This window comes from Sinosporangium siamense, assembly GCF_016863435.1.
GTDB lineage: Bacteria > Actinomycetota > Actinomycetes > Streptosporangiales > Streptosporangiaceae > Sinosporangium > Sinosporangium siamense.
In genome coordinates this window covers 230,687-334,608 of sequence record NZ_BOOW01000007.1, presented here as the reverse complement: position 1 = coordinate 334,608, position 103,922 = coordinate 230,687, and the positions used below count along the sequence as shown (strand labels likewise).

Annotated in this window: 85 protein-coding genes (1 of these 85 cut by a window edge); 30 read left to right on the top strand and 55 right to left on the bottom strand. The window is 68.7% G+C overall.

Translation table 11 applies throughout. The features are described from left to right. Positions 1-375: 375 nt before the first annotated feature. The gene (locus Ssi02_RS06340; protein ID WP_204021995.1) at positions 376-870 is read left to right on the top strand and encodes an Rv3235 family protein; all 495 of its coding nucleotides are present in this window, start codon (positions 376-378) and stop codon (positions 868-870) included. 240 nt (positions 871-1,110) lie between these two features. Here Ssi02_RS06340 and secA read toward each other — a convergent pair whose 3' ends face one another. Further along, complete coding sequence (secA, locus tag Ssi02_RS06335; RefSeq protein WP_204021992.1) at positions 1,111-3,903, bottom strand: preprotein translocase subunit SecA; 2,793 nt, start codon at positions 3,901-3,903, stop codon at positions 1,111-1,113. Between the two features lie 304 nt (positions 3,904-4,207). Here secA and Ssi02_RS06330 point away from each other — a divergent pair, with 304 nt between their 5' ends. Both Ssi02_RS06330 and Ssi02_RS06325 read left to right on the top strand, forming a co-directional pair. Next, positions 4,208-4,525 carry an HGxxPAAW family protein gene (locus Ssi02_RS06330; RefSeq protein ID WP_204021990.1) on the top strand — a complete coding sequence of 106 codons (318 nt, stop codon included), beginning with the start codon at positions 4,208-4,210 and terminating at the stop codon, positions 4,523-4,525. Between the two features lie 503 nt (positions 4,526-5,028). Then, positions 5,029-6,228: a winged helix-turn-helix domain-containing protein gene (locus tag Ssi02_RS06325; RefSeq protein WP_204021987.1), complete on the top strand. Its 1,200-nt coding sequence runs from the start codon at positions 5,029-5,031 to the stop codon at positions 6,226-6,228. 882 nt (positions 6,229-7,110) lie between these two features. On the opposite strand, the gene Ssi02_RS06320 is transcribed toward Ssi02_RS06325, so the two are convergent. Next, on the bottom strand, positions 7,111-7,812 hold the full coding sequence (locus tag Ssi02_RS06320; RefSeq protein WP_204021985.1) for a response regulator: 702 nt from the start codon (positions 7,810-7,812) through the stop codon (positions 7,111-7,113). A 94-nt stretch (positions 7,813-7,906) separates the two neighbouring features. Further along, positions 7,907-8,596 (bottom strand): ribosome hibernation-promoting factor, HPF/YfiA family, encoded by a 690-nt coding sequence (gene hpf / locus Ssi02_RS06315; protein ID WP_204021983.1) that lies wholly within the window; start codon positions 8,594-8,596, stop codon positions 7,907-7,909. Between the two features lie 786 nt (positions 8,597-9,382). Between hpf and Ssi02_RS06310 the strand changes: the two genes are divergently transcribed. Then, positions 9,383-10,114 (top strand): ComF family protein, encoded by a 732-nt coding sequence (locus Ssi02_RS06310; RefSeq protein ID WP_204021981.1) that lies wholly within the window; start codon positions 9,383-9,385, stop codon positions 10,112-10,114. Between the two features lie 274 nt (positions 10,115-10,388). Here Ssi02_RS06310 and Ssi02_RS06305 read toward each other — a convergent pair whose 3' ends face one another. The 3 genes from Ssi02_RS06305 to mtrA form a co-directional block, all read right to left on the bottom strand. Continuing rightward, on the bottom strand, positions 10,389-12,155 hold the full coding sequence (locus tag Ssi02_RS06305; protein ID WP_204021979.1) for an LpqB family beta-propeller domain-containing protein: 1,767 nt from the start codon (positions 12,153-12,155) through the stop codon (positions 10,389-10,391). After that, positions 12,145-13,824 carry an MtrAB system histidine kinase MtrB gene (mtrB, locus tag Ssi02_RS06300; RefSeq protein WP_239128642.1) on the bottom strand — a complete coding sequence of 560 codons (1,680 nt, stop codon included), beginning with the start codon at positions 13,822-13,824 and terminating at the stop codon, positions 12,145-12,147. The genes Ssi02_RS06305 and mtrB overlap by 11 nt, the downstream gene beginning before the upstream one ends. Positions 13,825-13,925: 101 nt before the next feature. Further along, a complete protein-coding gene (gene mtrA, locus Ssi02_RS06295) occupies positions 13,926-14,603 on the bottom strand; it encodes an MtrAB system response regulator MtrA (RefSeq protein ID WP_204021975.1) in 678 nt (225 codons plus the stop codon). A gap of 341 nt (positions 14,604-14,944) precedes the next feature. On the opposite strand from mtrA, the gene Ssi02_RS06290 reads away from it, so the two are divergent. The 5 genes from Ssi02_RS06290 to Ssi02_RS06270 are packed head-to-tail and all read left to right on the top strand — an operon-like array spanning position 14,945 to position 20,504. Then, the gene (locus Ssi02_RS06290; RefSeq protein ID WP_204021973.1) at positions 14,945-16,312 is read left to right on the top strand and encodes a DUF7847 domain-containing protein; all 1,368 of its coding nucleotides are present in this window, start codon (positions 14,945-14,947) and stop codon (positions 16,310-16,312) included. Next, positions 16,309-16,950 (top strand): DUF4129 domain-containing protein, encoded by a 642-nt coding sequence (locus tag Ssi02_RS06285; protein WP_204021970.1) that lies wholly within the window; start codon positions 16,309-16,311, stop codon positions 16,948-16,950. Before Ssi02_RS06290 ends, Ssi02_RS06285 begins: the two co-directional genes overlap by 4 nt. Continuing rightward, entirely contained in the window at positions 16,947-18,125 is a 1,179-nt protein-coding gene (locus tag Ssi02_RS06280; RefSeq protein WP_204021968.1) for a DUF4350 domain-containing protein, read from the top strand. The genes Ssi02_RS06285 and Ssi02_RS06280 overlap by 4 nt, the downstream gene beginning before the upstream one ends. Beyond that, positions 18,122-19,099, top strand: coding sequence for an AAA family ATPase (locus Ssi02_RS06275; RefSeq protein WP_204021966.1), 978 nt, complete (start codon positions 18,122-18,124; stop codon positions 19,097-19,099). Before Ssi02_RS06280 ends, Ssi02_RS06275 begins: the two co-directional genes overlap by 4 nt. A 28-nt stretch (positions 19,100-19,127) precedes the next feature. After that, complete coding sequence (locus tag Ssi02_RS06270; RefSeq protein ID WP_204021964.1) at positions 19,128-20,504, top strand: DUF58 domain-containing protein; 1,377 nt, start codon at positions 19,128-19,130, stop codon at positions 20,502-20,504. A gap of 242 nt (positions 20,505-20,746) precedes the next feature. Here the strand turns inward: Ssi02_RS06270 and Ssi02_RS06265 are convergent, their stop codons facing one another. After that, positions 20,747-21,742 (bottom strand): stage II sporulation protein M, encoded by a 996-nt coding sequence (locus Ssi02_RS06265; RefSeq protein WP_204021962.1) that lies wholly within the window; start codon positions 21,740-21,742, stop codon positions 20,747-20,749. Between the two features lie 500 nt (positions 21,743-22,242). Here Ssi02_RS06265 and Ssi02_RS06260 point away from each other — a divergent pair, with 500 nt between their 5' ends. Further along, the gene (locus Ssi02_RS06260) at positions 22,243-23,433 is read left to right on the top strand and encodes an RDD family protein (protein ID WP_204021960.1); all 1,191 of its coding nucleotides are present in this window, start codon (positions 22,243-22,245) and stop codon (positions 23,431-23,433) included. A 109-nt stretch (positions 23,434-23,542) separates the two neighbouring features. Here the strand turns inward: Ssi02_RS06260 and Ssi02_RS06255 are convergent, their stop codons facing one another. Beyond that, entirely contained in the window at positions 23,543-24,928 is a 1,386-nt protein-coding gene (locus tag Ssi02_RS06255) for an LVIVD repeat-containing protein (protein WP_204022056.1), read from the bottom strand. Between the two features lie 231 nt (positions 24,929-25,159). On the opposite strand from Ssi02_RS06255, the gene Ssi02_RS06250 reads away from it, so the two are divergent. Then, entirely contained in the window at positions 25,160-25,831 is a 672-nt protein-coding gene (locus Ssi02_RS06250; RefSeq protein ID WP_239128641.1) for a DUF305 domain-containing protein, read from the top strand. 86 nt (positions 25,832-25,917) lie between these two features. Here Ssi02_RS06250 and Ssi02_RS06245 read toward each other — a convergent pair whose 3' ends face one another. The 4 genes from Ssi02_RS06245 to ahcY all read right to left on the bottom strand — a co-directional run bounded on the left by Ssi02_RS06245 (position 25,918) and on the right by ahcY (position 30,145). Further along, positions 25,918-26,250 (bottom strand): PadR family transcriptional regulator, encoded by a 333-nt coding sequence (locus Ssi02_RS06245; RefSeq protein ID WP_204021958.1) that lies wholly within the window; start codon positions 26,248-26,250, stop codon positions 25,918-25,920. Between the two features lie 270 nt (positions 26,251-26,520). Further along, positions 26,521-27,246, bottom strand: coding sequence for a permease prefix domain 1-containing protein (locus Ssi02_RS06240; protein WP_204021956.1), 726 nt, complete (start codon positions 27,244-27,246; stop codon positions 26,521-26,523). A 116-nt stretch (positions 27,247-27,362) separates the two neighbouring features. Beyond that, complete coding sequence (locus tag Ssi02_RS06235) at positions 27,363-28,598, bottom strand: adenosylhomocysteinase (protein WP_204021954.1); 1,236 nt, start codon at positions 28,596-28,598, stop codon at positions 27,363-27,365. Positions 28,599-28,717: 119 nt separating this feature from the next. Beyond that, on the bottom strand, positions 28,718-30,145 hold the full coding sequence (gene ahcY, locus Ssi02_RS06230) for an adenosylhomocysteinase (protein ID WP_204021952.1): 1,428 nt from the start codon (positions 30,143-30,145) through the stop codon (positions 28,718-28,720). Between the two features lie 194 nt (positions 30,146-30,339). On the opposite strand from ahcY, the gene Ssi02_RS06225 reads away from it, so the two are divergent. After that, positions 30,340-30,678, top strand: coding sequence for a MerR family DNA-binding transcriptional regulator (locus Ssi02_RS06225; protein ID WP_204021950.1), 339 nt, complete (start codon positions 30,340-30,342; stop codon positions 30,676-30,678). 93 nt (positions 30,679-30,771) lie between these two features. Here the strand turns inward: Ssi02_RS06225 and Ssi02_RS06220 are convergent, their stop codons facing one another. From Ssi02_RS06220 to Ssi02_RS06200, 5 genes are all read right to left on the bottom strand, one after another. Continuing rightward, positions 30,772-31,722 carry a cation diffusion facilitator family transporter gene (locus Ssi02_RS06220; RefSeq protein WP_204021948.1) on the bottom strand — a complete coding sequence of 317 codons (951 nt, stop codon included), beginning with the start codon at positions 31,720-31,722 and terminating at the stop codon, positions 30,772-30,774. 103 nt (positions 31,723-31,825) lie between these two features. Next, on the bottom strand, positions 31,826-32,941 hold the full coding sequence (locus Ssi02_RS06215; protein WP_239128640.1) for an SIS domain-containing protein: 1,116 nt from the start codon (positions 32,939-32,941) through the stop codon (positions 31,826-31,828). Between the two features lie 3 nt (positions 32,942-32,944). After that, the gene (locus tag Ssi02_RS06210) at positions 32,945-33,127 is read right to left on the bottom strand and encodes a Trm112 family protein (protein ID WP_204022050.1); all 183 of its coding nucleotides are present in this window, start codon (positions 33,125-33,127) and stop codon (positions 32,945-32,947) included. After that, positions 33,124-34,482 carry a phosphomannomutase/phosphoglucomutase gene (locus Ssi02_RS06205; protein ID WP_204021946.1) on the bottom strand — a complete coding sequence of 453 codons (1,359 nt, stop codon included), beginning with the start codon at positions 34,480-34,482 and terminating at the stop codon, positions 33,124-33,126. Before Ssi02_RS06205 ends, Ssi02_RS06210 begins: the two co-directional genes overlap by 4 nt. A 441-nt stretch (positions 34,483-34,923) precedes the next feature. Next, positions 34,924-35,292, bottom strand: a complete 369-nt coding sequence (locus Ssi02_RS06200) for a DUF3499 domain-containing protein (protein WP_204021944.1) — start codon at positions 35,290-35,292, stop codon at positions 34,924-34,926. Between the two features lie 439 nt (positions 35,293-35,731). Between Ssi02_RS06200 and Ssi02_RS06195 the strand changes: the two genes are divergently transcribed. Then, a complete protein-coding gene (locus Ssi02_RS06195) occupies positions 35,732-36,097 on the top strand; it encodes a metallopeptidase family protein (RefSeq protein WP_307825585.1) in 366 nt (121 codons plus the stop codon). Positions 36,098-36,164: 67 nt separating this feature from the next. Here the strand turns inward: Ssi02_RS06195 and Ssi02_RS06190 are convergent, their stop codons facing one another. The 4 genes from Ssi02_RS06190 to Ssi02_RS06175 all read right to left on the bottom strand — a co-directional run bounded on the left by Ssi02_RS06190 (position 36,165) and on the right by Ssi02_RS06175 (position 43,433). Beyond that, positions 36,165-37,640 (bottom strand): DUF5719 family protein, encoded by a 1,476-nt coding sequence (locus Ssi02_RS06190; protein ID WP_204021940.1) that lies wholly within the window; start codon positions 37,638-37,640, stop codon positions 36,165-36,167. After that, positions 37,637-40,642: a glycosyltransferase family 2 protein gene (locus Ssi02_RS06185; protein WP_239128639.1), complete on the bottom strand. Its 3,006-nt coding sequence runs from the start codon at positions 40,640-40,642 to the stop codon at positions 37,637-37,639. The genes Ssi02_RS06190 and Ssi02_RS06185 overlap by 4 nt, the downstream gene beginning before the upstream one ends. 220 nt (positions 40,643-40,862) lie before the next feature. Then, positions 40,863-41,120, bottom strand: a complete 258-nt coding sequence (locus Ssi02_RS06180) for a WhiB family transcriptional regulator (protein ID WP_093169795.1) — start codon at positions 41,118-41,120, stop codon at positions 40,863-40,865. 372 nt (positions 41,121-41,492) lie between these two features. Then, the gene (locus Ssi02_RS06175; RefSeq protein ID WP_204021938.1) at positions 41,493-43,433 is read right to left on the bottom strand and encodes a hypothetical protein; all 1,941 of its coding nucleotides are present in this window, start codon (positions 43,431-43,433) and stop codon (positions 41,493-41,495) included. A gap of 295 nt (positions 43,434-43,728) precedes the next feature. Here Ssi02_RS06175 and cofD point away from each other — a divergent pair, with 295 nt between their 5' ends. Both cofD and Ssi02_RS06165 read left to right on the top strand, forming a co-directional pair. Continuing rightward, positions 43,729-44,667: a 2-phospho-L-lactate transferase gene (gene cofD / locus Ssi02_RS06170; RefSeq protein WP_204021936.1), complete on the top strand. Its 939-nt coding sequence runs from the start codon at positions 43,729-43,731 to the stop codon at positions 44,665-44,667. Further along, the gene (locus Ssi02_RS06165; protein ID WP_204021934.1) at positions 44,664-45,941 is read left to right on the top strand and encodes a coenzyme F420-0:L-glutamate ligase; all 1,278 of its coding nucleotides are present in this window, start codon (positions 44,664-44,666) and stop codon (positions 45,939-45,941) included. Before cofD ends, Ssi02_RS06165 begins: the two co-directional genes overlap by 4 nt. A 70-nt stretch (positions 45,942-46,011) precedes the next feature. Here the strand turns inward: Ssi02_RS06165 and Ssi02_RS06160 are convergent, their stop codons facing one another. Further along, entirely contained in the window at positions 46,012-48,681 is a 2,670-nt protein-coding gene (locus Ssi02_RS06160; protein WP_204021932.1) for a bifunctional FO biosynthesis protein CofGH, read from the bottom strand. 168 nt (positions 48,682-48,849) lie between these two features. Then, positions 48,850-49,761: a DNA-3-methyladenine glycosylase family protein gene (locus tag Ssi02_RS06155; RefSeq protein ID WP_204021930.1), complete on the bottom strand. Its 912-nt coding sequence runs from the start codon at positions 49,759-49,761 to the stop codon at positions 48,850-48,852. A gap of 383 nt (positions 49,762-50,144) precedes the next feature. Here Ssi02_RS06155 and Ssi02_RS06150 point away from each other — a divergent pair, with 383 nt between their 5' ends. Continuing rightward, a complete protein-coding gene (locus Ssi02_RS06150) occupies positions 50,145-50,450 on the top strand; it encodes a hypothetical protein (protein ID WP_204021928.1) in 306 nt (101 codons plus the stop codon). A 316-nt stretch (positions 50,451-50,766) separates the two neighbouring features. On the opposite strand, the gene manB is transcribed toward Ssi02_RS06150, so the two are convergent. From manB to Ssi02_RS06130, 4 genes are all read right to left on the bottom strand, one after another. Next, positions 50,767-51,888 (bottom strand): mannose-1-phosphate guanylyltransferase, encoded by a 1,122-nt coding sequence (manB, locus tag Ssi02_RS06145; protein ID WP_239128638.1) that lies wholly within the window; start codon positions 51,886-51,888, stop codon positions 50,767-50,769. A gap of 17 nt (positions 51,889-51,905) precedes the next feature. Continuing rightward, complete coding sequence (locus Ssi02_RS06140; protein WP_275410607.1) at positions 51,906-52,994, bottom strand: glycosyltransferase family 4 protein; 1,089 nt, start codon at positions 52,992-52,994, stop codon at positions 51,906-51,908. A 124-nt stretch (positions 52,995-53,118) separates the two neighbouring features. Beyond that, the gene (locus tag Ssi02_RS06135; protein WP_239128636.1) at positions 53,119-54,207 is read right to left on the bottom strand and encodes a lysylphosphatidylglycerol synthase transmembrane domain-containing protein; all 1,089 of its coding nucleotides are present in this window, start codon (positions 54,205-54,207) and stop codon (positions 53,119-53,121) included. Continuing rightward, positions 54,204-55,106, bottom strand: a complete 903-nt coding sequence (locus Ssi02_RS06130; RefSeq protein ID WP_373870087.1) for a class I SAM-dependent methyltransferase — start codon at positions 55,104-55,106, stop codon at positions 54,204-54,206. Before Ssi02_RS06130 ends, Ssi02_RS06135 begins: the two co-directional genes overlap by 4 nt. Before the next feature lie 151 nt (positions 55,107-55,257). On the opposite strand from Ssi02_RS06130, the gene Ssi02_RS06120 reads away from it, so the two are divergent. Next, complete coding sequence (locus Ssi02_RS06120) at positions 55,258-56,190, top strand: lysylphosphatidylglycerol synthase transmembrane domain-containing protein (protein WP_239128634.1); 933 nt, start codon at positions 55,258-55,260, stop codon at positions 56,188-56,190. Positions 56,191-56,213: 23 nt separating this feature from the next. On the opposite strand, the gene Ssi02_RS06115 is transcribed toward Ssi02_RS06120, so the two are convergent. The 3 genes from Ssi02_RS06115 to Ssi02_RS06105 form a co-directional block, all read right to left on the bottom strand. Beyond that, positions 56,214-57,284 carry a glycosyltransferase family 4 protein gene (locus Ssi02_RS06115; protein WP_204021924.1) on the bottom strand — a complete coding sequence of 357 codons (1,071 nt, stop codon included), beginning with the start codon at positions 57,282-57,284 and terminating at the stop codon, positions 56,214-56,216. Then, positions 57,285-58,181, bottom strand: coding sequence for a glycosyltransferase family 2 protein (locus Ssi02_RS06110; protein ID WP_239128633.1), 897 nt, complete (start codon positions 58,179-58,181; stop codon positions 57,285-57,287). Between the two features lie 114 nt (positions 58,182-58,295). Continuing rightward, a complete protein-coding gene (locus Ssi02_RS06105) occupies positions 58,296-60,461 on the bottom strand; it encodes a hypothetical protein (protein WP_204021920.1) in 2,166 nt (721 codons plus the stop codon). A 142-nt stretch (positions 60,462-60,603) separates the two neighbouring features. Between Ssi02_RS06105 and Ssi02_RS06100 the strand changes: the two genes are divergently transcribed. The 5 genes from Ssi02_RS06100 to Ssi02_RS06080 all read left to right on the top strand — a co-directional run bounded on the left by Ssi02_RS06100 (position 60,604) and on the right by Ssi02_RS06080 (position 69,732). Beyond that, positions 60,604-62,313 (top strand): hypothetical protein, encoded by a 1,710-nt coding sequence (locus Ssi02_RS06100; RefSeq protein ID WP_204021918.1) that lies wholly within the window; start codon positions 60,604-60,606, stop codon positions 62,311-62,313. 314 nt (positions 62,314-62,627) lie between these two features. After that, a complete protein-coding gene (locus Ssi02_RS06095; protein WP_239128632.1) occupies positions 62,628-64,619 on the top strand; it encodes an LCP family protein in 1,992 nt (663 codons plus the stop codon). 359 nt (positions 64,620-64,978) lie between these two features. Beyond that, positions 64,979-67,699, top strand: coding sequence for an acyltransferase family protein (locus Ssi02_RS06090; protein WP_204021914.1), 2,721 nt, complete (start codon positions 64,979-64,981; stop codon positions 67,697-67,699). Between the two features lie 206 nt (positions 67,700-67,905). Continuing rightward, positions 67,906-68,919, top strand: a complete 1,014-nt coding sequence (locus Ssi02_RS06085) for a glycosyltransferase (RefSeq protein ID WP_239128631.1) — start codon at positions 67,906-67,908, stop codon at positions 68,917-68,919. Between the two features lie 45 nt (positions 68,920-68,964). Continuing rightward, a complete protein-coding gene (locus Ssi02_RS06080; RefSeq protein WP_239128630.1) occupies positions 68,965-69,732 on the top strand; it encodes an acetoacetate decarboxylase family protein in 768 nt (255 codons plus the stop codon). Positions 69,733-69,740: 8 nt separating this feature from the next. Here Ssi02_RS06080 and Ssi02_RS06075 read toward each other — a convergent pair whose 3' ends face one another. From Ssi02_RS06075 to Ssi02_RS06040, 8 genes are all read right to left on the bottom strand, one after another. Then, positions 69,741-70,802 carry a M20 family metallopeptidase gene (locus Ssi02_RS06075; RefSeq protein ID WP_204021910.1) on the bottom strand — a complete coding sequence of 354 codons (1,062 nt, stop codon included), beginning with the start codon at positions 70,800-70,802 and terminating at the stop codon, positions 69,741-69,743. Positions 70,803-71,079: 277 nt separating this feature from the next. Then, complete coding sequence (locus Ssi02_RS06070) at positions 71,080-72,312, bottom strand: acyltransferase family protein (RefSeq protein WP_204021908.1); 1,233 nt, start codon at positions 72,310-72,312, stop codon at positions 71,080-71,082. A gap of 388 nt (positions 72,313-72,700) precedes the next feature. Beyond that, entirely contained in the window at positions 72,701-73,582 is an 882-nt protein-coding gene (locus tag Ssi02_RS06065) for a glycosyltransferase family 2 protein (protein WP_239128629.1), read from the bottom strand. A 111-nt stretch (positions 73,583-73,693) separates the two neighbouring features. Then, positions 73,694-74,461, bottom strand: coding sequence for a CDP-alcohol phosphatidyltransferase family protein (locus Ssi02_RS06060; RefSeq protein ID WP_204021906.1), 768 nt, complete (start codon positions 74,459-74,461; stop codon positions 73,694-73,696). Next, positions 74,439-75,479, bottom strand: a complete 1,041-nt coding sequence (locus tag Ssi02_RS06055; protein WP_204022034.1) for an iron-containing alcohol dehydrogenase family protein — start codon at positions 75,477-75,479, stop codon at positions 74,439-74,441. The genes Ssi02_RS06060 and Ssi02_RS06055 overlap by 23 nt, the downstream gene beginning before the upstream one ends. Before the next feature lie 64 nt (positions 75,480-75,543). Further along, the gene (locus Ssi02_RS06050) at positions 75,544-76,278 is read right to left on the bottom strand and encodes a phosphocholine cytidylyltransferase family protein (RefSeq protein WP_204021904.1); all 735 of its coding nucleotides are present in this window, start codon (positions 76,276-76,278) and stop codon (positions 75,544-75,546) included. A gap of 141 nt (positions 76,279-76,419) precedes the next feature. Further along, positions 76,420-77,043, bottom strand: coding sequence for a DUF5941 domain-containing protein (locus Ssi02_RS06045; RefSeq protein WP_204021902.1), 624 nt, complete (start codon positions 77,041-77,043; stop codon positions 76,420-76,422). Between the two features lie 115 nt (positions 77,044-77,158). Beyond that, positions 77,159-78,631 (bottom strand): CDP-alcohol phosphatidyltransferase family protein, encoded by a 1,473-nt coding sequence (locus Ssi02_RS06040; RefSeq protein WP_239128628.1) that lies wholly within the window; start codon positions 78,629-78,631, stop codon positions 77,159-77,161. Positions 78,632-78,806: 175 nt separating this feature from the next. Here Ssi02_RS06040 and Ssi02_RS06035 point away from each other — a divergent pair, with 175 nt between their 5' ends. Then, positions 78,807-79,565, top strand: coding sequence for an IspD/TarI family cytidylyltransferase (locus tag Ssi02_RS06035; protein WP_204022033.1), 759 nt, complete (start codon positions 78,807-78,809; stop codon positions 79,563-79,565). A gap of 20 nt (positions 79,566-79,585) precedes the next feature. Here the strand turns inward: Ssi02_RS06035 and Ssi02_RS06030 are convergent, their stop codons facing one another. After that, the gene (locus Ssi02_RS06030) at positions 79,586-80,605 is read right to left on the bottom strand and encodes a glycosyltransferase family 2 protein (protein WP_204021898.1); all 1,020 of its coding nucleotides are present in this window, start codon (positions 80,603-80,605) and stop codon (positions 79,586-79,588) included. Between the two features lie 113 nt (positions 80,606-80,718). Between Ssi02_RS06030 and Ssi02_RS06025 the strand changes: the two genes are divergently transcribed. Beyond that, the gene (locus tag Ssi02_RS06025; protein ID WP_204021896.1) at positions 80,719-82,308 is read left to right on the top strand and encodes an LCP family protein; all 1,590 of its coding nucleotides are present in this window, start codon (positions 80,719-80,721) and stop codon (positions 82,306-82,308) included. Between the two features lie 145 nt (positions 82,309-82,453). After that, a complete protein-coding gene (locus Ssi02_RS06020) occupies positions 82,454-83,290 on the top strand; it encodes a pentapeptide repeat-containing protein (protein ID WP_204021894.1) in 837 nt (278 codons plus the stop codon). Here Ssi02_RS06020 and Ssi02_RS06015 read toward each other — a convergent pair. After that, positions 83,265-83,960 carry a hypothetical protein gene (locus Ssi02_RS06015; RefSeq protein WP_204021892.1) on the bottom strand — a complete coding sequence of 232 codons (696 nt, stop codon included), beginning with the start codon at positions 83,958-83,960 and terminating at the stop codon, positions 83,265-83,267. The genes Ssi02_RS06020 and Ssi02_RS06015 overlap by 26 nt on opposite strands. A gap of 124 nt (positions 83,961-84,084) precedes the next feature. On the opposite strand from Ssi02_RS06015, the gene Ssi02_RS06010 reads away from it, so the two are divergent. Continuing rightward, entirely contained in the window at positions 84,085-84,771 is a 687-nt protein-coding gene (locus Ssi02_RS06010; protein ID WP_239128627.1) for a dienelactone hydrolase family protein, read from the top strand. Here the strand turns inward: Ssi02_RS06010 and Ssi02_RS06005 are convergent. Continuing rightward, positions 84,734-85,507 (bottom strand): hypothetical protein, encoded by a 774-nt coding sequence (locus tag Ssi02_RS06005; protein ID WP_204021890.1) that lies wholly within the window; start codon positions 85,505-85,507, stop codon positions 84,734-84,736. The two genes, Ssi02_RS06010 and Ssi02_RS06005, sit on opposite strands and share 38 nt — an antisense overlap. Positions 85,508-86,203: 696 nt before the next feature. After that, positions 86,204-86,416, bottom strand: a complete 213-nt coding sequence (locus Ssi02_RS06000) for an RNA-binding S4 domain-containing protein (protein ID WP_204021888.1) — start codon at positions 86,414-86,416, stop codon at positions 86,204-86,206. 459 nt (positions 86,417-86,875) lie between these two features. Between Ssi02_RS06000 and Ssi02_RS05995 the strand changes: the two genes are divergently transcribed. Further along, on the top strand, positions 86,876-87,082 hold the full coding sequence (locus tag Ssi02_RS05995) for a hypothetical protein (RefSeq protein WP_204021886.1): 207 nt from the start codon (positions 86,876-86,878) through the stop codon (positions 87,080-87,082). A gap of 244 nt (positions 87,083-87,326) precedes the next feature. On the opposite strand, the gene Ssi02_RS05990 is transcribed toward Ssi02_RS05995, so the two are convergent. From Ssi02_RS05990 to Ssi02_RS05975, 4 genes are read right to left on the bottom strand one after another with little or no spacing between them, the layout of a single operon-like run. Continuing rightward, on the bottom strand, positions 87,327-88,373 hold the full coding sequence (locus Ssi02_RS05990; protein ID WP_204021882.1) for a hypothetical protein: 1,047 nt from the start codon (positions 88,371-88,373) through the stop codon (positions 87,327-87,329). A gap of 18 nt (positions 88,374-88,391) precedes the next feature. After that, complete coding sequence (locus Ssi02_RS05985; protein WP_204021880.1) at positions 88,392-90,314, bottom strand: hypothetical protein; 1,923 nt, start codon at positions 90,312-90,314, stop codon at positions 88,392-88,394. Beyond that, the gene (locus Ssi02_RS05980) at positions 90,311-91,033 is read right to left on the bottom strand and encodes a toll/interleukin-1 receptor domain-containing protein (protein WP_204021878.1); all 723 of its coding nucleotides are present in this window, start codon (positions 91,031-91,033) and stop codon (positions 90,311-90,313) included. The genes Ssi02_RS05985 and Ssi02_RS05980 overlap by 4 nt, the downstream gene beginning before the upstream one ends. A gap of 35 nt (positions 91,034-91,068) precedes the next feature. Next, positions 91,069-92,343 carry a helix-turn-helix domain-containing protein gene (locus Ssi02_RS05975; protein WP_204021875.1) on the bottom strand — a complete coding sequence of 425 codons (1,275 nt, stop codon included), beginning with the start codon at positions 92,341-92,343 and terminating at the stop codon, positions 91,069-91,071. 605 nt (positions 92,344-92,948) lie between these two features. Between Ssi02_RS05975 and Ssi02_RS05970 the strand changes: the two genes are divergently transcribed. Next, a complete protein-coding gene (locus Ssi02_RS05970) occupies positions 92,949-93,395 on the top strand; it encodes a hypothetical protein (protein ID WP_204021872.1) in 447 nt (148 codons plus the stop codon). A gap of 25 nt (positions 93,396-93,420) precedes the next feature. Here the strand turns inward: Ssi02_RS05970 and Ssi02_RS05965 are convergent, their stop codons facing one another. After that, positions 93,421-94,584 carry an acyl-CoA dehydrogenase family protein gene (locus tag Ssi02_RS05965; RefSeq protein WP_204021870.1) on the bottom strand — a complete coding sequence of 388 codons (1,164 nt, stop codon included), beginning with the start codon at positions 94,582-94,584 and terminating at the stop codon, positions 93,421-93,423. A gap of 282 nt (positions 94,585-94,866) precedes the next feature. On the opposite strand from Ssi02_RS05965, the gene Ssi02_RS05960 reads away from it, so the two are divergent. Then, on the top strand, positions 94,867-96,189 hold the full coding sequence (locus tag Ssi02_RS05960) for a UDP-glucose dehydrogenase family protein (RefSeq protein WP_204021867.1): 1,323 nt from the start codon (positions 94,867-94,869) through the stop codon (positions 96,187-96,189). A gap of 245 nt (positions 96,190-96,434) precedes the next feature. On the opposite strand, the gene purE is transcribed toward Ssi02_RS05960, so the two are convergent. Beyond that, positions 96,435-96,938, bottom strand: a complete 504-nt coding sequence (purE, locus tag Ssi02_RS05955) for a 5-(carboxyamino)imidazole ribonucleotide mutase (RefSeq protein WP_275410605.1) — start codon at positions 96,936-96,938, stop codon at positions 96,435-96,437. Next, a complete protein-coding gene (locus Ssi02_RS05950; RefSeq protein WP_373870085.1) occupies positions 96,935-98,104 on the bottom strand; it encodes a 5-(carboxyamino)imidazole ribonucleotide synthase in 1,170 nt (389 codons plus the stop codon). The genes purE and Ssi02_RS05950 overlap by 4 nt, the downstream gene beginning before the upstream one ends. 366 nt (positions 98,105-98,470) lie before the next feature. Here Ssi02_RS05950 and Ssi02_RS05945 point away from each other — a divergent pair, with 366 nt between their 5' ends. Next, on the top strand, positions 98,471-99,022 hold the full coding sequence (locus tag Ssi02_RS05945; protein ID WP_204021865.1) for a GtrA family protein: 552 nt from the start codon (positions 98,471-98,473) through the stop codon (positions 99,020-99,022). A 198-nt stretch (positions 99,023-99,220) separates the two neighbouring features. Here Ssi02_RS05945 and Ssi02_RS05940 read toward each other — a convergent pair whose 3' ends face one another. From Ssi02_RS05940 to Ssi02_RS05915, 6 genes are all read right to left on the bottom strand, one after another. Next, the gene (locus Ssi02_RS05940; protein WP_204021863.1) at positions 99,221-100,498 is read right to left on the bottom strand and encodes an ATP-binding protein; all 1,278 of its coding nucleotides are present in this window, start codon (positions 100,496-100,498) and stop codon (positions 99,221-99,223) included. A gap of 3 nt (positions 100,499-100,501) precedes the next feature. Then, entirely contained in the window at positions 100,502-101,170 is a 669-nt protein-coding gene (locus tag Ssi02_RS05935) for a response regulator transcription factor (RefSeq protein WP_012888073.1), read from the bottom strand. A gap of 670 nt (positions 101,171-101,840) precedes the next feature. Then, the gene (gene bfr, locus Ssi02_RS05930; protein WP_204021861.1) at positions 101,841-102,326 is read right to left on the bottom strand and encodes a bacterioferritin; all 486 of its coding nucleotides are present in this window, start codon (positions 102,324-102,326) and stop codon (positions 101,841-101,843) included. Positions 102,327-102,344: 18 nt separating this feature from the next. Beyond that, positions 102,345-102,524: a (2Fe-2S)-binding protein gene (locus Ssi02_RS05925; protein ID WP_239128626.1), complete on the bottom strand. Its 180-nt coding sequence runs from the start codon at positions 102,522-102,524 to the stop codon at positions 102,345-102,347. Positions 102,525-102,921: 397 nt separating this feature from the next. After that, complete coding sequence (locus tag Ssi02_RS05920; RefSeq protein ID WP_204021856.1) at positions 102,922-103,542, bottom strand: MBL fold metallo-hydrolase; 621 nt, start codon at positions 103,540-103,542, stop codon at positions 102,922-102,924. Further along, positions 103,539-103,922: the 3' portion of an S-(hydroxymethyl)mycothiol dehydrogenase gene (locus Ssi02_RS05915; RefSeq protein WP_204021854.1), read on the bottom strand. The gene runs 702 nt beyond the window's last position; only the last 384 of its 1,086 coding nucleotides appear in the window; its start codon lies beyond the right edge, outside the window; its stop codon occupies positions 103,539-103,541. The genes Ssi02_RS05920 and Ssi02_RS05915 overlap by 4 nt, the downstream gene beginning before the upstream one ends.

Genomic DNA, 103,922 nt, shown 5'->3' with positions numbered 1-103,922 from the left:
CCCTATCGCCGGACGACACCGGTTCATACGGCACAGCCGTACCCTCCGCCTGACTCCGCTCAGCCAGGTCCTTGTTGCCGGGGCGCCCACCGAGGCCGCTGAACCGGCACCGCCGCCCGTCCCGCCTGGCTCCTTGCCTGACGGCGCCGGCTTGTACGGCACTGCCGTATAAGCCGTTTGCCCACGTCGGTGTTGCCGGGGTGCCCACCGGGGCCGTCGAGCCGCCACGGCTCCGTCTCGGTCGTCATCAGGGTGCGCTTAACGGCGGTCTCGGCGTCGTCGGATTCTGCGGATTGTGGCACCGCTCATGTATCCACGGGTCCCTCTCCGGACTCCATCAACGGTGACGTCGTTCCCCACCGTCATGGAGGTCTCATGTCGCGACGCCCCTCCCGGCCGCTCCCCAAGCCCACCGTCGCCCGTGCCCGGCAGGTGGACCCGCCCTTCGAGGATCCTCCGTACCAGTGGACCCCCTACGCCGAAGGCGGCGAGGACTTGACTGGGGCGCCGTCGAGTCCTCGCCGGAACGGCGGAGAGGCCCTGGAGTGCCAACCGGACGGCGGGCTGCCGAGTATGTGCCGTCTGCATGGCTTCGGTCTGGCGGTGGCCGAGGTGCTCGCCCAGCGACGGCCACCCCGCACGCTGGCGAACCGGATGACCGAGCGGGCTTATGCGGAGATGCTCAGACTCGGAGCGATCCTGGACCCCCACCAGGCACCTGCGACGGGCACTCCACGCGTGCAACACCCCCGGCAAGGAGTGATCGAGATATGCCTCACCATCGTGAGCGGCGACCGCGCCCACGCACTGGCGATGCGCCTCGAACGAGAAGGCACCCGCTGGGTCTGCGTCACACTGGAGTGCCACTGAGACCGGCACCCACCGGTGTCCGACACCCGGTGGACGGCGCCTCATACATCGGCGTGCCCCACGAGCCCGCCCAAGAGGGTTTCCGTGCCGCCGGGACCGCGCATCAGGTGCACCGGATTCACGGCGCGAGCGCGCTGTGCCGTATCCGAAAGTGGGACCGGGCCCCACCGGACAGCCGAGCAACGGGCGAGGGTCCGGGTGGTGGCCCGGGTCCTCGCCCGTGGACGGCTCGACTCCGGGTCAGACCGTGGTGTTCTTCGGGTCGCCGTGGCAGCGCTTGTATTTCTTGCCGGAGCCGCAGGGGCAGGGGGCGTTGCGCTCGACGTTGCCGTAGGCGGCGCGCTCCTCGGCCGTGGTGCGCACGCGGGTGTGCTCGACCTCGCCGGTCTCGCCGGGTGCGGTGTATTCGAGCTCGGTGGGGCGCTGCGGGCCGCGCAGGCCGCGGGCGATGATCGAGCGGGTCTCGGTGATCGCGGTGTCCTCGGCCTCTTCGACGATCGGGTTGGCCTGGACCTCGACCTCGAGGTTGAACAGGTAGCCGACCGACTCCTCCTTGATGCCGTCGAGCATCGCGGCGAACATGTCGAAGCCTTCGCGCTGGTATTCGATCAGGGGGTCGCGCTGCGCCATCGCGCGCAGGCCGATGCCCTCCTGGAGGTAGTCCATCTCGTAGAGGTGCTCACGCCACTTGCGGTCGAGCACCGAGAGCACGACCCGGCGCTCCAGCTCGCGCATGGTCTCAGAGCCGAGCTCCTCCTCGCGCTTGGCGTAGGCGGCCATCGCGTCGGCCTTGATCTTGGACTCCAGCAGCTCGGCGGTCAGCTCCTCGCGGCTGCCCGCCTCCTCGACGATCTCGTCGATGGTGTGAGAGATGGGGTAGAGCTGCCCGAACGCCTTCCAGAGCTTCTCGAGGTCCCACTCCTCGGAGAAGCCCTCCGCCGTGGCGCCCTTCACATAGTCGTTGACGACGTCGTTGATGAACCCCGTGATCTGCTCGTGCAGGTCGGCGCCCTCGAGGACGCGGTGGCGCTCGGCGTAGATCACCTTGCGCTGGCGGTTCATGACCTCGTCGTATTTGAGGACGTTCTTGCGGATCTCAAAGTTTTGCTGCTCGACCTGGTGCTGGGCACTCGCGATCGCCTTAGAGACGATGCCCGACTCGATCGGCACGTCGTCCGGGATGTTGAGGCGAGTCATGATCATCTCAACGCGGGCGGCGTTGAACAGGCGCATGAGGTCGTCTTCGAGTGAGAGGTAGAAGCGCGACTCGCCCGGGTCGCCCTGACGGCCGGAACGGCCGCGGAGCTGGTTGTCGATGCGGCGCGACTCGTGGCGCTCGGTGCCGAGGACGTAGAGCCCGCCGAGCTCGGTGACCTCGTCGTGCTCGGCCTTCACGGCCTCCTTGGCCTTCTCCAGCGCCTCGGGCCAGGCCTTGTCGTATTCCTCGGGGGTCTCGGTCGGGTCGAGGCCGCGCTGGCGCAGCTCGACGTCGGCGCGGAACTCGGAGTTGCCGCCGAGCATGATGTCGGTGCCTCGACCGGCCATGTTGGTGGCGACCGTGACGGCGTGCTTGCGGCCCGCCTCGGCGATGATCGACGCCTCACGCGCGTGGTTCTTCGCGTTGAGCACCTCGTGCGTCACGCCTTGACGCTTGAGCGCCTTGGACAGCCGCTCGGACTTGGCCACCGAGGTCGTGCCGACGAGCACGGGCTGGCCCCGCTCGTAGCGCTCCTTGATGTCGTCGACGACGGCGTTGAACTTGGCGTCCTCGGTCTTGTAGACCACGTCGGCCTGGTCCTTGCGGACCATCGGCCGGTTGGTCGGGATCGGCACGACACCGAGCTTGTAGGTCTGGTGGAACTCGTTGGCCTCGGTGGCCGCGGTGCCGGTCATGCCCGCGAGCTTGCCGTAGAGGCGGAAGTAGTTCTGCAGCGTGATCGTGGCGAGCGTCTGGTTCTCGTCCTTGATCTTGACGCTCTCCTTGGCCTCGATGGCCTGGTGCATGCCCTCGTTGTAGCGGCGGCCGTGGAGCACACGCCCGGTGAACTCGTCGACGATCAGGACTTCGCCGTCGACGACGATGTAGTCTTTGTCCTTCTTGTAGAGCTCTTTGGCCTTGAGGGCGTTGTTGAGGAAGCCCACGAGGTGGGTGTGCTCAGGCTTGTAGAGGTTGTCGATGCCGAGCCAGTCCTCGACCTTCTCGACGCCTGACTCAAGGATGCCGACCGTGCGCTTCTTCTCGTCGACGACGTAGTCGCCGGTGCTCTCCTGGCCGTCCTTGCCCTCGGTGCCCTTGCGAAGCCTTGGGACCACTTTGGCAAACTCTTGATACCACTTGCCGGACTGCTCGCCCGGGCCCGAGATGATCAGCGGGGTCCGCGCCTCGTCGATCAGAATCGAGTCGACCTCGTCGACGATCGCGAAATTGTGTCCCCGCTGCACGCACTCGTCCATGGACCACGCCATGTTGTCGCGCAGATAGTCGAAGCCGAACTCGTTGTTCGTGCCATAGGTGATGTCCGCGTTGTATGCCTTGCGACGCTCATCAGCCGGCATGTTGGCGAGGATCACCCCGACCTCAAGCCCAAGGAAGCGGTGCACACGGCCCATCGTGTCGGAGTCGCGCTTGGCGAGATAGTCGTTGACCGTGACCACGTGGACGCCCTTGCCGCCGATGGCGTTGAGATAGGCGGGCAGGGTGCAGGTCAGCGTCTTGCCCTCACCGGTGCGCATCTCGGCGATGTTGCCCATGTGGAGGTTGGCGCCGCCCATGATCTGCACGTCGAAGTGGCGCTGGCCCAGCACCCGCCTGGCCGCCTCACGCACAGTCGCGAAAGCCTCGGGAAGCAGATCGTCAAGAGACTCACCATCGGCGTGGCGTTGACGGAGCTGCGCGGTCATCTCCCGCAACTCGTCGTCGTCCATCTCGCGGAACGAGTCCTCAATCGAGTTGACCTGGTCGGAGATCCGCTTCAGCTTACGCAGGATCTTGCCTTCGCCGGCGCGAAGGATCTTGTCAAGAATAGCTGGCACTGGTGTAAAGCTCCTCGCAGGTCTACCGCATCGGGCGGGCCGGTGCAGAGGGTCGAAGACATACTTCCCCGCTGTCATCGTAGGCGGTTCCACCACCCGACACAGCCACCGTTAAGAACGCTGTCGCGCCCCCTGTTAGTTCCCCCTGGTGACTCCGCCGCAGAGCCCCACGTCACTTTGCCCGGATTACTCCTAGAGGTGACGTCAGTGAGTACGGCACGCACCTGAGGGTATGCCGATATATACCCCGCGCCACCGCTTCATTGCCAACACGGCGCGGGAGTGAACCGGGGGGGAGAAAGTCATGGAAGGGAGCGCCCACCAAGGCAGCCACGCCGGTCGCGCGTCGTCATGGATCTCGGTCGTCCTCATCCTGATCGGCTTCACCCTGGGCGGTGTCGCCCTCACGATCGGCCCCAACTGGACCATGATCTGGGTGGGCGTCGGCCTCATGGCCCTCGGCGGGGTGCTGGCGCTGGCCTTCGACATCTTCTCCGACGTGATCGTGGACGCCCCCCGCGTCCTCCCCGACGCCGAACACACCACACCGTTCCGGGGCCGCCGCCGCTCTCTCGGAGCCTCCGGCAAGTCCATCGAACCGCCGGACAAGCCGGAAGGCTGACGACCCGACGGGCTAACGGCTGGCGGGGATGGGGACGGCATCGGCGCCGTCTTGGACCACATCCTCCTTCAGGGGGCACCCTCGAGCGAAACGCCGTCCTTTCCTGGCACGTCCGCCTTCAGGGGGTGCCGCTCCCACGTGATTCGCGGACACGCCCCGCGCCCTTCCCACCGTCGAACACACCCCCTCCCCTGCCACCGCCGTGCTCAGCGAGCCGGAGGACCGGCCTGCCGCCGCAAACGGGATCCGCCACGACTTGAACCACGGCCACGCTTCAAGTGGCACTGCTCCCTTCATGAACTCAGGCGGCGCTCCTCCCCTCATGGACTCAGGCGGCACCCCTCCTCTCACGTGCGGTTCACAGTGGGCGGGGATCACCGGCGTAAGGGTTTTGTCGGTGACGCCGGTTAGGGTCTCGGCATGGTTTCGTGTTGCCGCGCCTCCGGGGGGCTCGTCCGCCCCGGCTTCGCCGTACAAGATCGTGCCGGGCTGGGTGGCCGGCGATGACCCTTGAGTTGGGCGCCGACCAGGCGCGGAAGGTCGTGTTGAGGGCTCAGGGGTTCCTGGGGGCAGAGGGGCGCAAGGGCGGGCCGGGCGAGATGTTGCGGCGGCTCGGCGCGGTGCAGCTCGACACGATCTCGGTGCTCGCCCGGTCGCATGAACTCATCGCCTACGCCAGGCTCGGGGCCGTCGGGCGGGAGACGGTCGAGCGGGCCTACTGGCACAACCCTCCCAACGCCTTCGAATACTGGTGTCATGCGGCGTGCATCCTGCCGATCGAGCACTGGCCGCATTTCGAGTTCCGGCGGCGGGGGTTCCGGGCGCGGAAATTCCGGTGGCACGAGGTGCCGGAGTCGGTGGACAAGGTGCTGGAGCGGGTGCGGGCCGAGGGGCCCGTCACCACGACCGACCTCGGCGGCGCCAAGAACGGCGGGCCGTGGTGGGACTGGTCCGACGTGAAGATCGCGGTCGAGTGGCTGCTCGACATCGGCGAGGTCGTCTGCACGCGGCGGGTCGGCTGGCGGCGAGTATACGACCTGGCCGAGAGGGTGGTGCCGGGCGAGCTGTTCGGCAGGGAGACGAGCGACGCGGAAGGCATCACGCACCTCGCCGGGGCGGCGGGCCGCTCCCTCGGCGTGGCCACACGCGCCGACCTGATCGACTTCCTCCGGCTGCAGGGCCCCCACGCCGCTCTGCTTGACCAGGCACTGCTCGACGGGTCCACCGGCCTCGTGCCGGTGTATGTTCCCGAGTGGCCCGCGGCGCGCAAAGGCGGCGCCAACGCCTACGCCGACCCGGCCGCCCTCGCGAGCGAGCCCCGGGGGCGGCACCGGACGACGTTGCTTTCGCCGTTCGACTCCCTGGTGTGGGATCGGCCGCGGACCGCCCGGCTGTTCGGCTTCACCCACCGTCTTGAGGCTTACGTTCCCAAGGCCAAGCGGGTGCACGGTTACTTCGCGATGCCCGTGCTGGCCGGAGGGCGCCTCGTCGGCCGCGTCGACCCCGCCCGCGACGGCAACACCCTGATCGCCCGCCAGGTCGGCCTGGAGCCCGGCGTGCCGCGCGCCAAGGCCCTGGAAGGGGTGGCCGAGGCCCTGTGGTTCGCCGCCTCCTGGGTGGGCTGCGACGAGGTCCGAGTCGAGCAGGGCCGCGACCCCGAGGTGGTCCACGACCTGAGGGCGGCCCTGACGGCAGCCGGTTGATCCCCGGTCGGTGGATATATCTGAGTGAAAGCGGAATATCACCGTCTGTGATTCTTGATAAGCGCATTATCGACAGGCCTCGTCGATAGCGAGAGGTGATGCGCTAAATCGGCATATTGCGCGGCCGGGAAGGCGATAGATCTGTATGGTCCCCTGAATAAGATCACCAGTTGATCTTCGCGGTGGATCGCTTGGGGGCGGTCCATCGGATCACGGGTGTCGGCCGACGGGGTGTGTCCGGTCCGGTGCCCTTTCACACGGGGGACACGTTGAGGATTGGGGCGCCCGGCGCTTCCCTCACAATCTGCCGAGGGGACCGTCGCCTTTAGGCGACGAGGGAGTGTCGGTCGCGATCGCCGGTTGTCCGCCGGTCGGCTCAGCGCGCCGATTACATCTCCATCCGGGAACCGCTCAGCAGACCCGACAATCTCCGTGCCCTCGCGCACACGTTGCGGGACAACGCTCACCCCGGGGACGCCGTGCTCTACGTGCCCGCCGGGGCCTGGATGTCGACGCTTTCCTATCCCGGCTCCGTCGCGGGACTCGACACATGGCCCCTGCACGCCGACCGGTTCTTCGGAGCTGCCACCCGATCGCCTCCGTCACGCGGCCACGAAGTTCACCCGTGTCTGGCTGGTGGAGGGGGCGAAGAGCTACGGCAACGCACTGGAGTTGCAAAACGACAGACGATTCCACAGGGCAGCGCACTGGTCATTCGGCAGCAGGCAGTTATCCCTGTATCAAAGAAATGACGCCGGACCGCGGCCTGGAACCGGGGTGGAAAACAACCCCGACAGATGACTTACGCCAAGTCCCGGCCTTGCCTGCGGAAGTGCCCGGACGCCGGGATCTCAGGTGGTGCCGAGATCCCGGCGGCAGGGGTCAGGTGATTTCCAGCATGCGTTCTCGCACCGCGTAGACCACGGCCTCCATCCTGGAGTGGAGCTGGAGCTTGTCCAGGATGTTGCGCACGTGGTTCTTCACGGTGTTCTCGGAGATGAAGAGCTGCTTGGCGATCTCGCGGTTGTTCATGCCCTTGGCGACCAGCCGGAGCACCTCCATCTCGCGGTCGGTCAACCGGGGCACGGGGAGCTGAGGTGGCCGTTCGGCCTCCTTGCGGCTCATGTTCGCGAACTCGGTGATCAGCTTTGCGGCCATCGCGGGATTGATCAACGACTGTCCCTCGTGGACGCCGCGCACGGCGTCCGGCACCTCGTCGATCTGCACGTCCTTGAGCAGATATCCGGTGGCACCCGCCTTGATGGCCTCGAAGAGATCCTCCTCTTCGTCGCTCACCGTAAGCATGATGATTCTAGTGCTGGGGACCGACGCCTTGATCTGCCTGGTCGCGTCGATGCCGCCCTGCCGCGGCATCCGCACGTCCATCAGCACGACGTCCGGCAGGAGGCGATCGGCTAGTTCGACCGCCTCCTGACCGTCGCTCGCCTCGCCGACCACCTCGATGTCCGCCTCCGCGGCCAACGCCAGCTCCAGACTGCGGCGGATCAACGCGTGATCGTCCACGATCAGCACATGGATCGGCTCGCCGCGCCCGGGCACGCGGGCCTCGTCGGATTGCGTCACGCCTCCTCCTCGTGGGGGCCAGAGCCGTTGGACCGCCATGATTACACGGGTTTCACGGTCCTCGGGTGGTCGAGAGGATCTTCAAGCGCCACGGCTAGGGCTCGACGAGCCGCAACACGCCGTAGTTGTATCCACGCCTGCGGTAGACCACGCTCGGCTGTCCGCTCTCCTTGTCGCGGAACAGATAGAAGTCGTGACCCACCAGTTCCATTTCGAGAAGTGCCTGGTCAATGGTGACCGGGTCCGCCTGGTGGAACTTCTCGCGGACGATCAGCGGGCCGTCGCCGTCCATCTCTATGGGGACCAGTGGCTCGTTGAGGTCGATCTCCGAAGGGTGTTCCGCGGCTTTGGGGGCGACCGCAGGAGCGGCCTTTTTTCTGCCGGGCGGGGGCGCCCCGTTCGCGGTGACCGGGGGGAGGGCGTCGTTGTGCGCGAGGGCCGCCGTGAGTTCGGCGACGGACGGCGGGGCGTGGTTTCCGTGATGAACCTTGCGGCGGTCGTTGATCCGCCGGAGTCGTCCTTCCAGCTTTCCGAGAGCGATGTCCAGCGCGGCGAACCGGTCGTCGGCCGAAGCCTCGGCGCGAATGGCCGGGCCGCGAGAGTGAATCGTGAGCTCCACCCGCTCACGATGTTCGCTGATCCGCGCGTTGCGCTCCTTGGAGACTTCGACGTCTACCCGGATCAGCTTGCTGTCCAGCCGTTCGATTTTGGCCAGCTTGGTCGTCACGAGGTCGCGGAAACGGTCACTCACTCCCGTGTGCCGTCCCTTGACGATGATGTCCATGCAACAGCCCCCTTCGCCTCTCGACTGAGCCTTCTCCATCGCCGTTCGCGCCGCGGGTCGACTGACGCGGTTGGCCGGCTCGGCACGCCGTACCGGCGTGTTTCGCTCTGATGGAGACGGCCTTTTTTCGTGGAGCGCCCGGTGTCGAGATCGCCGGGCTTTCGGCGCCTAGCGCGCCGGCTTGTGCGGGAAAGCCGATGGCGACCTCCTTCCAGTCACGCGTGTGTCCGGGTCGTGCCCATCTGGTTCCCTGCCCAACCACCGGCGGGGAAATCCGTAGGACCCATGTTGGGTTTCACACATGATCACCGGGAACTTTTGTGGCACCCGTCCGGCCGACCTGGTCTTCGTCCCCACATCCGCCTGCTGAGGGCCTCGCGGCGCTATCGCCACTAATGCCCTTCTCTCCTGGCGGAGGCCATCTGGACCTCCGGGGAGGCAGGGCTTACCCCTAAGCCGCACCGTGATCGAGCGACAAAAAGTCGTCTTACGTGGACCGTTTAGCCTGCGGCTGGCATCGGCTAGTAGGGCCGGGGCTCCCGGCCCTACGCAACCACGGACCCGAACGGGTGCCATGCTCAGACGCTATCTGGATCCTGCCCGAATGTCAGCCGGGAACCACGCCAAAGGATCACTTTGCGTGATATTCGCCCGCTAGACGGGGGGCCTAGACACAGGACATGCAGTGGATCGACATCAAATGTGATCGATTGCTCACATTTTGCCCTCTCTGCCCCCAGGATCGTGCCCTCCGAAACTGTCGGTGGGGTCTGAGAGAGTCGAGGTGTGTCGGCGGCCTTCCTCGACGTGATCGCGCCTGCCCGGTGTGTGGGCTGCGAGGGGGCGCGCGGTCCGCTCTGCCCGGTCTGTGTGGCCGCGCTGCGCGGAGCGCCCGCTGTCCGCATGCCCGTGCCTTCCCCTTCCGGGTTGCCGAACTGCTGGTCGGCCGCCGACTACACAGGCCCCCTCCGCAAGGCCGTCCTGGCCTGCAAGGAGCGGGGTCTCACCTCGCTCGTGCCCACGCTCGGCGCCGTCCTGGCCTTCGTCATCGCCACAGGTCTCTCGCACTCCCCCGCCCAGCCGGCTCCCGGCCGGTTCACCGTGGTTCCGGTGCCGAGCGACGCCGCGGCCAGGCGGCGGCGGGGGCACGACCCCGTCCGGGCGATCGCGGCGGCAGCCGCGGCGCGGTTGCGGGAGGCGGGCCTGCCCGCGACGTTCGCCGCCCTCCTGGAGCAACCCCGCCGCAGGACAGACCAATCCGGCCTGAGTTCCGCGCAGCGGACAGCAAACCTGTCCCATGCCTTCAGGGTCCGATCTTCGCCCCGCATCCCCCTGAAGCGCCTCTGGGCCCCCTCCAGCGGCACCTCAGCCCCCTTGCGCCCCTCAGGCCCCGTGGTTCTCGTGGACGACATCGTCACCACCGGTGCCACGCTCGCCGAGGCGGCACGCGCCCTCCAGGCGGCAGCCGCACCCGTGCTGTTCGCCGCCACCCTCGCGGCGACCCGCCGCCGACGCTGAGCGCCTCTCCGCAAAACACCGGGACCGACCTCGCTTCCACTTGCCTGGCCCGTGCAGGTGTACGGCTGTCGCCTGGGAGTGGCCGGGTGAAGCACCCTCCCCAAGCCTCCGGAGGCGCTCGCGGTGTGGCGGCAAGGAACCGGGCGACTCACCCGTGCGCATGCGCTCAGGCTTTCGCCTCAGCCGACTCCTCAGGGGCGGTCGACGGCTCACCCGTGCGCATCCGCTCAAACGACCAGGCGGTCCTTGATGTGGCGGCAAGGGACCCGGCGACTCACCCCAAGGGGAAAATCGGGTAAGCCGCCCCCTCCTTGATCACGGTGGTCCACTCCGACCTGGCCGAGTCGAACTTGAGGATCTCCCCCTTCTTCTCGGTTCCCGCGAGCATGCGGTCGCCGAGGGCCGCGATGGTGCGCAGGCGTTCGTCCGACTTCAGAGGTTCCCGGCTCCCGTCCCCCACCGAATACGCGTCGAGCCGCTTGCCGGCCTTGGTCTTGAGGAGGACGAGCAGCGTCGTGGAGTCCTTCCACGCGATGTGGAGCACCTCCTCGCCCTCGTCCTTGACCGCGTCGGTGAGGGTCTGCAGGTGGTCGACCCGCATGTCGCTGCCGCGGCCGACGATGGCGCCGAGGCGGACGTGGACGCCGCCGGCGTCCTCCACGACGGCGGCCACACGCACGCCGTCGCGGGCCACCTGGAAGAACTTGACCTTGGTGTTGAGGAGGCCGGGGGCGGCGACGCGGCGGGGGCGTCCGCCGTCGTGCCGGATGACGTGGGAGGTGGTCTTGCCGACCCGCTCGACGGCCCAAAGGGCGGAGTAGCGGTCCCAGGAGGGGGCGGTGAGGTCGGCCCCGGTGATCCACTGCTGCCAGCGGCCAGACTCGGCGCTCGAGGTGACCCAGATGCCACCCGCGGAGGACTTGGCGGCGACCATGGGCTCGGGGTCGATGGAGAGTGCGGGTTCGGTGTAGGTGGGGCCCTTGTGGCCGGGGCGGAGGGTCTCCTGGCCGGCGGGGCCGGACACGGGGGTGCTGCTGTTGTCGGACCCGAGCATGGTGAGGGCGCCGTTGTGGAGGTAGAAGGCGTCGATGCCGGCGCCGGGGTTCATCAACTGGTCGAAGTTGGCGGACTGGTTGGGCCTGATGCGCATCCCGACCCGCTCGCCGTTGACGCGGAGTTCGATGGTCCAGTCTTTGGCGAGGTCGTGCAGGGTCCACTGGAGCTGGGCGAACAGCGGGTCGTCGCCCTGCACTTCCGCCGACAGGTCGACGACGACGATGTCGCCTTCTGTGGTGACGCTGTTGACTCGCACCCCTTCCGGCAGGTCGCTGATGACGGCGCCCTTGAGCGATCCGCTCGGCCCCTGGAGCAGCCGCTGGATCACACTCTTGACGAAGTCGCCGGTGGGGGTGACGGGCAGCCGCACCTGATCTACGACGAGGCCTTTGCCCATCTGGTCGAGGAAGTACAGGTTGACCGGCCGATAGGCCCGCCGGACGTCGGCCTCGGTGAGCAGCAGCCCGTCGGGGAGGGCGGCGATGCGCCACGTGTTGCCGGCTCTGACCAGGGTGACCGCCCAGTCCGAGGCGCCCTTGGCCGCCCGGTAGCGCCCGTCGTCGTCAATGGTGCCGCGTTTGGCGGTGGTGGCGTGGATCCGGGCCTCCCTGGCCTCCTCCGAGATCGGCGGAGTCTCGAAGTCGGCCTCGGCGACGACACTGACGCCGTTCTCGGGGCGCCATACGCGCGCCGCCTCCGGCGTCAGATATTGCCGGGCCACCGCCCGGTTCTCGTCGTCGTTGCTCGCCATGGCGGCCTGGAAGCCCGCCACCACCTGCTCGGCGCTCCAGTCGTCGCGCGGCGGGGTGGGGATCAGCCGGGTGAAGGGCTGCAGCAGCGGGTCACCCCTGTTGACCTCGCGCACGAGTTCGGGGGTGCCGCCGGTGGGCACGATGGAGCAGGCCGACCCGGCGCAGATGACGGTGGCGACCAGCGCGGCCACCCGCGCCAGCCGTTTCAGGTCACCGGAACGCTCAGTCAGCATGCAAACCCCCATTGAGCCCGGCGTCCCCCAACGCCGGTGACAACACGGGCGTCATGTGCCCGCGCCAGGTGCGCCGCATCTCGATCTCCGGCGGCACGAGCGGCAGCGGCGACCCCCGCAGCTCGGTGCCGGCGACGCGCGGCAGTGAGAGCCTGAACTGCGACCCTTCTCCGGGTGCGCCCCACGCCTGGAGCCACCCGCCGTGGAGTATCGCGTCCTCACGGGAGATCGCGAGGCCGAGCCCGGTGCCGCCGATGGTGCGGGCGCGTGAGGGGTCGGCCCGCCAGAAGCGGTCGAAGACCATCGCCTCCTCGCCCGGCTTGAGTCCCACTCCGTGGTCGCGTACGGCTACCGCCACCGCGTCCCGGTCCGCCCCGACGCTGACCACGACATCCTTGCCCTCGCCGTGCTCGATGGCGTTGAACAGCAGGTTGCGCAGGATGCGTTCGACCCGGCGGCTGTCCATCTCGGCCATGCACGGCTCGCCGGGCAGGCGCAGGTCGAAGCGGGTCGAGTGGCGTTCGGCGAGGGCCTCGGAGTCGGCGACGGCGCGCAGGACGACGTCGCGGACGTCGACCGGGTCGACGTCGAGTGTGGCCGCCCCCGCGTCGTATCTGCTGATCTCCAGCAGGTCGGTGAGCATCGACTCGAACCGTTCGAGCTGGTTCTGCATCAGTTCTGCGGCCCTGGCGATGACCGGGTCGAAGTCCTCGCGGTTGTCGTAGAGGAGGTCGGCTGCCATGCGCACGGTGGTCAGCGGGGTGCGCAGCTCGTGGGACACGTCCGAGACGAACTGCCGCTGGACCTGGGACAGCTCCTCAAGCTGGTGGATCTTCAGCGCCAGTTTGGCCGCCATCTCGTTGAACTGCGTGGCCAGGCGGGCGAGGTCGTCCTCGCCTCTGACCTTCAGCCGCTCGTCGAGGCGACCGGCCGCGAGCCGTTCCGCGGCCTGGCGGGCCAGCCGTACCGGGGTCACGACCTGGCGGGTCACCACCGAGGCGATGGCGGCGAGCAGCAGGACGAGCCCGACGCCCACCACCACGAGCATCTGCCGCACCGAGGAAAGCATCTGCTCTTCCTCGGTCAGCGGGAACAGATGGTAGAGCTCGTAGGAGGTGAGGGCGTTCTGGCCTTGCACGCGGACACCGATGGCCCAGCCCGGCACAGGGGTTTGGGAGCCTTTGAAGAAGATCCGCACATTGTGTCGATGGGTGACGTTGAGGTCGGACTTCTGGACGCTTTCCCGCAGAGCGTTGGGAATGCTGCGCGGGTCGATGTTGAACGTCGCCCGATACTCACCTGGCTGATCTAAATTGCGGATGATCGCCGAATAGCGATTGGGGTGCCCCGCCCGGTCGGCCAGAGCCTGGATCGCGCGGTCGATCGGTGCGTCGCTGGGGCTCTTGGCGCGGTCGGCGCCACCCGCGGGCTGCTTGGGCGGCTCGTCGATCGACTGGTTGAGATATCCGCCGACGAGCACCCTGTTCGCAGTGGTCTCGGCGACGGCGGCGGCCGATCGCCCCTCGACGACCGAGGTCATCATGTGCTGCATCAGGAACATCCCGAGCACGACGACCACGGTCACCGAGATCACCAGGGTGCTCGCGACCACCTGCAACTGCAGGGAACGCCGCCAGACACGGCGTACCCGGCCTCCGGCACGCCGCATCCGCCGACGGACACCACGAACGATTTGACGAAATGTCCGGCGTGGCGGACGTTTCCGCGCCCCGGAGGCCTGACCCATGGCGGCAGGGTGCTCTCAGGCGCTCAGGCCGGGCCGGCCTTGTAGCCCACACCCCGGACGGTCACCACGATCTCGGGGTGCTCGGGGTCTTTCTCGATCTTCGCCCGGAGGCGCTGCACGTGCACGTTCACCAGCCTGGTGTCGGCGGCGTGGCGATAGCCCCAGACCTGCTCCAGGAGCACCTCCCGGGTGAACACCTGACGGGGTTTGCGGGCGAGGGCGACCAGAAGGTCGAACTCGAGCGGGGTGAGGTTGATCGTCTCCTCGCCGCGCTTCACCGAGTGCCCTGCCACATCGATCGTGATGTCGCCGATCTGCAAGATCTCGGGCGTCGGCTCGTCGGTACGGCGAAGCCTCGCACGCACACGCGCCACGAGCTCCTTGGGCTTGAACGGCTTGACGATGTAGTCGTCGGCCCCGGACTCAAGTCCGAGCACGATGTCTATCGTGTCGCTCTTGGCGGTGAGCATGACGATCGGCACACCCGACTCGGCCCGGATGCGCCGGCACACGTCGATGCCGTCGGCGCCGGGGAGCATCAGGTCAAGCAACACCAGGTCAGGCCGGGTGTCGCGGAACGCGTCGAGCGCCTTGTCGCCGTCTGAGACGAAGGAAGGTTCGAAGCCCTCTCCCCGCAACACGATGCCGAGCATCTCGGCGAGAGCGGCGTCGTCGTCGACGACCAGCACGCGTCCTTTCATGGCCCCTCATTCGTTCTTCGCGTTGTGGGAGATTCTCGGGTGAACAGCACGGTTGCTGAAGGCTACCTGTGTCCAGCGACCAGGTGATACTCGACACATTGGCCGGTCCACCAAACGCCAAATTTTAGGCGCATTTATTGGAACGTGCGAAGTTCAGCCCCCAAAGATGGTTGTCGCCGGCTCCCGGGGCCCAGCCTGGACAACGGGCGATAGCGGACACCCCTCAGTTTGCGGTAAACAGCACACTCGTGGCCATCCCTTACGCCGATCTGCACACAGAGACGCTCAAGTCGGCCACATGATCGCAGCAAAGAGTCACCTCACCATGCCAGGATTGGGATATGTCAGACGGTCACGGTTCCACTCCCGAGCCAACTCCCGGCTGGGCACCGCAGCAGCCTCCGCCGTATGGCGGCCAAGGCCCGTCGCCGTGGACCGCACCCGGCTCACCTCAGTCGAACAGCCCCCAAGGACCGCCCACCCCGCCGCAGCAGCCCGCCCACCCCGGACACCCCGGACCGGCCACGGGCGACACAGGCGGGGCTCAGCCGTACCCCACCAGCCCCAACCCCTACCAGCTCCCCGGTTCCCCTCAGCAGCAGCCGTATCCCCCGCAGTCCTACGGTCAGCAGCCCTACGGACAACAACCGTACGGACAGCAGCAGTACGCCCGGCAGCCCTATGGCTACGGCCAGGCGCCCGAGGCGCCGCGCCCCGGGATCATCCCCCTGCGCCCCCTCGGCCTCGGTGACATCTACGACGGAGCGATCAAGCTCATCCGCTCCAACCCCAAGGTGGTGCTCGGCTTTTCCGCCGCCCTCGCCGCCCTCGCGACACTGCCGATCGCGGTCACCCAGGCCACTAGCGCCGACGTCCTGAACGACCCGGCCTCGGTGTCGCAGGGCGCCCTGCTGGACACGCTCAGCGACTACCTGATCGGCACCGGGCTGTCCCTGGTGATCAACTTCTTCGCGGTGACGATCCTCGGCGGGGTTCTCACCCGGATCCTCGGCCGGGCCGTCTTCGGCGGGAGCATCACTCTCGGCGAGGCGTGGAAGCTGACGGTGGGGCGCCTGCCGTCGTTGCTCCTGCTCGCCTTGGTCACCGGCCTCGCCGTCTTCATCCCTCCGATCGCCCTGCTCCTCGTGCTCAGCGTCGCCGTGGTGGCCGCGGGAATCGGTCCGGCGGCGTTCCTCGGCCTCATGTTCCTGTGGCTCCTGATCGCCATCCCCTACACGCTGTTCCTCCAGACCAGGTTCGCCCTCGCGGCGCCCGCCGTCGTCCTTGAGGGGCGCTCCGCCTTCGACGCGATCGGCCGTTCCTGGAACCTGGTGACCGGGGGATTCTGGCCGATCCTCGGCATCACCGTGCTCACCTCCGTGCTGGTCACCATTCTCGGCCTGATCATCCAGCTTCCCTTCTCGCTGCTCGGCGACCTCGTCGCACCGGAGGGTTCCTCGGGGTCCCTGGCCCTCTACGCCCTCCTCATCGCGATCGGCGGCACCGTCGCCTCAATGATCGTTTATCCGTTCCAGGCGGGCGTCTCCGGTCTGCTCTACGCCGACCGCCGCATGCGCGCCGAGGCCTTCGACCTCGTCCTGCGGACCGCCGCCATCGAGCAGCAGCGCCAGGGCTGGGTGCACCCCTCCGTCGACAACCTCTGGCACCCGTCCAACAGCGCGGCTCAAAGGCCCCCGGGAGCGCCGTGACCCCTGTCGACGTCGAGCGGGGCGAAGCCCGGCGCGAGGCCGTGCAGGAGCTGCTCAAGCCGCAATACCAGGCGGAGTCGCTGCCCTCGCGGGTGATGCGCTACTTGCAGCAGTTCCTGGACGAACTCCTCGGGTCGGCCATGGGCGGGGTCACCGGCGGCATCGTCGCCGCGGTGATCCTCGTGGTCATCCTCTCCGCGCTCGTCGGGCTGCTCGTCTGGTGGGCCCGGCGCGCCAGCCCCGGCGGGCCCGCCCCGGCGTCCTACGAGCTTTTCGGCGCACCCGCCCGCTCGGCCGCCGACCATCGCGCCGCCGCCGAGCTCCACGCCGCCGAGAGCCGCTGGAGCGAGGCGATCCAGGAGCGGCTACGCGCCGTCGCCCGCGACCTCGAGGAGCGGGCGATCATCGATCCGACGCCGGGGCGCACGGCGGGCGAACTCGCCGCCGACGGGGGTCGTGCCCTCCCGCCGCTCGCGGCGGACCTCGCAGACGCCGCCCGCCTCTTCAACGAGGTCACCTACGGCGAGATCCCCGGCACAAGCGCGGCCTACGGCCGCCTGGCCGACCTCGACGACCGCGTCCGGCAGGCCAAGCCCGCCCTCGCCGGGGCCGGCCCCGCCGCCGGAGGTCCCCGGTGACCACGACCAGCGCGCCGCCCGGCGCCGGCTCGACCTCGGTCTCCCCCACCGCCCGCGGACTGTGGCGGTCGGGGCGCGGCGTCCTGCTCATCGTGGGGCTGATCGTCGCCGGTGCCGTGACCAGCGTGCTGCTCTCGGGCGGCAGCACGCAGGGCCGCCATCTGGACCCGGCCGACACCTCGTTGTCCGGCTCCCACGCGCTCGCCCGGCTCCTCGTGAACAAGGGGGTCACCGTCCACCGCGTGGACGACGTCCGGCAGGCCGCGCAGTACGCCGGGGCCGACTCGCAACTGCTGGTCACCTCGGCGTCCTCCCTCTTCGCCGACGACGTCGACACCCTGGCCGGGCTTCCCGGCGACCGGCTGATCGTCGGGCCCGTGCCGTACGTCCAACGGCTCGCGCCCGGGATCGTCCCGGAGGGGACCGCAAGCCACTTCACCCGCTCACGCGACCCCGAGTGCGCCTTGCGGGCGGCGACCCGGGCGGGCAGCGCTCACATGGGCGGATCGGCCTTCACCGGTCCTTCCGGCGCCACCCGCTGCTACCCGTCGGACGGCAAGCCGACGTTGATCAGCGTGACGGCCGGGGGGCGTACGGTCACCGCGGTCGGCAGCGGCGAGTTCATGACCAACCGGCACCTCGCCGAGGACGGCAACGCGGCCCTCGCGATGAACCTCGCCGGCGCCAAACCCACCCTCATCTGGATCGTCGCCCCGAAGACGCCGCGCACCCTGGCGGGCCCCGACGGCAGGAGCATCCAGGACATGATCCCCTCCGGGGTGAAATGGGGGGTGCTGCAGCTGATCGTGGTCGTGCTGCTGGTGGCGTTCTGGCGGGGGCGCAGGCTCGGTCCCGTCGTCGCCGAGAGACTGCCCGTGGTCGTGCGCGCCGCCGAGACCGTCGAAGGCCGCGGCCGCCTCTACCGGGCCCGCCGCGCCAGGGCCCGCGCCGCCGAGGCGCTGCGCGCGGGCACGCTGAACCGGCTGGTCCCCCGCCTGGGCCTTTCTCCGGGAACCGGAAGCGAAGCCGTCGTGCCGGCCGTCTCGGCGCGCACCGGGCGCGACACGCTGGAGGTGGGGGCCGTGCTGTACGGCGCGGCACCCGCCGACGACGCCGGGCTGAGTGCCCTGGCCGAACACTTGGACCGTCTGGAAAGGCAGGTTAAGGACTCGTGAGCACACCCGACCCGGTGGACACGCGCGTGGGGGACGCGGCGAGAGACGCGCTCGGCGCGCTCCGCGCGGAGGTGGCCAAGGCGGTCGTCGGCCAGGACGCCGTCGTCACCGGCCTGGTGATCGCACTGCTCTGCCGGGGCCACGTGCTGCTCGAAGGCGTGCCCGGCGTGGCCAAGACGCTACTCGTGCGCACACTTTCGTCGGCGTTGTCCCTCGACTTCAAGCGCGTCCAGTTCACCCCCGACCTGATGCCCGGCGACGTCACGGGTTCGCTGGTCTACGACGCCAAGACGGCGGAGTTCGAGTTCCACAAGGGGCCGGTCTTCACCAACCTGCTGCTCGCCGACGAGATCAACCGAACGCCCCCCAAGACGCAGGCCGCCCTCCTGGAGGCGATGGAGGAGCGCCAGGTCAGCGTGGAGGGGGCGGCAAGAGCGCTGCCCGACCCGTTCGTGGTGGCGGCGACGCAGAACCCCGTCGAGTACGAGGGCACCTACCAGCTCCCCGAGGCGCAACTCGACCGGTTCCTCCTCAAGCTGACCGTGCCGCTGCCGCCGCGCGAGCACGAGATCATGGTGCTGGAGCGCCACGCCCTCGGTTTCGACCCGCGCGATTTGTCCCACATCAAGCCCGTGGCCACCGCCGAGGACCTCGCAGAGGGCCGGGCCGCCGCCGCCCGTGTGCACGTGTCGCCCGAAGTGCTCGGCTACATCGTGGACATCGCCCGCGCCACCCGGCAGTCGCCGTCGCTGAGCCTCGGCGTCTCCCCCCGCGGGGCCACCGCTCTGCTCGCCGCCTCCCGGGCCTGGGCCTGGTTGTCCGGCCGTGCCTACCTCACCCCCGACGACGTCAAGTCCCTCGCCAAACCGACGCTGCGCCACCGTGTGCAGCTCCGCCCCGAGGCCGAGCTCGAAGGCGCCACAGCCGACGGCCTGCTCGACGGCATCCTCGCCACCGTCCCGGTGCCCCGGTGAATTCGACGCGGCCGGCTGGAGGCGCATCGTGGCGTTGACGGGGCGGGCCGGGCTGCTCGCGCTGCTCGGGGTCGTGGTCGTGCTCATCGCGCCGCGCCCCGGCCTCGCCGTACTCGGCGTCGGCCTGGTCGTCGCGGCGCTCGTCGCGGCCGACCTGGCCCTCGCGGGCAGTGTGCGGGGGCTGCGGTTCCAGCGGGCGGGCGACACACTGGTGCGGCTCGGGCAGCAGGCCGAGGTCGAGCTGATCGTGGAGAACCCGGGTGGCCGGCGTGTCCGCGGGCTGCTGCGCGACGCGTGGCCGCCGTCGGCGGACAACACGCCCCGGCGGCACCGGCTCGACGTGCCCGCCGGCGAACGCCGCCGCCTGGTCACCGCCCTGCGGCCGCGGCGGCGGGGGGACAGCCGGGCGGTGACCGTCACCGTGCGCGCCTTCGGCCCGCTCGGGCTGGCCGCGCGGCAGGGCTCGCATCGTGTGCCGTGGACCGTGCGGGTGCTTCCGCCGTTCCTCAGCCGCAAGCACCTGCCCGCCCGCCTCGCCCAACTGCGCGAACTCGACGGCAGGCATCCCGCTCTGGTGCGGGGGCAGGGCACCGAGTTCGACTCGCTGCGGGAATACGTCGCGGGTGACGATGTGCGCTCGATCGACTGGCGGGCCACGGCGCGCCGGGGCGACGTCGTCGTGCGCACCTGGCGGCCCGAGCGCGACCGGCGGGTGCTCATCGTGCTCGACACCGGCCGCACCTCCGCCGGGCGTGTCGGCGAGGCCCCCGTGCCCCTGGCCGGGGCGGTCGCCCCCCGTTCCCAGTACGCCGATCCTGCTGATGTCGCGTTGCCCGAAGCCGGATGGCCGCGGCTCGACTGGTCGATGGACGCCGCACTCCTGCTCGCCGCCCTGGCCGCCCGCGCCGGGGACCGGGTCGACTTCCTCGCCTACGACCGCGCGGTGCGGGCGTGGGTGCCGGGCGCGAGCCGTACCGAACTGCTGTCCACCATGGTCAACGCCATGGCGCCGGTGGAGGCCGAGCTCGTCGAGTCCGACTCGGCGGGGATGGTCGCCGAGATCCTCGCCAAGGCCAGACGGCGCTGCCTCGTCGTGCTGCTCACCGACCTCAATCCGGCGGCGCTCGACGAAGGACTGCTGCCACTCCTCCCCCGGCTCTCGTCGCGGCACCTCGTCCTCCTGGCCGCCGTCGCCGACCCCCGGGTCGCCGCCATGGCCGCCGGGCGCGGCAGCCCCGAACTCGTCTACGACGCCGCAGCCGCCGAGCACACTCTGGGCGAACGCCACAAACTCACCGCGCGCCTCCGCCGCCAGGGCGTGGAGGTCGTCGACGCCCTCCCGGACGACATCGCCCCGGCACTCGCCGACACCTATCTCGCCCTCAAGGCCTCAGGCCGCCTCTAAGCACCCCGTACGGCGAAGCCGAGCCTTAGCCGGAGCCGTGCCTCACCCCGGGCTCGTACGGCACATCCGGGTCTCCTTACGGCGGAGCGTGGCGGAGGAGCACCACGACGCCGGCGTGCGCCGGCCAGGGCGCCCGGGGGCTTCCACCGCATCTCCACCGGGCTCGTACGGCGAAGCCGAGCCTCACCGGGCTCGTACGGCGAAGCCGGGCCCACCCGGTCCCGTACGGCCCTCGCCGTCTCTCAGCCTGTCGTGGGGGCGAGGTCCGGAGCGCGTTCGATGTCGCCCGTCTCGCCGGCCCGCGCGGCGCGGCGGCCGAAGACGAGGACATAGGCCAGGAACAGCGCCTCGGCGAGCACCCCGATGGCGATGCGCGCCCAGGTGGGGAGGGGGGACGGGGTGACGAGGGCCTCGATGAGGCCGGAGATGAACAGGACGATCACCAGGCCGAGGGCGACGCTCACCACGGCGCGGCCCTGTTCGGCGAGGACCTCGCCGCGGCGGCGGGCGCCGGGGGCGATCGCGGTCCAGCCGAGGCGCATGCCTACGGCGGCGGCGAGGAAGATGGCGGTGAGTTCGAGCAGGCCGTGCGGGAGGATCAGGCCGAAGAAGACGTCGAGTTTGCCGCGCGAGCCCATGAGGCCGCCTGCGGCCCCGACGTTGAGGGCGTTCTGCCAGAGCACCCAGGGGATGGGTATGCCGAGCAGGATGGAGTAGGCGATCACCTGGAGGGAGATCCAGGCGTTGTTCGTCCACACCTGTCCGGCGAAGGACGCGGCGGGGTTCTCCGAGTAGTAGTCGGCGAAGTCGTGCTCCACCATCTGCTTGATCTCCTCGGGGGAGGCGATCGTCGCCTGCACCTCGGGGTTGACCGCCACCCACCAGCCGACGATCACGGAGACGACCACGAAGGCCGCCGTGGTGCCGAGCCACCACCAGCGGGCCCGGTAGACGACCACCGGCAGCGAGACCTGGAAGAACCTGACGAACTCCCGCCAGGCGGGCGTGTGCGCGCCCGTCACCGCCGAACGTGCCCGCGCCACGAGAGCCGAGAGGCGCCCCACGAGCACGGGGTCGGCGTCGCCTGACCTGGCGATGGACAGGTGGGTCGCGACCCTCTGGTAGAGATCGACGAGTTCGTCCACCTGTGCGCCGTCCAGCGAGCGCCGGTTCTTGATCAGCTCTTCCAGCCGGTCCCAGGCGGGGCTGTGCGCGGTCACGAAGGCGTCGATATCCACATCGTGAGCCTATTGGCTTCCCCACCTCGCGGCACCTCGGCCCTGGTGAGGCCGCGGCGGAGCCCCGCGCCTCGTGATTTTTGAAGTTCTTCCTAAACGCATCGCGGTTCCGCGCCCTTTTACCCGATGCGAAATCGGAAACGGTCCGCAGCCTGGCGGAGCTCTCCCCCGAGATGCTCGCGACCATCGCCCGCTGCTCTCCCCCGGCGCCCCGGACACCTCCTCGGACTCCGTGCGCCCGTCTCCGTTCCGCACCTCCGACTTGCGTCTCCTCCCCAGCCCGCCGGTCCAGTCGTTCCCGAGCGATCTCCTGCCCAGCACCTTGCCTCGGATTCCACTGCCGACATTCGACGTCCGGGCGGGAACTGCTGCCCCTGCCTGAGAGGTAACGGGGCGTGGGCAGGCCGGCCTTCCTGCAAGATGCTCTTTACCGGCGCCTCTGACTCCGGGAGATCTCCTCGATTGGCCGCGGAGTCGGCGACTCCCATAGGCTGCGAGACGTGACCGATGTCGTGACCGGCGAGGCCGTGGTCGTCGAGGTACGGCTCGCCCAACTGCCCACCCGCGCGCTCTCGATCTTCATCGACGCCGTGATCCAGCTCGCGTTCATGGTCACGGTCATCCTGCTGGTGGCCAACGCCTCGGTGATCACCGACGGTGCGATGTCGTCCGCGATGCTCCTCCTGTTCATCGTGCTCGTCATCGTGGGTTATCCCACGGCCTTCGAAAGTCTCACGCGCGGCCGCACCCCCGGGAAGATGGCGCTCGGGTTGCGGGTCGTCTCCGAGGACGGCAGCCCGGAGCGCTTCAGGCAGGCGCTGTTCCGTGCGCTCGCCGGGGTGGTGGAGTTCTGGCTGCTGCTCGGGGCCCCGGCGCTGATCACCTCGCTGATCTCGGCCAAGGGGAAACGGCTCGGGGACATCTTCTCCGGCACCGCCGTCATCTCGGAGCGCGGCCCGCGGGCCCAGGAGCCCACCCTGGAGATCCCCGCCTCCCTGGCCGCATGGGCGGCCACCCTGGAGTTGTCGCGCCTGTCGGTCGAACTGGCGGGTACGGCACGGCAATATCTGGCCCGGCTCGACCACCTGGCCCCCGCCGTCGGCCACGAGATGGGCAACCGCATCGCCGCCCAGGTCGCCGCCGTCGTGTCGCCGCCCCCGCCGCCGGGTGTGCCCGCCTGGGTCTACCTGTCCGCCGTCCTCGCCGAGCGCCGCAACCGCGACCACGCCCGGCTGGCCGGCCGGCTCTCCGGCGCCGGGCAGCAGGCCCACGCTCCGCAGGCGGCCCCGTGGCAGTCCGCTCCGCCGAGCCCGAACCCGAACCCGAGTCCGTGGGGACACCCGGACGCGGGCCACGCCGCGATGGCCACCCACACCGGCGGTGCCGTACCGGGCGCTGTGCAGCCTTACGCTCAACCTGACGCAGCGCAGCATTACGCCTACCCCGGCGGTGCCGTGCCGGGCACCGCGCAGTCTCACCCCCACCCCGGCGCCGCCGCACAGCCTTACGCTCAACCTGGCGCCGTGCAGCCCCAGGCCCAGCCCGGCGCCTGGGGGCACCCCGGCGGGCATGGGCAGGCTCCCCCGTCCGCGGCGAGTGGTCAGCCCGGCGGTGCCGTACCCGGCGCCGTGGCGCCTGAGGGGCGGTCCGCCTCCGATCCCACTCCGGGTGGGTTCGTGCTCCCAAGCTGAGCATGCGCGAACACATGCGCGAAAAAAAGGGCGGGAGCCGGTGAACGGCCCCCGCCGGGGTGTACGGTCACCGCGAGGGTGGCCGCACGGGTGGATCGGTTAGATCCGGTCAGTCGTCGTCATCGTCGCCGTGCCCACGCTCCGGGTAGGTGTATTGCGTCTGGGCGTTAAGGATGTCCACCTCGACGCCACGTGCCTTGTTGGTGCGCGGGTCGTTAAGCCGGAGGACGTCGAGTCCCTTTTGGATGTCGCTGTTGTAGATGTAGCCGTTGTACCAATACGACGACCAGACACCGCCGAGGACGAGCTGGGTGTCGCTGAGCGGGCCGCGCTCGAAGTAGGCGAACTGGTGCGGGTTGGCGGAGTCGGTGAAGTCCCACACCGAGATGCCGCCCTGATACCACGCCTGGACCATGATGTCCTTGCCCTTGACCGGGATCAGCGAGCCGTTGTGGGCGACGCAGTTCTCAGTGGTGGCCTGGTGGCGCGGGAGTTTGAAGTAGCTGCGGAACACCAGCTGGCCGTCGACGATGTCGTAGATGCCGTTGGCGCCGCGCTTATCGCCGATGGTGGCGTCACAGGTCGCGGTGCCGCCGCCGCCGAGCTCGTCGGTGAAGACGACCTTGGTGCCCTCGTTGTTGAAGGTGGCCGAGTGCCAGAACGCGAAGTTGAGGTCGTCGCGCACCGTCGCGGTCACCCGGGGGTTCTCACGGTCGGAGATGTCGATGAGGACGCCGTCGCCCATGCAGGCGCCGGCCGCGAGATCCTTCTCGGGGAAGACGGTGATGTCGTGGCAGCCGGTGGTGGCCGAGGTGCCCTCGGGATAGGGCAGGCGCTCACCCGGGTTGCCGCCGTCGGGGAAGATGTTCGGGGCGCCGATGAGGGCCGCCTGGTCGGGGGCGCGCACCGGGACCTTGATGATGGAGATCTTGTCGTGCGGAGGCTGACAGTCGGGGAACGCCGAGTTCGGGCTGTAGGACGAGATGTAAAGATAGACCGTCCTACGGTCCTTGCCGGGAACCAGGGTGTGGGTGTGGGAGCCGCAGTCGGTCTCGATCGACTTGACGTAGCGCGGATTGCGCACGTCGCTCACGTCGAAGATCTTGATGCCTTCCCACGACTCTTTGATCGTGGCGCTCTGTCCCACGCTGTTGCATGAGTCGTTGCTGCGGGACGAGTCGGTCGACAGGAACAGCAGGTTGCCGTAGACCGAGACGTCGTTCTGCGAGCCGGGGCAGAGCACCTGGCTGACGAGGCGCGGACGCTTCGGCTGCTCGATGTCGTAGATGGTGAAACCGCTGTAGTTGCCGACGTAGGCGTAGTCGTCCTGGAAGGCCAGGTCGGTGCCGTAGGCGTTGACGGTGTCGAAGGGCGCCTGCTTCGGCAGGTTCGCCACGTGCTGGATGTTGGGACTCTTAACGATCTCGTCGACTGCCGGGATGTCGGCGGAGGCAGCCTGAGCTGGGAGCATTGGTGCCAACGTGGCGGCCATCATGGCTATAGCCGCGCCGATGACCACAAGCGCGCGGCCGGTCCGGCTGCGCCCTCGTACGGACGTCACGGAGGACCTCCTATTTGGGGGGTAAATGGTGAGATTCTTAACCGTTCCCGCTAAACCAGCTAGATGTCATCTTGTCAGGAGTTCATGCGGATTTGACGTCTTTACGACGTTCGGATACCGGGCTAAGGTGGCGGCCCGCAAGGACCCTCAAGCAAGGAGGCCGGGTTGCCGAAAGCGCGCAGCAGGTCCCTCATCCTGTCGGCGACCATCCTCGGAGCGGGCCTTTTAGCAGCCGGATGCACCTCGGAGAAGCCCGCGGGCGAGCCTCGGGCCGCGGCGTCCGACCTGCCCACCGTGCCGGTCATCGCCCCCGGAAGACCCGGCGAGCCCGCGGCGACCCTGTCACCCGACGCGCTGCGGACGGCGGTGCCCTCCCCCGTCGCCAACGCGGCCGACATCCGCTACGCCCAAGACATGATCATGCACCACCGGCAGGCCCTCGACATGAGCGTGCTCGCGCCGTCCCGGGCGGTATCGGAGAAACTCAAGGGGCTCGCCTCACGCATCAAAGACGCCCAAGGACCCGAGATCAAGGGCATGGCGGCCTGGCTCCAGTCCCAGGGGCAGAAGGCCCCCGGCCACGATCACGCCCTGCAGAAGGACATGCCGGGCATGGTCACCGCGGAGCAAATGGACGCGCTGAAAGCCGCGCAGGGCAAGGAGTTCGACCGGCTGTTCCTGGAGTTGATGATCAGCCACCACCAGGGGGCGATCGCCATGGCGGAAATCGCACTCGCCCAAGGATCACACGTGCTGGTCGAGGAAATGGCGAACGACGTGATCGCCATTCAATCTGCGGAGATCAGGCGTATGCGCGGCATGCAGGCGGAGTCTTAACCGTTTGCGCACGGGGCACGATATGCCGTCCGCAGCCGGGATTTGCGCTCACCGGCCGCGGGCCCGGGCCCGCCTCAGGTGTGGGATCAGGTGTGGGTCGCCGAGGGGTCGAGCACCGCGCCGATGACCGAGGTGAACCGCTGCCACGCGCTCCGCTCGTCGGCGAGCGCGCGCCGCCCGGCGCTGGTCAACTCGTAAGTGCGGCGCTGACGGCCGCCGACGGTGCTCCATGAGCTGCGCAAATAGCCGATCCGCTCGAGGCGGCGCAGGCCGGGGTAGAGCGTGCCGGTGGGGAGGTCGATGGCGCCGGAGCTCAGCTTGCCCAGCTCCTCCATGATCGCGTAACCGTGGAGCGCCTCTTTCTCAAGAACGGCCAGGATCAGAGCATCCAGGTGTCCACGCAGCTCGTCCGGCTTCATGTCGCCAGTCTACATGCCACCTGCGGAAAACCCCGGCGCCCCGTGGCTCACCGAGCAATTGGCGGTTTATCCAAGTACGGCGGAGAGCCAAAGAAAAGGCATGAAATAACTGGCGTGACTTTCGTGTCGGGAATTACACGCCAGGGACCATTACTCAAATCATCCGGGGAGGCAATGCCTCATCCGATTTGTGATGGAAACCCGGCCGACGCCAATCTGGCACACCGTCGGCAGGCCGGCTCCGCCGTACAAGCCGCGCGGGCCGATCGCTCAAGCCGTCCGCAGCCGTGCCCCGCCGACGCGGAGACAACGCCACCCGGAGGCCATCACGAAACACACGGGCAGGAAGAAGACCGCCGCCTGGTAGGCGGCGCCCCCCAGGGTGAGCGGCTGGGCCATCATCCCCGGCACGAGAGCGACCAGGTGGATGGCGATGATGCTCTTGAACACGACCGCGACGATGGCGAAGAGCCCGCCGGCACGCACCATGCCCGTTCCCGCGGGCAACCAGCGCCCCGCAGGACCGAAGGCGGCCACCGCGGCGAGGCCCAAGGCGAGGATCACATATTGCGACTTGTCCATCAGGTCGGCGAGACACAGGTAGCCCTCGGAAAGCCTGACCGACGGTCCCACAGCCAGTGGGTCGTTGCGCCACGCGATCTCCGCGGCAGCCATCTGGAGCGCCACGACGACGAACAACAGCCACCCGGTGCGCCTGCCCTGAGCGAAGCTCAACTCACGCTGAAGGCCGGGCGCCACCTCGGCGACCGTGCCAAACTCAAGCACCGCCGCCCTCTCCGCCTCAGGCCGCACCAGGCCGTCGTCCTCCAGCGCGTCGGCCATGTCCGTCAGGCCGTCACGAACCTCGCGCACCAGGTCGGCCCTCATGCGTGAGGGACCGCGCAACACACGTTCCAACTCGGAGACGTAGTGGTCGACGGGGAGCCGCCGTCCCCGCGCCTCGCCATCCCTCAACCGCCTGAACCACAGCCGCATCCGTGTCCACCCCGCCCTCGTTCAGCCGCCTCGCCGACACCCCTCATAGTCCCAGCATGAACGATCAGGTCCCTGCAGCGGCATCGTCCGGCCGCCGGAGTACGGCGAAGCCACGGTCAGGAGCCCACGCGCCATGAATGCAGGTATTCCTCCTGCTCCCGGGTCAGGTCGTCGATCCCGATGCCCGCCGCGGCGAGCTTGAGCATGGCGACCTCGGCGTCGATCTCCTCCGGCACGTCGTGCACACCGGGCGCCAGATCGCCCCGCTCGCGGGCGAGCCAGGCCACGGCGAGGGCCTGAGCGGAGAACGACATGTCCATCACGGCCGCCGGATGCCCCTCCGCGGCTGTGAGGTTGACGAGACGGCCCTCGGCGAGCAGAAGGAGACGCCTGCCACCGGGGAGCACGTATTCATCGGTGTTGGGGCGAATGCCGAGGTTTACGGCTTCCGCCATCTCACTGAGGGCCCGCACATCGATCTCGACGTCGAAGTGGCCGGCGTTGGCGAGGATCGCGCCGTCCTTCATGGCGGCAAGGTGTTCGGCCCGGATGACGTCGCGGTTGCCCGTGACCGTGATGAAGACGTCGCCGACGACCGCGGCGTCCGCCATCGGCCGCACGTCGTAGCCTTCGAGGGCGGCGTCGAGCGCCTTCACCGGATCGATTTCGGTGACGATCACTCTGGCCCCGAGCCCTTTGGCGCGTTGAGCGACGCCCCGCCCGCAATAGCCATATCCCGCGACGACGATGGTGCGGCCCGCCAGCAGGGCGTTGGTGGCCCGCATGATGCCGTCCAGGGTTGACTGGCCTGTGCCGTACCGATTGTCGAACATCCGCTTGGTGCGCGTGTCGTTGACGGCCACCACCGGGAAGCGGAGCGCCCCCTCGGCCGCCATCTGCCTGAGCCGGATGATGCCGGTCGTGGTCTCCTCACACCCGCCGGTGACCTGGTCGAGTAGGTCGAGGCGGGTGGTGTGCAGCGTGTTGACGAGATCGCATCCGTCGTCGAGCACCAGGTCAGGGCCGATGTCGAGTGCCTCGTCGATGTGGCGGTAGTAGGTAGCCCTGTCGACCCCGGCGCGGGCGTGCACGTCGACGCCGTATTCGCGGAGGGCGGCGGCGACGTCGTCCTGCGTGGACAGCGGGTTGGAGGCCGCGAGGGAGATCTGGGCGCCGCCCGCCCGGAGTGTGCCCATGAGCACGGCGGTCTCCGCGGTGACGTGCAGGCAGGCGGCGATCCGCAGCCCTTCGAGCGGGCGTTCCACACCGAAACGTTCACCGAGCGCGGTCAGGACCGGCATCGATCTGGCGGCCCACCCTATTCGACGCTCCCCCGCCGCCGTGATGTCCACATCGCTCCTCTTGTGCTGAAAGCGGGGGCCATGGCAGGCCCCCGCTTTATGAAGCTTGTCGGATCAGTGAACCAGTCTCACCCCACGACCCGCCGGGCGGATCGGTGAGCCGGACCGGCTCAGTAGCGGTAGTGATCCGGCTTGTAGGGACCCTCGACGTCCACACCGATGTATTCGGCCTGAGCCTTGGTCAGCGTGGTCAGCTTGATGCCCAGCGCGTCGAGGTGGAGCCGCGCGACCTTCTCGTCCAGGTGCTTCGGCAGCACGTGCACGCCGATCGCGTATTCATCGGTCTTGGTGAACAGCTCGATCTGGGCGATGACCTGGTTGGTGAACGAGTTGGACATGACGAACGACGGGTGGCCGGTGGCGCAGCCGAGGTTCATCAGGCGGCCCTCGGCCAGCACGATGATCGAGTGGCCGTCGGGGAAGGTCCAGGTGTGAACCTGCGGCTTGACCTCTTCCTTCACGATCCCGGGGACCTTGGCCAGGCCGGCCATGTCGATCTCGTTGTCGAAGTGCCCGATGTTGGACACGATGGCCTGGTGCTTCATCTTCGACATGTGGTCGGCGGTGATGACGTCGAAGTTGCCGGTCGTGCTGACGAAGATGTCGGCGATGCCGACGACCTCGTCGAGCGTGGTCACCTGGAAGCCGTCCATCGCCGCCTGCAGGGCGCAGATCGGGTCGATCTCGGTGACGATGACGCGGGCGCCCTGGCCGCGGAGCGCGTCGGCGCACCCCTTGCCCACGTCGCCGTAGCCCGCGACGACGGCGACCTTGCCGCCGATCAGCACGTCGGTGGCGCGGTTGAGACCGTCGATGACGGAGTGGCGGCAGCCGTATTTGTTGTCGAACTTCGACTTGGTGACCGAGTCGTTGACGTTGATGGCCGGGAACAGGAGCTGCCCGTTCTTGTGCATCTCGTAGAGACGGTGCACACCGGTCGTGGTCTCCTCGGTGACGCCCTTGATGCGCTCAGCGATCTTGGACCAGCGCTTCTCTGGGCCGACCGTGCGGCTGAGCAGGTCGATGATGACGTGCCACTCCTCGGGGTCGCCCTCGCCCGCGCTTGGAACCGCCCCCGCCTTCTCGTATTCGGCGCCCTTGTGCACGAGCAGCGTGGCGTCGCCGCCGTCGTCGAGGATCATGTTGGGACCCTCGTCGCCGGGCCAGATGAGCGCCTGCTCGGTGCACCACCAGTATTCCTCCAGCGTCTCGCCCTTCCAGGCGAAGACCGGCACACCCTGCGGGTTGTCGACCGTGCCGTTCGGGCCGACGACGACCGCGGCGGCGGCGTGGTCCTGGGTGGAGAAGATGTTGCAGCTCACCCAGCGCACCTCGGCACCGAGCGCGACCAGCGTCTCGATGAGCACCGCGGTCTGGATGGTCATGTGCAGCGAGCCCATGATCTTCGCGCCCCTGAGGGGCTGGACCGCCGCGTATTCCTTGCGCACCGCCATCAGGCCCGGCATCTCGTGCTCGGCGAGCTGGATCTCTTTGCGCCCGAAGGCCGCAAGGGAAAGGTCGGCGACCTTGAAGTCCATGTGAGTCCCCTACATCGCGGAAACGAGCTTCCCTCCAGGTGCGTGATCAGGGCGAAACCCCTCGCCACGTCGGCCGCGGCTCACGCGCACACCTGCCCAGGAGGTCCAAAAGCTCAGTGGTCACCATGGAGTGTAGGCGGGGGTCCACGGTGCACGCATATTGACGAGGCCAAATCTCACGTAAGAATGTGAGAATGCGCATCACTGAAGCGGCGAAGCGACTTGGCATGTCCCCGAGGATGCTCCGCTACCGCGAGGAGTTGGGTCTGCTGCCACCGGTGCGCGAGCGCGGGGCGCACCGCCGGTTCGGCGACGAGGAGATCGCCGCCGTCGCCGCCGGCCTGGAGCTGGAACGCCGGTTCGACGCCTCCCCGGCCGAGCTGGCCTTCGCCCTGCGCGCCCTGGCCGAACCGGCCGTCGGCCAGGCCGTGCGCGATCTCGGCCTGCGCATCGGCCGCCTCCAGGCCCCTCGCCGGGCCCTGGACTTCGAGAAGGAAAAGGCCCTGCGCCTGCTCCGGGGCGAACGCCGCTGACCAATGCCGGCGGGGTACGGCATGAGCCAATCGCGGTGCCTGTGCCTCCGGCGGGCAACGTCAAGGGCCCGCCGCGCCTTATCCCCCCGGAGGTCAGGCCGGGGTGCCGTCGGGGGTCGCGTCGACCGGCGCGGCCTCCCGGTAAAGGTCGGGCTCGAGGTAGATCACGCGGGCGATGGGCACGGCCGCCCGCACGCGCCGCTCGGCGGCGTCGATGCCGCGGGCGATCTCGGCCGCCGAATCGTCGTGGGCCACCTCGATCTTGGCCGCGACCAGGAGCTCCTCGGGCCCGAGGTGCAGGGTGCGCAGGTGGATGACGCGGGGCACCTCGGGGCCGCCGGTGAGCGCGCCGACGATGCGGCGCTCGACGTCGGGGCCGGCGCTCTCGCCGATGAGCAGCGACTTGGTCTCAAGGGCCAGGACGACCGCGATGGCGGCCAGGAGCACGCCGATCATCAGCGTGCCGACGGCGTCCCACCTGCCGTCGCCGGTGACGACCGCCATGCTGACGCCGAAAAGGGCGAAGACGAGGCCGAGCAGGGCGCCGAGGTCCTCAAGCAGGACGACGGGCAGCTCGGGCGACTTGGACCTGCGGATGAAGGACCACCAGGACTGGTCGCCCCTGACCAGGTTGGACTCCTTGATCGCGGTGCGGAAGGAGAAGATCTCCGCGATGATCGCGAAGATGAGCACCCCGAAGGCCCAAATGGGCGAGCTGATCGGCTCGGGGTGCTGATATTTGTGCACACCCTCGTAGAGCGAGAAGAGCGCGCCGATGGTGAAGAGCACCACGGCGACGACGAACGCGTAGAAGTAACGCTCGCGGCCGTAGCCGAAGGGGTGCTCGGGGGTGCGCTCCCTTTTGGCGCGTTTGGCCCCGAGGAGCAGCAGCGCCTGGTTGCCCGAGTCGGCCACCGAGTGCACGGACTCGGCCAGCATGGACGAGGACTGTGTGAAGACAAAGGCGACGAACTTGGCCGCGGCGATGGAGAGGTTGGCGGCCAGGGCCGCGACGATCGCCTTGGTGCCGCCGCCTGCGCTCATCGCACGTCTCCACTCGTGGGCCGAGATGGCCTGTTGGCGGGTGCGGCACCCGCGAGCCGCTCCCTCGACGGATTTTAGGGGAGCGGCCTCCTGTCACGCGGGATCAGTGAGATATTCGCGCCTTGATCTCGGAGATGGAGGCGACCGGAGTGGGATCGATGCCATATCCGAGGGCGAGGTAGACACTCGCGTAGTCGCTGACCTCGATCAGCGAGGCGAGCCGCTCCAGCGGGTGCACCCCCTGGGCCACCATCTCGCTGGTGCGCACGCCCCGGTCGTGGGCGAGCCGCAGGGCCGCCTCGCGCTGCTTGGCGACCCTCGGGTGCTCATCGGTGTCGCGGAAGACGAGCACCCGCAGGGCGGCGGTCTCCTCGTCGGCGAAGATGTCGCGCCCGGCGAGCGGGCCCTCAAGGGCCATCACCTGGTTGTGCCCCGCCTCCGGGATCTCGCCCCAGATGGCTGGATATTTGGCGTTCTCGTTGAGCTGGCAGGCCAGGCGGTAGGCCGCGACCGCCGCCAGAGGCGATGAACCCCAGATCGTCGGCACACTGCCCGCCAACTCGGCGGCCAGGGTCTTGCCGGGGTTGATGAACGACTCGCTTCCCGGCCGGCACCGGTGCGCGATGTCCTCCAGGCTCCTCGCGGTGTCCTCGAAGTTCTTCTCCTCCGCCTCGGCCAGCCCGAGGGCGGCGGCGGCCACGACCAGCGGCACCGACAAGGCCCACAGGTTGGCCCGCGGTTGCCCCGTCGTGGCGACCGGCACGAACAGGCCCCGCGCCTGCCGCGCCACCTCGGCGAGGGGCGACTTGGCCCCGCCGACCGCGAGCAGCCGGGAGCCGCGGCGCACCGCCTCGGTGGCGGCCGACAGAGTCTCCTCCGTGCGGCCCGAGCAGGACACGGCGATCACCAGGTCGGCGGCGCCCACCCAGCCGGGCAGGCGGTGCGAGCGCACGGTGACGATCGGGAGCGCGGCGCCCGGGCCGCAGACCGCCGCCATCACGTCGCCCGCGATGCCCGACCCGCCCATGCCCGCCACGACGACGGCCCTCGGCCGGCCCTCGCCGGCCAGACGGGACAGCCCCGCGTCGACCGAGGCGCGGTAGGACACGCGCACCTGCGCGGCCGACGAGGCGACCGCGCGCAACATGCCCGACGGGTCACCTGAGACCAGGTGCTCCTGGTTGTCGAGCAGGTCGGCGTCGAAAGTGAAGGCGGACACGGATCAGGCGCTCTTGCGCGCCTCGTCCACCAGCAGCACGGGAATGTCATCCCGCACCGGATAGATCAGGCCGCATGAATCGGAGGTGCAGACAAGCTCGTCCGCCTCGGTCTCGGCGCGCAGCGGAGCCTTGCAGGCCGGGCAGGCCAGGATCTCCAGCAGCCAATTGTCGATCTTCATGCTCAGCTCCTCACCACGGCCAGGACCTCGTCGCGGATCCCGGCCGTCATCTGCTCGTCGGCCGCCTCGGCGTTGAGCCGCAAGAGCGGCTCGGTGTTGGAGGGGCGCAGGTTGAACCACCAGCCGGACCCGCGCACGGTCAGACCGTCGAGCTCGTCGAAGGTCACGCCGTCGCGCCCCGAAAAGGCGTCACGCACCCTGGTCAGCGCCGCGGCCTGGTCGTCGACCCGGCTGTTGATCTCACCGGAGGCACTGTAGCGGGTGAAGTCGGCCAGCAGCTCCGACAGCGGCCGCTCCTGCTCGCCAAGCGCGGCCAGCACGTGCAGAGCGGCCAGCATGCCCGAGTCGGCGAACCAGAAGTCCCTGAAGTAGTAGTGCGCGGAGTGCTCACCGCCGAAGACGGCGCCCGTGCGGGCCATCTCCGCCTTGATGAACGAGTGGCCGACGCGGGTGCGCACCGGCTCGCCGCCCTGCTCGGAGACGATCTCGGGCACCGCCGCGGAGGTGATCAGGTTGTGGATGATCGTCGCACCGGGGTGCTTGGCCAGCTCGCGCGTGGCGACCAGGGCGGTGATCGTGGACGGCGAGACCGACTCACCGCGCTCGTCGATCACCCAGCACCGGTCGGCGTCGCCGTCGAAGGCCAGCCCGAGGTCGGCCCCCGCCGCCACGACCGCCTTCTGCAGGTCGCGGAGGTTCTCCGGCTCGATGGGGTTGGCCTCGTGGTTGGGGAAGGTGCCGTCGAGCTCGAAGAAGAGCGGGGTCAGCTCGACGGGGAGCCCGTCGAACACGACCGGGACCGTGTGGCCGCCCATGCCGTTGCCCGCGTCGACGACCACCTTGAGCGGCCTCATGCCGGACAGGTCGACCAGCGTGCGCAGGTGGTCGGCATAACCTTGCAGCAGGTCGCGCCGCTCCACCTCGGCCTGCCCCACGGCCGGCGGCTTGGCCCCGGACGCGAGCAGCTCGGCCGCCCTGTCGCGGATCTCGGCGAGACCGCTGTCGATGCCGATGGGGACGGCATTTGCCCGGCAGAGCTTCATCCCGTTGTATTGCGCGGGGTTGTGGCTGGCGGTGAACATCGCGCCGGGCAGCCCTAGCGAGCCGCTCGCATAGTAGAGCAGGTCGGTCGACCCGAGGCCCGCGTCGATCACATGCGCACCGGCGGCGCCGGCGCCGCGGGCGAAGGCGGCGGCGAGCCCGGGCGACGAGGCGCGCATGTCGTAGGCGACGACCACTGACGCGGCCCCCGTGACCTCGACGAACGCGGTCCCGATCGCCTCGGCGAGACTCTCGTTAAGCTCGTCGGGCACGACGCCGCGAATGTCGTATGCCTTGAAGATCTTGGCGAGATCGCCCACTCCAGCTCCGCCCTCAGGTCGTTTTCCATCGGTCACCTGAGCCTACTGCGTGCGGGGTCCCTGCCGCCTCCCGAAGGGGGCGGTAAGCAGCGCGCCCTCCCGCGCGCCCCGAAGGGGGGGTTGGTAAGCGACATGCCCGCCGGAAGGGCTGCTTAAGCAGATGCCCGCCCCGGGGAGTGCGGCGGGCAGGCGCTCCTTGGAGGGGCGCGGTAAGCGGGCTCCTGCCGTACGGGGTGGTGGGCAGGTGCCCCTCGGCGGGGATTGGCACGTTCCCGGTCGGGGCGCACGCCTACGGCGGACGCCCGGTGGGCCGGGGCGCCCGCTGGCCGCGGGTGGTCATGGTCGGGCCGGTCGGTGGTCGGCCGCCGGGGGGCGGCAGGTGGTCATGACGTCACGGCGAGTCGCCGAAGCGCTCGCGGCGGGCACGGACGGTCACGGTTGTCAGCGCTCGGGTTGTGTCTGGGCCGATCGGAGCACGCGCAGGTGGCCGCGCCGGCCGACCTCGACTCCCTGCCCGACCGGCTCGGTGCCGGAGCCGGGAGCGGGCCGCGCCGCCTCACGCACGGCGTTGGCCAAGGCCTCAAGGTCGTCGGTGCTGGGCTGGCCACCCTCGGTGGGAAGCCGGACGACCTCCCATCCCCGGGGCGCGGTGAGTCTTTCGGCATGTTCGGCACACAGGTCGTAGCAGTGCGGCTCGGCGTACGTCGCCAATGGGCCAAGGACTGCGGTCGAGTCGGCGTAAACGTACGTGAGCGTGAAGACGGCAGGCGAAGAGCATGCGGTGCGGGAACAGCGTCGGACGGGGCTCACGGAGGGACCGTATCCGTTAAGCGTCCAAGGCGCCACTACCTGAGCGCTCTTAAAGAGCGTGTCATCGCAATTCGGACATGCTGCCGCTAGTTCGCCGGCACTCCGAATCCCCACAGGTTCTCACCTGTCACACAGGCCCCGCCAAGCATTTTCCGCCTCACAAGGGCATCCGGGCCACGGAGTACGGCCGGCGGGCCCGCCCGGCGGCAGGATTGCCAGCAAGTCACAGGATGAGGTTAAAAAGGCCCATTAACCGCTATCAAACCGGATAGTGCGCTGCCGTGGACAAGGCTCGCACCAGGTGCGAACTCCCCGCCCCCGCCCCCGCTTCTAGACTTGCGCTGTGAGTTCGGTACCCGGCGGATCCTCCCGCCCTCATGGCCCCCGTCGTCGGGACCGGCATGGCCGTGGCCTGCGCGGGCCGATCGCCCCCTCCCACGTGCCGATCGCCCGCTCGCGGGGCGAGCGTTTCGACGATCTCGTGCTCGACGCGGTCGACCGGCTCAGGTCCCGCTGGGGCAACGAACTCTCGGCGGTGGAGTTCTCCGTCGAGGAGGTCCCCCCGCTGAGCGAGCTCGGCGACGGACCCCGCGCGGGGTCCGACCCGATCCCGTTCGGCCGCGCCCAGGAGGCGCGCGGCAAGACCCCCGCCGTGATCGTCGTCTACCGCCGCCCGCTGGAGGCCAGGGCCCGCGACCGCGAGACGCTCGGCGCGCTGGTGCACGACACGGTCGTCGAGCAGGTCGCGGGCCTGCTCGGGCTGTCTCCCGAGACGGTCGACCCGGGCTACGACGAGCGCCACTGACGCCCGCGGCGCGGGCCGCAGGTTAGTTTTCCCCGCCCCCCGGGCATATCCGGGCGGGAGACGCACCTCACGGCATGACCGTGGCCGTGGACTCGGTGAGTGAAGGCACCAGGGTCCAGGACCGGGCGGCCGCGAGTGGCTGCACTGACAACATGAGGCCGGCTGCGCCCCGGTCCTCCAGGATCCGGCCGCCGTAGACCGGTCCTGAGCCGGACAGGGGTGTGACGACCACGGCGAACGGGCTGGAGGCGCCCTTTTCGTGCGGGAGTTCGATGTTCACGGTGCGTGCCGCCGGAATCCGGACCTCGACCGGATCGGAGGGAGCCCCTTCCCTCGGCGCCATCTGGAGCAACACCCGCCCCTCCGTCTGCGGCGCCGAGAGCACGAGGTGAGAACTCTGCTTCCCCTCGGTCCGGTTGTCGGCGACGACGCTTCCGAGATCGATGGGGAGGGCTCCCGCCGTCAAGGCCGTGTCCTTCTTCGACCCCGTGCCGGCTGCCACGACGCCCGCCACGACCGGGACCCGCGAGGTGATCACCACGGCGCCCGGTTTGGTGCCGAGACCGCCGGACAGCTCCATCGTCGCCACCGACCCTGCGGGCACATCCAGCACCTCACGGCCGCTGACGGCCTGGAGTCCGTCCTCGGTGAGGGTCTTCACCTCGACCTGCGTGGCGCTCTGCCCGGGCGCGGCCACGAGAAGTTCCCTCCCGCCTCCCCCGCCGGGGACACCGGGCACGACCACGCGGGTCGCGGGCGCGGCGGCGTGGGGCATCCAGTCCACCCCGCGGTTCTTGTGCAGCACGGCCTCCGCCATCGCGGCCACCCGCCCGCCGCTCGCCCGCACCTCCAGGGCGAGGACGAGCGCGGAGGGGGCGAACTCGGCCACGTCGATCCTGTGGTTCTCGCCGGGCTGGAGCGTGACGACATTGTCGGTCTCGCCGTAGACCGGCCCCTCCCCCGAATAGACCAGGATCTCGGCGGTGACCGGCGTGGTGCCGGGGTTGCTCAGGTGCAGCGTGACGGCGGCGGCCGCGGGGCCGGGGCCGATCATCCACGTGGTGGGCACGGGGTCGGCGCAGCGTGTGGCGGACAGGCCGCGGCGTTTGCCCTTCGTCTCGATCGAGGTGTACGCGGATTCGAGTCCGGCCATCTCCCCGGTGCCGAAGATCTTGAGGGGGGCGTCCGTCTCGACGGCCTCGTGCCACACCTGGCCGTGCCGGTCGAGGATCGCGAGGGGGTCGCCTTCCTTGCGGAACTCGGCGACGGTCACGCCGCTCACCCCTTGGGCCGGGATCGTGGTGGGCGAGCCCACCACGGCCTCGCCGACCGCCACGGGCACGACCACGCTGACCGTCTCGCCCGAGGGCGCCGGGCAGACCGTGGTGACCGTGTCGACCGGCACCTGTGTGGAGGGCGGCAGGGCCGCGACGCCTCCCGCCGTGTGCGCGGGGCGGGTCACGTAGGCGACGCCGTACATCGCGAGCAGGGCGACCAGCACGAGTGCGAGGAGGCCGAAGCGGTTTTCGACGAGACTCTTCACCGGCGGATCGCCTTCGCGCGCCCGGCCCGGCGTCTCCTGCCCGCGGCCCGGAGCGGCGGCGGGCCGGCATCGGCCGCCGCCGCGTGAGGGGCCTCGCTGCCCGGCACGAGGCTTTCGCGCTCGCCGCGAGCACCGGGCGCGGCGAGCACCAGGGCGACGACCAGGAGCGCGCCCTGCCCCCAGAGCCACCAGCGGTGCGGCCCGCCGCCGTCGTCGGGCCGGGCGGGCGGCGGGTGCGGCTGCAGCAGGGACCGCCAGACGGCGGCGTCCGCCCCCAGGGTCTTCCTGACCAGGGTGGGCTGGGCGTCGAGGACGCGGACCGTCGCGGGGTCGATCGGCGCCGCGAGCACCACGAAACGTACGCCGAAGGCCGCCAGCGTGGCCATGTCGTGATCGCCCCTCCCGGCCAGCAACCCGCTCGCCGCCCAGAGGAACCGGTCGTGTTCACCGCGTCCGGGCACGGGCACGTCGAGCTCGCCGAGCAGCGGGGCGCGTCCAGGGAGCACGGTGTAGGTCAGGGCGGCGCTCCCCTGCGCGGGGCGGATCATCAGGACCCGGTCGCCGGGCGCGGCCTCCGAGGTGACGACCGGCGGGAGGGGGGCGGGCATGTCACTGCGCAAGGGGCCGGTCACCCCCTTGACCATCCAATATCCCGCGGCGAGCAGAGGTGTGGAATATGCCACCACGACCGTGAGGAACGCGGCGATCTTCCGGAGTTTTCCGGCTCTGCGGAGTTCGGTGATGCGGTGGGAGGTGAGCGCAGCCAGCATGAGCATGCCCATGGCGGCGAGGGCGAGGGGCACGCCGGGCCAAGCGGGGGCGGGGACGCCCCCGTTCAGTCCGACGACGTTGACCCGGCTCACCAGGATCGCGACAAGCAATCCGAAAAGCGTCACGCCCCACCCGATCGCGACGATCATCCGTTGCCGCCGCATGAGCAGCGCCGCCAACGCGGATGCGATGAGCCCGGCGGTGACCCACCACGGCGGCAGGCCGGGCCCGCCGGGACTGAGCCCGACCAGCGACTCGGCGGGCAGCCGGGGCGCGACGAGATCCGCCCGGTGCAGGCCGACTTCGAGGAGGAATCTCCCCGGCTGCTCGACAAGGTCGATCAGCCACGGGAGCAGGAGCACGGCGGGCACGATCAGCACAATGCTCACCGCCTCCCCCACCGCCGGACGCACCCCGCCGAACGCCACCGCGGCGAGCACACACAACACCGCGACCAGCGCGTAGACCAACGGCACGAACGCGGTGCCCACCGCCAGAGCGAGGCCGAACCCCCACGCCGCACGCCGCGACCTGCGGCGGTCCCTCGCGAGCAACGCGGGACCGAGCCCGACGTAAACCGGCAGCAGGATCAGCACCACAGCCGTGCCAAGTCGCCCGGCCGCGACCGCGCCGGTGCCGACCGGCAGCAGCGCGTAGGTCGCGGCGAGCCAGAACCTCGCATAACGCGAGGGCACCAGCGCACGTGTCGCGAGATAGGCGGAGACACCGGCGAGCGGGACACATCCCACCAGGAGAACCGCGACCGCCGTCTGCACCTCGCCGAAGAACAACGCCGCCACCCCTGCCACCACCGCGATGTACGGCGGAGCCCACGCGTCGGTGCCGAGACCGATGTCGTGGTGGTCCTCGATGTAGACACGCCACAGGTCGGCGGCGCTCCCGACCACCGGCACGAGTGCCCCGCCGCCGAGTGCCCCGCCGCCCAGGAGGTGGCGGGCGGCGATCAGCGTCACGGCGACGAGCAGAAAGGTCAGCAGCACACCCGCACTGGCGAAGGTCCGCCGGAACACACCGGAGTCGGCGAGCAGCTCCTCGCCGGGCTCCTCCCCCGTGACCGCGCGGACGGCGCCGGCGTGGTGCCGGCCGGGGGAGTCGACCGGTCCCTCGCCGGAAACGAAGGCTTGGACCATGTCGGCGAAGCGCCGCCATCCCGCTCCGGGCGGGGTGAGCAGGTGTTTGACCTCGGGGTAGTGCTCCTTGCGGCCGGCGCGTCTTCGCCGCCTGCCGCGCCGGATGCGCATGGGGTGCAGCAGCACCGAGCCGAGTGCGCTTATCTCGTCGAGGGCACTCGCGGGCTGCTTGGCCAGCAGGAACACCGCGGTGCGCACGACCGAGCCGAGGGAGTTGCGGACCAGGGCCCGCAACATCGCGAGGAAGGGCAGGTTGACCACGACCACGAACATCGCGTTGCGCCGGTCGAGCCGCCGGGGGTGGTGGTCGCTGGCCGCCGGCGGTCGGCGGCGGCGCGCGGACGCCTCGGCGTGCCAGGCCACGGCGTCGGTGACGGTGATGACCCGGTGGCCCGCGTTGCGGACCCGCCAGCAGAAGTCGAGGTCGTCCCGGAAAAGCGGCAGCCCCGGATCAAAACCACCGATCTCATCCCAAACATCCCTGCGCACCAGCATGCCGGCGGTGGACACCGAGAGCACGTCCCGCAGTCCGTCGTGCTGCCCCTGATCGTATTCGCGAGGTTCGAGCCCGGTGTCCCGCCGCCCGGTGCGGTTGACCGTGACGCCGGCCTCCAGCAGAAGCCCCCGGTCGAGGTGGTCGCGGAGCTTCGGGCCGAGCACGGCGGCGCCGGGTTCGTCGCTCGCCGCGCGCAGCAATTCGCGCAGGGCGTGCTGGTCGGGGGCGCAGTCGTCGTGCAGCAGCCAGATCCACTCCTGGCCGGCCGTCGCCGCGGGCAACTTGCGCAACGCCTGCGCCACGGCGGATCCGAAGCCGGTGGAGCGCGGATAGGTCAGCACACTGGCCGGGCCGAACGCCTCGGCGAGCAGGGTGCCGCTGCCGTCGCGGCTGCCGTTGTCGATCCCGATGACGCGGTCGACCGCCCTGGACTGCGCGGACAGCGCCCGCAGCGTGTCGCCGAGCCAGCGCGCGCCGTCGTGGGCGACGACGATGGCTGTGACCAGGAGGCGGGGAGCAGAACCGGGCGTGATCCCGAAGATCGACCGAGCAGGGGAGGACGACGAGAAGACAGTGGACGACATGGGCTGCTTTCGGGGGGTAGCGCAGTCTCCGCAGAATGCCGCACTCACCATACAGCCCAGGCGCGAGCGATCACGGATGCCCGGAAAAGAGACGGCCACACAGCCGTGAAGATCACAACTGTGTGGCCGTTTGCGAGAAACATGCCCGCTTATCTGTCATATCCCGGTTGTCCGAGATTTCTTATTTTCCTTGATCAATCTTCTTAAATGATCTTGCTTACTAACCTGCCTGGCGCTTGAGCCTTCGACGCTCCCGCTCGGACAGCCCACCCCAGATGCCAAACCGCTCGTCGTGCTCAAGCGCGTATTCCAGACACTCGGCACGCACTTCGCAAGATCGACAGACCTTCTTGGCCTCTCGTGTGGAGCCACCCTTTTCGGGGAAGAACGCCTCCGGGTCGGTCTGCGCGCACAAGGCACGCTCCTGCCAGCCCAGATCTTCAGCGCTGAGCGCCTGTGCGATGACCGGTTCGGTCATGCACACCTCCCTGCCGCCCGCCCGCGATGGAGCCCCCCATGATCGCCCTCCTCATACCCACCCTTTGGAAGGCGTAACAACACGTCTGTAATTACACGCGTGTCCAACGTGTGGAGTCAAGCGGCATGCCGGTATCCCGGGGAAAGACCAGCTCGCCCCGGTTCAAAGCCGTGTGCTCGCGATGGGCGGGTTGCACGGCCCACGCGCAGCGGTGTCCCGCCGAGTTCCGCAGGTTCAGCGGACGGAAACGTAGCAGCCCATGTTCTGGGCCTGACCAGGTGACACCTTCTCTCTACCCTGTGATTGCGCGGCCATTACCGGCGCGGTTCGTCAGAGGCGTGGATCGCCGATGGATCGAGGGGTGTCGTCCCGTTAGCCGGACTGATCCGGACTCGTCGAAGGACGGGAAGGATTGTTTAGTGCGTCACCCCGATAGGCACTCGGGTCGAACCGCACCGTCGCCTCGGCCGACGGGTGCACGGGCTGACCTTGGCTTTGCGCATAGTCGTGCTGCGGGGTGGAGGGATTTGAAGGCTGCTGATGCTGTCCCGGTTGCGGGGCAAGCGCATCGTTATACGGCTGATAGCCCACGTCAGATGGCGTATCCCCGGGATAGGGAATCGAAGGCATAGTTCCGGCGTGAGCCTGCTGATAGGTCTCGGCCTGCTGATATGCCTGCGCGAGTTGCTGCGTGCGCGGATCCCCCGGGCTGGACTCGTGGTACGGATTCGGCAGCTGACCGTAGTCCGGAGCGGGATATCCGGCGATGGGCTGACTTGTCGAGATTTGCGGGGAGTCATACACGGAGGGCGTGGTGTACGGCCCCTGACCTGTGTCGAAGACGTCCGGCTGGTTACCGTAGCCTCCGGTCTGCTGCGCGGCCTGCCCGAACGGCGGGGTCGACATGTCGCCCTGACCGTAGGACGGATACGACGGGAGACCGTCGACCGGCGCGGGCAGGTCGGGACGGCTGTCCTGCGGCGTGAAGATGTCCGGCCGGGAGTCGCGCGGGGTGTAGGCGTTGTTCTGCCCGCCGTCCGGGGACGGGTAGGGATTGTCCGGACGGCTGTCCTGCGCCGGGTAGGACCCGCTCCCCTGCGAATAGCGCTCGGGCTGCGCGGCCGGGGCCGACGGCAGCGGATAGACCCCGGTCGGCTGCTGCCCGTAGGGGTCGGGGTTGGCCGGCGTCACCGGAGGCAGCGGCTTCGGCGGCTCGTACTGGCCGTAGGACGGCTGGGAGGGCTGGAAGGCGCCTCCACCCGGCGACGAGGGAGTGGAGCCGGAGGGCGCGGCCTGAGACGGTCCCGGCCCTGTTCCCTGGCCTCCGGGGCCGGTGTCGCCCCCGCGGTAGCCGGAGGGCCCGGCGTCGCTCGAGCGGTAGTTCTGCGTCGCGTCGGCCTGCTGGTCGAAGGAGCCGTCGCTCAGGTGGGCGCCGGTGTGATACGGGCCGCCGGACGGCGGCGCGTCGGCGCCCGGCTGCTTGCCGAAGGGCTCGGGAACGGCGGGCGGCTGCCACCCGGCCTGCGCGCCGGGCGCGGGCGCACCGGGAGCAGGCGCACCGGCGGCGGGGGCGCCCGGCGCCGGCCGCGGAGGGGTGGGTGCGCCGGGCGGCGGCGGCACGGGCATGCCGGGCGCGGGCGGGTTCGCTCCGGTCTGGCCCAGCGGCTTCTGCACCGGCCCGTGGCCGGTCCCGGGAATCGGGCCCTGAGGAGTGACATACGGCGGAGGGGCCTGGCCGAAACCGGGACCGGGCCCCCCGGGCGCGCCTCCGCCGGGACCCTGCTGGGCCCCCGGGAAGGGAGTCTGCTTGCCCTGCTGCCCGCCCTTGCCAGACTCCGGCATGGCCATCGGCAGCACATAGAGAAGGGCCAGCGCGACCAGCGCGAGCTGCGGCGCCCGCGTGAGAACGAACTCCAGGAGGCTGCCGAACCCGTCGCCGGCGAAGAGGCCGGCGAGGAACGCCAGCGCCCCGAAGACCAAGGAAGCCGCGAGCGAGCCCGCGGCGCCGAGGAGGACCATACCGCCCTTGGGTGTGGGTGGGCCGAATCTGGTCACGAGGACCACTGCGCCCACGATCAGAGCGGTGTTCACCGGTCCGGCGATGCCGCCGAAGTAAAGGCCGCTGCGTTCGGCGAACGACAGGGCCCCGAGGAAGAACAGGGACACGACGTGCACGAGGATCTGGGCTGCGGCTGCGGCCAGCGTGATCCACGCTGCCGGTTCACGCAGCCGGCCTGCGTCGACTCTGATCACAACAACCCCCAAGTATCTGCGTGTGGCCGACGCCGAGTTAAGCACATAGCCGACTTGCATGTCGGCTCACCTATGAACATCACCATTACCGGCAAGTACCACCAAGTACTAACAAGTGCCTGCATGCACCCCGTTAGGCTCCGAGTCCCCCGACCCTCGGCCGACGTCCATGACCAGCACTGGCCATCAAGAGTCGATCAAGCCCTACCGCTCAAGCGCAGGCTCGATCTTTGATGCGTCTTTTTATCGGATTTCACCGACATTTTCGCAGCCAGCCATGCACAACGCGACACCCAGCGCCCGCCTCCTCACACCTCACGAAGACGATCCACGACGGGATGGAAGACTGTGCGGCATGCGCATTGTGTCCCTCGCCGGAGGAATCGGCGGCGCACGTTTCCTCCGTGGCCTGCTCACCGCCGTCCCCGACGCCGAGATCACGGTCATCGGCAACACCGGTGACGACATCACGCTCTTCGGCCTCCGCGTCTGCCCCGACCTCGACACGATCATGTACACGCTCGGCGGCGGCATCGACGAGAACCAAGGTTGGGGCCGCGCCAAGGAGACCCACGTCGTCAAAGAGGAGCTGGCCGCCTACGGCATGGAGCCGCAGTGGTTCGGGCTCGGCGACCGGGACTTCGCCACCCACATCGTGCGCACCCAGATGCTGAACGCGGGCTACCCCCTCTCCCAGGTCACCGAGGCGCTCTGCACACGCTGGCAGCCCGGCGTGCGCCTGCTGCCCATGAGCGACGACCGCACCGAGACCCACGTGGTGGTCACCGACGAGCACGGGCGGCGCGCGATCCACTTCCAGGAGTGGTGGGTGAGGATGCGCGCCTCCGCACCCGCCGAGGAGATCGCGCTGATCGGCGCCGCCGACGCCAAGCCCGCCCCCGGCGTGCTCGAGGCGATCCACGGCGCCGACCTCGTGATCCTGCCGCCCTCCAACCCAGTGGTCAGCATCGGCACGATCCTCCAGATCGCCGGCATCCGGCAGGCCCTGGAGGCCAAGGTCGTCGTCGGCGTCTCCCCCATCATCGGCGGCGCGCCCGTGCGGGGCATGGCCGACGCCTGCCTCGCCGCCGTCGGCGTGCCGGCCACCGCGCAGGGCGTGCTTGAGCTGTACGGAGCATCCCTGATCGACGGCTGGCTCGTCGCGGAGGAGGACCGGGACACCCGCCTCGACGGCGTCCGGGTCGAGGTCCGCCCCGTCCTCATGAGCGACCCCGCCGCCACCGCCGCCCTCGCCCAAGCCGCCCTCGACCTAGCCGGAGAACTCGCACAATGATCACCATCCGTCCTGTGACCGGGCTGCCCGAGATCGCCCCCGGCGACGACCTGGCCACGATCATCGGCTCCGCCGTACCCGACCTGGCCGACGGCGACATCCTGGTGGTCACCTCCAAGATCGTCAGTAAGGCGGAAGGGCAGGTGCGCCGGGCGGACGACCGCACCCAGGCCATCGCCGACGAGACCGTCCGCGTGGTCGCCCGCCGCGGCGACCTGGTGATCTCGCAGACACGGCACGGCCTCGTCATGGCGGCGGCCGGCGTCGACGCCTCCAACACCGAACGCGGCACCGTGCTGCTCCTGCCCGAGGACGCCGACGCCTCCGCCCGCGCCATCCGCGCCGGTCTCCGTGAGCGGCTCGGCAAGAACGTCGGGGTCGTCGTCTCCGACACCTTCGGCCGCCCGTGGCGCGAGGGCCTCACCGACGTCGCCATCGGCGCGGCCGGTGTCACCGTCATGGCGGACTTCCGCGGAATGAGCGACGAACACGGCAACCCGCTGAGCGCCACGATCACTGCGCTCGCCGACGAGCTCGCCGCGGCGGGCGAGCTGGTGAAGGGCAAACTGTCCGGAGTGCCGGTCGCGGTCGTGAGCGGCCTCTCAACCCTCGTCACACCTGACGACGGGCCCGGCGCACGCGCTCTCGTGCGCACCGCCGACGACGACCTGTTCGCGTACGGCTCGCGCGACGTCGTGTTCGCCAGGCGCACCATCCGCGACTTCTCCGACGAACCTGTGGACGGCGCCGCCGTACGCCGCGCCGTGGACGCCGCCATCGCGGCTCCGGCGCCGCACCACACCACACCGTGGCGTTTCGTGCTGCTGGAGTCGGCCGAATCGCGGGAGAAACTGCTCGACGCCATGCTCGCGGCCTGGATCGCCGACCTTCGGGGCGACGGATTCAGCGAAGAGTCGATCGCCCGCCGCGTCAAACGCGGTGAGGTGTTGCGGCGTGCGCCATACCTGGCGGTGCCCTGTCTGGTGATGGACGGCTCGCACACCTATCGCGACGAGCGCCGCAATCAGGCCGAACGGGAGATGTTCGTCGTCGCGACCGGCGCCGGGGTGCAGAACTTCCTCGTGCAACTGGCCGTCGAAGGGCTTGGCTCGGCCTGGGTGTCGTCCACGATGTTCTGCCGGGACACCGTACGCGATGTCCTGGACCTGCCCTCCACTTACGATCCCATGGGCGCGGTGGCCATCGGCCATCCCGCTGCTCCCCCGCGCGACCGCGCACCGCGCGCCGCCGCCGACTTCATCCTGGTTCGGTAGGGCTGTTTGGGTCCGGGTTCCCCGAGGCTGGGAACCCGGACGGTCGGACTTGACCGTCACGCGTGGTCGGCTACGACTCCACGCGGGTCGTCAAGGTGATCGGCACCGCCGTACGCCGCACACTCCCGCACACACCGTCACTGGCCGCCGCCGCGGCCCTGCGCTCGGCGCTCGGCTCGGTGTACTCGGTCGTGCGCTGCCGCAGCGGGCGGCCGGTGGGGGCCACCATCGCGGCGATCTCACTGATCGTCTTGTAGGAGCCGTTCTCCGAGCCCGCCATGCGGCTGATGGTCTCCTCCATCAGCGTGCCACCGAGATCGTTGACCCCGGCGGCGAGCACCTGCCGGCACAGGCCGTCGCGGAGCTTCACCCATGAACACTGGATGTTCTTGATGGACCCGTGCAAGAGCACCCGGGCCAGCGCGTGCACCGCGAGGTTCTCCCGCGAGGTCGGGCCGGGCCGGGCGATGCCCGCCAGGTAGATGGGCGCGCTGTGGTGCACGAACGGCAGGAGCACAAACTCCGAGAAGCCTCCCGTGCGCGACTGCAGCTCGCGGATCAGCCTGATGTGCCGCACCCAGTGCAGATGGTTGTCGACATGGCCGTACATCATCGTCGACGTGGTCGGAATGCCCACCCGGTGGGCTGTCGTGATGACCTCGATCCACTCCTGCGTCGGCAACTTGCCCTTGGTCAGCACCCAGCGCACGTCGTCGTCGAGGATCTCGGCCGCCGTGCCCGGCAGCGAGTCCACCCCCGCCTCCTTCGCGCCGACCAGCCAGTCCTCAATGGAGAGGTTCGTACGGCTTGCGCCGTTGACCACCTCCATCGGGGAGAAGGCGTGGACGTGCATATCCGGGCATCTGGCCTTCACCGCCTTGGCGATGTCGAAATATGCCGTGCCGGGGAGATCAGGGTGGATGCCGCCCTGCATGCACACCTCGGTCGCGCCCGCCGCCCACGCCTCCTGCGCCCGATCGGCCACCTGGTCGAGCGAGAGCGTGTAGGCGTCGGCGTCCGAGCGCCGCTGCGCGAACGCGCAGAACCGGCAACCCGTGTAGCAGACGTTGGTGAAGTTGATGTTCCGGTTGACGACGTAGGTCACGTCGTCGCCCACCGCCTCCCGGCGCAGCCCGTCGGCGATCTCGCACAGGGCGGCCAGCGCCGCGTCGTCGGCCCCGCGTCCGTGCTGGTCGCCGGCCGTCTCCAGCAGGGTCAGCGCCTGCGCCTCGGTCAGCTTCGCGGGGTCCCGCTCGGCCTGGCGCAACGCCTCGCCGACGTCGCCCACGAGAACCCCGCCGACCGCGTTGACAGGGGCGGTGGTGCCGGTGCCGTCGGAGGCCGCCGTGGGATCGCTCTCATGGAGGCGCTCCCGCAGTGCCTCCCAGTCACCGTAAACGTGGTCGAAGTCATCACGCCGGTCGTTCGTCCTGCCCTCGGTGTCCACGCCGACGTGCAGGTCGACCCGCCCCGACGCCGTGAACCCCCCGTCGGGCTCCTGCCACGGACGGCCCACGACCAGCGCCGACTCGTCGGCCATGCCCGTCACCGGGTCGAGGAGCGCACGCACGTGCCCCACCACCCTAGGGTCGAGCCAGGGCTCCCCCGCCTTGATGAACTCGGGGTAGACGGTCAGACGCTCGCGCAACGTGAAGCCGGCCTCCGCCGTAAGCGCGGTGAGGCGCTCGATCTGCGGCCAGGGACTCTCCGGGTTGACGTGGTCGGGCGTCAGCGGCGACACGCCGCCCCAGTCGTCGATCCCGGCCCGCACCATCAACTCGAACTCGTCGCCGATGAGGTTGGGCGGGGCCTGCACACGCATCTTCGGCCCGAACACCAGACGCGCCACCGCGATGGTCGCCGCCAGCTCGTGCAGGTCGGCGTCCGGCATCCGCTGCATGACGGTGTCCGGTTTCGCGCGGAAGTTCTGAATAATGACTTCCTGGATGCCGCCGTATTCCCTCGCCACCTTGCGGATGGCGAACAGTGACTCCGCCCGATCCCGGATCGTCTCCCCGATGCCGATCAGGATGCCGGTCGTGAACGGCACATTCGACCGCCCGGCATCTTCAAGCACACGAAGTCGCACCGCCGGGTCCTTGTCCGGCGAACCATAGTGAGCTTGGCCCTTCTCCGTGAACAACCTCGTCGAGGTCGTCTCCAGCATCATGCCCATCGAGGGCGACACCGGCTTAAGCCGCTGAAGGTCGCGCCAGCTCATGACCCCCGGGTTGATGTGCGGCAGGAGACCGGTCTCCTCCAGCACCCGGATCGCCATCGCACGGACATAGGACAACGTGTCGTCGTATCCATGCGCGTTAAGCCATTCCTTCGCCTGGTGCCACCGGTCCTCCGGCCGGTCGCCCAGCGTGAACAACGCCTCCTTACACCCCAGAGCCGCCCCCCGCCTGGCGATGTCGAGCACCTCGTCCGGGCTGAGGAACTCGCTGGGCAGTTTGTGGGGTGCGGTCGCGAACGTGCAGTAGTGACACCGGTTACGACACAACCGGGTGAGCGGGACGAATACTTTCCGGCTATAGGTGATGATTCCCGCACGCCCCACGGCCTCAAGACCTGCGTCCCTCACCCTGGCCGCATGGCCAAGCAGGGTCTCCAGGTGATCGCCGCGTGCGTGGAGGAGTACGGTCGCCTCGTTGACATCGAGCGCCTTGCCGTCGCGCGCCCTGGCTAGGGCGCGACGCAGAGCGCTATCACTGACTTGGGGATGACGCTCACTCATACGCGCACATTACGTTGCCCGCCTCGTCAGGCATTCAGCAGGTGTTTCCTACGGGTGGCTCGCCGGCCGAGGTCACCTGTCCGCCTGCTCGACGGCACGAACGCGCAGATCCTCGGGTGGCTCGCCGGCCGAGGTCACCTGTCTGCGCTTATCCACCGGCGGGCCGCGCTAAAACGACCGGTAGTCCCGGACCGCCATACGCGGGCCGCGGGCGGGAGGGCGGTGCCCGCTCAACTCCAGTAGCCGGGTCACTCGATAACGATGCCCGGCATACGGCTCAAGCAGCCGCAACATGCCCGCGTCATCGGTCTTCTCTCCGGTCAGCGCCCAGCCCACCACCGAGGGAAGGTGGTAGTCCCCGACCGAGACCGCGTCCGGGTCGCCGAGGGCACGCTGGCGGACCTCGGCCGAGGTCCACACCCCGATCCCGGGCAGAAGCCTGAGCAGCCGGTCCAACTCAGGCGACTCACGCGCGGCCTCGAACTTCTCCGCGTGCCAGGCCGCATTGACGATCGTCTTGGCGCGGACACCCTCGACGCCGGCGCGATGCCAGTCCCAGCTCGGGATGGACCGCCACACCTCCGGCGGAGGGAACACCCTGAGTCCTTCGGGGCCGGGGCCGGGCGCGCGTTCGCCGTACCGCGCGAACAACCAGCGCCAGGCACGCCAGGCCTCCCGCCCGACGACCTTTTGTTCGAGGACTGCGGGCACCAAGGCCTCGAAGACGCGTCCGGATCGGCCGATGCGGAGCCCGGCATGGCGGCGGGCGGCGTCCCGGACAACGTCGTGCTGTGGATCAAACCCGGACTTGTCGTCATGTGTTCCGAGCAGCTCAGGAAGCGTGTCCAGCATCCACTCCGCACCCGGCCCCCAGGCACGGCCGACCACCGCTCCCTCCCCGGGGAGTACGGTGACCCGCAGCGTGCCCGGCCCCAAAGGGGTGCGCGACGTGCGCCACACGGCGCCGCCGGCCTCCTGCCGCCATGTGGGGTCGCCGCCGCCGCGGCGGTGCGGCGACATGGTCAGCGCCACGTCCAGTGCCCCGCTCAGGGCCACGTCCGGCCGCCACACACGTTCCATTCCCCACCTCCAACGTGAGCCTAGTTCAGGCTCCCGGGGCCGCCGCCCTCGCTGTTCCGGACACCCGCCAAGGGGGGATCCGCCAAGGCGGACATTCGGCGAACATGCCGAGACTTGACTCATCTTCGCAGCCAGGTAGGTTTTCGGTTAGGAAACTTTCCTAAGCAAAAGCGGCGGGAGAACGGCTGGGCACCGGAGCAACCGATCGTCTTCCCGCCTTGCCCCGGACGCACTCCCCCCAATCGCCGGCCTTATGTCAGCGACGAGCCGACAGGAATTCCCGCGAAGCCATCCAGGAAGTACCCCTTCACCGTTTCCTGGCTCAGGCATCGCCCGCATCACGTCAATCCGCCATGCACGACAACACCGGGAGGTAAAGCAGCATGAAAATCAAGAAGTGGGCAGGAATGGTCACCGCCGGCACCCTGATCAGCGCGGGTGTCCTCATGGGTATGGCCTCGGCGGCTCACGCCTTGCCCGCCGGCTGTAGCTGGACCCAAGAGGGCTACAGAGTGACCAGCCAATGCGCGGGCGGCACCGGCCAGCACCGGGTGGTCGTCAACTTCATCCACGTCAACCCGTGGGTCGGCCCCGCCGTCATGGAAAGCCAGTGGGCTTACGTGGGCAACCACTCCTCCATCAACGTTCTTGGCACGGTGACTCACGTGAGAGTCGAAACGAAGGACTAGAAATCCCCTTAAGGCCGAGGGGACACAGAGATGTACGGTGCCCCTCGGTCTTAACGTCGTCTATTTCCCCCGTCGATCAAGCGCCGAGACTCCCACCGTGCCACGCTGACGGACCCGGAGGACCGGCCAAAGCGCCGAGGCACCCGCCGTACCCCGCCCACAGACCCGGCCGACCGGCCAAAGCGCCGAGGCACCCGCCGCACCCCGCCCACAGACCCGGCCGACCGGCCAAAGCGCCGAGGCACCCGCCGCACCCCGCCCACAGACCCGGCCGACCGGCCAAAGCGCCGAGGCACCCGCCGTGCCCCCTAGCGGGTCAGAGCTCGCTCGACACTCGGATCGCGCAGTCGGGCAAGGTGATCCCCGGCCACACGCGGGTGCCGGGGGGAAGCTCGTTGCGGGGGCCGATGACGGCGTGGTCGCCGATGACGGCGCCGCGCACGACGGCGCCTTCGGCGATGCGGGCGCCGGTGCCGATCACGGAGTCGGTCACGACGGCGCCGGCCGCGACGACGCTGTCGTCGCCGAGGACGCTGCCGCTGACGCAGGCTCCGGCGGCGACCGTGGCGCGGGCGCCGATGACGGAGCCGCCCTCGACCTTGGCCTGGGGTGACACGTCGCTGCCCGCGAGCGCGAGGTGCTCTCCGGGCGCGCCGGGCAGGGCCGGGGAGGCCAGGCGGCCGAGGACGAGGTCGCTGGAACCCTGGACGAAGGCGGCGGGGGTGCCGACGTCCAGCCAGTAGGACCGGTCGGCGTAACCGAGCACGAGCGCTCCGGCGTCGATGAGGCCGGGGAAGGTCTGGCGCTCGACGGAGACGACCTCGCCTTCGGGAATGGTGTCGATGACCGACCGCTTGAAGATGTAACACCCGGCGTTGATGCGGTTGGTCACGGGGTCGGGGGTCTTCTCCAGGAAGGCGGTGACGCGTCCCTCGTCGTCGGTGGGCACGCAGCCGAAGGCGCTCGGGTCCTCGACCTCGGCGAGGTGGAGCGTGACGGCGGCGTCGCGGTCGACGTGCATGCGAACCTGGTCGGCGATGTCGTGGCCGGACAGGACGTCGCCGTTGAAGATGAGCACGGGCGCGTCGGGGCCGCAGGTCAGGCCGCGGGCGGCGTTGCGGATGGCGCCGCCGGTGCCGAGCGGGGTCTCCTCGGTCACATATGCCAAGGAGAGCCCGAAGCCGGCGCCGTCGCCGAAGACCTCCTCGAACATCTCCGCGCGATAGGACGTCGCGAAGACGACGCGGCTCACGCCGAACGAGCGGGCCCGGGCGAGCTGGTGGGCCAGGAACGGCACACCGGCGGTGGGGAGGAGAGGTTTGGGAGTGTTGATCGTCAAGGGTCGCAGCCGGGTGCCCTGACCGCCCACCAGCAAGATCGCCTGAAGGTCGGGGGCGGGGACTCCGCCGGGGGCGTGGGGCACGTTGCTCTGCGTCACGCGGAGAGGCTAACGCACTATTCGACCGCCCGCTGATAGGAGACCAGATGTGCCTCCGCCGACGCCCGCCACGTGAACTCCCCGGCGCGTGCCCGGCCCGCGGCGGCGAGCCTTTCGCGCTGGTCGGGGGAGGTGAGGAGCGCCGTGAGGCTGCGGGCGATGCCCTCGACGTCGGGCTCGGTGTAGGCGACCGCGTCGCCGCCGACCTCGGGCAGCGCCGAACGCTGCGTCGTCAGCACGGGCGCGCCGCACGCCATGGCCTCCAGCACGGCGAGCCCGAAGCCCTCGCCCCGCGACGGGAACGCCGCGACGAGAGCCCCGCCGAGGAAGCCCGGCAGATCGCCGAAGGCGAGGTAACCCGGCCTGATCACCCGCACGTCCCCCGGCACCTCACGAATGGCGGCGTCGACTTCGTCGTCGTGGATGCCGCCGGCCAGCACGAGCGCGGGACGCTCGGGCACCGACTCCACCGCGCGGACAAACCCCCGGATGAGATTTGGCACGTTTTTGCGGGGTTCGAGCGCTCCCAGAAAAGCGACGTAAGGCTGGCCGTGCAGCCCCAGCCGGCGCGACACCCGGCGCACCTCGTCGACCCTCGGCCGGTGGAACAAGTCCGTGTCGACCCCGTGATAGGCGACGTCGAGCCGGGTGGAGTCGGCCGACAACACCCTGACCAGCTCATCCCTGGTCGCCTTCGACGGCACGATCACACGGGCGGCGTGGCGCACGGCGGTGCGGGTGGCGCAGCGGAAGAACGACGCCTTCTTCCTGCTGTGCTGCTCGGGCTCGGTGAACCACGTCACGTCGTGGACTGTGGCGACCGTGGGCACCCCTGAGCCGAGCGGCATCGAATAGTAAGGCGCGTGAATCACCTTGGCGCCGACCTGCTTGGCGAGGATCGGCACGGCGTTCTGCTCCCACGCGAGCCTCGTGGCCCGATTGGCGATGGACACCGGGCCGGCCAGCACTCGGGCGGAGGGCGCGAGGCGCCGATATCGCTCGGTGTCGGAGCGCTGGCAGACCACGACCAGGTCGGCTCCCGCCCGGTCGAGGGCCCTCACGAGTCCATCGACATATCTGATCAAGCCACCACGGTCCGCAGGCACAGCAGCGGCGTCGACAAGCACCCGAGGTGTCACAGTGGATCTCTCCCCTCAAGATCCGCGCGGCGGTTCTGACCGCCGTTCCCCCGTTCACTCTATGACCGCACCCGGCGAAACGTGGGCTAAATCACAGGGCATTTTGCTGAGCATGACCTTGTGCGGAACCGGCCGTTCTCCTGGCCGCCCAACCACCGCAGACGGCGCAGATCAGGTCCCCCATGACGATCACCATGCGGGAGACGAGGGCCACCGCGATGGCCGTGCCCTGACCACCCGCCGCCCCCAGCACGGGCATAAGAACCGCGACCATCGCGACCTCCCGCACCCCCGCGCCCGCGGGCACGACGAAGGTCATGATGCCGAGGCACCAGGAAAGCGCGAACGCCCCGACGGAGAAGACGGCCAGGTGCACAAGCGTGAACCCCGCCACGAACTCGGAGAGCACGGCGGCGAGGTGCGCGCCGTACATGACCCAGCCGATCGTGGCCCACATCAGCGCCGTGAGCATGCCTTTGCGGGTGAGAGGAACGGGAAGCGGCTCGCGCCGCAGCTTGCGCAGCCCGAAGGCGATCACCTTGTTGATCACCCGGGGTTCGAGCGCCACGAGTGTCACCGGGATCAGGAGCAGCGCCCACGCATATGGGCCGATGGAGCGGGGCGTCGAGGCGAGCAGGGTTACGGCGGCGATCAGCAACCCGCTGCCGAGCTGCACGGGGAACGCCAGGAAGAAGGCCGCCGCACTGCGCGATCTCGGCACGCCGTGGTCACGGCCCATCTCCATCTGGGCGACCATGGGCCAGATGGAGCCGGGGATGTATTTCCCCAACTGGCCAATAAAGAAGATCTTGCCTGCCGGGCGCAGCGGCAGCCGGGACCCGAGGTCGGCGAGGAGCGCCCGCCAGACCATCATCCCGCAGCCCAGAGCCCCCACCACCGCGACGAGCGACATCGCGAGCGCCCCCCACGACAGCCGCCCGAACGCCGCCGCCACCGCGTCCCACTGCCCCGCCACCGCCCACGCGCCGAACCCCAGCGCGATCACGAGGAACCCGACCCGGAGCACCCGCCCCCAGGACCGGCGCCGCGGCGCCGCCGCGGGAGCATCTCCCGCCGGTACGGCATGAGCCCGCGAGGCCGGCGCGCGGGACGCGGCCTCAGCCGAGCCGGAGCCCATCGCGGCGGGCCCGGTGTTCTCGCGGGGGTCGCCGGTGTTCACAGGGGACGGACCCGCTCGGGAGGTCGGGGCAGCCTGGGGCCACGGGGAACCATCGGCTTCTTCGTCGCGACCCACAGGTAGGTCGGCACGACCGGCAGCAGCAGCCGCAGCGCGGCCCGGGGCACCCGGGCCAGCACGGCCCCGGCGACCTTGCCGATCATGCCGGGGAAAAGCTCCGACCCGGCGAACCGCTCAGGTGTGGCGAGCACGGGAAACGTGTAGTCCCACACGTGAAACTCCCGCATCATCTTCCGCAGGCCCCATCGCGTGCGATAGCGCTCGTAGTAATGGTCGGCGCGGCCGAAGGCCCGCACATAGCGGTCGGCGAGCGCCGGCGGGAGGTAGGACAGGAAGGGCAGCTTGTAATGCGGCTCCATCACACCGAGCCGATTGCCGAGCCCTAGGTAGAGCACCCCCCGATCGGACAACACGCGCCGCATCTCGGCGATGATCGCGTCGGGGTCGACGACGTGCTCGTAGATGTGGTTGAACACCAGCACGTCAACCGACCCGTCGGGGAACGGCAGAGCCGTGCCGTCGCCGCACACGAACGCCACCCGCCCGCCGAACCTGGCCGCCGCCTTGCGCAGGCCCGGCACGTCGATGTCGACACCGAAGGTGTGCAGCGCCCCGGCCTCGGCCAGCTCATCGGCGATGAACCCCGCCGAACAGCCGATATCCGCCACGGTCAGCCCGGCGAGCACCCCGGCTGGGGAGTCCGGCTCGGCACCAGGCTCCTGCCCGGTGCCACCCTTAACCCCCGTTCCCTGCCCGGTTCCCAAGCCCTGCCCATTTCCCAAGCCCTGCCTATTTCCCAAGCCCTGCCCGGTGCCCAAGAAGTGAGCCAGCACCGCGATGATCTTCGCGGCTTTACGGCGGCGTTTGGCCTCGTCGAGCATCGCGCCCTGGAACTCGGAGTATTCGAGTTGCGCGACACGTTCCTTAGCGACTCCCACGACGCCCAACAGTACCGGCGACGCGTGGTGCCTACCTCCGAGTAACGCCGACGCGTACTCTGGTCCAATGCTCAGCCGTCTACGATCTAGCCCTTTGCTGCGGATTGTCCTCGCGTTGATCGCACTGGGCTTCCTCGGATACGGCCTGGCCAGAGACTGGGACGAGACCACGGCGGCCCTCACCAAGCTGTCGTGGTGGTCGATCATCGGATCGTTCGCGGTGGTGATGCTGGGACAGGGCCTGATGCTCGTGGCCTGGCGCGCGACCGTGTCCGGGCTGGGCTCCCCCCTGCCATACGGCGTGGCCGCGCGCATCATGTGCGTGGGCCAGCTCGGCAAATATGTGCCGGGCACGGTCTGGGCCTACGCGGCGATGATGGAGCTCGGCCGCGATCACGGCTGCCCGCCGAGGCGCACGTTCGCCGGCACGTCGCTGGCGCTCGTGATCTCGCTCGGCTGCGCGCTCACCCTCGCCGCGGCGACCCTGCCCCTCACCGCGCAGGACCTCATCCGCCAAGCCTGGTATCTCGTGGCGCTGATCCCGGTCATCCTGATCTGCATGCACCCCCGGGTGCTCGCCTGGGGCCTCAATCTGGCGATGCGCATCGCCCGGCGAGAGCCCCTGGAGCGGGATATCCCCGGCTCCGCCGTTCTCATCGCGGCGGCGACCAGCATGATCGCCTGGGTGTTGTACGGCGTGCAGGTCTGGCTGATCACCTCGGATCTGTCGCCCGGCACCGACAACTGGACACTGCTGCTGGTGTCCGCGGGCGCCTATGCCATCGGGTGGGCGACCGGGCTGCTGTTCGTGGTCGCCCCGGCGGGCATCGGGGTGCGCGAGGGGGCCATGCTGCTCGCCCTCACCCCGCTCATCGGCGCGAGCAACGCCCTGGTGGCCGCCGTGGTCACCCGGCTCGTCGTGACCTTGTGCGACCTGTCGTGGGCGGGCATCGGCTGGCTCCTCGGCCGCCGCGCCCGCACCACCGCCCAGCGGACCCCGGAGCCGGTGGCCGAGCCGTCCTCATAAGACGAGCCGCAAGGCGGCGGACGTCAGCTCAGCAGCGTGTCCACATAAGTCGTCCAATAGGGCTCCGGGTCAACCGCCTTCACCCCAGCCCGGAGCCGCTCCGGCTCGCCCGGCTCGTAGAAGCGGGCCAGGGCCTTGGTCAGGGCCTCCGTCGTGGCCTCCTCGACCAGCAGGCCGTCCACCCCGTCCGTGACGTGGTCGGCCAGGCCGCCCACCGCCGTGGCGATCACCGGGACGCCGTGCTCGTGTCCCAGCCAGACGTTCTGACTCGCCGTGGCCGAACGATAGGGCAGCACCAGCGCGTCGGCCCGCTCGAACAGGGCGGGCACGTCGCTCGCCGGGACATAGCCGGGCCGCAGCTCCACCCGGTCGCCGAGCCCGAGCTCGGCGACCAGAGCCGCGGTGTCGTCGAGCCCGCCCCAGAACTCACCGGCCACGGTCAGCCCGACGCCCGGGGTCTTGGCGAGGGCACGCAGCAGCAGGTCAAGCCCCTTGTAAGGCCGGACCATGCCGAAGAACAACAAATGATTGCGCACCGACCACCCCTCGCGGCCGGCACCTGCCCGCGCGGGCAGGTGCGGTGGCAGACCGGCCACGGCGACGGGGGCGGGCGTGAGGTCGCGGGCGATGAGCGCCTGCTCCTCGGAGTGGGCGAGCACCCGGTCCACCCGGCGGAGCAACGCCTTCATGAGCGGCTTGTCGTATGGCTTGCGCTCGTGTGGCAGCACGTTGTGGCAGAGGGCGAGGACCGGGGCACGGTGGCCCATGCCGTACAGAATGCCGAGGTAGGGGGGCACCTGCACGGGGCTGAGCACGGTGAGCACCACGAGGTCTGCCTCACGCATCAGCCTGCCGCGGCTCACCCAGCCGCCGGGGCTGCGCCAGTCGAGGCGGCGGTTGGTGTGGGGGAAGGGCGTGCCCTCGGGTGCGGTGATCGTCTGCTGGCCGGGGTAGAGGAACGACGGGTATTGCGCGCGCCACGACTCGATGACCACGTCGTGGCCGCGGGCGGCCAGGCGGTGGGCGAGCTCGGTGGTGTGCTGGGCGCCGCCGCCTTTATAGGGGTAGGTGGGCCCGACGATGGCGATGCGCATCTAATCGCCCCTGGATCGCACGATGAGGTCGGCCAGCAGGGCCAGTGAACCGATGATCAGGCCGGTGGTGAACATCATGACGGTGTTCTGGGCGAGGTAGAACGGGTGGCGGATCATGTCCCACACCAGGCCCTTGGTGATGGCGATGCCGATCAGCGACAACGCCGGCGGCATGAGCACCTTGAGCGGGTTGAAATACATGATCATGCGGAGCACCTGCAGGATGTAGCGATAGGCGTCGGACACGAAGCTGAACTTCGACGTGCCCGCCCGCTTGCTATAGCCGATCGGCAGGTAGTAGACGTCGTGCTGGTTGGAGAGGAACGCCAGCGTGATCGTCGTGACGCAGGAGAAGCCGGGGGGCAGCAACCGCAGATAGGGCTTGGCCACCGACTTGCGGAACGCCCGCAACCCGGAGTTGAGGTCGGGGATCTCCTGCCCCGCGAGCTTCTCGGCGACCTTCCTGATGAACCACTTGGCGGGCACCCGGAGCATCTTGTGCGTGCCCTGCTCGCTGGTGCGCGCCCCCACGACCTGGTCGATGCTCGGATCCTTCTCCAGGATCTGCACCAGCTCGGGGATGCGCTCATTGGGGTAGGTCATGTCCGCGTCGGTCCAGACCACGATCTCGCCGCGGGCCTCCTGGCTGCCGATGCGGCGCACCGTGCCCGATCCGCCGTTGCGGTGGAACGCCACGACCTTCATGTTGGGGAAGGACGGCGCGGCCTCGTGCAGTCTGGCCAGCGTCTGATCCGCGGAGTGGTCGTCGATGGCGAGCAGCTCATAGCTGTAGCCACTTGAGTCCATCGCGGCGCTGATGCGCTCGATCTCCTGGATGACGTGATCCTGCTCGTTGTAACACGGCAGGACGATCGTGACATAGGGGTTGTCGTCCACAGCGGATCCAGGGGAGGTCGGGGGCGTGCTCACGTCCCGCGAGGATACTCGCCAAAGCTGTGCCCCGAGCGTAAAACGGCACCCGATTCGGTTACGGAGTGTCACTTCCGCTGGTCAAGAGCGGTCGAGAACGACCATCCAGACGTTCATGGAAAACGACCAGGTGCCGTTCGGCGGTTCCACCAGGCTGCGTTCGTCCTGCCGGGCATGGAGGGAGAGGGCTTTGAAGGCCGTGCCGTACGGCGTGAGCTGGTCCGCGTCGGCGGCGAGCAGCACCGGGCGGCGGCCCGCGCCGCGGATCCTGTCGACGACGCGGCGCACCTCTTCCGGCGGGGCGGTGTCGCGCTCGGACCTGGCGCGGGCCACAGGGACACCGCACATGCCCCGGACGACCTGGGCGAAGCGATCGCCGGTCACACGTTCGACCATCAGCACGGAGGCGTCGGCCGGTATCTTGCGGCACATGGCCTCGACGGCGGCGCGCTCCCCCCGCTCGACGGGGGTGAAGGCGGTGCCGATGGAGGTGACGGCCGGGGGGACCAGCAAGAGCACCGCGCCGACGCCGGCGACGGCGGCCTGAGCGCGCCCGCCGTATCCCATGCGGCGGGCCTTGTCCTTGACCCAGCCGAGCCCCCAGACGGCCAATATGACCAGCCCCGGGATCACGATGGGCACAAGGCGGCGGGCCGCCCATGGGTGGTCGGGGGTGATCCCCGGGCGGAGCAGGGTCGCCACGGTCGTCCAGCCGATGATCGCGAGCGGCAGCAACCAGGCCGCCTCTCCGCCGCGCAACATGCGCCGGACGAGCAGCGCCCCCGCCAGGGTGGCCAGGACGACCACGGGCACCCCGACGTACCAGATCACCCAATACAGGGAGTCCTCGTAGTAAAGCCTGGTGGAGTCGATCGGCAACCCGTTGTCCCGCTGCGCCTGGGCGATGAAGGCGGAGTTGAACTGGTCGTCCTGCGTCACCGCGAAGCGGCGCACGGTCGACACCCACGGGCGTACGGCGAAGCCCGCGGTGACCAGCACCACCACCCCGGCGCCCACCGCCGGCAGGCGGCGGGCGAGCCCCGGCCACCGGGCGCCCGCGGCCCCGATCCACGTGTGAAGCCGCGGCCCGGCCCAGGCCCCGGCCACCGTCAGCACCACCACGGCGGCGCATATGCCGAGCAGGGGAACCAGCGACGCCGACAGATTCCTGAGATAGGGCTCCGACAGGAGATAACCCGTGCTTCCCCCGAGCGCCATCCCGGCGAGCAGCCCGGCGAGCAGCGGAATCCCGAGGCCGGGCCATCCCACCCAGAGCGCGAGCGGCGCCGGCGCGCCGGTGGAAGGAGCCCTCCGTGCGATGCGGCCCAGGGCGATGAGCAGACCGGCGAAGGCCAGCACCGGCATCAGATCCCGGAGCCCGTCGATCCTCACCACCAGCGCCAAGCCGAACACAAGCCCCGCCACGACCGCCGCGGCCCGGGCGGAGGCGGCCCCGACCGGCCGCGCCAGCGCCGCGCGGCCGGGGCGCAGCGTCCCGTGGCCGACCGCCCGCGCATGAGCGTCGAGCAGCAGGACGACCCCGCCGAACAGCAGCACAAGCGAGGGGATCTCGCTGAAGGTCGCACGCGAGGTGTAAAGGATCGGAAGCGCGACACCGAACACCAGACCCGCCAAAGGCGCCCACGCCGCCCCGGCCAGCCGGGCCACGACGCCTGCGACGGTGAGCACGGCGAATGCCCCGAGCACCGCCGGGACCAGCAGCATCCCGGCGGCGCCGCCCAGCCAGTGCCCGAGCGCGTAGATCAGCGGCGCTCCCGGCATGAACTGCGGCACGATGTCCGAGCCCACCAGGAAGAACCCCGGGCTGGCGAACCACAGCGCGAGGTCGCCGCCGCCGAAGGCGGCCATCTGCCCGGGGATCGGGAGCGATCCGTGCTCGGCCAGCCAGATCGCATATTGGGCATAGGTCGCGGGGTCTCGCCGTACGACCAGCACCTCACTGTGCAGCAGCCCGTTGAACACGGCGGAGGCCGCGGCGACCCCGGCGACCCCGGCGGTCTGCCAGGCCGACGCCTCGATCACCTCGGGCAGGCGGCGCAGCGTGAGTGCGCAGAGCGCGGCCAGCACGACGGCGGCCAGCACGATCGCGGGCAGCGGCCTGAACCATCCGCTCAGCAGCAGCGGCACCCCGGCGATCAGCCAGGAGGCGAGCAGCAGGGCGGGCAGCACCGTGATCGCGGCGAGCACCCGGCCGGCCGACGGCCACCGCGCGAGATCGACCCTCATCCGCTCCCCTTCCCTCAAGGACTCCCGCAGGGCCCGCCGCCGACGCCGCGGCGGGGCCCCAGCAGGTAACGTACGGCCAGCCGAACCAGGTTGGTGACAGACAGGTGTGACAGGCCATCATCGAGGACGGGCGGGGGGCTTCGTGGCCGGAGCGACGCGTGACGCCGGACAGCGGCCCCGCCGCCCTGCCGTGGTCGCGGCGGTGTGGCGCGACCATCGGTGGTTCACGGTGGTTTTCGGGTTCGGTGTTGTGTTGCGCCTGGTCACGATGATGGGTTACCGGCCCGCTCTGTGGTTTCCCGATTCCTACACATATATCGTGACCGTCCTCCGCCCCCGCCCAGACCTGGTGCGTCCGGCGGGCTATTCAATGTTTTTGAAGCTGCTTGAGCCCTTCCATAGTTTCGGAGTGGTCACGTTCGCCCAGCACTTGCTGGGGCTGACCGCCGGTGTGCTGGTCTACGCGGTGGCACGCCGCCTGGGTGCGCCCGGCTGGGCGTCGGTGCTCGCGTCCGTCCCGGTGCTGCTGGACGCCTACCAGATCGAGCTGGAGCACCTGCTGGTGTCCGACTCGTTGTTCACGGTCCTGGTGCTCGGCGCGGTCTGCCTGTGCCTGTCGCGGGGCCGCATGACGTTGCGCGCGGCGTGCGCGGCCGGTCTGCTCCTGGCGGCGGCGTCGCTGACGAGGACGGTGGGGTTGCCGCTGGTGGCGGTGCTCGCGGCCTGGTTGTCGGCGCGCAAGAGGTTCGCGGCGACCGGGGTGATGCTGGCGGCGGCGATCGTCCCGATTCTCGCCTACGGCGGGTGGTTCTACGCGACCTACCAGAGGATCGGGCTGGTAGGGGCGAACGGCGCGTTCCTGTACGCGCGCACGATGACCTTCGCCGACTGCTCGATCATGAAGCCGCCGGCCGACCTCGCGGTGCTCTGCGATCCACGCCCGCCGGCGCAGCGCCCGCCCTCTCAGGAATATCTCTGGAATCCCGCCTCGCCGCTGGTGAAGCAGCCCGGCATCACGTTCACCCGCGAGAACGACGCGCTGGCGACCCGCTTCGCGGTCCTGGCGATCACGAGCCAGCCGCTCGACTATGTGCGGTCGGCGCTGACTGAGTTGTCACGCACGTTCACGGTCGACCGGCCGGTCTATCCGGATCAGGAGATCTACGACCTCTATCAGTTCCCCGCCGTCCCGCCCCCGCCTCCGACGCGTGAGGCCGCCGTCAACGGCGCACGCTTCGCCGAGAAGTACGAACGCGGCCCCATCGGGACGGACCTCGTCGAACCCTACGCCGGATGGATGCGGATTTATCAGGACTTCGTGTCGCTGCCGGGGGCGGGCCTGCTGGTGATCCTGCTTGTCCCCCCGGCGCTGCTCACCACCCGCCTGCTCACCAACCGCCCGGTCACCGGGCGCGCCGCGGATTCCGGCGCGCGTGTTCTCACCGGGTTCCGCGCACGGCTTCGAGTACGGCAAAAGCCGTCACAGCCCATGCCCGCCGGCAGCGACGCGCCTCCGGCCGGCGACGGGCACGGTATCGAGAAGGGTTTCAAGCACGATTTCGAGCAGGGTTTCGAAAAAAAGGGTTTCAAGCGCGGTTTCGCGCCCGGCGCCCGGCGGATCCTCTCAGCAGTGGGCGGCGGGGCCGTCCTGCTCCCCTGGGCCACCGCGTGGATCCTGTTGCTTACTCCGACATTCGTAGCGGAGTTCGATTATCGGTACGTTTTGCCCGCACTTCCCCTGGCGACGCTGGCTGCGGCTCTCAGCATCCGTGGCGCACGGCCACATCCCTACATCTCTCCGACCAGGGCAAACGCCGTACAAGCCCCGAGAACCTCCACCAAGGGATCGTAAAAAGAGATTAACCAACATTCCTCAATATGTCCGGTTCTGTATGCTGAGGCACCGGATCACCTGGGCTGGGAGTCAAGGTGGTCAAGGCGTGAATCGGCCGATCCTGGCACCGGCTCACAGGTCGGTGACCTAGTCTTCTGGCGCGACGACCGAACGATCGAACTCGCATGTGGCGCACGTGCCCAGGTGGGTTCGCCGACCATAGGCGGGGGGTGGGGATGAGCGAGCGTCGGCGCGCAGCCCTGAACAATCCCCGGTCGACCGGGGAGCCCGGATACAGCGGAGAAGGCAACGGAAGCCCTGGTCGCAGGGGCGTGCCACCTCGCGATGCGGGGCAGCCCGGCACCGGTGCTCCCTCCCGGGGCCGCCGCGCCGCACCACCCCGTGACGACGACGCGGGAGCTTTCCCCGGCCACGGCGGCGACGGCTACGGCAACGGTGGATACGGCGGCGGATTCGACAGCGACGGATTCGGCAGCGGCGGATTCGACGGCGACGGATTCGGCCGGAGGAGTGCAGGTCGCGGCCGTGCCGCCGGCAACGGCGCAGGTCCCGCTGACGAAGGCGGATGGCCCGGCGGAGCGCGCGGAGAGCCGGCCAGGGCCGGGGCGGCCCCGAGGAGCGGCGGGCGGAGAGCCGCCACCCCGGCCGGGGGTGCCCACCAGGCCCCGGCTCCGCCGAGGAGCGGCGGTCGCAGGGGCACCCGTCACGCGGGCCCGGCACAAGACGACCGGCCGGCCGCCGTCCCCGGTTCGCCTCCGGGGGGACCACCGCACTCCCCGCCGGGCAGGTCCCACGACAAGGGCGGCTCCGGCGGCAAACGCATGCGTGTCATGGCCTGGGTCAGCATCGTCGTGACCGTGGTGGTGGTGGCCGCGACGCTCGCCGCCTACACGATCTACCTCGACCTCGAAGGCAACATCTCCCGCAAGAACTTCGAGGACGAGCTCAAGAACCGCCCGCCGGAGACCGGCGCGCTCAATGTGCTCCTCGTCGGCTCGGACACCCGTGCCGGGGTGGGCAACAAGAAATACGGCCCGACGACGACCGAGGCCGACGGCGAGCGCACCGACACCATCATCCTGCTCCACCTGTCACCCGACCGGGACAAGGCCACCCTCGTGAGCTTCCCCCGCGACTCGATGGTGCAGATCCCGGCCTGCACGCACCCCAAGACCAAGCATGTGGTCCCCGCCGGTCTGCGTCAGATCAACTCCGCCTTCAACGACGGCGGCATCGTCTGCACCATCGACACGCTCGAGAAGCTCACCCAGATCCGGATCGACCACTACGTGAAGGTGGACTTCGCCGGGTTCAAGGGCATCATCGACGCGCTCGGCGGCATCCCGATCTGCCTCCCGAAGGACGTGAACGACAAGGAAGCCAAGTTCGTCATGCCCAAGGGGAAGCACACTGTCAAGGGCGAGCAGGCCCTGGCATATGTGCGCATGCGCAAGGGCCTCGGCAACGGCAGCGACACCGACCGCATCAAGCGCCAGCAGCTCTTCCTCACCCAGGTGGTGAAGCAGGCGACAAGCGCCGACCTGCTGACCAACCCCGGCCGGCTGCTTGACTTCCTGCGCGCCGCGACGAAGACCGTCGAGATGGACGACAAGCTCAGCGTGCCACGCCTCGCCGAGCTCGCGGGAAGCGCCCAGGCACTGACCGCCACCGGCCTGAAGGCGATCACCGTGCCGTGGGAGCCCTACGTGAACGACACGAACCGCGTGCAGTGGAAGCAGCCCCAGGCCGAGCAGCTCTTCACCGCGATCCGCACCGACACACAGGTGACCGCCCCCACCCCCAAGCCGTCAACCCAGTCGGCGACCCCGGCCAAGCCGGCGATCAAGCCCTCGCAGATCCGGGTGCAAGTGCTCAACGGCACCAACGTGGCAGGCAAGGCCACAGAGGTCGCCAACATGCTCACCCAGCACGGCTTCGTCGTCACCCAGGTGGGCAACGCGCCCTTGGAGAACGGCACCGCCGTCTCCAAGACGAAGGTGCTCTACGCGCAGCGCGCCACCGAGGGCCCGGACTACGCCGCCCCGCTGGCCTCGAAGGTGCTCCTCTACAAGAACGCCAAGCTCTCCCCTGCGGCGGGCAAGGTCGCCGGCACGAACCTGGCGCCCTTCACGCCGGAGACGACCACCACGCCGACCACACCGCCCGGCGAGTCGGTCAAGCGGGGAAGCCCCATCGTGCAACTCGTCATCGGTGCCGACTGGACGGGTGTGAAGCCCGCCTCCACCATCCCCGACGCCCTCAAGGGAGACGTCGTCGACGCCAAGACGAACCCTTGCCAATGAGGCCCGCGGCAGACCCTCCAGGCCGGCCCCCCACATCCGTGGGCGGGCCCGGCCATGCCGGCCTCACCACTTTCCACAACCTCAATGGGAACGCCGTCGATGCCCAGACCAACCGTTGCCCATGAGGTCCCCGGCGAGCTCTCCATGTCGTTTAACCCCGTGCCACGGGGGAACCCGACATTAGCCATGTAACTTCGTGTTCCTGTGTCTCTGACGCGACATCGATCGTGAGGGCCGTTAATCTTGACGGGTCGGCGGCACGGGGCTCGCCGGTCGCACTCCGATTCACGGCAGCGCACGCACCATCCAGGCGCGACCTGTCTTCCCGTCCGTCGAACAGATAGCTGAGCGTTCCTCCCGTGAGTGACACCCATTCCCCGTTCAACGTGCCGGTTCCACGCGACGACTCCGCGGGCGGAGGCGATCCAGCTCCCTCCCCACCCGCCCAGGAAAACCCCGTCCCCGGGCAAGGGGACGGCTGGCCGGAGCTGCCAGGTCACCGCCCCGTGACCCCGACCTGGCAGGACGAGCCGACCTGGCAGGGCGAGCCCGCGCGGCACGGAGACGACGGCCGCCACGGGCAGGGCCCCCGGCAGCCGGGCGAGGCGTGGCACTCCGACGAGACGCACTCCGACCAGACATGGCAGGCCAACCGCTCATGGCCGGGCCAGAGCCCCGCCGGGCCCGCCGGGGAAGCACACGTCACCTGGCAGGGCGACGTGCGAGGGCGAGGCGAGACCTCCCACCAGGCCGGTGGCGGGCACAGCTCGTGGCCGGGCGCGGACCACCGGCCGGGCCAGACGTCCTCCCCGTCCGGCGGTTCATGGCCGGGAGCGGTGCCTCCCCAGACGGCCGGCGAGACACGCGGCTCATGGCCGAAGCCGACACCTCCCCAGACGGCCGGCGAGACATACGGTTCATGGCCGGGGGCCACCGGCGAGACACACAGCTCATGGCCGGGAGCCGACCGTCCGAGCGCGGCCTCCCCTCACGCCGGCCCGCAGCCCCAGGCCGGTCACGATTCGCGCTTCAGCGGCAGCGAATACGGTTCGCAGCCCGCCGCCGACGGATACGGCACGCAGCCCGGCAGGACCCCCGGGGGACAGGGCTCTGGCGGGCAGGGATCGGGCACCGGATCGCTCTTGTCGGACGACGAAGACGCCGGCGAGGTCACCGCATGGGGCTATCCCGCGTACAACCCGGCATATGATCCGAGCGCCCCCACCTCCACACCGCAATCCCCCAGCGCCGCACCCTACGGCTCCACCCCCGGTGTTCCCGCCCAGGGCACCTCCACGTCCGGTGGCTTCCCCCGCGGCGGTTCCACACCCGGCGCCGGCGACTCCCCGCACAACGCTTCCCCTTACAGCGCCTCTTCCCACAGCGCCTCTTCCCACAGCGCCTCCCCCCAGAGCGCTGCCACGCCCGGTGGCTTCCCCTCCGGCGCCTACTCCCTCCCCGCCGACACGCACGCGGCAGGCACGACCGGCACGACCGGCACGGGCGGGGCCGACATCCTGGGTGACCCGGTGTCGACGACCGGCGGCACCTACTGGGCGAAGACGCCAGGCCACGCCGACGACGTGTTGTCGTCCCCGCCGGCTTCGCCGTACGACCGCCCCTACACCAGGCCCGCGGACTATCGCCCGGCGACCTGGGAGCAGGAGTTGCCGCCCTCCACCGGCGGGTCCTACTGGGACAAGGTGCCCCAGCAGCACGACGGCACCTCGCCGGCGCACGCGAGTGGTGCACACCCGCCCTATCCGGGCCCCGGGGACCAGGCGGCGGAGAACGACCCGCCGAGCCTTCCCCGGCCGCGCCCCACCGACTACCACGCGACAAATCCCCACGGCGCGGATCTCTACTCCACGGGCCCGCAGCAGACCAATCCCCACGCGGCCGGCCGGGCCACGGCGACCGCGCAGACCCGCACCGACCTGCCCCGCCCGGATCGCACTCATTCGGCGGACTTCGACGAGGCCGCCCGTGCGGGCATCCCGCCCCGGGGTGGTGCGGTGCTGGCGGCGGTCACCGACACGCGGACGCGGACCCGCACGGCCACCGCCGCCCCCGCTCCGGCGCGTGCGCCGCGCAAGCGCGAGCCATATCTCGACAACGTCAAGTTCATCCTGATCGCCCTTGTGGTGGCCGGGCATGCGCTGGTGCCGACGCTGGACGCGCATTCCGGGAAATCCGCCTACATTTTTATTTTCGCCTTTCACATGCCGCTGTTCGTCATGATCAGTGGTTATCTGAGCAGAAACTTCTGGAACTCAAACGCGAAGACCAACAAGCTGGTCGACACCTTCCTGATCCCCTACGTGATCGTGGAAGTCGGTTATGCCCTGTTGCGTTTCGCCACGGGCCAGAAGTGGAGCCTGACCATCATGGATCCGGCCTGGCTCAACTGGTATCTCCTCGCCCTGCTCCTATGGCGGCTCTCGACACCGGTGTGGAAGCGGATGCGGCATCCGTTCCTGGTCTCGGTCGTGATCTATATGCTGGCGGGTTTCTCCGCCATCTCCGGCGATTTCAGCATGGACCGCTTCTTCGGGCTTCTGCCGTTCTTCGTGCTCGGTCTCATGCTTCAGCCGAAGCACTTCGAGCTGCTCAACCGGGGCTGGGTCAAGATCCTCGCCGGTGTGACGCTGGTCGGCGGCGCGGGGGTCGCGATTCTCGTCGCTCCCCATATGTCCGTCAAGCCGATGTACTTCAAGTACGGCTTCGAGGATCTCGGCCTCACCTGGTTGCTCGGGATGGGCCTGCGCGCGGCCATGCTGATCGCCTCGATGGCCCTGTCGTTCGCGGTGCTGGCGCTGTCCCCGCGCGGTGAGACGTGGTACACCGACCTCGGCACACGCACGCTCTATGCCTATCTCCTGCACGGTGTGCCGGTGATGATCGGCAAGGAGACGGGCCTGCTCGACCTGCCGTGGCTGCACGGGCCTCTCGGTGTCGTGGCGATCACCACCTGCTCGCTGCTGCTCACGATCATCCTGTGCCTGCCGCAGACCCGCACGCTGTTCAAGTGGCTGCTCGAACCCCGCCTCGTCTGGCTCTACCGGCGGCCCTCGCGCTAAGGACGGCAGCCTCCGGCGGGTGCGAATCCGCTCGCGAAACCGCAGGTGCGCGAGCAGGTTTCCGCACGCGCCGGCATGAGGAGTTCGACGTGGCTTCACCACTTGTTAATGCCTGACATCCGAAGTGGTTGCGGAGGCGACGCAGTCTCGACGATGTGCGGTTTTGTATCGGTACGCTCATTCACCACCCGGAGGACACCCGGATCATGCACAGGCAGATCCGGGCTCTTCTCGACGCCGGGCACGAGGTGACGTATGTCGCGCCGTTCACACACTGCAACGTCACCCCGCCGCCGCCCATCCGGGCGGTGGACGTGCCGAGGGCGGAGGGCTCCCGTCGCGGCCGGGCGTTGCGCAACGCCCGCAGCGCGATGAAGCGCGCCGCCGCCGACGCCGACCTGATCATCGCGCACGACGCCGACCTGCTACGCAGTCTGCCCCGGCTGCGCCGGCCGGCCGTGTGGGACGTGCATGAGAACCCCGCGCCCACGTGGCTCGACCGCTGGACGGCGACACGCGCCGAGCAGCGCCTGCACCTGATCCTCGCCGAGCCCGCCTGCCAGGACCGGTTCTCCCTGCCTCATCCGCTGGTCCCCAACGCGGTGGCGGTGCCGGCCGCGCCGCCACCTCCGCCGCAGTCCCGGCGTGTCGTGCATATCGGCAGGTTGTCCCTCGAACGCGGCGCGGTGCAGCTCATCGAACTCGGCCGCAGGCTCACCCCTGTCGGCCTCCGGCTCGACCTGATCGGCCCGGCCGACCCAGGCGTACGGCCCCTGTTGCGCGACGCGCAGCGCGAAGGTGTGCTCGACTGGTATGGCTACGTGGCCAATCCCCACGCCCTGCGCATGGCCCGCGGTTCACTCGCCGGACTGTCGCTCACCCAGGACATCCAGCCGGTACGGCGGTCCCTGCCCACCCATGTCATCGAATACATGGCGGCCGGCATCCCCGTTGTCACCACTCCGCTGCCCGCGTCCGCCGCCGTGGTGGAAAGGTCGGGATGCGGGGTCGTCGTGCCGTTCGGCGATGTGGACGCGGTTGTGCGTGCCCTCCTCCGGCTGCGGGAGGACGAGGAGCGCCGGACCGCCATGGGGGCCGCCGGGCACGCCGAAGCCCTGCTCCACCACCAGTGGACCGATCACGAACCCGGACTTGTCCAGCTCCTCACCCGATGGGCCACCGGCCAAAGGAAAACCCATCCTCGCATCATCACTGCGTAACTTCCGCCGCTCCCGGCGGCGGGAGCCGCGATGACGTGGTGGCCGATGCTTGATGTACTGGGGGGCATGGCACGGCATCTCATCCAGGGACAGACAATCACCACCCCGGTCCGCATTCGTGCCGCGTCCGTCTATGGCGCCGCATATCTGGTGCGGGCCGATCCGGCGCGGGCCGTCATCGCCTATTCAGGGCTCGACGTCACCGAGGTGTTCCCCGGCAAGGCCCTGTGCACCCTCCTGTTCGTCGACTACACCGACGGAGACCTCGGCGCCTACCGCGAGTTCGGCGTCTGCTTCGCCGTGCGCCCCCACGGGGCGCCGAGGGCGGCGGGCGGGCGCCGGATCACCGGCGGGCTCGAAGACCTGCGAGCGTACGGCACAGGCGCGTTTGTGCACTGGCTACCGGTCGACCAGAAGTTCACCATGGAGGCGGGCCGGGACGTCTGGGGCTTTCCCAAGGAGATCGCTGATATCAACCTTCGGCTGGCTTCGCCGTACAAGCGTTGTATTTTGCGGAAAGACGGGCGGCTTGTGCTTGACCTGCTCACCCGCCCCGGCATTCCCGTGCCGGCGCCGGTGACGGTGGCGTCGCTGCCGATCTACACCCATCTGGAGGGCGTCACCCGGCGTGTGCCCTGGTCGGTCTCCCTGCGCGGGCTGCGGGTCCGGCCCGGCGGCGCGCACATCCGGCTCGGCAATCACCCCGTCGCCAAGGAGCTCAGCGAACTCGGCCTGCCGCACCGCCCGCTTTTCACGGCGACCGCCGCCCACGCGTCCATGAAGTTCGGGGACGCCACGCGGGTCTTTCCGTGACGGCCCCGCTATCGCGGTGACAGGTTCCGCAGGAAGTCCATCAGGGCTCGGCAGTAGGGCGCGATCGTCGTGATGTCCACATATTCCTCGGGGCCGTGCTGTCCTTCGCCGCCGACCCCGAAGATGACCGCCTCGATGCCGCGCTGGTAGTAGAAGCGGCCGTCCGCCGCACCGTGCTTGCGCAGAAAGTCGGCGGGATATCCCTGCCCGCGCGCCGCCCTTTGCAGGCTGCGCACGTCGGGGCTCGCCGGGTCGGCATGGTGCGGCGGATCGGCGCGCAGGACCACGGGGGTGACCCCGGGTTCGCAGTAGGTCGCGATGTGCGCGGCGATCTGCTCGGGGGTGCGTCCGCTGAAATCGGCGTCCTCGGGAATGTAGCGGATGTCGAGCCACGCCTCGGCGCTGTCCGGCACCTGATTGCGGGCGGGGTTCGGCGTGGTGACGCGGGACAGGGTGACCGTGGTGCGCCACACCTCCTCTGCGGCCACGGGATATGCGGTCGTGAGGTTTTCCAGCGTGCGCCAGAGTTTGACGAGGGCGTTGTCGCCCTGCCATTGATAGGCGCTGTGGGCGCTGCGGCCTTCGGCGCGCAGGTCGACGATCGCCATCCCCTTGGAGTCGGTCACGATGCGCAGGCCGCTCTGCTCGCCGATGACGACGAAGTCGCCGGCCACACCCTGGTCGATCTGGTGGGCCGTGCCGTTGTATCCCCCAACCTCCTCGTCGGTCACGAGCTGCAGCGCGAGCGGATAGGGCAGGTCGGCGGCCGACTCCCGGAAGACGTGGGCGAGTGCCAGCACCGAGACCTTCATGTCCTGGGCGCCTCTGGCGTAGAGGCGGGCCCCGATGCGGCGTGGTTTGAACTGTTCGGCCGGGGCGGGCACGACATCGAGGTGGCCGTTGAGAATGACGCGGAAACGGTCGGGGCGGGATTTCGCGGCGTAGACGAGCGCGCTGGGTTTACCGCCGGATTCAAAGTGCTCCACGGTGAATCCCGGTCCCACGGATTCGAGCACGATCTCCAGGGCGCGGCGCAGTTCGGCCGGCCGTTCGGCGGTCGATCGCACCATCAGCAGCTTCTCAACCGACGTCAGGAAGGACTCCACTCCCGTTGCCCCATCATCCGCGTGTCCTCACGAACCGTGCCCGGCCAACAGTGCTTGTCCAACACTGCGTTTCCAACACCGCTTGTCTGACACTGCCTGTCCGACCTTGCTTATCCAACAGCGTTCGTCCAACAGTGCCCGGCCGGTGCCGCAGGCATGTCACATCGCCTAGGCAGGTGTCATATTGCGTATGCATGCCCCGCCGTGAAGCCCACCACGCGCATCGCGGCGCCCACTGGGGTCAAGGGCTCTTCATCCGCCTGCCGAGGGCGGCACCCTTGATCTGCATGGGTTTTTCCACCCAGGTGTAAGCGGCCCAGGAGATCGGGAGCAGGATCAGGAGGAAGACGACCAGCGGCAGATAGTTGTCGTATTCCTTCCAGCGCCCCAGCGTCGCGTCGGAGACCTTCAGCAGCAGCGGGTGCAGGAGATAGACGGAGAAGCTCATCGTGCCCAGCATCGTCAGCCACGTGGGTGTCCTGCGTTTGGCGGTGGCGAGGCCCACCGCGAACGCGACCGCGGCGAGCACGAGGGTCGTTGTCCACGCGACGGCACCGCCTTCGACGTGCCCCGGATGCCACCATCCCTGTGCCACCGTCGCGGCGAGCACGACCCCGCAGACGAGCCAGGCCGTCCACCGGCTCGCCTCACCGCGCTCGGCCCGATAGATCACCGTGCCCGTGAACATGATCGCCACGATCGACACTCCGAGCCAGGGCGCGTTCCTGCCGTTCAGCGCCACCAAGGCCATCGCGAGCACACCACCGGTCACCATGCCCGCCATGCGCAGCGACGGAGGGCCGGCGAACGCGGCCCCGATCGCGACCGCCATCCCGACGGCCGCGGCGGCCACCACGGCGGGCGCGCCGAAAGCGTCCGTGAGCAACGTGACCGGGGCCAGCACACCCAGACCCGCCGCCACGACGAGGAGCAGGGAGACGACAGCCGTCGACCGCCGATGCAGGCGGAGCGCGAACAGGCCGACGACCAGAAGATAGAAGGCCATCTCATAGGAGAGGGTCCACAACACGTTGAGCGCGTTGGGCACCGTGAGCAGGTCTTGGAACATCGTCACGTGGGCCACCGTCGCCGTGACCGGGTCGAACCGGTAAAGCTCCCCCCGGATCGGGCTCACACCGAAAAGCGCCAGCAGAACGAGCACCACCGCCCCGGCCACCCAAAGCGGGTAGATACGGAAGAGCCTGCTGACCCAGAACCGCCGCACGTTGCCGTGGCGCTCCAGTGACGCCGGGATGATGTAGCCACTCACCAGGAAGAAGACCATCACCCCCCACAAACCAGGGTTGAACCACTCAAGCACGGCCGCCCGGGTGTTGGGGGTGTAGACGTAAGTGCCGTGATGAAACGCCACAGCGAGGGCGGCGACCCCGCGGAGGGCGTCCAGCCACCCAAGCCGAACCGCGCCCCTGTCGGGATGGGGCGGCTTTTTTGTGGCGACGTGAGATGTGGTCACAGTGAATCACCGTTTAGTCATCGACTTGTATGTCTATCCAATGGCGAAACCCTTGACAGACTTAGGCCGAGTCGCCGCTGAGTGAGCCAGCACAATCAACCGGTGAGATCGATGGGTTCGATCAACCAGGCCGATCGGCCGGCTCAGTGAATTCAGCGAACAACCCGACCATATTTTCGAGCGTTTAACCACTCGGTCATGTATCTCAAACGAGTTCGCGGCCGCGCCCCAGCCGACCGCGAGAGTCAAGATCTCCACAGTAGCCCATGCAAGTGCGCTACTCTGGCAAAATCTGGACATTGGGCGCTCGTACCCCTGACGTCCACTGGAGAAACAGTTTTCCCCGGGCGCAGGCACCGTGTGAAAGATCACATAAGGGAGAATCGCGTCACACGATCGGCGGCCGGCCGAGTTTGGCCATGCGCCAGGCGGTGCCCCAGGACATCGGCCGGCGCTCCCCCGCGGGCTCGCGGAGCCCCTCGAAGAAGCCGCGGAACCACGCCTTCAGCGAGGTCGCGGAACGTTCGCGGACAAGCGTGAGGACGATCCAGTCGAAGAGGTAGACGAACGCGAGAGGCCACGGCAGGTTGCGGCGGGCCAGCCAGACGCGGTTGCGCGCGTTGAGCCGGTAGAACTGCGCGTGCCTGGTCGGGGGCACCTGCGGGTGGTACATCACGGTGTCGGCGTCGTATTCGATGCGGTAACCCTGACCCAGCAGGCGCCAGGCGAGGTCGGTCTCCTCGTGGGCGTAGAAGAACGCCTCTGGCTGACCGCCCACCTGGAGGTAGGCGGAGCGCCGGATCGCGCACGCGCCGCCGAGGAACGTGGTGACCGGCGAGGACCGCTCCGGGTTGCCGGCGCGCAGGCGGGGCACATGCCGGCGTTGCCCGTTGCCGCCGTCGGGGTCCATGACCCGGAAGGAGACGACGGCGAGGTCGGGCTCCGTGGCGAACCGGTCGCGCACGTGGGCGGCGACCCTGGGGTTGGCATACCACCCGTCGTCGTCGAGGAAGAGGATGACGTCGCCCGAGCACTCCTCGACGCCGCGGTTGCGACCGGCGGGGATGCCGCTATTGTGCGGCAGACGCACAACCTTGATCGTGGCGGAATTGCCCGGACCGGGCATGGCGGTAATTTCCGGCACGTCCGCGCCGTTGCCGACGACCACGACCTCGACGTCTCCGTCGATCTGGTCGAGCACCGACGCGACGGCCCGGTCCAGCTCGGCCACTCGGTTGCCCATGGTGAGGATGACGCACGAAATCTTCAACGTGTCATCGCCCTGACGCGTTGAGAGACCGTGCAGCGCATACTTCCATGATCACCGAGTCTGCTTGATATGGCAATTCCGAGACTGTTTTCTCGGTGATTAGCGTACATGTCACTTGAGCCGCCGCGACGCCAAGATGCTCACGAGATGAAGGATGAGCTGAAGTCCCGCGACGATCGCGCACACCACCGTGAGCACCCGCGTGGCGGCGAGTCCCCCGCTGAGCAGGTCCCATACGGCGGCGATCACTACCAGTAGCGATAACTCCACGGCCTGCACGACCCGGTGGAACCGGAACGCCGCCGCAATCTTGCGCGCGGTGCCGAGCCCCCGCGACTGGAACTGCTCGGCCGACGACTCGGTCGCCGCGATCAGACCCGAGCGGGCCCGGGCGACGTCGACCAGGTCGGTCTCGGCCTTGATGAGGATCGCCCCGAGCGCGGCGGCGAAGCCGAGCACGGTGTACCAGTCGGGGAGGGTCTCAGAGGCCCGGAAGCCGAGCCCGATCAGCAGCGCCGCCTCCGCGAAGTAGTGCCCGACCCGGTCGAGGTAGACACCGGTGATGGAGGTGCGGCCGGTCCACCTCGCGAGCTCGCCGTCGGAGCAGTCGAGCAGCAGATAGAGCTGCACGAGCAGAGCCGCGCCGAGCGCCGCCCAGAAACCGGGCAGCGCCAGCACGACCCCGGCCAGCACACCGGTCACGATCATCAGGCCGGTGGCCTGATTGGGCGTGATCGGCGTGCGGGCCAGCGCCCACGTCACGTAGATGGACAACCTGCGCATGTAGAGCAGGCCCGCCCAGTGTTCACCGCTCTTGCGGTCCATCGTCGAATGCGGCTGGGCGACCGCGCGGATCTCAGCGACCGACGGTGCCGACATATTCCTCAACCCGATCGCGTGCCTCGGACTCCGACATCCGCTTGTGATCAAGGATCGTGTAGCGGCCGGGGCGGGTCGCCGGCGCCAGCTTGACGGCGGCGGTGAACTGCTCGGTCGTCAGGCCCACGTCGCCCGGCGTGACCGGGAGGGAGTGGCCGCGCAGGCAGTCGACCACCTGGGTGAGGCGGCGCTGGTCTCCCCGCAGGAAGAAGCAGAAGGCCGCGCCGATGCCGGCCAGCTCGCCGTGATTGGAGGTGCCGGGATAAAGCTGATCCACGGCATGAAGGATCTCATGGTCGCCACCACTGGCGGGACGCGAAGAGCCCGCGACGACCATCGACATGCCGGAAAGGATCAACGATTCCGCCAGAACGGTCAAAAACGCATCTGATTCGATGGAATCGGTTCGTCCGATGACCGCCTCCGCCGCGGTGCGCGCCATCGAGCAGGCGAGCCCGTCGATCGGCTCCCCGCGCTCGGCCGCGCCGAGTTGCCAGTCCTCGATGGCCGACAGGTTGCTCACCACGTCGCCGACTCCGGAACGCACCAAGGCCTTCGGCGCGTCGTGCACGAAGTCGAGGTCGACCATGATGGCGAGCGGCATCGGCACGCCGAAGGACCCCTTGCCCCCCTCGTGGGTGAGCGAGGCGACAGGTGAGCAGATGCCGTCGTGGGACAGGTTGGTGGCGACCGCGACCATCGGGATGCCGGCCAGCGACGCGGCGTATTTGGTCGCGTCGATGGTCTTGCCGCCGCCGATGCCGACGACCGCCTCGAAGGCTCCCTTGCGCAGGTCGGCGCCGAGCGAGACCGCGGCGTCGACGGACCCGTCGCACACCCGGAACACCTGCGCCTCACCGAGCGAGGGCGCGATCACCTTGGCGATGTGATCACCCTGCCCGGTGCCGACCGCCACGGCCACCCGCCCGGAGGTGACGACCCTGCTGTCGGCCAGCAGTGATCCGATCTGGGCGATGGCTCCCCGTCTCACCTCCATCATCAAGGGCGCCGGCAACATCCTCGCTAGAATCGGCACTCGACCTCCATGAGCGGCCAGGTTCCCTTCGTGGGCTGCGGTTCCGCTAGTAGCGGCACGCGATCTCCCTGGCCTTGGCGAGGTCGTCGTGGTTGTCCACCTCGACCCAGTCGACCTTGCCGATGGGCGCCACCGAGATCTTCTCTCCGCGGGCCACCATCTCGGCGTAGCCGTCCTCGTAATAGAGCTGCGGGTCGCGCTCGAAGGTCGCCTTGAGCGCGTCGGCGAGCCGCTCGGCCGCGCCGGGCCTGATGAGGGTCGCGCCGATGTATTCACCCGCGGCGTCTGCGGGGTCCATCAGCTTGGTGATGCGGGCCAGGTGGCCCTCCGGGCTGAGCGTCACCTTCATCTCCTCGTCGGCCAGCGACTTGACGTCGTCGACCGCGAGCAGCACGTCGGAGGTCACCGGGGCGGAGAGCAGGGTCTCCTCGACCGACACCGGGTGCACGGTGTCACCGTTGACGAGCAGCGCGCCCTCGGCGAAGTGGTCGCGTGCGCACCAGAGGGAGTAGGCGTTGTTCCACTCCTCGGCCTTGTCGTTGTGCACCAGCGTGAGCTTGACGCCGTGGCGACGCTCCAGATCCGCCTGACGCTCGTGTACGGCTTGCGCCGCGTAGCCGACGATCACCACGATCTCCCGCAGATCGACCGCCGCGAGGTTGCGCAGCGAGATGTCCATGATCGTGGTGTCCCCGTCGACCGGCACGAGCGCTTTTGGCAGCGTGTCGGTGTAGGGCCGAAGGCGTCGTCCGGCTCCGGCGGCCAGCACCATTCCCAGCAAGGTGCACTCCTCATCCGAGTGATGTTCAGGCCCCAAAGGTTAGTTGTCTTTGAGTGCACATCGTGTCACGCACTCTCCGTCACCCCGTATGGATGCCCGCCCTAGGAGCCTTGCATAGGACGATATTTCCTGGAAGGTGCACTAATCGTGCGCTCCCAAATCCACCGCGTCCACCCCCGACCTGGGAGCCGCGAGCCAGCACGTCGCGCTCTCCCAGCCGAACAGGCACCAGAGATAGATCGCCAGCAACAGGAACACGACCGTCACCCCGCCGGCCAGCGCTCCCAGCGAGACGAGCAGCATGCGCCCCTCCCAGCCGAGACCGAGCGTGGCGAGCCAGGAGGGAGCGTAGACACGCTGGCGCACCCGGTAGACGGTGTCGTAGTGGTGGAAGGCCATCGCGCCCAGCAGGAGGAAGAGGATGAGCGGCGGCACCTCGTGGGCGAACCCCACCGAGGCGATGAAGCCGTATTCGGTGAGCCGCAGGATCGGCGGCACCAGCCAGTCGAGCCGCCCGTCATGCCGGTGCGAACTCCCCGGCCCGGCGAGAAGCAGCGCCACCGCCGGGGCGAAGACCGCGAGCCCGTCGGTCCCCGCCACCCCGATGGCGAGCAGGATGCCGGTCACGAACGCCCCCGCCAGGGCGGGGGGCAACGGCGGCAGCTGACCGGCGACCAGCGAGCCCATGGCCTGAGACAGGGCACCGTCGTCGCGGTAGGCGACTACGGAACCACGCGGGACGGGGGTCATGTGCACGGAGATCACGCCGACGACCTCGCTATCCGCCCAGTGGGACTGTGGAGGGCGGCCACGCCGCCCGGGACGAGCAGATGCCGGCCCGGCGCCCACGAGGGGGGCACCGGGCACACACGCGCCGGCCTCACGCCAACGACCTCGCTATCCGCCCGGTGAGGCTGTAGAGGGCGGCCACGCCGCCCCAGACGAGCAGGGCCAGGAAGGTGACGCGGGCGTCGAAGAAGGCCGCCGTCACGGCGATGAGCACCATGCGCTCGCCGATGGGAAGCACGATGACCTTCTTCAGCCAGCGGGTGACGGTGTCGCCCTGCATCTTGTCGGCCAGGCGCACCACTGTGTTGCCGCCCGCGCGGTCGGGCTCCACCACGGGGCCGTCCTCGGGCACGAGCAGCGAGATCGGCGGGCGGGCCCACGAACGCGCGTCGGCCACGGCCCCTGCGTAGGAGAAGTCGATCATGTGCCGGAGCATCTGGAGCACAAGCGCCGCCACCGCGAGTGTCCAGACGCCGCTGTTCGGCGAGTCAAAGGAGACACCTGCATATCCAATGGCGAGCCCTACATAGGCGACATATTCCTTCACCCGGTCGAACGTCGCGTCGAGCCACGCGCCGAGCGGGGAGAAGGCCCGCGTGTAGCGAGCTAGCTGGCCGTCCACACAGTCGAGCACAAAAGACGCGAGCATCAGCAATCCGCCGGCGACCATCGCGGCGCGGGAGCCCGAGGAGAACCAGATCGCGGCCAGGAAGGCCAGCCCCACCGAGAACCCCGTGATCGCGTTGGGCGTCAGCCCGAGTCTCGCGGCCACCATGACGAGGTGCTTGGACCAGGTGCTCACGCCGTATGTCGCGAAGAGGCCGTCGTTGGTCTTGACCGCAGCCGCCAGGCGCACCTTGCGCTCGTCCACCTCGGCGAGCTGCCGCAGCGCCCGGTCGGCGCTCGGCTGGCCGATGACCCGGTCGGCGTGGAGTTGCCCGAGCGGCGCGGCCCGCACCGCCATCCCGGCGCGCACCAGCCCGGCCAGCAGCAGATCGGCTACCTCCGAGCCGCTCACCGGCCCGAGGCGGCCGCCCTCGATGTATTCGGCGAGCTCCGTCGCCGTCGCGGCGAGCCCTCCAAGATCGGCCACGCCGACCTGGAGCACCCCCCGGAACGTGCCGTTGGCCGACGCGACCCGGTGGAACGAACTGCCCGCAGACACGACGTGCCCGCGCTCCACCCGCACCGGCGGACGCAGCGGACCCGGCCCCAGGGTGTCGAGCGCGACGAGCGCGCTCGTGCCCCTCGCGGGATGCCGCACGAGCGCGGACAGGGCCTCGTCGTGAGCGACCACGTCGCCAGCGACGATCAAGACCGGACCCGTCGCGCTCTTGGCCGTGTCGGCCACGCTCCGTAGGTCGTCGGCCAGACTTGGTGACCACGAGTCGCCCCCCGCGGGAGCGCGGGCCACCACATGCACCGCCCGCACCGGCATGGTGGCCAACTGATCGGTCACGCGTTGCAGAAGTGTGCCGTCGCCGCACGTCAACCCCGCTCCGGGGGTTGTCGCGAGCACGACTGCCGCGGTCGTCTGAGTGTCACTGCTCGGGGACTCAGGCACGTCGCTCTTCTCCTTGTGCTCCGACGGGGTAACCGTCCGGACTGGGGAGCTGTGCGCACCCAGCGTAGCGATATGTTGACCTGATATCACGGGTGTGCGGTGACGTTTCACGCGTGATCGGATAGTCATCCGACACGACCATCGAACTCCATGAGGACTCACCTTGGCCGTACCTATGCAGCGTCTGCGCACCGTTGGAGCAATCTTGGCCGGCGGAGTGGGACAACGGGTGGGATTGAATACCCCGAAACAGCTCATAAGAATCGCCGGTCGGACAATTCTTGAACATACGATCGCGGTTTTCGAGGCCGCGCCGGAGGTGGACGAGATCCTCGTGCTGATGGCCCCGGGGTTCACCGCCGAGGCCGAGGCGATGGTCGAGCGGAACGGCTACCGCAAGGTGAGCCGTGTCCTCGAAGGAGGCGCGAGCCGTACCGAGACGACGTGGCGGGCGCTTCAAGCCCTCGGCGAGCAGGAGTGCAACGTGCTCCTGCACGACGGGGCACGGCCGTTGCTGCCGGCCGAGGTCGTCACCGCGTGCGTCGAGGCGCTTCAAGTGCACTCGGCGATCGACGTGGCGGTCCCGACCTCGGACACGATCATGGTGGTGGAGCCGGGGCCCGGCGGAGAGGTCGTGAAGGACATCCCGGCGCGGGCGCGGCTGCGCCGGGTGCAGACGCCGCAGGGATTTCGCCTCTCGGTCATCAGGGAGGCATATGAGCGCGCCTTCGCCGATCCCGGTTTCGCGGGGCGCGCACCGACCGACGACTGTGGAGTCGTGCTGCATTACATGCCGGACGTGCCGATCCACATCGTGCCGGGTAGCGAGCAGAACATCAAAGTGACCCACCCCATCGACATCGCGATCGCGGAGAAGTTGTTACAGCTCGCCGCCTCCCAAAGTCCCGATAACTTCCCCAAACCCGGCACCTAACGAACAGGGCCGGGCCGGGGTCAGCGGGTGCGGCTCAAAGCGGGAGGACTCGTCAGGAAGCCCCAGCCCCATGACATGTGCATCGTCATGTAGACCAGCGGGAGCCGCATAAGCGCCGCCGCGGGCAGGCCGCGGCCGGTGAGGACCGTGCCGGCGAGCACGGCGGCGGCGTAGCCCCCGGGCACCAGGACGGCGGGCCAGAAGAAGGGGGCGGCCACAAGCCCGGCGAGAATCGCGAGCACGGCCAGGGGCGGCGCGAGGTAGCGCATGTTGATGGTGCCCTCGTGCGTGCGGGCCACGACCCGCCGCCAGCGCCCGTAGTGGAAATATTGCTTGGCCAGAGCCTTCACGCTGGGCCGCGGCCGATAGGTGACCCGCATGCGCGGCTGGAACCACACGAGGCCGCCGGTCTGGCGGATGCGGTGGTTCATCTCCCAGTCCTGGGCCCGCTGGAAGTGCTCGTCGTAGCCGCCGACGCGATGGAGCGCCTCGCGGCGGAACACCCCGAGGTAGACGGTGTCGGCCGGGCCGGCCTCGCCGCCGGTGTGGAAGCGGGCGTTGCCCACACCGATCTTGGAGGTCATCGCCCGCGCGACCGCCTGCTCGAAGGGGGTGATGCCTTCGGCCGCCATGATGCCGCCGACGTTGTCGGCCCCGGTCTCCTCAAGTGTCTCGACCGCGACGCGCAGATAGTCGGGCGGGAGCATCGCGTGCCCGTCGACGCGGGCGATGACGGCGTTGCTCGACGCCCCGATCGCGGCGTTGAGGGCGTTGGGTGTGCGGCCGGTGGGATTGGGCACGACGATCACGCGGGGGTCCTCGGCCGCGAGAGCGTCGGCGACCTCTTGCGTGCGGTCGTGGCTGGGCCCGATGGCCAGCACGACCTCCATCGGGCCGTCGTAGTGTTGCGAGAGCACTTGGCGGACGGCCTCGCGCAGGTGTCGTTCCTCGTTGAGGACCGGCATGACGACGGAGATGGGCGGCCAGACGCGCGTCTTGGCGGACGGGCTCGGCATGGGCGAGTCGGGGAACTGCTTCATGGCTCCGCTCACGCTACTGTACGAGCGGGTGGGGATAGCAACCGAAGACGTCGGCGACATAGGCGACGCGGGCCGGCGTCTCCCCATGAGTCTCACGGTGAGGGGGTCACCAGATGCGCGACTCGCATCGCCCGGAGGGATCTCCGGGCGGCTCCGGCCCGTCGCGCGAGGACGGCCTTGACGAGGCGGCTGTCCGGGTGGGGGGCGACGCCTACGGCGGAGTCCGCCTGGGCGGCGCGCCGCGGGCGGCGGCGCGCAAGAGCGCGCGGGGGGCCCGGACTCGCCGGCGCAACCTAGTGCTCGCGGGGGCGATGTCGAGCGTCGTGCTGATGGGGTCGGCGGTGCTGTGGGCGTTGCCCAATTACGCGGCGAGTCAGATCGACTCGGTGGACGCGGGGGTCGCGGGTTCGGCGAGCCGGGGCGCGATGAACATCCTGCTGGTCGGAGTGGACAGGCGCGACAATCTCACCCGCAGGGAGCAAAACCAGCTCAAGCTCGGCCGCGACACGGGCCGGCGCACGGACACGATGATGCTTGTCCATCTCTCCGAAGACCACTCCAAGGTGACGGTCGTCAGCATCCCCCGCGACACCTGGACAACCCTCCCCGACGGCAAGGGTGACCACAAGATCAACGCCGCCTATCAGCTGGGCGGCCCCAAGCTCACCGTCAAAGCCGTGCAGAGCCTCACCGGTCTGACCGTCAACCACTATGTCGAGGTCGACGTGCTCGGCTTCATCAAGGTCGTCGACGCCATCGGCGGCGTCTCGGTGTGCACCCCGGTCCCCATCGACGACCCGAAGACCGCGCTCAACCTCCAACCCGGCACCTATGAGCTGGACGGCGTCAAGGCCCTCGCCTTCGCCCGCACCCGCGTGACCGCGCGGTCCGACTTCGACCGCATCGACCGGCAGCAGCAGTTCATGTCCGCGTTGCTCAAGCAGGCGCTCAGCGGTGACACGCTCACGAGCCCCGCCAAGCTCACCGGTTTCATCACCACCACCCTCAACACCCTCACCGTCGACGCCGAGCTCAGCGCCGACCTGCTCGGGCTGGCCAACCAGCTCAAGGGCATCTCCACCGACGACGTCTCGTTCGCCACGGTGCCCATCGCCGACAGCGACTTCCGCACCCCCACCGGCGAGTCCGCCGTGCTCTTGGACAAGGCGGCGGCCCGTGCCCTCTTCCAGAGCATCGACGCCGACCAGCCACTCGCCGCCCCCGGTTCGTCCGCCTCGCCCAAACCGCCGGCCTCCGGCTCACCCTCCGCCTCCCCCACGCCGGCGCCCAGCCCGCCCGCCCTGACTGTGCCGCCCGGCCGCGTCACCCTGCGTGTGCTCAACGGCACCGCGATCGTCGGGCTCGGCGCCCGCACCAAGACCGCCCTTGTGGGGGCCGGTTTCCTCATCCCCGACAAACCCGGCGACACCTCCAGGCGCGACCACACACAGACCGTCGTCCGGTACGGCACGGGCCAGCTCGACGCCGCCCGCACCGTGGCCGCCGCCCTGCCCGGATCGGAGCTCCGCGAGGTCGAGATCGACGGCATCGAGGTCATCGTGGGCCGTGACCAGCCGGCGGTGAAGAAGGTCACCGTCACCGGGACTCCGCCCCCTTCCACCGCGCCCGCCGCCAAGGCCACCGCGGCTCCCACGACCACGGCCACGGCCCGCACGGCCACGCAAAACATCTGCAAGAAGTGACGGCGGCACTCGGCTAGCCTCAAGGAGACGGCCGGGCCGGCCCGCGGCGAAATTGGAGTGCGGCTGACAAGCCCGATATGGCACTGTGCCCGCTTAAGCCCGGTGGTGTGGCAGGCCGCTCTCACGTCGCAGGAGATCACGAACGTTGTCCGACCAGCACAAACCCGCCCCAGCACCGCCCGACGCCCGCGATCTGCGGGCCGACTGCGAGCGTTGTTTCGCCCTGTGCTGCGTCGCCCCCGCTTTCAAGGCGTCGGCGGACTTCGCGATCGACAAACCCGCGGGACGCGCCTGCCCGAACCTCCGGTCCGACTTCCGGTGCGGCATCCACAGCGACCTCGGGAAGCGGGGGTTCACCGGGTGCACGGTCTTCGACTGCCTCGGCGCGGGCCAGAAGGTCTCGCAGATCACCTACGGCGGGCGCGACTGGCGGCGGGAGCCGGGTACGGCACAGCAGATGTTCGACGTGTTCGCGGTCATGCGGCACCTCCACGAGCTTCTCCGGTATCTCACCGAGGCCCTGAGCCTGCGCCCGGCCCGCGAGGTGCACGGCGAGGTCGAGGAGCTGCTGACCACGATCGACGGGCTCACCCGCGGGGCGCCGGCCGCCGTGCTGGAGGTGGACGTTGCGGGGCTTCGCCGTACCACCGGGGAGGTGTTGCGGCGGGTCAGTGAGCTGGTGCGGGCGGGGGTGCCGCGCCGGGGCAAGGAGCGCCGGGGGGCCGACCTCATCGGCGCGAAGCTGCGGAAGGCGGACCTGCGGGGGGCCGATCTGCGCAGCGCCTATCTGATCGGGGCCGACCTCCGGGGCGCGGATCTGCGAAAGGCCGACCTGATCGGGGCCGACTTCCGCGGGGCCGATCTGCGGGGCGCCGATCTCACCGGGAGCATCTTCCTCGTCCAGGCTCAGCTTGACGCGGCGCGGGGTGACGCGAACACGAAGATCCCTCCGGCGCTCAGCCGCCCGGCGCACTGGCGATAGCCCGCTTCACCGCGGTTCGCAGTTCGTCCAGGGATTTCAGGCAGTTCCAGCCGTCGCCGTAAAGGTCGTCCATACCGCCGACGACCCCGCCGGCGGTTTCGAAGAAGACGCCCTGCGCCCCCACCGCCGCGAGCTTGGCGCCCGGGGGCAGTCCCGCCCTCGGGTTCTTCACCCGTCCGCGTCCGGCGGCGAGATCCTCGTGGAGGAACAGCATGATCTTGGTGCCTGCGGGGATGCCGGCCCGCCACCGTTCGAGGGGGGATCGAGGCAGGCCTGTCGATCCCTGCATTCCTCCTTGCCAGAAATCCACATAGACCCTGCCATCGGTTACAAATCCCCCGGGACGGATCGCGTCGATTACACGGACTCGCATGACCACATGCCGGGAAGGCTCGGCACCCTCCAACTCGTGAACGTCATGTCCTTGGGCATATGCTTCGACCTCGCCCAGCACGATCGCCCGATGATCGAACTTCTTCACCAGTTCCTGGGGCGAGTGCGCGGCATCATAGTCGCCTATCTGCGCGCGCAAGAGCGTGAGATCGATGGTGGTGGGCGTGGGAGCGGGGACACACCCGCGCGCGGTGGTCACCGTGGAGCAGGATGAAACCAGCAACGCACCTGCAATAACGGCTAAGCACCTGGTTTTTCCATGTTTCCTGTCATTCACGGCCCGTCATCTTATGAGGGGCAATGTATAAAACGCATAAGCGATGACCCTACGCGTAAAATGCACGGCACGTGCGGCCCATTTCCCACCCTTCCCGGTGTCACCGCTCATCGCAGATGGGCAAATGGCTCATCTAACAGGGGACGGCGCACCGGGGGACATGATGGGCGAGGAAGTTCACATCGACGTGGGTGGGGTACGGCTCGGCGGACACCTCATGGTGCCGCCGAACGCCGAGGGCGTCGTGGCCTTCGTGCACGGCAGCGGGAGCAGCAGGCACAGTCCGCGCAACCGTTACGTCGCCGGCGTCCTCAACGAGGCCGCCCTCGCGACACTGCTGTTCGACCTGCTCACCGTGGAGGAGGAGCTCAACCGCGACAACGTCTTCGACATCGGGCTGCTGGCCGAGCGGCTGGTGGGCGTGACGGCCTGGCTGGAGAGCCGGGAAGACGTGGTCGGCCTGCCAATCGGCTACTTCGGCGCCAGCACCGGAGCCGCGGCGGCGCTGTGGGCGGCCTCCGTGCCCGGAGTCGAGATCGCCGCCGTCGTGTCCCGCGGCGGGCGTCCAGACCTGGCCGCCGACCGCCTCGGCGCCGTGCGCAGCCCGACCCTGCTGATCGTCGGCGGACGCGACGAGGTGGTGCTCGACCTCAACCTCGCGGCGCAGCGGGAGCTGCGCTGCGAGAGCGAACTGCGGATCGTGCCCGAGGCCACCCACCTGTTCGAGGAGCCAGGCGCGCTGAGCATGGTCGCCGACTTCGCCCGCGACTGGTTCACCTGGCATTTCGAACGTCACGCCACGAGGAGTTAGAGCGCATTCCCTTGGTGCAGTCTGCACATTGCCGCGACCTCGGCTGCCTTTTCTGGCCGGCGTGCTTTCCGAGCACGTCCTTCGCCTTCGCCAGCGCCCGCTCACGCATCTTGCGATAGGCGTTGATCTGCGCCTCCTGCTCCTTGAGGAGCTTCGCCTGATGGTAGGAATACCTCGTGCGCTCCACCGCCGACTTTCCGGTCTCGGCGCTGCACTCCGCGTCGGCCACCGCGATCTCGATTTCCTGCGGCACCGGCTCCGGAAGCGGCCGCCTGATCTCCCCGTAAAGCTCGGAGGCGGCTTTGTGCGCCTCCTCCCACTCGTCGAACTGGAATCCCCTGCGGGCCATGCAGCGGCTCCACTGGCGCATCACCTTGACGACCTCGGGGTCGCTTTCAGTGGCGGCCGTGACCGGCGCGTTGAAGGTCTTCATCGCGGCCTGGGCGGTGACATAGGAATTGAGGTTGCCGTAAAGCGCCTGACGCGCCTGCGCGAGGCATCCGCTGCTCGGCGTGCCATACGAACCGCTGCCCGAGGGAACGGCTGCGCTGATCGTCTTGCCCGTCCCCCGGTGCGCACGCAGCCACAACTTGCGCCGATCCGCCGACAGCGCCTTCAGGTAGTCGCCGTTGGGATCGGCCTGCGCCTGCTTATCGGGCATGGCGTGTATGCCGTAGCCCTCACGGCGGCTCGTCTCGATGTCGTCGTTCGTCGCCGGCCGGAACTGCCGCTGCACATCCTCCTTGTCCCGCGGCTTGACACTCCCGGCGACATATCTGAATCCCCGCCTACGCATACAGTTGGCGACGAGTGTGCTTTCCGCCTTTTGAATCAGCGCGTTATCCTTCGGGTCACCGTACGCGCTGATCAAGGCCGTGAACGAGTCCGCTCCCGATTGACGCTCCGGCGTGCCTGTGGAAGCGTAGGAGACGAGCAGTGAGAAACAGGCGGTGAACACGGCGATCCATGTCCACGGCGCACCTTGACGAGTTGTCATCCGCATGGCCATCAATCCGCTCGCTTTTATTTCTCATCGGCGCTCACGGACGAGCCTTTTTCAGGCGTCACTAGGAAGGGGAAGGCTCTCAGTCGCCAAACGGATATCCTGGCGACCGCTCCAACGAGATCGCCGTCTTTCGGTCGGTCGTGTCAGAGAGTACGCGGCCGGCCCCGCATAGAGAGATAGACGGAAGGCTTATCCTCGCCAGATTTAGCCCAGCGTACGGTTGCCTCGGCCAGCCGACGCCCATGGAAGAGCCTGCGCGCAGCCCCGCGCGACGAGACGGCGTTCAGCGGCCGTTCATCGGGCGTTCAAACCCGGCGGCCGGGGTCGTTCACAGCCCGCGACACACGCGGGCGCCGTACGCCTGCGGCACACGCCTATGGCCGGCCTGGAACCTCGGAGCCTTGTAGCCCTCGGACCTCGAAGTCTTTAACCCTCGACCTCGATCTCGAAGCCGTCGCCCGTGACGGTCTGGCCGGCCCGGATCTTGCGAGCCTTACGGAGCTCCACCTCGCCGTCCACCATAACAAGGCCCGCGGCCACGAGTTGCTTGGCCTCACCGCCGGTATCGGTGACCCCGCAATATTTCAGCAGGTCGCACAGCGCGATGTAGTCGGTGGAAAGGACGAAGGTCTCATGCACCCCTCCAGGATAAGAGAAGCCCATCCCCGGCAAACCTGAGCCAGACTCTCCTCTGATGCTGGTATGGCGCCTATGCTGCGTGCAGGCGGCGCACCGAAAAGGCTTCCGGCATCGCGATCGACCGCCCGTAAAGCACGCAGGCCATGCCACAGGCGTGCCCGCAAAGCCCCGGCCCTGTGATCCGGGTGCCCTCGCCGCTGGGGGTGGACTCATGGATCGTCTCCAGATACGACGAGGCCCGGGCAGCGCTCAGCGACCCCCGGCTGGCAAGGACCTGGACCACACCTTCGACCTGATGGTGCTCCTCAACATTGCCGAGGCGGCAAGAGCCGTGTCGGCCGCAACCTGTTCAACACCGACCCGCCTCTGCACACACAACTACCCTCCTTGGTCTCCCAGGCTTTCACCAGACGACGCTTGGAGGCGCTCCGCCCCAAGGTGTAGAACATCACCGACACCATGCTGGACGCCATCCCGGCTGGCCAGGTGGTCGACCTGATCGACGCCTACGCCTTTCCCCTGCCGCTGATGGTCATCTGCGAACTCATGGGCATCCCCCTGGAACGCCGCGACGACCTGCGCGACTGGTCCGTGGCCTTCACCCTTTCCATGATGTCGCCCGCCGACAACCTGAAACGCAAAGCGACTGCCGCGGCACCCTCCTAACCCGCTTCCCCACCCTCGAACTCGCCTGCCCACCCAGCGCCCTCCCCTGGAGAGCCGGCATCGCTGCACCCCCACTGACCCTCCGCTTCCGGGCTGCGACCGTGGCGCTCCTCCCTTTGGTTCATACTTTTCTCTTATCAAGAGATAGAGAATGAACCATCCTTAGAATGGAGCGCCACACTCCAGAACTCCGGAATCAACGAGCATCAAGGGGCTCTAATCGCACAAGCCTAACGAATGCGGGTCACTCGTTCGCAGGATCGGGCATCGGTGGAGAAGCGTCGAACCGGCGCAGTATTTCGTCTGCTACCTCTCGCCGTCCGTGTTGCATCACGTGCTCAGCCACCTGTGCCGTGAAGAGAGAGCGCTGCGGATCGTCCTCCTGGAAATCCAGAGACCGTAAGAACGCCTCGAAACAGTCGGCCGGCGACGTCTCGGCGCTGAACCCCGGAGGGAAGGCAGAGCTGAAGCCTGGGTCAGGCTCCGACGACTGCGTCATGGGAGGCTCCCCCGTCACGGGATAGAAGCCCTCAGGGATCTCCTTGTTATTGGCAGCCGCCGACAGTTGCGCCAGAAGGCCGATGTCCTGCACCGTCTTCTCCACGTGGTCGTCATTTCTGGTGAGCCACCAGACGACGGTGCTGCCCATGTCCTTCAAGACGTCATCGCCGAGATACTCGCGCCTGCTCTGCTCGTACTTCCTCTCGTGCTCCCACACTGCCTTGTCCTTGCGGACGGAGGCGAGCTTCTCCAGGCGCTCCTGGTCACGCTCGGGAAGAATGAGTGTGATCGACTCGGCCATGACCTGAAGGCGACTTGTGGCATCCGGTTGCATGATGCCGAGCGCACCACTCAGCTCATGCTGGACGAGCGAAGCTCTGCCTGGTGGCCGCTGCTGAGTGATCCTCCTGGCGCGCGCCAGAATGGCCTCCACCGCAAGGGCCGCCGGATTGCCGATCGACTCGTTCATCACGGTTCTGGTGGAGGTCCAGATAACCGTTGCGGAAAGGAGGAAGTCATAGTCCTCCACGCTGCTTGGCAACGCTACCCGCTCGACTGGCGACTCCTGGCGCTGGACCGGCGCCACGGGGATGTACGGACGCGGCGTCTCCGGAGCAGCGGAAATCGATCGGCCGTGGAACGCCCTCCGGCTCAGCACCACCGCCGCTGCGACGAGAATGACAGTGACGAGCAAGGCCCACACCGGCCAAGGAGCGAAATAGACCACGCCCACCAGCAGGGCCCCGCCGGCGACGAGGAAGAGAATCACCGTGCTACGGCTGTGTCCCATCGTTGTCCCCCTGACCACTCAGGCGCCTTGCATGGCGATGTTGATCTTCTGCCTGACAAGATCAGCGAGAAGGAGTCGCCGGTCCTCCAGGAGACCAGGCAGACCACGAGCGAGGGTGTACATGCGTGCGAGTAAATTCATCCGCCCCGCGCCCCCGGCGATGAGCACATCGAGAAATCGCTCATGCACAAGCGCCGTACGCAGCCATTCCTGTGCCTGCGCGGTCCACCTTTCCGCCGGGCACCGTACGAACACGACGCTCCACCCCAAGATCAGCTGCCCTCGTAGCGCGGATTCGGCGATGAGCGCGCGGGTACCTGCCTCCATTCGCATCAGCGCATCCGGATCCACGTAGTCGAGGAAAAGCTCGATGTCGGTTTCCCATGGTCGTTCTTTCATGAGATCCCGTGCCAGGCGCTCCAACATGAGGCGATGGAGTCGAGCCTCACCCAGCGTCAGATCCGTCAGCGCACCTCGGGCGTGCGTCACGCCGCTTTCGCGCCGGGCCAGATGGTGGAGGCGTACGAGAGCCTGATCTGGATGGAGCACGGCCATAACCTCGTGACAGATCTGAGTGAGCACCACTCGGAGCCCGTGCGAGAGGCTGTTATCCATTGACCAGTCATAAATCTTCCTGCGGAAGAACTGACCGTGTTCGTCTTGGAGTCCCCTTTTCAGCACTTGGGCCGCTGCCCGTAGCCGTCGCGGGTGGGTGTGGCTCGCCGCCCACTGGGCGACCAGGTCCGCCAGCCCTTGCCGATACCGCTCGTGCAGGCACTGCTCGGAGAAGTGCGCCACAAGGCGATCACGCTCCTCGACGTTGAGGTCCACGACATCGATCGTTTTCAGCACCCACCGCCCGAACGCCTCGCGCAGGTCCGGCGTGTTCTTCCAGAAGTGGGTGCGAATCGCCGTGTCGTAGCCGAGCCGCTTAAGCCATACCCTGCCGGAAGTGTCGACTTTCGCACCGATCTCGTTTAAGCGGTGGTGGAGATGCGCCTGTTCAAGTAGTGAGCTCTCGTCATCGGGGTGCTCAGCGGCTCGCAGGAGCAGCACGGTCGCGCGATGAACACTGTCGGCGTGCGCACCGTGCAGCATCGCGGTGGCCAGTAGTAACGCGAGTTGCGGCCCCTGATTCAGGGTGGCGACAAACTTGGCCACTTCATCGTCTACCTCGTTGAGTACCCCATACGCCTCAGCGCACCAGGCATCGAAATCCATTTCGCTCGACTTCACCCGAGCTTCGAGGATCAACGCAACATAGCGAGCGAGGTCCCGCATCGCCGGCTGAGTGTCGAGATAATCGAGCAAGTGTTTGGGCCTGGAACCGGTCTCGCTTGTGGGTACACCCGCCACACGCAGGTAGCGCTGCACCACTTCCATGGCCACTGGACGCTCGATCTCCACCCGGTACTGACCTAGGTCAGCCGGAAGGCTCCTGGAGCCGTGGGCCGGGAGCACCACCACGAGGCGTGCCGCATGGTCGAGCACGGTCTTGCGCAGTGACGTCAGCTCACTGCGCACCTCAGCCCAGGTCTCCTCGTTCTCGTCGGAGAGGTCTAGCAACCGTAAGTCGCCTTCCCCGATGCTACGGAGGTCGAGACGATCAGTACGGTCACCCTCCACCAACAACTCGTGGATGGTCTCGGCGTCAGAGCATCGCCCATGCAGCAACATCTTCGCGGCGGCGTTCCTGCCGCTACCCGGCGGCCCATCCAGGAAGACCGTTCTGTATTCATCCAGAATCGTTCGTGCCCGGCCAAAGCCCGCCGGTTCGACGAAGTGCTCAAGGAGCCACAGGAGCTGGTCATTGGCTAGAGATCGGTGGGACCTGCCCCTCGAATCCGTCAGTGAGGCGTAATAGTAGTTGTACTGATCACCTTGACCGGTGTGGACAGATCCCTCTGTCCTCGATAACTCCGAATGGAATTGGTCGCTCACCGGTCGCCATCCTCCTGTCCCCGCCAGCCACCGCGGCGGCGCCTGATTGCGCCCTTGTCGTCTCTTGCTATGTATGTCGCCCCATCGCCCGAGAAATTGTTAGAGGTGATATCGCCATTACCTGCATGCACCGGACCTTGGTTGTTCTTGACGACGGTGCCCACGTCACCGGTGATGTGGCGGCTCTGCACCACTATGTCGCCGCTGACCTCGTCCATGGTGTTCCTCACAGAATCGGAAGACTGGGCGGCATGTCGATCGGATGCCTTGAGGGCGGGCACCAACTCGGTGAGCCGATCACCGATGTGTCTGAGATGGGACCACGCGTCCGCCGCGTCCAACGGGAACGAGTTGAGTTCGGCAAGCCGACGTAGCTCCAGCGGCAGAGCCGCCGCATTCAGTCGCTCGGTCCGGCGTCCGTCGAGAACCGGAATGACGTGGATACCGTAGGCGAAGGCTTCCGCGAGTTCTCTGCGCACCCAGTCGTTCTCATCGTGGAGGCGGGGCGAGTCGGACCAGTCAGGTCCGATGACGGCGATGACAGCAGAGCTGTGCCGGACGGCCTCAAGCAACTTCGTTGGGTAGTGCTCGCCGGGCTTGATGCTGCTGGAGGCGCGGAAAACCTTCCCTTCACCAAAGCGCTGACGAAGGTTCGTCTCAATGGTGGTGGCACTCTTGTCTCCGTCTCCAGTGCGATAGTTGATGAACACATCGTGCATTGGAACGTTCCCTCCTGTGGATTCGCACCGCCCGCCTACAGGACCGCGGTGAATTCGGGGATCAGCCGGCGAGCCGCCTGGTTCCGCGGATGACGGGCCAGGATTCGCGCCAGCTTGCGCAGATCAGCGGCGATGGTGGCCGACCGGACCGACAGCGCGCTGTCGAGCAGCCGACTGGTCAGGTCACAGGCGTGCTCAATCTCACCGGCTGAGGCGTACGCGAGCGCACGGCGTACGCCATAGCGGACCTGGGTGCGCAACGCACCAGACGGCACCTGCGCCATCTGCCGATCCAGCATGTCGGCGGCTTCGCGCGGCCTTCCCAGGTCGTACAGACACCATCCGCTGATCATCGCGACCGGGTCGGACAGGTTTGTCGTGCCGATCACGGGTGCATCCTGCTCCGAAGCGGGGTGTGCGAGCAGCGTACGTGCCCGGTCAAGGCTCCTCATGCACGCGTCGTAATCTCCCGCCAGCGCATGCCCCTGAGCTTCCCGCTGGAATGCCAGCCCCCGGATGCGCGACGGCAACCTGCTCTCCTGCGCTCGCCGAGCCAGCTCGACCGTCTGTCCGGCATCCTCGTTGTACAGCGTGACAAGGGCATGGCGAACGAGTGCGTATGCGGCGAGATCATGATCACCACCCGCAGCCGCCAGATCGACAGCCCGCTGGGTCCACCACAGCGCGCCCGGCTCGTTCCCGCTCTCCTGGATCAGCCAGCCGACATATTCGGCGTAGCGTGAGCCGAGTCTGAGAAACTCCTGACGCGTCCGCTCACCGGCCCCCGCAGCAAACTCTCGCAGCATGTGAGTCTGCGCGATGAGGGCAGGCAGGACCAGGCCCGGATCGGCCACTTGACCGAGCTTTCGATACTGATCGAAGAGGCTCCTGGACATTCCGAGCAGCGTACTGTCGTTGGCACCGGCCGGCGCGCCAGCCGCGCCGATGCTCATCCCCGTCATGGACACGGCGCCCACGGCCATCACCTGACGTCGGCTCATCGGCTCGAACCAGCTTTGCCCGTCCGCAGTCAGTCGCATCGTCCACACCTCCTTCCCATCGGCATGCATCTCCGGCGGCTCAACCTCGTGAGACCGTCCCGGCACTAGAGCGGCGAGAGCACCCGACGCGTCGAGCACTGCATCACAAACCCGGGCGAGGTCCCGGCTCGGCGCTTTCAAACCTCGTTCGACCTTGCTCAGCTGGCCCTTGCTGTAATGAACCAGCCTGGACAGATCGGTAAGGCTGAGATCCGCGGCCAGGCGCCGCCTGCGGAGCTCTCCTCCAAAAGAGATCGGCTGCCGGACCATGGACCTCCGTCGCTGTCCGCCTGAACAGCCGCGGATGCCATGTGCAACACTGCGGCATCATCGTCGGCCGGACAAGACCAATGCTGCTGTTTCCCGTTTCCAACTTCCCTAGAAAATAGGAGGCGGCGGGTTGTGTCGAGCGTGGCCCGTTCTTAAGGCATACATTGTCGACTTATAGGCAGAGGAAACCGTCCTACAGGTGTTCGACTCTCACAAGCTCGCAAGTAGCGTGATCGCCGGTTGGTGCTCTAGTGAAGGCTTCGAAACTTTCGGTCACGAGGCGGTATAAGGAAGGCCCTAATGCGCTTACTCAGTGTCCGTAAACACGTCCGAAGATCTGAGAAACGGGATTCTCCGGGGGCCGACCGTCTTGTGACTGGGAAGCAAGATTTTCGTGTGTCGGCTGCTTGAAGAGTTCGCGGGCCATGGCTACGCGCTGGATCTAGTTCGTGCCCTCGTAGGTCTTGATGATCTCCGGTGCCGGCCGCCGTCACCTGCGAAAACGGCTCGATCATGCCGCTGGTCAGGGATTACGCTTTCGTCGCTGCTCGCTGCTTTCCGTGTGCCGACGGAACGGCGAGGGGACGAGAGCGGGAGGTCGCTTCATGGCAATCCCCACGAAGGGCTCGCGGCCCATCACGGTCGACGGCGCGGCCTACCGCTGGCGGGTCCGGCGCAAGGCGACCTACTGCCAGGGGAACGGCTGGGGGCCGATGACTTTCGCCGTCGAGGCGGCTGGGAGGCCGGGCCGGGTGCTCTTGGTGGTGCTTCCCTGGTCTCGGCCGGACGCCTGGCTCGGGGGGCGCACCATGGCCGTGCGACCGGCGCTCGTGGCGGCGGTCATACGGACGGCTCTGGAGCGCGGCTGGGAGCCGCGGCGGGCGGGAAGGGCCTTCACTCTCGATCTCGACGAGGACGATCTGGCCGACGTGATGGGCGGGCAGCCCTCCTGCAGAGTCGCGTTCACTGCGCCTACCTGTTCCGTCTCTCCTCAGCACCTCACGGAACAGGGACGGAACAGGAACATTCAGCAGGTCAGCCCTCTGCACTGAGAGATGCGTATCAGAGGTCAGGGGACTATTTGAGGAGTTGGCGGGCCATGACCACGCGCTGGATTTGGTTGGTGCCCTCGTAGATCTGGGTGATTTTGGCGTCGCGCATCATGCGTTCCACCGGGTAGTCGGTGGTGTAGCCGTAGCCGCCGAGGAGTTGGACGGCGTCGGTGGTGATTTCCATGGCGGCGTCGGAGGCGGCGCACTTGGCGGCACTGGAGAAGAAGGTGAGGTCCTTTTGGGGTTCGCCGTGCATGGCGCGTTCGGATTTGGCCGCCGCGGCGTAGGTGAGCTGGCGGGCGGCTTCGAGTTTCATGGCCATGTCGGCGAGGGTGAACTGCACGCCCTGGAAGTCGGCGATGGGCCTGCCGAACTGCTTGCGCTCCTTGACGTAGCCGATGGCGTAGTCAAGGGCGCCCTGGGCGATGCCGAGGGCCTGGGCGGCGATGGTGATGCGGGTGTGGTCGAGGGTGGCGAGGGCGGTTATGAAGCCCGTGCCGGGGGCGCCGATCATGCGGTCGGCGGGGATCCGCACATTGTCGAGGATGACCTGGCGGGTGGGTGAGCCTTTGATGCCGAGCTTTCGCTCCTTGGGGCCGAAGCTGACGCCCTCGTCGCTCTTCTCCACGACGAACGCGGAGATGCCGCGGGCGCCGGCGTCGGGGTCGGTGACCGCCATGACGGTGTAGAACTCCGACACGCCGGCATTGGTGATCCACATTTTCGCGCCGTTAAGCACGTAGTGGTCTCCGTCGGCGACGGCGCGGGTTTTCATCGCGGCGGCGTCGCTGCCGGCCTCGGCTTCGGAGAGGGCGTAGGAGAACATGGCGTCGCCGCGGGCGACGGGGGTCAGATAACGCTTGTTGAGCTCCTTGCCCCCGGAGAGCAGCAGCGGCACGGTGCCGAGCTTGTTGACGGCGGGGATGAGGGAGGAGGCGCCGCAGGCGCGGGCGACCTCCTCGATGACGATCACCACCGCCAGCGCGTCGGCGCCGGCCCCGCCGAACTCCTCGGGGATGTGAACGGCGTGGAAGTCGGCTGCCACCAGGTCCCTGTAGACGTCCCACGAGAACTCCCCGGACGCGTCGATCTCGGCGGCACGGGGGGCGATCTTCTCGTCCGCAAGGGCCCGCACGGCCTCACGGAGCATGTGGTGTTCCTCTGCGGGCGCGTAGAGAGGGAAGCTCATAGAGCGATAGTAGGACGTCCAACAATGCTTCCGCCGCTCCGGCGGCCATAAGTTGACCGATCGGTAACTTTACTCAGTGATTTCACACTGATCTCCGAGCGACGAACCGGGGAGATCAGACCGCGAGAGGTTGGAAGACCTCCGGGTATGAGAGTGAAAGAGCCCCCGGCACCGTCGGGTGACAGAGTGGAGCATGACAGGCCGATAGCATGCCCCGGCGGACCGTACGCAAGGATGACGCACTTGTCGGCGTCAGGGAGCGTGAACGAGAGGAGCCCGGCCGTGCCGTACCGCTTGACCGTCATTGGGACCGGATACCTGGGGGCCACCCATGCCGCGTGCATGGCCGAGCTTGGCTTCGAGGTTCTCGCCTTGGATGTGGACGCGGCGAAGATCAAGCGGTTGCAAGCCGGGGAGCTCCCCATACACGAACCCGGCTTGGAAGAGGTGCTGAGGCGCAATCTGGCCTCGGGCCGACTACGTTTCACGACCTCCTATCAGGAGATCGCGGAGTTCGGCGATGTGCATTTCGTCTGTGTGGGCACGCCGCAGAAGAAGGGTGAATACGCGGCGGACGTGTCCTATCTTGACGCCGTCGTGGAGTCCCTGGCCCCCTATCTGACCCGCGAATGCCTGGTGGTCGGCAAGTCCACGGTGCCCGTCGGCACCGCGCAACGCCTGGCCGGCAAGTTGATACGGCTGGCGCCCGCCGGGCCCCAGGTGGAGTTGGCGTGGAATCCCGAATTCCTGCGTGAGGGCTTCGCCGTACAGGACACCCTTAAACCCGACCGCATCGTGCTCGGAGTCGCGGGCATCCCGGGAGAGAAGGCGGAAAAGATCCTGCGCGAGGTCTACGAGCCGCTCGGCGACATCCCGATCGTCGTGACGGACTATGCGACCTCCGAGCTTGTCAAAACCGCCGCGAACGCGTTCCTCGCCACCAAGATCTCCTTCATCAACGCGATGGCCGAGGTCTGCGAGGCCTCCCACGCCGACGTCAAACAGCTTTCGCTCGCCTTGTCGTTCGATGAACGCATCGGCGGCAAATTCCTCAACGCCGGTCTCGGATTCGGCGGCGGTTGCCTGCCCAAGGACATCCGGGCTTTCATGGCGCGGGCCGGTGAGCTCGGGGCCGACCAGGCGCTGACGTTTCTCCGCGAGGTCGACGCGATCAACATGCGGCGGCGGGCACGCATGGTCGACCTGGCCCGTGAGGTCGCCGGAGGCTCGCTCTACGGCTGTACGGTCTGTGTGCTCGGCGCGGCCTTCAAGCCCAACTCCGACGACATCCGCGACTCCCCGGCGCTGGACGTCGCCGTGACCATCGGCCGCCAGGGCGGCCGGGTGACCATTTACGACCCGGTGGCCCTGGACAACGCCCGCCAGGCCCACCCCGAGCTTGCTTATGGCACATCGGCCATGGACGCCGCCCGCGGGGCGAACGTCGTGCTACTGCTGACCGAATGGCCGGAGTTCGTGGCGCTTGACCCTGAAACCCTGGGTTCGGTGGTCTCGACCCGCAACATGGTCGACGGCCGCAATGCCCTCGACCCGCAAAGCTGGCGTGCCGCCGGCTGGACCTACCGCGCCCTCGGCCGCCCCTAAGGGGCCTCCACGCCAAGACTTCGGCGATCAGGCCAAATGCCCGAAGCATGCTCACCACGGTGGGCGTCGATGCACATGGTGTCGCTTGCGGCAGTCAAGCGCGCCCTGGTCGCGAAGGGCATGACACCGACCGCACGGGTGAGGGTGGCGGCACCGCTCCACCGATCGACCGTGCGAGGTCCGCGGCACCGCTCCACCGACCGCACGGGTGAGGGGTACGGCGGGAGCCGTACCCCTCCGCCTGGCTAAAGCTCGGCTGCCTCCGCCCGGAGTTTGGCGCCCTTGGCGTGGGCCTGGGCCTTCAGGGTGGCTTGGAAGTCGGTCATGCGGGCCTGGAGGGCAGGGTCGGCCGTGGCGAGAATGCGGACTGCGAGCAGGCCGGCGTTGCGGGCGCCGCCGATGGCGACTGTGGCGACGGGCACACCGGCGGGCATCTGGACGATGGACAGCAGCGAGTCCATGCCGTCGAGGTATTTCAACGGCACCGGCACCCCGATCACGGGCAGCGGGGTGAGGGAGGCCAGCATGCCGGGGAGGTGGGCGGCGCCGCCGGCACCGGCGATGATCACTCGGAGGCCGCGGCCGGCGGCGGCTGTGCCGTACTCGACCATCTCCTGCGGCATGCGGTGCGCGGAGACCACGTCGGCCTCGAAGGGCACGCCGAACTCGGTGAGGGCTTCGGCGGCGAGTCGCATGACGGGCCAGTCGGAGTCGCTGCCCATCACGATGCCGACCTGAGGGGTGGTCACGTGTAGATCCCTTCGGTGAGGTAGACGGCGGCGTGGCGGGCGCGGGCACGCACGGTTTCCAGGTCGGTGCCCAGTGCCGTGACATGTCCGATCTTGCGCCCCGGTCGCACTTCCTTGCCGTAGAAGTGCACCTTGATGCCGGGATCGTGGGCCATGACGTGCTCATAGCGGGTGAACAGCTCGGGGTCGTCGCCGCCGAGCAGGTTGACCATGACCACCACGGGGGCCGTCGGGCTGGGTGAGCCGAGCGGCAGGTTGAGGACGGCGCGGAGGTGCTGCTCGAACTGGGAGGTTCTGGCACCCTCGATGGTCCAGTGGCCGCTGTTGTGGGGGCGCATGGCGAGTTCGTTGACGACGAGACCGTCCGCGGTCTGGAACATCTCGACGGCGAGCAGCCCGGTGACGCCCAGTTCGCGGGCGATGCGCAGGGCGATGCCCTGGGCCGCGGCGGCGAGCTCGGGGTCGAGATCGGGCGCGGGGGCGAGCACCTCGACGCAAATGCCGTCGCGCTGCACGGTCTCCACGACCGGGTAGCTCACGCCCTGCCCATGCGGTGACCGCGCGACGAGCACCGCGAGCTCCCGCTCAAACGGCACGAACTGCTCGGCGATCAGCGCGATGCCGGAGGCGAGCACCGGCGCGGCGTCCTCGGCCGAACGGCAGACCCACACGCCGCGCCCGTCATATCCGCCCCTGACCGCCTTGAGCACCACCGGCCAGCCGTGCGCCTCACCAAAGGCCGTCACATCGGCCTCATCGGCCACTCGTGCCCACTCCGGGCAGGGCACGCCGATCGCGGTGAGCCGCTCACGCATAAGCGCCTTGTCCTGCGCGTGCACCAGTGCCTCCGCACCGGGGTGTACGGCGAAGCCCTCGGCGGCGAGCGCCTCGATGTGGGCCGTGGGCACATGCTCGTGGTCGAAGGTCACCGCATCGCAACCCTTGGCGAACTCCCGCAGGTCGGGCAGCGCGCGATAGTCGCCGAGGCGGGTGTCCACGATGACGCGGGCCGCGCTCTCGTCCGGGGAGGCGGCCAGGACGCGCAGTTCGATCCCGAGGGCTATGGCCGCCCCCTGGGTCATCCTGGCGAGCTGGCCGGCGCCGATCATGCCCACGACGGGGCCGATGGCTGGTGTGTTTGCGCCGGTCAGGCTAGGGGTACTCACGGCGTTTCAGACTACCCGCCCCGGCTGGGGCAGGGTGTGGGGGACCTGGGCCCGCCCTGGCGACACGCCCGTGAGGGCCGCCTGCATTCGCGGAAGTCCGGTGTCCGTTCGTGACCCGCCGCCTATGATCTGTCGCCAGGGTAGCCCCCAGACACCCGTATGTTTCTCCGGGCGGCGTGGGGCGAACCACGGGGTGGGACTCGCATCGGCCATTGCACGGGGGTGGCATCGTCTTCGGTAACCTGGGTTGAGCGCCGACAACCGCATCGCCGGAAACTGCGGGACCAGCACCGAAGCCGAGCATCAAGACCGAGCACCTAAGGCAAGCACCGGGCGCGACCGATCAGCGAACCGGAAAGGGCAGTCGTGCAGCTACTTCGACGCATCTACGGCCGGATAACCGGTCTCTTCGCGGAGCTGGCCAAGTTTGGGACGATCGGCGCCATCGCCTTTGTGATTGACTTCTCGCTGACCAACTATCTGAGATACGGCCTCGGTGAAGGCCCGCTGACCTCCAAGGTCGTCGCCACCACCGTTGCGGCGACCATTTCATATGCGGGCAACCGGTTCTGGACGTTCCGCCATCGCGAGCAAAGCGGCTACGCGCGGGAATACGTGCTGTTTTTCATACTCAACGCGATCGGCTTGTTGATCTCAGTGCTGGTGATCGGGTTTGTGAGCTACACGTTGAAGCTCAACGACCCGGTGAGCTTCAACATCGCGCAGCTTGTGGGGGTCGGGCTCGGCACCCTGTTCAGGTATTGGTCGTATAGCAAGTGGGTCTTCCTTGCGATCCCCAAGCCTCCCGCCGTGGACGAGGCAGGCGACCTGCCCTCTCCTCGCTCCCCCCAGGGTGAGCCGTCCGAGGCCACCGGCCCCGCCTCACCCGCCTCTGAGGGTGCGGCCACCCGCCTCTGAGCCCCCTCGGAGGGCCGACCCGGCTCAGCCACCATCAGTTGAACCCTGCTCGGAGCATGCGGCGCGCTGCCGCCGCTAAACGGGTGCGCCCACCCACTGGGCCACCACAAGGCTTCGCCCTACGAGCTCAAGGTGGTCGCCGTCGGCCGGGCCTCCGCCCCCAGACCCGGCCGAGCCTCTAACTATCCCCGCTCCCCCTCACGCCGGGCCTCTCACCACGCGGTTGCGGCCGTTGTCGACCACCGGCCGGAGGAAGATCGCGAAAGTTGCGGGGCTTCGCCGCACGAGCTCAAGTCGGCCGCCGTCGGCGGCGGTCAGGGCTCGGGCAAGGGTCAGGCCGAGGCCGGTGCCCGCGCCGCCGCTGACATTGCGGTCGAAGATGTGGGGCGCCAGCTCCTCGGGGATGCCGGGCCCTTCGTCGGAGACCTCGATGACGATCGACTTGCCTGCGCTGCTTGTGGTGACGGTGACGCGGCCTTCGCCGTGCTGGAGGGAGTTTTCCAGCAGCGACGAGATGACCTGGCCGAGGCCGCCGGTGGTGGCGAGGGCCGTAAGGTTTCGGGTGCCGGTGAGGCGCACGCTGCGGCCGGCGCGGCGGAAGGCGGGGTCCCACTCGATGAGCTGCTGGTCGAGCACCTCGTCGATGTCGATCTGCTCGGCCTGGGAGTGGCGCTGGCGGCGGGCGGCGGCGAGCAGTTCGTCGATGACCGCGGTGAGACGCTCGGCCTGGAGTATCGCGGCGTCGCCCTCCTCACGGACGATCGCGGGCTGGTCGGCCGCCGCGACGATCTCCTCAAGGCGCATGGTGAGACCGGTCAGCGGGGTGCGGAGCTGGTGGGAGGCGTCGGTGGCGAACTCCCGCTCGCGGTTGAGCAGGTCGGAGATGCGTGTGGCACTGCGATCCAGGACCTCGGCGACGCGATCGAGCTCCTGGATGCCATATCGGTGCCTGCTCGGTCTCGCGTCGCCGGACCCCAGTTTTTCCGCGATCATCGCCAGGTCCTGCAGCGGCAGCGTCAGACGGCGCGACTGCACGATCGCGAGTCCGACAGCCACCGCGAGGGCCGCGGCGGCGAGCGCCACGATCAGCAGGAGCCGGGCCCTCACGTCCTGCTCCACCTGGCCTCGGTCTCGGCTGACCCGGACGTAGACGCCGTTTTCCGAGTGGGCGTCCTCGGTCATCTGGTGGCCGGACAGAGGTTCGGTGCCAACGATGGTCGCGTTGGGGGGGTTGCCGCGTTCGTAGATCTGGATATATCGGTTGGGATATTTCAGCTCTAGTTGCGCGGGATCGATAGGTTGATCTTGGATCCTGGAGTATTCAACCTCCCCGAGCAGGCGTGTGGCCTCTGACCGCAGCTCCTGAGCCGCTTCATCGACGATCAGCCGGCTGACGACGACCCCGAGGGGCACTCCCAGCAGCAAGACCGCGATGACGGCGACGACCAGGGTGGAGGACAGCAGTCTGCGGCGCATTCCCTACTCTCGCTCGAACCGGAAGCCAACCCCCCGGACCGTCGTGATGTAACGCGGCTTGGCGGCGTCGTCGCCCAGCTTGCGGCGCAACCACGAGATGTGCATGTCGAGGGTCTTGGTGGAGCCCCACCAGTTGGTGTCCCACACCTCGCGCATGATCTGCTCGCGGGTGACCACCTTGCCGGCGTCACGCACGAGAACGCGCAGCAGGTCGAACTCCTTGGTCGTCAGATGCAGCTCCTTGTCACCCATCCAGGCACGCCGCGAATCAGCGTCGATGCGCACACCCTGGACCACCGGGGTCTCCGAAGTGCCCCGGCGCAGCAGCGCACGGACGCGAGCCAGCAACTCGGCCAGACGGAACGGTTTAGTGACGTAGTCATCGGCACCGGCGTCGAGCCCGACCACGGTGTCGACCTCGTCGACACGCGCGGTGAGGATCAGCACGGGAGTGCCGTGCCCTTCGGCGCGAATGCGCCGTGCGACCTCAAGCCCATCCATCTCGGGCAGGCCCAGGTCGAGAACGATGAGGTCTATGCCACCCGACAGAGCCCTTTCCAGGGCTTGCGGGCCGTCCGGGCTCACCTCCACCTGGTAGCCCTCACGGCGCAACGCACGCGCCAGCGGCTCCGAGATCGAGGTGTCATCCTCGGCGAGAAGTACGCAGGTCATGAAGCGATCGTAGGACCTTAAGCGATCGTTTCCCGGCTACAGCGCGCGGTTTGACTCGTCATTGACGCATCCATTGACCTGGGCAAACACTGATAAATGACGGTTAGTCATCACGCAAGGGTTGGAGATCTCGCGGTACGACTCATGCCCCGGCGGGTAGGACACCACGGGCCGCCCGATCAGGCCGCCAAAGACCAGTGTGACAAAACCCAACACGCCCGTACGGAAGGTCCGTGGCGGGCGTGTCGTGACATATCCCTGGCGACTTCCGACCCAGGGGCCCCACGGCCACCCCACGCACTGTCCGCGACGCACCACAGGCGCCGATCCGCCGGCGTGGCGTGTCGAGCGAGACCACCCCCGTGCGAGCCGACGGCGTGTCGAGCGAGACCACCCCGGTGAGAAACACCGGCGTGTCGAGCGAAACCACCCCCGTGAGAAACGACGGCGCCCCCGGCGCGTCGCCACCTCGGTGAGGTCGGCTGCGCGCGGCGGGGGCACGGTCTTATCACTGGCGGGCGAAGGCGGGTGAGGGCCGCGGCCCCGGGTCGATCAGCCGCCGTCCCCGGCGACCGGACCGCCCCGCCCTGGCCCACCCGATCACAGGCGAGCCGATTCGGGCACGATCACAGACCGGGCAGGGCCGTACGGATCACCGCGGCCTGGCCGGCTATTCGGCCGCCGTCGGCGGCTCGGCGTAGCGAGCGAGGTAGAGCTGCTCTCCCAGAGACTCGATCAACGCGAGCTCGGTCTCCAGGTAGTCGATGTGGTGCTCCTCGTCCTCAAGGATGTCCTCGAACAGCCTGGCCGAGGTGATGTCCCCCTTCTCACGCATAAGCGCGATGCCGGGCTTGAGGCGCTTGACCACACTCAATTCGACCTCAAGGTCGGCCTGCAGCTGCTCCTGCACCGTCTGACCGATGTGGAGGGTGCCGAGCCGCTGATAGTTGGGCAGCCCCTCAAGAAAGAGGATGCGGTCGGTCAGCTTCTCCGCGTGGCGCATCTCGTCGATGGACTCCGCGCGGGTATATGAAGCCAGCTTGGTGTAGCCCCAGTTCTCCTGCATCTTGGAGTGCAGGAAGTACTGATTGATCGCGGTGAGTTCGGCGGTGAGCTGTTCATTCAGCAGTTCGATGATCTGCTTGTCGCCCTGCATGACAACGGGCCCCTCGTGCTATGCGGTGGAAATCAATTCCTCAGACCGCTTCAGCATCGCACAGATCTTTCGCACGCAGGTGGCACAGTCGCTCCCGGCGCCCGTGGTGTCGCGAATCTGCTTCGCGCTGCGGGCACCGGCCGCGATGCAGTCGTGGACCTCGTTCTCGGTCACTGCGCGGCAGACACAGACATACATAGGGTTGGCCGATCTCCCCCACCAGGAAAGCCCTTAGGTTAGGCATGCCTAAGATACCATCGATTTGGTTAGGCTAACCTATGTGCTGCCGGCACAATCCTCCGGGTCCCCGCCGTGCCGCACACACGCTCGCGCGACGTCGAGTTTCACGCGAGATCGGCGGGGCTCAAGATCCCCCAATTCGATCACGGGGGCGCCCGGAAAACGATCGGCAATTGGCGCCGGTCACCGCTGAAAATAGGAGAGCCTCCGCTTACTCCGGCAAGATCGCTTTTCCGGCCGGACGATCACGTCGGAACGGCGGGAAATTAAGGAGTAAGCGCAGGCTAACCATAGTTTGGGCGGCTCGGGAGGTAAGAAAAATGTGTCGTAAAACACACTCCCGAATCCGCGTGTCTCAGTGCCCCCGGGAGATCCACTCCTGGAGATGAGGGGCCTCGTCGCCGATCGTGGTGGAGTCGCCGTGCCCGGTGTGCACCACCGTCTCCACCGGAAGCGTGAGCAGCTTCTCCCGGATCGAGTCGACGATCGTGTCGAACGACGAGAACGACCGCCCCGTGGCCCCCGGCCCGCCCTGAAACAGCGTGTCGCCGCTGAAGACCACGCCAAGCTCCGGCGCATGCAGGCACACGGCCCCCGGTGCGTGCCCCGGGGTGTGCAGCACCCGCAGCCGCACCCCGCCGGCCGACAGCTCGTCGCCGTCCGCGAGAGGCTCGTACGGCACCGCCGTACCGTAGACCATCTCCCACAGCGGCTGGTCGGCCGGGTGCAGCAGGATGGGAGCGCCGGTGGCCTCGGCGAGCTCGCGGGCGGCGTTGATGTGGTCGTTGTGGGCGTGGGTGCACACGATCGCCGTCAGCCTCCTGCCCGCCAGGGCGGCGAGGATGGCGGGCGCGTCGTGGGCGGCGTCGACCACGAGGGCCTCTTCGTCCGACCCGACCAGCCAGACGTTGTTGTCGACGTCCCAGGTGCCGCCGTCGAGGGTGAAGGTGCCCGAGGTCACCACCTTGCCGATCACAGGACCACCACCGAGCGCAGCACCTCGCCACGGTGCATCTTGGCGAACGCCTCCTCGACCTGCGACAGGCCGATGGTCTCGGTGACGAAGCCGTCGAGGTTGAGCCTGCCCTGCATGTAGAGGTCGATCAGCATGGGGAAGTCGCGGCTCGGCAGGCAGTCGCCGTACCACGAGGACTTCAGCGCGCCGCCGCGCCCGAACACGTCCAGCAGCGGCAGATCCAAGGTCATCTCGGGGGTCGGCACGCCGACGAGCACGACGGTGCCGGCCAGGTCGCGGGCGTAGAACGCCTGCTTGTAGGTCTCGGGACGGCCGACCGCCTCCACGACGACGTCGGCGCCGTTGCCGTCGGTCAGCTCGCGGATGGCCTCGACCGGGTC

Excerpts from the sequence above, each read along its gene's own strand:
- Ssi02_RS06340 (WP_204021995.1), top strand. The coding sequence starts at position 376 with ATGTCGCGACGCCCCTCCCGGCCGCTCCCCAAGCCCACCGTCGCCCGT.
- Ssi02_RS06330 (WP_204021990.1), top strand. The coding sequence starts at position 4,208 with ATGGAAGGGAGCGCCCACCAAGGCAGCCACGCCGGTCGCGCGTCGTCA.
- Ssi02_RS06325 (WP_204021987.1), top strand. The coding sequence starts at position 5,029 with ATGACCCTTGAGTTGGGCGCCGACCAGGCGCGGAAGGTCGTGTTGAGG.
- hpf (WP_204021983.1), bottom strand. The coding sequence starts at position 8,596 with ATGGACATCATCGTCAAGGGACGGCACACGGGAGTGAGTGACCGTTTC.
- Ssi02_RS06305 (WP_204021979.1), bottom strand. The coding sequence starts at position 12,155 with ATGCTGACTGAGCGTTCCGGTGACCTGAAACGGCTGGCGCGGGTGGCC.
- mtrB (WP_239128642.1), bottom strand. The coding sequence starts at position 13,824 with ATGCGGCGTGCCGGAGGCCGGGTACGCCGTGTCTGGCGGCGTTCCCTG.
- mtrA (WP_204021975.1), bottom strand. The coding sequence starts at position 14,603 with ATGAAAGGACGCGTGCTGGTCGTCGACGACGACGCCGCTCTCGCCGAG.
- Ssi02_RS06290 (WP_204021973.1), top strand. The coding sequence starts at position 14,945 with ATGTCAGACGGTCACGGTTCCACTCCCGAGCCAACTCCCGGCTGGGCA.
- Ssi02_RS06255 (WP_204022056.1), bottom strand. The coding sequence starts at position 24,928 with ATGATGGCCGCCACGTTGGCACCAATGCTCCCAGCTCAGGCTGCCTCC.
- Ssi02_RS06245 (WP_204021958.1), bottom strand. The coding sequence starts at position 26,250 with ATGAAGCCGGACGAGCTGCGTGGACACCTGGATGCTCTGATCCTGGCC.
- Ssi02_RS06240 (WP_204021956.1), bottom strand. The coding sequence starts at position 27,246 with ATGCGGCTGTGGTTCAGGCGGTTGAGGGATGGCGAGGCGCGGGGACGG.
- ahcY (WP_204021952.1), bottom strand. The coding sequence starts at position 30,145 with ATGGACTTCAAGGTCGCCGACCTTTCCCTTGCGGCCTTCGGGCGCAAA.
- Ssi02_RS06225 (WP_204021950.1), top strand. The coding sequence starts at position 30,340 with ATGCGCATCACTGAAGCGGCGAAGCGACTTGGCATGTCCCCGAGGATG.
- Ssi02_RS06220 (WP_204021948.1), bottom strand. The coding sequence starts at position 31,722 with ATGAGCGCAGGCGGCGGCACCAAGGCGATCGTCGCGGCCCTGGCCGCC.
- Ssi02_RS06185 (WP_239128639.1), bottom strand. The coding sequence starts at position 40,642 with ATGTCGTCCACTGTCTTCTCGTCGTCCTCCCCTGCTCGGTCGATCTTC.
- Ssi02_RS06180 (WP_093169795.1), bottom strand. The coding sequence starts at position 41,120 with ATGACCGAACCGGTCATCGCACAGGCGCTCAGCGCTGAAGATCTGGGC.
- Ssi02_RS06175 (WP_204021938.1), bottom strand. The coding sequence starts at position 43,433 with ATGCAAGTCGGCTATGTGCTTAACTCGGCGTCGGCCACACGCAGATAC.
- cofD (WP_204021936.1), top strand. The coding sequence starts at position 43,729 with ATGCGCATTGTGTCCCTCGCCGGAGGAATCGGCGGCGCACGTTTCCTC.
- Ssi02_RS06165 (WP_204021934.1), top strand. The coding sequence starts at position 44,664 with ATGATCACCATCCGTCCTGTGACCGGGCTGCCCGAGATCGCCCCCGGC.
- Ssi02_RS06160 (WP_204021932.1), bottom strand. The coding sequence starts at position 48,681 with ATGAGTGAGCGTCATCCCCAAGTCAGTGATAGCGCTCTGCGTCGCGCC.
- Ssi02_RS06155 (WP_204021930.1), bottom strand. The coding sequence starts at position 49,761 with ATGGAACGTGTGTGGCGGCCGGACGTGGCCCTGAGCGGGGCACTGGAC.
- Ssi02_RS06150 (WP_204021928.1), top strand. The coding sequence starts at position 50,145 with ATGAAAATCAAGAAGTGGGCAGGAATGGTCACCGCCGGCACCCTGATC.
- Ssi02_RS06130 (WP_373870087.1), bottom strand. The coding sequence starts at position 55,106 with ATGCTCGACGAGGCCAAACGCCGCCGTAAAGCCGCGAAGATCATCGCG.
- Ssi02_RS06115 (WP_204021924.1), bottom strand. The coding sequence starts at position 57,284 with ATGCGCATCGCCATCGTCGGGCCCACCTACCCCTATAAAGGCGGCGGC.
- Ssi02_RS06105 (WP_204021920.1), bottom strand. The coding sequence starts at position 60,461 with ATGAGGGTCGATCTCGCGCGGTGGCCGTCGGCCGGCCGGGTGCTCGCC.
- Ssi02_RS06085 (WP_239128631.1), top strand. The coding sequence starts at position 67,906 with ATGCACAGGCAGATCCGGGCTCTTCTCGACGCCGGGCACGAGGTGACG.
- Ssi02_RS06080 (WP_239128630.1), top strand. The coding sequence starts at position 68,965 with ATGCTTGATGTACTGGGGGGCATGGCACGGCATCTCATCCAGGGACAG.
- Ssi02_RS06075 (WP_204021910.1), bottom strand. The coding sequence starts at position 70,802 with ATGGTGCGATCGACCGCCGAACGGCCGGCCGAACTGCGCCGCGCCCTG.
- Ssi02_RS06060 (WP_204021906.1), bottom strand. The coding sequence starts at position 74,461 with ATGTCGGCACCGTCGGTCGCTGAGATCCGCGCGGTCGCCCAGCCGCAT.
- Ssi02_RS06055 (WP_204022034.1), bottom strand. The coding sequence starts at position 75,479 with ATGTTGCCGGCGCCCTTGATGATGGAGGTGAGACGGGGAGCCATCGCC.
- Ssi02_RS06035 (WP_204022033.1), top strand. The coding sequence starts at position 78,807 with ATGCAGCGTCTGCGCACCGTTGGAGCAATCTTGGCCGGCGGAGTGGGA.
- Ssi02_RS06030 (WP_204021898.1), bottom strand. The coding sequence starts at position 80,605 with ATGAAGCAGTTCCCCGACTCGCCCATGCCGAGCCCGTCCGCCAAGACG.
- Ssi02_RS06025 (WP_204021896.1), top strand. The coding sequence starts at position 80,719 with ATGCGCGACTCGCATCGCCCGGAGGGATCTCCGGGCGGCTCCGGCCCG.
- Ssi02_RS06010 (WP_239128627.1), top strand. The coding sequence starts at position 84,085 with ATGGCTCATCTAACAGGGGACGGCGCACCGGGGGACATGATGGGCGAG.
- Ssi02_RS05995 (WP_204021886.1), top strand. The coding sequence starts at position 86,876 with ATGCTGGACGCCATCCCGGCTGGCCAGGTGGTCGACCTGATCGACGCC.
- Ssi02_RS05990 (WP_204021882.1), bottom strand. The coding sequence starts at position 88,373 with ATGGGACACAGCCGTAGCACGGTGATTCTCTTCCTCGTCGCCGGCGGG.
- Ssi02_RS05980 (WP_204021878.1), bottom strand. The coding sequence starts at position 91,033 with ATGCACGATGTGTTCATCAACTATCGCACTGGAGACGGAGACAAGAGT.
- Ssi02_RS05975 (WP_204021875.1), bottom strand. The coding sequence starts at position 92,343 with ATGGTCCGGCAGCCGATCTCTTTTGGAGGAGAGCTCCGCAGGCGGCGC.
- Ssi02_RS05970 (WP_204021872.1), top strand. The coding sequence starts at position 92,949 with ATGGCAATCCCCACGAAGGGCTCGCGGCCCATCACGGTCGACGGCGCG.
- Ssi02_RS05965 (WP_204021870.1), bottom strand. The coding sequence starts at position 94,584 with ATGAGCTTCCCTCTCTACGCGCCCGCAGAGGAACACCACATGCTCCGT.
- Ssi02_RS05940 (WP_204021863.1), bottom strand. The coding sequence starts at position 100,498 with ATGCGCCGCAGACTGCTGTCCTCCACCCTGGTCGTCGCCGTCATCGCG.
- Ssi02_RS05935 (WP_012888073.1), bottom strand. The coding sequence starts at position 101,170 with ATGACCTGCGTACTTCTCGCCGAGGATGACACCTCGATCTCGGAGCCG.
- bfr (WP_204021861.1), bottom strand. The coding sequence starts at position 102,326 with ATGCAGGGCGACAAGCAGATCATCGAACTGCTGAATGAACAGCTCACC.
- Ssi02_RS05925 (WP_239128626.1), bottom strand. The coding sequence starts at position 102,524 with ATGTATGTCTGTGTCTGCCGCGCAGTGACCGAGAACGAGGTCCACGAC.